The organism is Nocardia macrotermitis, assembly GCF_009604405.1.
In the GTDB taxonomy this organism is placed as follows: domain Bacteria; phylum Actinomycetota; class Actinomycetes; order Mycobacteriales; family Mycobacteriaceae; genus Nocardia; species Nocardia macrotermitis.
In genome coordinates this window covers 518,312-631,962 of the sequence record NZ_WEGK01000001.1, presented here as the reverse complement: position 1 = coordinate 631,962, position 113,651 = coordinate 518,312, and the positions used below count along the sequence as shown (strand labels likewise).

The window sequence follows — 113,651 nt, the reverse complement described above, 5'->3', positions numbered from 1 at the left end:
GCGGTGACCGCCGGATCTTCGGATTCCGGCAGATGACCGATGCCGACGCGTGGCTGCTGATCTCGTTCACCATCCCCGAAACCCTGCGCGCGGCCCGGCATCAGCTGCGTCGGCGGCTCGGCTGGATCGGCTGCGGCACGGTTTCGCCGGGACTGTGGATCGCACCGGAGTACCTCGCGGCGGAGGTCACCGATATCGTTGCGGCACTGGGATTGTCGGACTGTGTGACGACCTTCGTGGCGACCTCGGTGGCGGTCCCGGATTCGATGTCCGAGGCCGCGGCGCGCTGGTGGGATCTGGACGGGATCGCCGTGCGGCATCGCGAATTCCTGGCGCGGCATGCGGAATCCACGCAGTCGCGACAGCTCGATCCGCGCGGGGCGTTCGTGGAATTCGTTCCGCTGCTGGACGAATGGCGCATCATCCCGTACATCGATCCGGGTCTGCCGCCCTCGATGCTGCCCGCCGACTGGCCGGGGGTGCGGAGTGTGGCCCTGTTCGCCGCTGCCCGTGATCGGTGTCTGACGACGAGCCGGGAATGGGTTCACATGCTGCGGCAGTAGCTCACTACACCGTGCCGTGCAGGACCCGCACGCCCGCCGTGAGCGCATTGCCCCCGGTCGTCCAGCTGATTCCGGCGGGCTGACGACTCAGCACGACGACCACGTAACGCAATGGCTGTCCGGCTCCGGTACCGACCAGACCGGTGGTGTCCAGGGTGGTGGAGTCGTCCAGGGACATCCAGCCCTGTTTGATCGCCCAGTCCGCGCCGGTGAGCCCGTCGGGAATGCCGAAGTACTGGTATGTGCCGTCGGCGGCGGTCCGGTCCGCGCCCTGCAGACCGGCCATCACGACATCGCGGGCCGCCTGCGGGACCGTGTTGGTCAGATACCGGTACACGGTGACGACATCCTGTGCGGTGGTGAGCGTTTCGCCCCACTGACTCGGATCGTCCGGCGGTTGGGTGCCGGGCAGACCCATCAGGCCGGCCATCCGGCTGACGATCGCGCTGCCGCCGTCGGCGTCCCAGAGCGTATCGGCGATGGTGTCGTCGCTGGCCGAGAGCATCTGCTCGAGCTGTGCGGTGGTCGCCGGATCAGGCTGCCAGCCTTGGGAATTCAGCGCGTCCAGGGCGATCAGCAGTTTGACCACGGACGCGGTGTAGAACTGCTGGCCGGTGTTGAGGTCGGCGACGGTCGCGCCGGTGGTGGTGTCGACCACGTCGATGCCGACCTGGGTGCCCGGTGACGCGGCCGTGATCGCGGCCTGCATCTGCTGCGCCAACGCCGCGGGCGACTGCTGCGGCGGGGCGGGCGCGATTCCCGCCGAACCGCTGGGCAACTGGGGGATCGGAATGCTCGGCAGACCCGGCAGCGTCGGCAGATTCGCCACGGGCGCGGCGGTCGGCGCGCTGCTGTGTTGTGCGGCAGGGGAATTGTGTGCGGCCGCCCGGGCCATCGGCGTCGTGATGATGCCCGCCGTGATCGCTACGGCACCGACCGCGCCGACGACAACCGACAGCCATCCACGTCGCGCCGAGCGCGGCTGTATCGTGTCCATACTTCATTGATCGGCGCCAGCCTGTGTGGATCTCGAGACGGTGATGCCAGATTGCTGCCAACCCGTCGCGGCGGTGCGGAATCACGAGTACGCCGGGGTATTTCGGTGACTCCGCACCGGTAACTCAGCTCGCGGCCCGACCGGTCGGTTCGGGCACTTCCGGAATCGAGCGCAGCGGCGGGAGCGGTTCACGCGGTTCGCGCACACCAGCGCCGCCGTTGCGCCGCAACCATACTCGCACCACCGACCCGCCGGACACCCGCGCGCCGGATTCCGGGCTCTGATCGGTCACGAACCACCCCGATTCGGTCGGATCCGGTAGCGGCACATCCGAATCGGCGTTCGCGGCGACCAGACCCTTACCGGCGAGCGCGTGCAGAGCTGCGGCCCAGTCGAGCCCGACGACCGAGGGCACCTTGACGTTCGCGCGCCTGCGCCGGGTGCGCGCGCCGGCGTCGAGCAGATCCCGCTCCCACTCGCCGATTCCCGATTCCGTTGCGGGAACGGCGGATTCGGTGCCCGGTGGGCTCGCGGGCTCGGAATCCAGATCCCGCCAGCGTTCCCAGGCCGACTGCCTGGTCACGCCCAGGTAGGTCGCGATCTCGGCCCACGACTTGTCGCCGCGTCGCGCGGCTCGCACCGCACCGAGTTCCCATTGGTCCAATATCCTGCGCACCGCACCGATATCGGTCAGTGCCGCGAGCGCTTCGTCGCCTGTTCGTGGTCCGTCGCGACGAGAGGTGAGCCGCCGCCAGGCAGCGCCGCCCTCGTCCGGAACTTCCGCTTTCGCCATGCTGTAAGGATAGCCTGACGCGGTGGCGCTGCCCAGGGGTCGTCGCTCGCCCTCAGCGAACAGCGCGCGCGGTGACCGCGGGACCCGGCCGTCGGCTCGGCGGGCGCAATGCCCACGACAGCACCGTCAAGGCGGTCATCACCGCCAGTACGGCCACCTCGCCGAGGGCGTATCGCGTGGTCAGATGGGAGGCGATGGCCCCGGTGTAGACGAAGAACGCGCCCGCGTACGCCCACTCCTTGAGCAGCGCGCGTCCCGGAACCAGCAGCGCGATCGCGCCCAGAATCTTCCAGATCCCCAGCAGCACAAGGAAATACGTAGGATATCCCAGATGCACGACCAGATCGCGAACGTAGGGGATACGTGCCACGTCCCAGACACCCCCCACGCCGAGTTCGGCGACGATGAGCACGGTGGCGGTCCAATAGGCGATCGTGCGCGTGGTGGACGACTGTGTCGATACGGCCATTTCGGCGGCCCTCCTGATTAGGCTGGAAATACCTCTCACCCCAATGGCGGATCACGTCCGGGAGTTGTGACAGATGACCGACTCGCTCACACGCGAACTCGAACAGAGCAGGCCCCGGCTACGGGCGATGGCGTATCGGATGCTGGGTTCGGTGAGCGAGGCCGACGATGCCCTGCAGGAGGTGTGGCTGCGCACCCGCCGCACGCCCGGCGATGCGGTGCGCAATCCCGGCGGCTGGCTGACCACCGCCACGGCACACACCTGCCTGGATCTGCTGCGCTCCCGCAACGCCCGCCACGAGGTGCCCGTGGGGGTGCGCCTGCCCGATCCGATCGTCACCGTCGACGGCCACGCGACACCGGAAACCCAAGCGCTACTGACGGATTCGGTCGGCCTCGCCTTACAGGTCGTCTTGGACCGCCTCGACCCCGCCGAACGCATCGCCTTCGTCCTGCACGACAGTTTCGCCGTACCGTTCGGCGAGATAGCGGCCATCCTGAACCGCTCACCCGAGGCGACCCGCCAACTCGCCAGCCGCGCCCGTCGCCGGGTCCGCGCGGCCCCCACCCCCGAAGGAACCCCGTCCGATCAACGCCCCGTCGTGGACGCCTTCTTCGCCGCCGCGCGCCGAGGCGACCTCACCGCGCTGATCCGAGCCCTCGCCCCGGACGTCATCCTGCGCGGCGACCTCGGCACCGGAAAACTCTGGGAGACAACAGGATCCGACGAGGCGGCCGCCCAAGCCGTCCGCTTCGCCCACCCCCGAGCCACGCTGCACCCGGTCCTGGTGAACGGTGCGGCCGCGGTCCTGGTAACCATCGCAGACCGTCCGGCATCCCTCATGGCCTTCACCGTCGCCCACGGCCGAATCACCGAGATCGACGTGTTGGCCGACCCTCACCGACTCCCGGCCCTACTGCCCGAGAACTGACATCACCCCAGATTCCGCAACGTCTCGATGACCGTGCGTGCCGCGTGTGACGGGGTGCGTTGCGCGTCGTGGGCGACGACGAGTTTCCAGGGGATCGGGCCGTCGGCGGGATCGATGTGGACCAGGTCGCGCTGCCGTTCGGCGACCGAGCGGGGGACCATGGTGACGCCGAAGTCCTGGACGGCCAATTCGAGTGCGAACTCCTGGTCGGCCACCTCGATCACGCTGCGGCGCAACGGGAATCGATCGTCGGCGATACCGCGGATGCCCCAGCCCGGCGGATAGTCGATGAACCGGACGCCCGCCAGCGCCTCGGGCGGGAAACGTCGTCCGGCGAGGGGATGATCCGGCCGTACGCACAGCACCACCGTCTCCTCGGTGATCGGATACAGGCTCAGGCCCGGGATCTCGTCGGTGGAACCGGCCAACAGGGCGATATCGAGGCTGCCGTCGAGCAGTCCGGCGATATTGCCGCTCATCCCCGCCATGCTCTGCCGCATCTGCAAGGTCAGCGCCGGATAGCGGCGATGCATATCGGCCAGTACGGCGGCCAGATCCAGGGAGCGGATGTTCATCAGGTTGCCGATCACCACCTCGCCGCGGACCTCACCCTGGGCAGCGGCGATGGCGTCGGTGATCTCCCGGCGGGCGCGCACCATCGATCCGGCCGGTCCGGCGATGGCGCGTCCGGCCTCGGTGAGTTCCAGTCCGCGCGGGGTCCGGTCGAACAGCCGGGCGCCCAACTCGCGCTCCAGTTTCGCCACACTCGTGGACACCGCGGACTGCACGAGATTCAGCGACCGGGCCGCCGCGGTGAACGACCCGGACTCGCGGCAGGCCAGGAAGCATTCGATCTGACGCAGCTCCATCCCGCGAGCCTAGCGTCGTCATCTACAACAGTGATGGGGCTATCGAAATCCATCGCTTCCATTGATCGGCTCGGTGCCGGAGCATGGATGGAGTGAGTGTTTCGACCGTCGCCGCGCCGCAGCAGGCCCGGCTCACCCGTCTGCTCGTGCTCGTCTTCGCGGTCACCGCGGGATCGTCCGCGGGCTGTCTCTACTATCTCCAACCGCTGCTCCAGCAGGTCGCGGGCGATCTGCGCATCTCCACCACCACCGCGGCACTGCTGGTCAGCGGCGCTCAGGTGGGCTATCTGTGCGGGCTCGCGCTGCTGGTCCCGCTGGGCGATTTCCTCGAACGCCGCCGGATGGTTCCGGGTCTGCTCGCGGCCTCGGTGGTGGCGCTGGTGGTCTCGGCGGTCGCGCCGAACTTCCCGATCCTGCTGGCGGCCGTGTTCGTCACCGGGATCACCGCCTCGGCCGCGCAGGTCGTGGTGCCGTGGTCCTCGGCGCTGGCCGAACCGGGACGTCGCGGTCAGGTCGTCGGCACCGTGATGAGCGGTCTGCTGCTGGGCATCCTGTCCTCGCGGGTGCTGGCCGGTGCGATCGCGCAACTGGGCGGCTGGCGCACGGTGCTGGTCGTGGCGGCGGCGATCCAGCTGATCATGTCGGTGAGCGTGTATCTGCTGACGCCCACCACCGGCCGGGCCGCGAGTGGTGAACGCTACGGCGAGGTGCTCGTCTCGATCCTGGCGCTGATCCGCCGCCACCCGATGCTGCGGCATCGGATGGTGCTGGGTTTCGTTGCGATGGCGTGCTTTTCGGGTGTGTGGACCGCGCTGGCCTTCCTGCTCGCCGGTGGACATGGCAGCCATTACCACTATTCGGAGGTGGTGATCGGGCTGTTCGGCATCGCCGGTGTGGCCGGGGCGCTGGGCGCGCCCGTGGTGGGCCGACTGTCCGATCGCGGCCATCTGCGTCCGGTGACCACGCTGGTGTGGCTGGTCCTGCTGGGCAGCTGGGCGCTGCTGGCCTGGGGCGGGCATTCGGTGATCGCGCTGATCGCCGCGCTGCTGATCTTCGACTTCGGCGTGCAGGGCATCCAACTGTCCAATCAGAGCGCGATCTACGCCCTGGATCCGGCCGCCCGCAGCCGCCTGACCACCGCCTACATGGTGATGTACTTCCTCGGCGGCGTCGCCGGATCGGTCACCGCGGGCGCGGCCTACGAATCCGGCGGCTGGCTGCGGGTCTGCGAGATCGGCGCGGGCGCGACCGTGGTCGGTATCGCGCTGTGGGCGGTGTTCGCCCGGCACATCCCGGCACACGCGACCACCGCGAACACGCCGGACTAGCGGCTCAGGGACGAGGCCAGGGGCGGCCGTGATAACGCTCGATATCGGTGTTGAGGCGTTCGAGGAAGCCGACCAGCGCGCCGAGGTCGTCGCGGGACCAGTCCGCGAGGATGGTGTCCAGATGTCCGACGGCCGCGGCGCGATCGGCCTCGAGCTGGGCGGCCCCCTGCGCGCTGACCTCGAATTTGCGGGCCATGCCGCCGTCCGGGTCGGGAATCCGGTCGACCAGTCCGGCCTTGCGCATGGCGGCGGTCTGGCGGTTCACCGTCGAGGCGTCCAGGCCCAGGGCCTCGCTCAGCTGACCGATGGACATCGGGCCTTCCATGCGCAGGCGGTACAGCAGCGTGTAGGCGCTGCGGTCGAGGCGGCCCGCGCCGCGCTGCGAGGTCAGGCTGTAGCGACCGAGCAGCATCGTCTCGAACTCGAGCAGGTCCGTGAGCTTGTCCATGCGGTCCTTTCGCCTCGGCGTGCGGTATGCGAATGTCGGTATACCACACGCGAATGCGCACACCGACCCGGTATGTACGGTGCACATTATATGCATTGTGCATACCGATTCCAACTGTGAGTATGCCGTGAATGCCCCGGCTCGCACCCGTGGAGCCCGCTGCGGCCGACGTCGGATTCGGCCTGCGCGGTGATAGCGTGGCAGTCGCGAAGTGAGGCGTCGGCGAGCCGGGAGCGGGTGATCGGGGTGGTGTCGGAAACCGTTGCGGGCCAAGGGGAGACGGGTCGTCCCGCGCCCCGCACGCGCCGGGGGATCCGCACCCGGACCGCACTCGTCGCGGCCGCGCGGGAGGTGTTCGAACGCGATGGCTACCTCGAGGCCAAGATCTCCGATATCTCCGCCGCCGCGGGCGTGGCCGCGGGCACCTTCTACACCTACTTCGACGGTAAGGACGAGATCTTCGCCGCCGTGGTCGAACAGGTGCAGGAGGAGATGCTGCATCCGCACGTGCGCGAGCGCAGCGGCATCACCGATCCGTGCGCCCTGATCGAGGCCGCGCATCGCGAATACCTGTTGTCCTACAAGCGAAATGCCCGGCTGATGGCCGTCTTCGAACAGGTCGCGCAGGTCGACGAGAACTTCCGGCGGCTGCGCATCGCCCGCAGCCGCGCGTTCGTCCAGCGCAACGCGCGCATGATCCGCGCCCTGCAACGGTCCGGCCGCGCGGCCGCGGACCTGGATCCGACGATCACCGCGCACGCGCTCTCGGCGATGGTCAGCCGGATGGCCTACCTGGTCTTCGTGCTGGATCAGCGGATCCCGTTCGAGAAACTGGTCGAGACGCTGACTGCGTTGTGGGTCAACGCATTACGGATCGAACCGGACTGAGTCCGCTCACGCCCTGGGCGTGCGCGGCTCCCGGTACCTGCCGAGTTCGGCGCGCGCGATACTGCGCTTGTGCACCTCGTCGGGTCCGTCGGCCAGCCGCAGCGTGCGCAGATGCGCCCAGAAGCTCGCGAGCGGGAAGTCCTCGGTGACCCCGCCCGCGCCGTGCAGCTGGATCGCCCGGTCGACGATCTTCAACGCCATGTTCGGCGCGGCCACCTTGATCGCGGCGATCTCCACCCGGGCCTGCTTGTTGCCGACGGTGTCCATCATCCAGGCCGCCTTCAGGGTGAGCAGGCGGGTCTGTTCGATCTCGATGCGGGCCTCGGCGATCCAGTCCTGGATATTGGCGCGCTCGCTGAGCTTGCGGCCGAAGGTGGTGCGCGATTCCGCGCGGCGGCACATCAGTTCCAGGGCACGCTCGGCCATGCCGATCGCGCGCATGCAGTGATGGATGCGACCCGGCCCGAGCCGGGCCTGGCTGATCGCGAAACCCTCACCCTCGCCGGACAATACGTCGCTGCTGGGCACCCGCACGTTGTCGAAGACGATCTCCGCGTGCCCCTCGCGATCCTGATACCCGAAGACCGGCAGATTCCGGACCACCCGCACACCGGGCGCGTCGATCGGCACGACCAGCATGGACTGCTGCCGGTGCGGCGGCGCCTCCGGATCGGTCTTGCCCATCACGATCAGCACCTTGCAGTTGGCGTGCAAAGCGTTGGAGGCGAACCACTTCCGGCCATCGAGCAGATAGTCGTCGCCGTCGCGGCGCATACTCATCTCGATATTGGTCGCGTCCGAACTCGCCACGCCCGGCTCGGTCATCGCGAACGCCGAACGGATGGTCCCGGCCAGCAGCGGTTCGAGCCAGCGCTGCTTGTGCTCCTCGGTGCCGAACAGCGTGAACACCTCCATGTTCCCGGTGTCGGGCGCCGCGCAGTTGCACGCCTCGGGGGCCAGCGCCGGGCTGCGGCCCATGATCTCGGCCAGCGGCGCGTACTCCAGATTGGTCAGGTCCGGACCCCACTCCGGATGCGGATGGAACAGATTCCACAGCCCGCGCTCGCGCGCCTGCGCTTTGAGATCCTCCAGGATCTGCGGGTGATGGTGCGGATCACCGGCGGCGCGCATCTGCTCCTGATAGACGGCCTCGGCCGGGTAGATCCGCTCGTCCATGAAGGCCGTGAGGTCCGCGATATAGCGTTGCGCGCGTTCGGAACCGGTGAACAGGTCCATCGGGTCTCCCATCGATGTGTGCCGCACCGTTGCGGCATCCGGTGAAACAAACAGTAGTGCGGGGTGCGGGATCAGTTCCCGGGCACGCCACGGGCGAAATCGATCAGCGCGGCGCTGACCTCGTCGGCGCGTTCCTGCTGGATCCAGTGGCCCGCGCCGTCGAGCAGCAGGGTGCCGCGCAGGTCGGTGAGGACGGCGTCCATCTTGGCGAGCGGGGTGAAGCGCAGCACCGCGTCGTCCGCGCCCGCGATGAAGTAGGACGGGGCGGTGATCTTCGCCCCGGCCAGATCCGCGGACAGCTCCCAGTCGCGGTCGAGATTGCGGTAGTAGTTGAGGCCGCCGGTGAAACCGGTCGTGGTGAAAGTGTCCGTGTAGTAACGCAATTCGGCCTCGGACAACCACTTCGGTGGGCTCGGGAGCGCGGCGCCGGACATGTCGTCGGCGGTGATCACCTCGTCGCGCAGGAGGGTGTGGCGCACGTCGGCGGCCAGTACGGCGTCCGCGACGCCGGGCTCCTGGAACCAGCACATGTAGAAGTCGTCGCCCAGTCGCGAGCGGAAGATCGAGATCGGCGGCGCCTTGGGGCGAGGCGCGACCGGCACGCTCAGCCCGGCCACCGCTCGCACCCGCTCCGGATGCCGCAGCGCCAGCTGCCACACCACCGAGGCGCCCCAGTCGTGTCCGACGAAGATCGCGTCCCGCGCGCCGACCGCGTCGAGCAGGCCGACCAGGTCCCCGCAGAGGGTGGCCATGGCGTAGTCCTCGATCCGGTCCGGTCGCGAACTACCGCCGTAACCGCGCATATCGGGGGTCAGGGTGCGGAATCCGGCCGCGGCGAAGGCGAAGACCTGATGTCGCCAGGAGAATCCGAGTTCGGGGAAGCCGTGGCAGAAGATCACCAGCGGCCCTTCGCCGTGTTCGACGACCCGCAGTTCGATCCCGTTCACCGCGAGTTGTCGGCTGCCCAGCGCCGTCCAGTCCGCTACCAGGTCCGGTGTGCTCATATCTGGTGTCCACCTCGTCCGCCGAGTGCCTCCACTGCGGGCCACGGTACCGGATGCGGGTGCCGAAGTTGACGTTGGATTCAACTATTGCTCGTAATGAGCTGGTGTGCAGGAGTTTTGGTTCGTACAGCTGTGCAGATGGCTCGATATGGGGACTTACGAGCGACCGTCGGGCGCGCTGTCCCGGCGTGCGGTGGAGCGGGCGCGCACCGCTGCGGCGACCTCGTCCGCGGCCGAGCGGATGCCCTCGCCGTAGGCGTCCGGGCCGAGCGCGTCGAAATATTCGCGGGCGGCGTCCAGGTGCTGATCCGCGGCGTCGAAGGAGCCGAGGCGGCGCAGGTTGTCGGCGAGATTCAGATGCAGGGACGGGTAGAAGCCGCGTACGCGCAGGGCCGGGTGGTGTCGCCGGGCGCGTTCGTCGGTGAGTGCGGCGGCCGCGTCGAGTGCGCGGATATCCCAGATCAACGACTGTGCGGCGTCGTCGTAGAGGTCGGCGAGGTAGTGCGCGAGGGTGCAGCGGTGCAGGGGATCGCCGAGCGGGCCCATCGCGTCCCACAGGTGCAGGAGTTCCCGGCGCGCGGTGTCCGGATCGCCCTCGTGGCCGTGCTGGACGGCGACGGTGATCGCGGTCATGGTGTCGTCGGTGGTGTTCACGGGCGGTCCTCCCGGGTGGTTGTCGTGCGGGTGGGCATGGCCAGGGTGGTGAGATCCCCGGCGGCGGCCGAGCGGATGACTACCGGTTGGTCCGGAGCGGCGATATCGAGCATTATCTCGGGGCCGACCGCACTGCGCAGGGCGGGGGACAGGGTGGCCGGATCGAAGGCCAGTGTGGTTCGGATTCCGTTGACGGCAGCGGGAATTCGGCGTTCCGGGCCGTCGGGCAGGGGTGCTGTGCGGATCGAGTCGGTCTCGATCGCGCAGTGCAGGATCTGTGTCCCGGCGGCCTCGGTGGCATCGAGGAGGAGATCGCGATCCACGACCACCCGGGTGCGGGCGGAGGTCAGTTCGGCAAGCATGCGGCGGTAGTCGGGATACGGCTCTTCGATTGCGGGACAACGGATTTGTTCGTCTCCGGTCAGGATCAGAGCATCGGTGGCCGAGGAGAGCAGGATCCGATCCTGTGTGCGCAACCGCGTGAGTGGTGCGGTGAGATCGTCGGCCGCGACGACCAGCGACCAGGGCCGCGCCGCCGCGTGGATCGGGACGAGCGAGCGCGTGGTCAGCCGATAACGATCCGTCGCGGTCAACACCACCGAATCCGCATCGGCCTCGATCAGAATCCCGGTCAGCACCGCGATCGCGTCGTCCCGCGCGGCCGCCGACCGCACCTGCCCGATCGCCTCGGCGAACTCCTTCCCGCCGACCGCGACCAGATACGGATCGGCTTCGGCCCGCAGCGTGTACTTGATGGCCTCGGCGGCGGCCGCGGCCTCGTGCGCCCGGCGTTCGAGTTCCGCGACATGCTCGTCCAGCAACCGCCCGCCGACCTCGACGCCACCGGTCAGCACCGCGGCCACGGCATCGAGCGACATCCCGATCTCCCGCAACCGCCGGATCGTCACCGCCCGTTCCCGCTGGTCCCGCGTGTAATACCGATACCCGCTGGATCCGTCCACGCGCGCGGGCGGCAACAACCCGCAGTCGTCGTAGAACCGCAGCGCGGTCGCGGTGAGCCCACTCACCCGGGCCAGTACCCCGATCGTGACGAGCTCGTCCGGCCCGTCTTCGAATTCCGATTCGTTCACGCGGCCATCATGGAGCTTCGGGTTACCCGAAGGTCAAGCTTCGGCCGCCCGGTATTGCGTTGACCCATCGGGACGATCGGATCCGGAATTGCCGATCGGCCGACAGGGGTACCTCGCACAGGTGCGGTCCGGTCGGTGTGGCGCCTCGCGCCAGGCGGGTGACGTGCGCTTCCGCGTCGGACCGAGTGGTCTGTCGGGTAGCGTCGGCGAGGGCTCTCACGTCGACGAGGAACGGGGTTCGGGTATGGCGGCGCGGATCGAGGAACTGCTGGCGAAGCTGGATACGGCGGCCAAGGTGCGGCTGATCTCGGGGGCGGGGATGTTCCGGATGGCGGGGGATGCGGGGATCGGGCTGGCCGAGATGCCGGTCTCGGATGGACCCTCGGGGGTGCGCGGGGAGAACTGGGACGAGCGGGAGCCGTCGGTGAGCCTGCCCTCGGGCACGGCGCTCGCGGCGACCTGGGATCGGGAGCTGCTCGGCGAGATCGGGGCGTTGATCGCCGCGCAGGCGCGGGCCAAGGATGTGTACGCGGTACTCGGGCCGACCGTCAATCTGCACCGATCTCCGTTGGGCGGCAGGCATTTCGAGTGTTTCTCCGAGGATCCGATGTTGAGCGGGGAGATGGCCGCGGCGTATGTGCGGGCGGTGCAGGCGCACGGTGTGTCGGCCTGCCCGAAACACTATGTGGCCAATGACGCGGAGACCGACCGGTTCACGGTGGATGTGCGGGTGGACGATCGCGCGTTGCGTGAGCTGTACCTGTATCCGTTCGAACGCAGTGTGGCGGCGGGTGCGTGGATGGTGATGGCCGCCTACAACTCAGTGAACGGCGTCACCATGACCGAGAATCCGCTGTTGGACGAACCACTCGAGGGCGCTTGGGGTTTCGATGGCGTGGTCGTCTCGGACTGGACTGCGGTACGTTCCACCGAGGGCGCGGCGGCGGGCACCGATCTGTGTATGCCCGGCCCGTCGGAACTCTGGGGTGCGAAGCTGCTGGACGCCGTGCGCGCGGGCGAGATTCCCGAGGCCGCGATCGACGAGAAGGTCAGGCGCATACTGCGTTTCGCCACGCGAGTCGGCGCGCTGGACGGAACACCGAGTCCCACACCGGAATTCAGCGATGAAAAGGCGGGAGAACTGGTCCGTCGCGCCGCCGCCGACGCAATGGTGTTGGTGCGCAACGACGGTGTGCTGCCATTGCGTGCGGACCAGCCTGTCGCGCTGCTGGGCCCCGGCGCGGCCGCGCCACGATTCATGGGCGGCGGCAGCGCGACCGTGATCCCCGCGCACACCACCACTCCGCTGACCGGGCTGAGCGCGGTCCTCCCGGTCACGCACACCCCCGGCGTCTGGCTGTCGGATGAATTGACCGCTGTGGCAACGGATTTGATCACCGATCCCGACACCGGCACCCCCGGACTCGCGCTGCGCTATCTCGCCGACGGCGAGGAGATCGGCCGCCAGCACCGCGCCACCGGCAGCCTGGTCCTGTTCGGCGACGCGACCGCCGAACGCGCCACCGCGATCGAACTGCGCACCCGCCTGCGCGCCGACGCGGACGGCGAGTGGTGGATCGGTGTGGGCGCGATGGGACGGGTCCGGCTCGAACTGGACGGTGAGCTCGCTGATGCGGGGGAACTGGCCATGTCGGGCGCGGATCCCGTTGCGGCACTGCTGCATCCGCCGCAACGCACGGTCACCCGGACCCTGCGCGCCGGGCAGGAGATCGACATCCGGATCACCATCGAGAATCTGATCTCCATGCCGGGCCTGGGCGTCTTCCTGGGGGTGACACTCGGTGCGACCCCGCCGCGTCGCACCGAGGACGCGGAGTCCGCGGCCGCAGTGGAGGCTGCCCGCACCGCGCGGGTCGCGATCGTCGTGGTCGGCACCACCGAGCAGATCGAGAGCGAGGGCGCGGACCGCGCCACGCTGCGCCTGCCCGGACGGCAGGACGATCTGGTCGCGGCCGTCGCGGCGGTGAATCCGCGCACGGTCGTGGTGGTGAATTCCGGTGCGCCCGTGGAGATGCCGTGGCGCGATGACGTCGCCGCGGTACTGCTGTCCTGGTTCCCGGGACAGGAGTTCGGCACCGCGCTGGCCGACGTGCTGACCGGCGCGCGCGAACCGGGCGGCCGCCTGCCCACCACCTGGCCGGTGACGATGTCCGACGTCCCGGTCCTGGACACCACCCCCGCCGCCGACGGCACGCTGACCTACGCCGAGGGTGTGCACATCGGTTACCGCGCCTGGCTGCGGACCGGTGTCGAGCCCGCGTATCCGTTCGGCCACGGCCTGGGCTACACGACCTGGGAGCCGAGCGATCTCGAGGTGTCCGGCCACACCGCGACCCTCACCGTCCGCAATACCGGAGACCGGCCCGGCAAGTATGTCGCGCAGGCGTATCTGTCACGGGAGCAGAGCGTGATCGACCGCCCGGTGCGCTGGCTCGCCGCCTTCGCCACGATCACCGCCGAGCCGGGGGAGTCGCGTCGGGTCGAGATCCCCCTGCCGGACCGCGCGTTCGAACACTGGACCGGGCGGCAATGGGCCGTCGAGCCGGGCGCGTTCACCCTGCACGTGGGTACTTCGGTGACCGATCTCCCGCTGACCGCCCGGATCGGCTGAGCACGCGAAACGCCCGGAATTCGGAATTGCTGGGAACTCCCTGTCAGTTGGCCCGGAGTTCGGGCAGAATGGGGTGTGAAGCATTGTCACTCCTCTTGTGCGGCTGTACTTTTCGAATATCTCCGGATATCGGATATCTCCGGATAATCGAAAGGTCCACCATGCTTCTCGCTCTCCTCATCAGCGGACTCTGTGCCACCGGCAGCGCGGCCGCGGGCATCCTCGGCAGTGCGGCCAGCTACGCGGGCAATATCTGAGCCTGCCCCCGACGAATCGGCGGCGCCCCTTTCGGCACCGCTGGGCGAACGCCCGGCGAGATCACCCATCCGATCTCGCCGGGCGTTCGCCATCTCCGTAATGGGGCCGATTTCCGGTGCGCCTAACGGCCTGACCGGGGTGTTTGCTCGAAGATGTAGCTGCGGGCTGGCGTACTGGACAATTGACCAGTACGCTGCGCCGAACAGTGATACGCCATGGTGTGGAACACAGTGCCGCCCGGACGAGTCGGGTGTCACGTCCGCGCGTCAGGACACGAAGGAGCCTCTCGGTGACGGTTTCGCGTCGATCGGTATTGGCGGGCACGGCCGCCGGTGCCGTGGCCGCCGGTATGTCCGCGAATTCCGCTGGCGCACAACCGTTACGGCACCGGGCCGACGGTCAGGGATATCTGATCGGCTGCGGGATCGGCGATATCACCGGCGCGCCCGCGGGTCAGGGCATGATGGGCTATTCCGAGGCCGATCAGGTCGCCACCGGACTGCTCTCGCGCTGCTGGGCGCGCGCGTACGTCATCGCGGACCGGGCGGCCGGAGATCGGATCGTCTTCGTCACCACGGATAACGCGTGCCTGTTCCAATCGGTGCACCTCGAGGTGATGCGGCGGCTGGCGATGCGCTACGGCAATCTGTACACCGAACGCAATGTCAACATCAACGCCACCCACAACCACAATTCGTGCGGCGGCACCGCCCGCGAATACGCGTATTCCCTTGCCGCATACGGGTTTCAACAGAATTCGTTCGAGGCCGAGGTGAACGGGATCGTCGCCGCCATCGCGCAGGCGCACGAGCGGCTCACGCCCGGGACGATCATGCTCGGACACGGCGAACTGCACGACGCCAGCGCCAACCGCTCCCGGGTCGCGTTCGAACTCGATCCGGCACCCGACAAGGCCGTGTTCCCCAACGCCATCGACCCCGCGATCACGGTGCTGCGGCTGCGGCAGGGCGGCCGGGACGTCGGCGCGATCACCTGGTTCGCCACCCACGGCACCTCGTTGACCGACCGCAACACGCTCATCTCCACCGACAACAAGGGCTACGCCAGCTACCGCTGGGAACACGACGAGATGGGGGTGCGGCACGGCGACGGGCAGCCGCGTTTCCTCGCGGCCTTCGCGCAGACCAACACGGGCGATATGACGCCCAATCTGAACTGCATCCCGATGCACCCGTCCGGGCCGACCGAGAACAACCGGCTCAACTGCACGATCATCGGCGAACGCCAATATCGGGCCGGGCGTGCGGCTTTCGCGTCGGCCCGCGCCATGAATCGCGGCGGCGTGGACGCGGTCGCGCACTACGTGAACATGGCCGACATCGCCGTCGACGGCTCCTACACCCCCGACGGCAAACCCGCCCGCACCGCACCGGCGATGATGGGCGCCTCGGCCATGGCCACCAGTGAGGAGGACAACTGGAACAGCCAGCTGTCCTTCCTCCAGGAGGGCGACGCCAATCCGATGGTCGCCGCGCTCGGCGGTATCGACGCCCCGATCGAGCAGTGGATGCGAGATGCGCAGGCCCCCAAGCTGATCGCCGCGCCGCTGGGCATCCTGCCGCCCCGGCCGTGGAATCCGCAGGTGCTGATGCTCCAGATCATGCGCATCGGTGATCTGGTATTGGCTTGCGGCCCAGCGGAATATACGGTCGTGGCCGGTCTGCGGATCCGGCGGTTGGTCGCGCACGCGCTCGGCGTGCCGCTCGAACATGTGCTCATGCAGGGCTACGCCAACGGCTACAGCCAGTACGTGACCACGCCCGAGGAGTACGTCTCGCAGCAGTACGAGGGCGGGGAAACCCAGTTCGGCCGCTGGACGCTCCCGGCCTACATGCAGGAATTCGACCGCCTGGCCCGGGCGTTGGCCGCGCGCACCGACCTCGGCCGCGGGCCCGCGCCGCTGGACTGGACCTCCGGACTCCAACCGAATCTGCTGCCGCCGGTCCCGCCGGACGTCCCCGTCGCCGGTCACGCCTACGGCGACGTCCTCACCCAACCGGCCGATGGCGTTGCGGGACAGACCATCACGGCCGAATTCTGCGGCGCGCACCCGAACAACGACTTCCACATCGGCGGAACGTATTTCGAGGTCCAGCGCGTGAACGGCACGGACTGGCAACGCGTTCAGGACGACAACGACTGGTGCACCGAACTGCATTGGCGGCGTCCGGACGGCCAGCCCGCCGCCTCGATCGTGCGCATCCAGTGGACCGTCCCGTCCGGAACGCACCCGGGCCGCTACCGCATCCACTACACCGGCGACCACCGCGACGTCGCGGGCCACAACACCCGATTCACCGGCACGTCAGCGGAATTCACCATCGTGTGATCGGCCTGCGGCATCGAGCTCGTTCGGCATGACCTGATCGCATCGTATGTGACACAGGTCATCCGTAGGCCGATCGTGCACGGCCGAATCCCGTTGCCTGCCAAGACCTGTCCTGGTCCGAGCCGGGATTCGGACGTGCGCGGTGGCGTCGTGCGACCGGCGGCGGAGCCCGTCGCGGAATAACCGGGGCCAACAGCCCGTTACACCCTGCGAAATTGCTGCGACATGACGGAGGGATACGGTGAATCGCGTGCTGAGGAACCCGTTACCCGCAGTGGGGCGCATGCTGGGCCGTCGCCGCACGGTGATGCGCGTCGCGCCGTTCATCGTCGTGCTCGAACGCCTGGTCCGCCGGATCAGCCGGGGCCGGCACGGAGTCCTGGACGTGGCCGGGCTGCCGTCCATGGAACTCACCGTACTGGGCCGCAAATCCGGTGTGCCGCGCACGGTTTCGCTGCTGTACGTCCCCGACGGGCAGGACAATTTCCTGCTGGTCGGCTCCAATTGGGGTCGGCCGCAACATCCTTCGTGGTCCGCGAACCTCGCCGCCGCCGACTACGCCGAGATCCACAGTCGCGGAGAACGTTTCAAGGTGCGGGTGCGTCGGCTGACCGGCACTGCGCGGGATCGGGCCTGGGAACGCGCGACCGATCGGTGGCCCGGCTACTCGATGGAACAGGGCATGGTCCCCGAACGCCCTTTCCGGCTGTTCGAACTGACCCGCCTCTGAGCGCGCTCAGGGCACCACGGTGACCGGCCAGCGCCCGGCCTTGACCAGCCGGACCGCCACCGATCCGATGAGCCGATGCCCGGCCTTCTCCGACGCCCCGACGATCACCGCGTCGGCCTTGAGTTCGTCGGCGGCCTGGGCCAATCCGGTGTAGGGGTCGCCGCGCCGGGTGAAGAACTTCCAGCGCGTGGTGTAGACGTTCTTGACCCGTTCGGCGTGTTCGGAGATCTCGCGGGCCAGATCGTCGGCGACTTCGGCGGTCGCGCCCTGCACATCCGCGCCGTACACCCCGGACATCGCCAGGTACGGCTGCACGTAAACCAGTGCCAGCAGCGCGTTCTGGCGTCTGGCCAGGCCACCGGCATAGGCGGCGGCGCGCCAGGACGCCTCGGTCCCGTCCACACCGGCCATGATCACGCGCGGTCCGTCGGTACCCAGTTCGAAGCCGGACCCCTTGTCGGCCGCCCACTCCGGAGTCTTCTCCTGCGCCACGACCCGAGCCTAATCGAGGTGTCCGTTTCGCCGTACACGCCGGGTCGGGCGGGACCGCCGGGTCGGGCATGGTTATGGTCGCCCACATGAGCACAGCGCGTCCGGTGATCGCGGTCATGGGGGTGTCCGGTTCCGGCAAGACCACGGTCGGCCGGCGGTTGGCGAGCGAACTCGGCGCGCCCTACGCCGACGGCGACGACCTGCATCCCGCGGCGAATATCGCCAAGATGTCGGCCGGTATCCCCCTGGACGACGCCGACCGCCTGCCCTGGCTCGACGCGGTGGGCCAGTGGCTCGCCGAGCAGGGCGAACGCGGCGCGGTGGTCAGTTGTTCGGCGCTCAAACACGAGTACCGCGATCGCCTCCGCGCGGCGGTACCCGGCCTGTACTTTGCCGCCCTGGACGTCCCGCGCGCCGAGTTGATCCGTCGGATGACAACGCGCACAGGACATTTCATGCACGTGGAACTGCTCGACTCGCAACTGGCCACCCTGCAACCGCTCTCCGCCCAGGAGTACGGCCGCACCTTCGAGGCCACCCGCGACGTGGACACCATCGTTCGCGAGATCCTCGACGCCGCCGGAACTCAGCCCAGATAACGCCCGTACCAATCGCCCACTCGCCGCCACGCCTCCGCGGCACCGGCGGCGTTGTACCGCGCCCCGGTGTCGTTGAAGAAGGCGTGGTCCGCACCCTGCGCGATGAAGGTTTCGTGCGGTAGACCCGCCTGCTGCAAGGCGGCCTCCGCGGCCGGACGCGTCGCCCCGACCCGGGCATCGAGCGACCCGTAGATCGCCAGCACCGCCGCCTTGGATCGGGACAGATCCCCACCGGCCGGGAAGGGCCCGTAGAACGGCGTGGCCGCGGCGATATTCGGGGTGCCCGCGGTGAGTAGCATCCACGTCAGCCCGCCGCCGAAGCAGAATCCGGTCACGCCGAGCTTCTTGTCCGGCACCCGCCGCGCGAGTTCGGTGACACCGGCCTGTAGATCCGCGACGAACCGGTCCTGCGGAATCTTACTCAGGGCCGCGGTGGCGGCGGCGGGCTCGGAAAACGTTGCGGTACCGCCTTCTTCGGACAGCAGGTCGACCGCGAGCGCGCTGTACCCGATCCCCGCGAAACGTCCCGTGACCGAGCGGATGAAATCGGTGAGCCCGGTGTTCTCGTGGATCACCAGCACACCCCCGCGCGGGTTCTTCGCCGCCGACCAGGCGGCCCGCAAGGTGCGTCCCTCCGGCCCCGCGAAGGTCACCGCGCTGGAGACGAGCGCACCCGCCGCCCCGGGCGGACCCGATACCGGAGCGGCCGCGGGTGTCGACGAACTCGAATGCGCTTGGCTGTCAGTCTGATTCGACGAGCACGCGGCCAGCAGCGCCGAGGCCGCGGCGGCCCCGAGCCCCATCATGCCCAGTCGGCGCAGGGCCTCGCGACGGTCCAGGATGCCGTCCGCGTGATCGGTCGCGATCTCCTCGGCCATGTACTGCTGCAAGGGGGTCATGGGGCACAACCCTATGGCGCTGGCCCGCCGGTGCGCGAGCGCTCGCACTCGAGGATCTGCTGTGGATGGGCTCAGCGATCGATCTTGCGCAGCAGGTCGCGCAGCGCGCGCAGTTCCGATTCCGACAGTGCGACAACCGGTTCCGGCGCCGGATCGTGGGTGCTGAGGGCATCGGCCACCACCGCGACGCCGAGTGCGGTGATGGACACGACCTTGGTGCGCCGGTTGGCCGGATCCACCGAACGCAGCACCAGCCCGCGCTCCTCGAGATCGTTGATGCCGACCGTGGCCGCGGGCGCGTCCATGGCCGCGGCGGCGGCGAGTTCCTTGAGCGTCATCGGCCCGCCGCGGAGTTGACGCAGGATTCGGATCCGGCTGAACGGCAGTCCCGTGCGCTCGGTGATTGCCCGCTTCCACTTGTCGCGGCTCCCGACGACGTGTTGCAGCAGCCGCCACACCTCGTCGGGCGTCGGGATGTCATCCGGCATGCGCGGGCACCTTCTGTTCCAGCAGGTAGGCGACACCCTCCTGGGAGCGCCGGGCCCAGCCGGTGCTGGCGCAGACGCCCAGCACGACGACTCCGACCGCGAGGACGGTCAGGACCCACCACAGACTCGCACCGGTCAGCAGGCCACACAAGGCGACCCCCAGGCTGACGCCGATCTGGCGGCTGGTGGAGGCCACCGCGGCGGCCGCACCGGCCTGATCCAGCGGCATGCCGCTCACCGCGGCGGTGGTGATCGGCGCGTTGGCGCAGCCGAATCCGATGCCGAACACCGCGAACATCGCGATCAGCGCCCACACCGGCGTATCGGCCCGCAACGTGGTCAGCGCGAGCGCGGCGACCGCCAGCAGGCTGCCCGCGAGGATCAGCGAGGGCCGGGTGCCGTACCGCCCCACCAGCCGCCCCGACAGCGGCGAGCAGACCAGCATCCCGACTGCCATCGGCAGATACAGCAGTCCGGTGTGCACGGCCGAATAGTGCCGGGTCCCTTGCAGATACAGCGACGCGCTGAACAGGAACGCGCCCAGGCAGGCGAAGGTGCACACCGCGATCACGGTCGCCGAGGCGAAGGGGAAACTGCGGAAGAAACGCAGATCGATGAACGGCGAGTGATGCCGCCACTCGACGTAGCAGAACGCGGCCACCGCGATCGCGGTGAGCAGGAAGATCAGCGGTTCGTGCTCGATCAGCCCGAACACCAGCGTGAACATCGCCGCGATGGCCAGGAGCTGCCCGATCGGGTCGATGCCGCGTGCCCGGGACGCCTTGGACTCGGGCACGAACAGCGTGGTGAGCACCAGCGCGACCGCGCAGATCGGCAGGTTGATCCAGAACACCGACCGCCAGCCCAGCGTATCGATCAGCACCCCGCCCACGATCGGGCCCAGCGCGTTGGAAATACCGACCACCGCGCCCCAGATGCCGACGGCGCGGGCGCGTTCGACGCGGTCGGTGAATACCGCGGTGAGGATGGACATCGCCGCCGGGCTGAGCATCGAACCGCCGATGGCCTGCACGAATCGCGCGGCGATCAGCATGTCGACGCTCGGCGCGAGGCTGCACAGCAGGGAACTGATCGTGAAGATGGTCAGCCCGATCCGGAAGATGCGTTTGCGACCCCACCGGTCGGCGGTCGCGCCCGACAGGATCAGCAGGCTGGCCAGGGTCAGGGTGTAGATGTCGACGATCCATTGCAGCTGCGACATCGGCGCGTGCATGGCGCCGCGGATGGACGGGAGCGCGACGTTGACGATGGTCGCGTCCATCGACGAGATCAACAGGCTCAGGCAGCACGTCGCCAGCACGATGGTCTTGCCGCGCGTGGTCAATCGCTCAACAGTTGTAGGCACACAAGCATTGTGAACGTACAACTGTTCCGAATGCAATCGGTAGTTGTTATGGGCTGTGCCACCTCGTCCCGTTCCGGAGTGAACCAGGTGGTTGCCCGGGTGTGCCGCGATGCAACCCCCGATACGGCGTGCTGCGAGTCGAACACTCGCCCGGTACGTTCGTCGCATGACGATGGACCGGAGTGCGGCGTCGGGCACGGCGACCGCGGAACCCGTGGACGAGGAAGAAGGCTACAAGCGGGGGCTGAATCCCCGCACCGTACAGATGATCGCGATCGGCGGTGCCATCGGCACCGGCCTGTTCTGGGGCGCGGGTGGCGCCATCGAACAGGCCGGTCCGGCGCTGATCCTGTGCTACCTGGTGGCCGGTGTGGCGATCTTCGTGATCATGCGAGCATTGGGGGAGTTACTGACCTACCGTCCCGTCTCGGGCAGTTTCGCGGAGTACGCGCACGAATTCCTCGGGCGCTTCGCGGGATTCGTGACGGGATGGACGTATTGGGCCGTGTGGGTGAGCACCTGCATGGCCGAGATCACCGTCGCCGGAAAGTACGTGAACTACTGGTTCGCGGTGCCGCAGTGGGCGACCGCGCTGGTGGTGCTGGCCGTGCTGTTCATCGCCAACCTGATCTCGGTGAAGGTGTTCGGCGAGGGTGAGTTCTGGTTCTCGGCGATCAAGATCTTCGCGATCATGGCGATGATCGTGATCGGAATCGGCGTGCTGGTCATCGGATTCGGGCACGCGCCGCATCCGTCCGTGACGAATCTGTGGTCCCAAGGCGGGGTCTTCCCGAACGGGCCGTGGCAGGCGTTGCTGGCGTTGCAGATCGTCGTATTCGCTTACGTCGGTGTGGAATTGGTGGGTGTGACCGCGGGAGAGGCCCGCGAACCCCGCAAGACGCTGCGCAAGGCCATCAACACGCTGCCGCTGCGTATCGGGCTGTTCTACGTGGGCGCGCTGGTGATCATCATGTCGGTGCTGAGCTGGACCAGTTTCCATTCCGGGGCCAGCCCGTTCGTGGAGGTCTTCGCGCAGGTCGGCATCCCGGGCGCGGCCGGTCTGATCAACTTCGTGCTGCTGACCGCGGCGCTGTCCTCGTGCAACTCGGGCATCTACTCCACCGGCCGGATGCTGCGCAGCCTCGCGCAGCACGGTGAGGCGCCGCGCGGGCTGGGCGCGCTGAGCAGTCGGCAGGTCCCGTACGCGGGCATCATCGCCTCGGCGGCGGCCATGGTGATCGGCGTGATCGTCAACCTGATCTCGCCGGACAAGGCGTTCGCCTACATCACCTCGGTCAGCACCATCGGCATCATCGTGGTGTGGGGTGTGATCCTGGTGTGCCACATGGTGTATCGCGCCCGCGTCCGGCGCGGAGAGCTCCCGGCCTCGGACTACCGCCTGCCCGCCGCGCCGGTGAGTACCGTTGCGGCCCTTGCCTTCCTGGGACTGGTCGTGGTGCTGCTGTTCTTCACCGACAGCGGCCGCACGGCGATCGTCGTCGGCGTGGTGTGGACCGTACTGGTCTGCGCCGGATACCCGCTGGTGAATGCCCTGGTGAAGCGCCGAGACCCGGTGAACGCCTGAGCATTTCGACCCGGGGCCGCCGATTCCTCCCGTGAATCGGCGGCCCTTGCCGTGTCGATCGTCGCGTCATCGCCCGGGGATGGGGCGGCAACCGCCCTCAGCTCATGACACTGCCGGTGCCGATCGACAGATACGCGAGGGTCACCACCATCAAGAACCAGCCCGCGCCCTGCCAGATGGGCCAGGCGCGACGCTGCCGCCAGACGCGGTACGTGGTGACGAACGCACCGACCGTGCCGATGACCAGCACCAGGCCGGGACCGCCGAGAATCGCCGCCTGTGAGGTGCCGTCACAGAAGGTTCGCGGTGACTGCGCACAGGTCTCCCGGCGGCCGGCCCATTCGTCGACCGCCAGGAACAGCAGTCCCGCGACGATCAGCACGCCCACGCAGTATCCGGCCGCATGCCGGTACATGCCCGGATCGTGCCAGCGCTTCTCGACGTCGTCGACCATGTTCGCGCACCTCCTCGGCCTGTGAATCGCCGGACCATGTGCATTCCAGTGTCGTCCACGCCATCGACATGTCCAGGGGCCGGGCCTGCACCTGGGAGCCTGCGGGTGGGAGGCGGCGGCTTAGGATGGCCCGATGAGTGTCCAGCGGCTGCATGTGGTCCCGTCCCGGTTCGCGGTCGAATACCTCGGGGAGGCAACGTTTCCCGAGGATGACGAGTGGATCGCGCTGGTGCGGGCGCCGGAGGGGTTGACCGTGGTTCGCGATGCCCCGCCGTGGGCCGAGGGGGAGACCTGGATCGGTCTGTACGGTGATCCGGCCAAGCACGGGCGGGACACGAGTATGCCCGCGGCGGTTGTCGGGCCGCTGGCCGAGGCGGGTGTGCCGGTCTTCGTGATCTCCACGTATCACGCGGATCTGGTGCTGGTTCCCGAACATCGGCTCGTCGAGGCCAAAGATGTACTGGCGCAGGCGGGGCACCGCATCGACGGGTGAAAACCTGTGGCGCACAGTGCGTTCCGGCTACCCGGCGCACCGTGCACCGCTCAGGCCCGGGTTGTCAACTCCGCGAACGCATTCCGCAACATATCGCAGTAGACGTCCGGATCGGTGACGATCGCCGGATCGCAGGCCACCGAGACCGCGAACACCTCGCCCGCGCCGACGAAGGAGTGCGCCAGCGCGATGTCCGGATACACCGGCGGCAACATGCCCGCGAAGCGGAATCGGCTGTCCAGCAACGTCAACGCGACATCCGAATCGCAACGAATGCTCGTCAGAATCGTGTGCGCGGGCGCGAGCGGCGGCGGATCGGCGGGCGGCAGGGTCCCGAACTTCGCCCGGTAACTGCGACTGGGCAGCCGATCGATCAACCGCAACCGGTCCAGCTCCCGAGGACTCGAGGCCGAACCGCGACGCTCCCGCAGCGTGGCGTCCACCGCCCGGGCACGCGCGGCGGTATCGGCCTCGCCGGGATGCAGATCCACCACATCCGCGCCGATCCGGTTCACCCCGAGCACCTCGACGTCCGGGATCGCGATCGTGACGAAGGCCGACAGATCCTCCGGGCACGGCAGCGAGTGCTTCTCGAAATACCGTTGCAGCGCAAGCGATATCGCCGCCAACCCGACGGAGGTGATGGTGACCCCGGGGGTCCGCACCGACGCGAGATCCAGCGGGATGGTGCGCATCGCGCGATCCGGTCCGATCCGCTGGTTCAACACCGTCCGGGTCCGCGCGGCCAGGATCGACCAATCGGCCTCCCCCTCGGGTACCACCCGCCGGCTCAGCTCCCGCGCCCCGGAAAGGAATCGCACTGTGCGCCAGGGAATCCGGACCGCATCGGCGATCGCCGCGGGCCACAGCGGCGGCCGCTGCGTGACGCCCGGCTGCCCGTCGATCCGCACCGGCGCGGCCTCGGCCCCGAACAACGCCTCACCCAGCGACGTCATCGCCGGACCCGCCAGCAGCGCATGACTGGTGTGCATCATCACCACGGTGCCCGCACCGGTCAGCGCCTCGATACCCCGCACCCCCGGGAACACGTGCAACCGCCACGCGCGCACCCGCGCGTCCAGCGGCTCGGTCAGCACCCGCGCCATCGCGTCCTGGCACCCGGCCCAGTCCAGCCCCTCGGGATGTGTGACGACATGACTCTCGACCGGGCTGTCGTCGGCCACCCAGAACGGGTGCGTCAGCCCGCCCGGCGCCTCGACGATCCGACGCCGCAACGGTTCCAACGCCGCCGCCCGCGCACCGAAGTACGCGGTGACCTGTTCGCCGGTCGGCGCCGGGCTCTCGCCACTGTCGAACACCCACCACATCGGCCAGTCGGTCGACCGCCCGGACCTGGCCAGATAGAAGAAGGCCGCGTCATTGGCAACCAGCTGTGATTCGCGCATCCGCTGCTCTCGTCGAAGAGTCGATTGCTGAGCACTGTAGCGGCCGGGCGCGCGACTCGATCGCCGGGAGCCGCGGTGCGGAGCGGGCGAAGACGACGAATGGGACCAATGACACTTGTCCGGCGCCGCGGTCCGTGCTTTAAAGGAGTCATGATCTGGGGGGTACTCGTCGTCGCGATAGCGACCGCGATCTTGTTCTCCTCCTTCTTCACCGAGACCTGGGCCCGTGAGGCCGCGCAGCGAGCCGACGATCCGGCGGCGCCCGCACACACCCACCGCGCACTGTGGGACCGGCAGCGACGATTGCAGGCGATCACCCGCTGGTTGCGGATGTGCGCGGTGCTCTACCTGCTGATCGGCCTGCTCGCGGATTGGTTGTGCCTCACCGTGGTCCGGTGATACCGCGACGGATCTCCCCGGGGCTGTGCTGAATTCGTTCCGGCGACCGCGCCCGCGACGACCGCAGCTGATACGGCACGCTGGTCACCATCACGCCGGGTACGAACAGCAGCCGCGCCTTGAGCCGCAGCGAACTCTGGTTGTGCAGCAGGTTCTCCCACCAGCGCCCCACCACGTACTCGGGGATGTAGATCGCGACCACGTCGCGCGGGCGCGAGGTCCGCACCCGCTTGATGTATTCGATGATGGGCCGGGTGATTTCGCGATACGGCGATTCCACCACCTTCAGCGGGATCGGCACCCCGGCCTGCTCCCAGTCCCGCGCGAGCTGGCGGGTGTCGGAGTCGTCCACGTTCACCGAGATCGCGGTGAGGGTGTCGGGCCGGGTGGCGCGGGCGAACTGCACCGCGCGCCGAGTCGCCTTGTGCCAGCTGGAAACCAGCACGATCGCCTGCACGCGCCCCGGCAGCGTCTCGAGCTCGTCCGGATCGACGTCGAGTTCGGCGCGCACCCGCGAATAGTGCCGATGGATACCCGCCATGATCGCCACCAGCACCGGAATCGCGAACACCACCAGATACGCGCCGTGCGTGAACTTGGTGACCATCACCACGATCAGCACCACGCCGGTGAAACAGGATCCGAACGCGTTGATGATCCGCCCGCGATGGATGCGCGCGCGGTCGGCGGAGGTCTCGGCGGTGCGCAGTTCCCGGTTCCAGTGCCGCACCATCCCGGCCTGGCACAGCGTGAACGAGGTGAACACCCCCACGATGTACAGCTGGATCAGCCGCGTGGTCGACCCGTGGAAGGCGTAGATCAGCACACCCGCGACGACCGCCAGCAGGATGATGCCGTTGGAGAACGCCAGCCGATCCCCGCGCGTGTGCAGCTGCCGCGGCATGTAGCGGCGCTGCGCCAGAATCGAATTCAACAGCGGGAAGCCGTTGTACGCGGTGTTGGCCGCCAGGATCAGGATCAGGGCGGTGGTCACCATCAGGTAGTAGAACGCGACGCTGTGCCCGCCGAACACCGCCGCGGAGATCTGCGCGATGACCGTCTTCTGTGCGTCGGTGTTGCAGTTGCCGGGGAAGTTGGTGATATCGCAGGTGTTCTCGGTGACCCGGGTGTGCGAGATCATCGCCAGCGTCGTCACCCCGGCGAACAGCGCGATGGCCAGCCCGCCCATCGCGGTCATGGTGCGAGCGGCGTTGAGCGCCTTCGGTTTGCGGAACGCCGGCACGCCGTTGGAGATGGCCTCGGCCCCGGTCAGCGCGGTGCAGCCGGAGGAGAACGCGCGCAGCAGCAGGAACGCCAGCGCGGCCGAGGACAACCCGATCTGTTCGGGCCGGATCTGATAGTGCGCGCTCTCGGCGACCGGCGCGTGCCCGGCGACGACCTGTCCCAGCCCGACCACGGTCATGATGAGCACGCCGACGACGAATCCGTAGACCGGGATCGCGAAGGTGCGCCCGGATTCCCGCACGCCGCGCAGATTCATCGCGGTCAGCAGGGCGATGAAGCCGATGTTGATCGCCACGCGATACGGATTCAGGTCCGGCAGCGCGGAGATGATGTTGTCCACGCCCGAGGCCACCGACACCGCGACGGTCATGATGTAGTCGACCAGCGACGCCGCCGCGACCACGAGTCCCGCGGTCGGACCGAGGTTCTCCGCGGCCACCTCGTAGGATCCGCCGCCGGACGGGTACGCCTGCACGACCTGCCGGTAGGACAGCGCCACCACCGCCAGCAGCACCGCCACCGCGGCGGACACCCACCAGGCCAGATGCAGATAGACCACACCGCCGAGGGTGAGGATGAGCAGGATCTCCTGCGTCGCGTAGGCGACCGAGGACAGGGCGTCGCTCGCGAAGATCGGCAGGGCGATGCGCTTGGACAGCAGCGTCTCACCGAGTCGATCACTGCGGAACGGGCGCCCGAGCACTAATCGCTTCGCGACATCGATCGGTGAAACCACGATGAGCCAGCCTAAGCGGGAGCGGTTGCTGTTGGGAAACCGGCAGGATGGGGTGGGATAAATATTCTCGCAGGAACCGGACGGATCCCGGCAGTATCGGCCCGGGAGGTTCGGCGAATCACTATTGTAGGGCGGCCGCGGCGGTGGGGTCGGCAGAAACGAGTATTGAGCTAACTTTCAGTCACTTCCGTATGTGTATACGTGTATCGGGTCCGATCCGTGTATCGCAGGATGACGCGTACGTCGATTGTGACCCATCACAGATCCGATATGGGCGAATGCACTCGGGCGACAGCGCCCCGGCTTGTGTGTGCTGACGAGAAGTGTTGCCCGATACTGTAATCGGTGCGCGATTACCGCGGGCGCGGAAGGAGCCACCATGACCGTCACACCCTCGGCCGTCGATCTGACCGTCTCCGGACGTCCGGTCTCCCAGCCGCTGCAGGACGTCTGGAGTCTGTCCCGGCAGATGGTCGATCACTTCATCGCCAATGTCGCCCCCTGCGGCACCCTGCCGGACGATGTGCTGCACGGCGACGTCGCCACCATCACCCGGCTGTGCGTGGAGATGACCACCAGCATGCTCGACGGCGGCGATATCGCCGCGAAGACCGAGCGGGTGCAGGCCGCGGCCGCCGAATGGGCCCGCGAGGGCATTCCGATCGACACCATCCACCGCGCGGTCTACGAGGGTTTCCGGATCGGCTTCGATCTGGTCTTCGCCCAGGCCACCGCCGCGGACTACGACAGCGTGCTGGCCACCGCGCGGCGCATGCTGGAGATCCTGAGCACGCTGACCTCGACGGTGTCGGTGGCCTACGTCAAGGAGTACCGCGCGGTGGTGAGCGAACACCACACCGCGGTGCACACGCTGACCTCCGCACTGCTGGGCGGACATTCCAGCGCGACCATGGCCCGCGAATGCGGCATCGAGATCGCGGCGGAGTATCACGTTCTGGCCCTGTCGATTCCGCCGCATCCCGAGGAACGCAATCCGCGCGTGGACGCGAAGGTGGTGGCGCGCCGCAAACTTCGCCGGGTGCAGGCCGAATTGGCCACGCGCTGCGGCGAATCGGTGCTCTCGCTGCTGAGCGTGGACGGCGGCACCGTGCTGATCCCCGAGAACGCCCTGGACAGCGCCCAACTCGACGAACTGCTGACCTGCCTGTCGACCGCCGCGCAGGTGCCGATCCGGGCGACCGCGGTGCGCGCGAAGGCCGCCGAGATCCCCGACGGCGCGGACCGCGCCCACGAACTGCTCGACATCGTGCACCGGCTCGACTGCGTCGACGGGCTCTACCGATTCGACGATCTGGCGCTGGAATACCAGCTCACCCGCCCCGGCCCCGGCCGCGAATATCTCGGCTCGCTGCTGGACCCGCTGGAGAACCACCCCGACCTGCTGACCACCCTGCAACGCCATATCGCGAACAACCTCAACCGCGGCCGCACCGCGCGCGGACTGCACGTGCACACCAATACGATCGACTACCGGCTCAAGCGCGTCGGGCAGCTCACCGGATTCGACCCGAATCAGCCCTCGGGCCTGTGGTATCTACGATCCGCGCTGGTAGCGCGCACTTATCGAGCGTAGGCGGCGCCGCGCGCGGATCGGTACGGTGGTGATCATGCGCACCGAGGGAGATTCCTGGGACATCACCACCAGCGTCGGATCCACCGCGTTGTTCGTCGCGGCGGCACGCGCCCTGGCGGGCCGGGATCCCGCGGCCCTGGCCGTGGATCCGTTCGCCGAGGTCTTCGTGCGCGCGGCAGGCCCGGACTGGTCCGCGATGCTGGACGACGGCGCGGGCGCGGAGATCCTCGCCGAGTCCGAATTCGGCCGCAGCTTCCAGGAATTCCAGGCCGCCCGCACCCGCTACTTCGACGATTTCGTCGCCGCCGCGATCGACGCGGGCATCCGGCAGGTGGTGATCCTGGCCGCGGGCCTGGACGCCCGTGCCTACCGGCTGCATTGGCCCGAGGACACCGTCGTCTACGAACTGGACCGGCCGCAGGTGCTGGAATTCAAGCGCGAGACGCTGGCCGCCAACGGCGACAAACCGCTCGTCGACCGCCGCGAGGTGGCCGCCGACCTGCGCGAGAACTGGCCGGATGCGTTGCGCGAGCGCGGATTCGATCCCGCCCGCCCGACCGCGTGGCTGGTCGAGGGCTTGCTCATCTATCTCCCCGCCGACGCGCAGGAACAGCTTTTCGGCACCATCGACGCGCTGAGCGTCCCGGGCAGCCGGGTGGCCGTGGAACAGATGGATCCGCTCCCCGAGGACGCGGCCGCGGCCATCGGGGAGATGCCCGACGAGACCGAGACCGGCAGCAACGGCCAGTGGACCGCGCTGATCTACAACGAACCGCGCAGCGAGGTCACCGCCTGGCTCACCGCGCACCACTGGCGGGCCGAACGGACCGATGTGCCCGATTATCTTCGGGCACACGGCCGTCCGGTGCCGAACCGGGATCCGCGCGAGGGCCTGGTGCCCGCGCTGGTCAGCCTGGTGACCGGGATCCGCGCCTGATCACTTGCCGCTGGGATGCCCGACCTTGGCCAGTGCGGTGGTCCAGTCACCCGCGATGGCGCTCTGCGCGTCGGTGAGCGCGACCTTGCCCGAGCACACCAGCGAATGCAGCTGGTTCTCCACGGCGTCCTTCGGGTTGTTGGGTCCGGCGCCGTTCTTGTGGCCGGGGGAGGGCGGCTCGACCCACAGGTTGCGCGGATCGTTCGGGTCGCCGCCGAGTTCGAGCGAGATCAGGTGGTCGTACTCGGCGTCGTGCATGGATCCGGTGTAGTCGTACGACTTCGCGTTGGCCTCCTTCTCACGGCCGGTGATGTTGGCCGGTGGCCGGATCGAGGAGGTGTAGCCGCTGTGACAGATGGTCTGGGCCAGGTTGTCGGCGGCGACCTTCGGATTGGTCGCGCCCGGAGTGCAATTCGGATCGGGCAGCGGCTGCCCGTCCGAGGTCTTGCCGAAATGGCATGTGCCGGGCGCGGGTTGGGCCTGCACCGTATAGGTTCCCGACGGTCCGGGGCCGACCGGTACCGAGGTCGAGAGCTTGGCGTCGGCTGGTTTGACCAGCGGGGCAACCGATTTCGCGGTATGCGTGGAGCAACCGGCGACGAGAACCGGTACGAACAGCGAGATCATCAGAGTCTTACGCGCGAACATGAACTTCCCTCTTGCCGAAGAGCGTCTTACCGAAGAGCGACTGCGAGTTCATTGTGCGGTACGGGTGCGAACACGCGGTGACCGGACACGCGACCAGTTTGCTGTGAGTTCGAAATCCGCTGGCGAGCACCGGTTTCAGGCGTTGCTCGCGCCCCGCTCGTAGATGTCCAGGGCGAGTGCGACCGCGGCGGCGCGGCACTGCTCGTCGGTCAGCTCGACATCGCCCATCATGCCCACGCTCCAGGAGATCGCCAGCAGTGCCTGGCGCGCATGGAAGATCGCCAGCGGATCGCGGGCGGGTCCGGTGATCGCGTCGGCGACCAGCCGGAACTGGTACCGCAGCGCCGAGCCCACGCCGAGCCGCCGGAACGCGGCCTGGTTCTCGTACATGAATCGGGTCATCTCACGCCCGGTGTCGTGCAGCACGGTTCCGTAGCGCCGCAGTATCTCCCGGCCGGTGGCGCGGCCGGGCGGTTGGGTCGCGGCCCAGGCGAGGATCTGTTCGACCCCCTCGCGCAGATCGTCGGCCAGGCTGACGACGATGTCCTCCTTGGCCGGAAAGTGGTAGTACACCGCGGCCTTGGTGATCGCGAGCCGCTCGGCGATCTCGCGTACGGAGGTCTGGTCGTAGCCCTGCGCGGAGAACAACTCCATGGCGACCGCGCGGATCCGGTCGCGGGTGTCGGTGCGCCGACCTGCCACCGTGCCACTCCCATCCTCTGCTCGACCGGACGGCACCGACTGTATCGGTACGGCCGGGAACTAGGACCCCAGCACCGAATTCATCAGCGTGCCCGCACTGGTCGCGACGACGCCGCCGATCAGCGCCCCGGCCACCATCTTCGGCGATTCGAGCGGCCCGCCGCCCCATTTCTCCCAGGCGAAGCGGCCGCCGGCGAAGATGATCGCGCCGGTGCCGGACAGTAGCGCGAACCAGGTGCAGTAGTGCAGCAGCTGCATGAATTTGCCCGCCAGGGGCGGCGCCTGTGGCGTCGGATTCGAGACCTGGGCGAGAACCAATTCGTGTACGGCCGTGAGGATCATGGTGCCCTCGTTCCGCGAGGCGAGTGCGAATGATGCGTCATATTCCATGGTAGGACGCAGCAATGGGCAATTCGCACCGGGATGCCCTGCCGCGGACCGGCTTTCGGTCTACCGGACTTGACGACTACTCGTCGTCCAGGCCGGCGGACAGATAGGCGGCCGCGGCGATCCACTGGCGGCAGCCGACGTGCCGGTCGTGCGCGTGCAGGATGGCGCGGGCGCGCCGATAGGTCAGATCCCGTGGCTCCACACCGCATTCGCCCGGCGGCGCCACGCTCCCGGCGTGCTCGCGGGTGTCTTGCTGCTGAATCACATATGTCATGGGACGCCTCTGGCCGTTCGCTCGCTCGTGCATTGCGGTGGCGATATTGGCGCGGGGGCCCAACCCTCCGGCGTAGTCCGGCCATGTCGTCCCGAATGAGTTTAGGACTCCGTACAGTGCAGATGCAAGAACATCTGCACTGTCGTGAGACGGCGTTTCTGCGCCACGAACCTTGTGGGATCTCACGTATTCGGACGCATTTAACCGACCGACCGGTCGCTATCTGCGATATTTCCGCAGCTGATCGGCTATTGACATGTCAAGATCAAACCTCTTGCCGCCCTTGTTGTTTCGATCGAGCGAACCCTCGATCCGAGGCAACCGGCGTGCTATCGTCAGAACGTCGGTTCATTTGCAAGAACATTTGCGCGAACATCTGCAAGCACCGGCAGGCCGCCACGGGCGGTACGTTCGGAATTGTCTAGTCGGAGGAGACAGAAATGGCCGAGAGCACAGCCGCAGGCATGGGGCGCACGTCCGACCTCGCCTGGCGCAAGAGCACCTTCAGCAACCCCAGCGGCAACTGTGTGGAAGTTGCCGATATGGCCAACGGTCTGGTCGCCGTGCGCAACTCGCGCGATCCGGAGGGGGCCGTACTGGTCTACACCCGGCCGGAGATCGACGCATTCCTGCGCGGAGCCAAGAGTGGGGAATTCGACGATCTGGCTTGATCAGCTGTAACATTGTCTCGGCGCGGTGTGGCCTGCGACCGGGGTTGTTGCGGCCTGCGCTGCCGTTGGTCGTCGAGCATCGGAGTGGATCACAACATGGTCGCAGAACCCGGTCGTTTCGGTCGTGTGGAATCGCTTGCCGCCGATCGTGGTCCGACGGCATTACGGATCGCGGTCGGCGGGCAGCTCCGCAAACTTCGAGAACAGGCCGGTATCACGCGCGAGGCGGCGGGTGAGGAGATTCGCGGCTCGCACGCCAAGATCAGCCGACTCGAGCTGGGCCGCACGGGATTCAAGGAACGTGACATCCGGGATCTGCTCACTCTCTACGGTGTGAACGACGCCGAAGAGCGCGAGACGTTGCTCGAACTCGTCCGCAATGCCAACCAACCCGGATGGTGGCATCGATACAGCGACTTGTTGCCGCCGTGGTTCGAGACCTATCTCGGTCTCGAACACGCGGCCAAGTCGATCAGAACCTTCGAGGGACAACTGGTTCCCGGGTTGTTGCAGACCGAGGAGTACACCCGCGCGGTCATCGCGCTCGGGCACGAGAGCGTGGAGACCACCCGGCGGGTCGAGTTGCGGCGGCGTCGGCAGGAGATCCTGGATCGCTCCGGCGGACCCACGCTGTGGGCGGTCATCGACGAGTCGGTGCTGCACCGGCCGGTCGGCGGGGCCGAGGTGCTGCGAGCTCAGCTGGAGCGTCTGGTCGAGATGTCGTCCTGGCCGAATGTGACGATCCAGGTGCTGCCGTATGCCGCGGGTGGTAATGCGGCGGCGGGCAGTTCGTTCACCATGCTGCGCTTCGCGGAACCGGAATTGCCCGACATCGTGTACCTCGAGCAGCTGACCAGCTCGCTCTATCTGGACCGGCAACAGGATCTGGAGATGTACCGCCAGGTGATGGACCGGCTCAGCGTGCAGGCCGAGCCGCCGGACCGGTCGCGGCGTCTGATGGCCGAAGAAGCGGCCAGACTGAAATAGCCGAATTCGGGCATGGATATTCCGGGCTTTTCGCCCGGAATATCCGAATATGTCCGGGCGCAGGGGAGTTCGTCCGGGCCCAACGGAGAAGCGAAGTCGACGACGGGACCGTCGGCATCGCCCGGCGGCCCCGTCGTCGACTGCGTACTGCTTATATCTCTAGTTACTGCTTGATGCAGCTGGATGCGATGCGCCAGAAGGCTTCTGGCTGCAACGACCTGAAATTCCAATCGTTCACCATCGCGTGCGCGGTGCTGACGATCCGGTCGACATCGAAATCGTCACGTGTTGCCGCGCCGGTGGACTCGACCGCATCGATTACGAAACGTGTTGCGGTTTCCCGCGAATAGACATTGCGCTCGGTCCGGTTTCTGTCAATGATTCCGAGCCGGCCGAGGTCCAATGGCTGGTTCATTCGAACGCCCCTGACGCCACGCCGCGGATGAGCTGGTGACCGGGAAATGTGGGTCCTGGTTCACCCTACGGCTGTCTGGTAGTCCCCTGTACTGCCTTGCGGTTCGAGTCTAGGACCGTGTAGCGAGCATATGCAAGTACATCTGCAACATCGATTGTGCAGTCGCAGTGCGCGTTTCGGGTGCTGCCGGATTGCTGTTCGGCAACGTCGGCGGTATGCGGGGCTGCCGTTACCGCATTGTCGTGTTGCTATCTGGACGCCAGTTCAAATCCGGCGGCAAATCGTCCGGTCGGCAATCTGGAGACCGGGCGGTACGGGCGCGTTCCGCGACGTCGTCGAGGGGGTGATGAGAACACGTTTCATATGCGTGCTATATCTGCCTGGGAAGCAAGATCGGTTACGTGGTGACCGGGAGACGGGCAGGGCGTGGCGCAAATGAGTGAGTTCGACGGCGATCGGTACGGCTACTTCGAGGAGTTGGGCGGCGACCGATTCGCGCCGTATCCGATAGCGGCGAGTCAGTGGTCCGCCGAGCAGGTGGTCGGTCCGGCGCTGTGCGGGCTGCTGGCCCGGGAGCTCGAACGCGCGCACGGCACGGACGGTTTCGTGCCGGTGCGGTTGACCGTCGACATGTTCAAACCCGCGCCCATGCGCGAGCTGACGGTGACCACGCAGCGGGTGCGCGACGGCCGCCGCATCCGGCTCGCCGACGCGACGGTGCTGGCCGACGGCGTAGCCGCGGCGCGGGCGTCGGTGGTGTTCCTGCAACCCTCGCAGGAGCCGCCCGGGGAGATCTGGACGCGCGCGCAGCAGCCGGTGCCGCCGGCGCCGGACGTCGCGCCGGCCTCGACCGGTCCCGACGCGCCGCTGTGGCACAGCGACGCCTCGGGCGAGTGGTCGCGGGTGCCGTCCGAACACGAGAACGCCAGCCGTAAACGCAGCTGGCAGAGTCCGGTCGGGGTGATCGCGGGCGAGGCGACGTCGCCGTTCGCGCGTGCCGCGATGGCCGGTGAGCAGACCAGTATGGTGACCAACTGGTCCGATGCCGGGGTGGGTTTCATCAATACCGATCTGACCGTGGCACTCTCGCGCATGCCGGTCGGCCGCGACATCGGCGTCGAGGCGGACAACCATCTGAGCGAGCGTGGTATCGCGGTCGGCACCGCGACGCTGTTCGATCGGCACGGCGCGTTCGGTAGCTGCATGATCACGGCGGTGGCCAATGCCGCGCGGCAGATCACCGCGAGTCACCTCGACGGTGTGATCGCCGCGCGGGCGAACGGCGGTGCGAGTTAGGCGGTTCGGGGCGGCGGTGCGGGTCTCAGGACACGGCGCGGTGGTCGGCCCAGCGGCGCGCGGCATCGCGCAGGCTGTGTGTCCAGATGTTCGGGCGGCGGTGCGCGGTGGTCTCCCATTCTCCGGCCAGGGCCGCGGAGAACGCCCACAGCTGATGGTGGGTCGCGGTGTGCCAGGCGGGAGTTCGCGCGGCCCACTGTTCGGCCTCGGCCGGTTCGTGCCCGGCCAGAATGAGCCAGACGATCCAGCACGCCGGATCGATCCAGGCCGCGCCACGGGTGGCCCACGGCCAGTCGACCAGCCGTGCCGTGCCGTGCTCGCCGATGATGACGTTGGAATAGTTCCAATCGGTATGCAGCAGCGTGGATCCCGCGAACAGCCTGCGTTCGCCCGGATCGGGTGCGTAGCGGCCCCAGCGCTGTACCGCGTCGTTGATCTCGAGTTCGGGCGGGCAGGGTAGCTCGGCCAGCGCGGCCATGGTCCGGGCCGTGGCCGCGAGATCCGCGTCGATCCGGTAATCGGCGAAATGTCCGGGTATATAATGGAATCCGAGTAGATCCCAGCCCCCGGCGGTGACGTGCCAGCGCATCGGCGGGCCGATCGGGGAGACGTAGGACCACAGATTCGCCTCGCGGCGTTGTGACCACACCTCCGGATCGTTCAGCGGAATGCCCTTGACGAAGGTGCGTTCTCGCGCGGTTTCGAGGACGGCGGCGAGATGGCTGCTGAATCCCGCGTTGACCGGATCCACTCGCAGGATCGGACCGGTCAACACCTCGACCGCGGCCCGCGCGGTCTCCGGTATCTGCTCCCAGCTGTGCCGCAGCGGCGAAGTCTGCGCGCGATCGACTGTCACTCTCGAAGATCTACCGCGAATTCGCCACTGAGGCAAGCCAACTCCGATTTCGTATTTACCGATGCACGATCGGATGTACGAACGTTCGTGCGGCGCGCCGCGCGGCGAGTGATCCGATCGCCTACCGAAGGTTATCGCCGCAGGTGAGGGCTTTGTTAGGGCATCGGGGCCGAAAAGTGTGATGGCACAGGAATAGCGACCGGTCGGTCGGCATCGAAATGTTTGCTGATGGTGTGCCGCGCCTCGGCGTGTGCGGTCTCCGCACCCGGAATGTCCGTTGCCCGCCGCGATCGCGATGATCGCGCTCGGGTGGCGTGCGCGCGGTCCGGGCGGTCTCGAACCGGACTCACCGCGCATACGATCGGAAAACGACCACGCGGCAACACATTCGGCGGACGTACGCTCGAACAACGCGGTGTGGCGGACTCATTTTCGGGGTGGGTGCGCGGTTGGAGGCACCGGGGTGAGTTCGTCTGGGGGTGCGTGATGCGTACTTGGCGTGTCCTGCTCATTGTCATCGCACTGGTCTGCGGCCCGGCCGCGGGTGTCGGATATGCCGGGCCGATACCCGCCGCGCCGAATCCGCCCGCGCTCCCGGCGATTCCGGCGCTGCCGGGTATCAATACGGCCGCGGTGCAGCAGTGGATCAACGCGGTGGTGCCCGCGCCGCCGATCGTGCCGCCGCCGGATCCGATCGCGGCCGCACCGGGGACCTCGGCGGATCTGGTGCGACTGCAACAGGCGGTGATGCCCTCGAATGTCGGGGATCCGATGTTCGACCAGTGGCCCGCGAATCTGGCCGCCGAGACGCCCGGCGCGATCATCGCCGCCCGCGATGTGACCGCGACGGCCGCCGCGGTGCTGGCGGTTCCGGTCCGCCAGGCGCTGTTGCTGAAATTCCGGACCACGGACGCCTACGGCGGACCCTCCTTCGCCACCGCCACCTTGGTGATTCCGGCGACGGCCTGGTCCGGGCCGGGGGAGCGGCCGGTGGTGGTGAACAACCTGGCGATCGACGCGCTCGGACGCGCCTGCACCCCGGGTTACACACTGGCCCACGGGTTCAACTCACACTCGAGCGCCGGTGACGACCTCCCGCCGACGACGCAGCTGGCGGTCCTGCGCGGTTACGCGGTGCTGATTCCCGATCACGAGGGACCGCGAATGGCCTATGCCGAACCATATGTCGCCGGACACGCGGTACTCGATTCGATTCGCGCGGTGCGCAATCTTCGCCCGGAGGAATTCGGCGCCAGCCGTTTCGCCATGCACGGTTACTCCGGCGGCGCGATCGCCACGCGCGGCGCGGTCGGGCTGATCGATTCCTACGCACCGGAATTGGCGACGGTGATCGTCGGCGCGGCGCTGGGCGGCGTACCGGTCGACTACCGGATGCTGGCGGGCAGTATGAACGCGAATCTGGCCTCGGGGATCTTCCTGGCCGCGACCTTCGGGGTGGCGCGGGAACGTCCGGAGATCCTGGGCCGGATGAACAATCTGGCGCGCTGGGCGGCGATCTCGCCGTTGAAGGACACCTGTGACAGCACCTTCGCCCCGATCGGCCTGCTGATGCTGCCCGCCGACGTGGCCGCGGACATGCCCGACGCGCTGCACAGTCCGCTGGCCGACCGGATCTACGCGGTCACCGCCATGAACGGGATGAAATCGCCGGTGCCGCTGTATGTCTACCAGGGGCAACAGGAGTTCTGGATTCCGGCGCAGGGCGCGCACGACTACTACCTCCAGCAGTGCGCGCTCGGCGCGCGGGCGCAGTATCGGAGTGTATTGGGCGAACATCTGATCGCCGACGCGCTCGGTTATCCGGAGGCCGCGGCCTGGTTGGATCAACGGTTGCAGGGGATTCCGGCTCCCGACGAGTGCTGAGATATGCAGTGCGGCACCGGGATTCGGCCCGCGAGAGCGGGTTCTCGGGCGTCGCGCGGTGATGTCCGGGAATTCGCTGTGAATTCCGGCGGATAGCTGTCGCCGACGGGCATTTGTGTGTCGCCCCTAGACGTTCGGTGGGCGATTCATGAATTGTCATCGGATACCGGCAACGCATCGCTGGATGGGTTCCGTAGCCGTATCGTTATCCGCACGCGCCGCCGGTGTTTGCGCGGTCGACGGCGCGAGCAGGTGTTCGGCACCGTACCCGGAACAGGAAGGAGTGCGCCGGTTCGGTTCCCGCACCGACCACTGCCGGGTGGTGCCCCGAAACCACCCACCCGGTGAACGTACCTCCGCACCATGGCAACCGGACTTCCAACCCCTCCCGCCAACTGGTGCGCGTGCGTGTGGATCCGACCCGCCGGACGCAACCCTCACCCCAGCGTCCGGCGGGGTTTCCGCGCCGGTCATTCCCTTGTGACCACCGAGGATGCGCTGCCTTGTTTCGAAGGAGTACGTGTGAGTACGGCCCGGATCGATCGGGATCATGCGCGCGGGCTCGCGCGCGACGCGGGTTCCGGCGTCTCATGACCACGCGTACGCCCCTCGTTGTGGCCGCGGCGCTGGTGGCCTGCGCGATTCTCGCCGCGCCCGTGAGCGCCGATCCGGTACCGCCAGGCCTCGGCTCGGAGTCGAGCCGATCGGCGCTGGTCAGCACCGAGACCCGCGGGCCGCACTGGGAACGCCTTTATGTGCGTTCGGCATCGATGAGCCGGGTGATCCCGGTGGACGTGCTGCGCGGTGCGGGACCGGGACCGCGTCCCGCGCTGTATCTGCTGGACGGCGTGGACGGCTCGCCCACCTCCGACTGGCTGACCAAGGGCCACGCCGACGCGTTCTTCGCCGACAAACCGGTGGATGTCATCCTGACCGGTGACGGCGTCGGCAGCATGTACAGCGATTGGCAGCATTACGACCACACCCTGGGCCTGAACCGCTGGGAGACGTTCCTGATCGATGAGCTGCCGCCGATCGTGGAGGCGTATCTGCACTCCGACGGTCGTCGCGCGGTGGCGGGGGTGTCGATGGGTGCGCAGGGGGCGATGATGCTCGCGCAGCGGCATCCGGGTTTCTACCGTGCGGTGGCCGGAATCAGCGGATGTTATTCCACGGCAGACGATATCGGCGAGGCGCTCACTCGCATCACCGTGGCCTCGCGCGGTGGTAATCCCGAGAATCTGTGGGGGCCACCGAATTCCCCGGCCTGGCTCGCCCACGACAGTTTCCTGAGCGCGGCGAAACTGCGCGGCACCGCGATCTATCTGTCGGCCGCGACCGGGGTTCCGGGGCTGCCCGATCTGGAGACGATCGCCGATTCCGCGAATGTGGTCGGCGCGTTGCAGCAGTCCGGTGGCGGCGCCGCGCTCGAGGCCGGTGCGCTCCGGTGTACCCAGCGGTTCGCGGAACGTCTTGCGCAACTGCGGATTCCGTTCACCGTCGAATACGAGCCGACCGGGACGCACGCGTGGTCGTCCTTCGCCGCGGAGTTGCCGTCGGCATGGGATGCCATTGCGAAGGCGTTCCACGGTCAGGCCAGCAAGATCACCGTTGCGACGCGCTGAGCGTCGGCGTTCGGTACTTCCGAACCTTCCTCGTCTTTTTCATGCCCATATCGCGGTTGTGCACTCTCACCGGGACCGCCCGGTGCGCTAGTGAGTTTTCGAAGAGCCCTGGTCGCACCGTATCGAGCCGCCCTGCCCGGAACCTAGCGTGAGCGCAGTTTCCGATGCCCGGATATCGCTTGCCGGGCAACGGAACCGAGAACACCGTGGTTCAGCAGGAAGGTTTGGAATGAGACGAACTACCCGTGTCCGGTCGTTACGCGCCGTGGTTCTCCTGGGCGTCACACTGCTCACCGTCGGTTTCGGCAGCGTCGGTGCGAGCGCCGCCCCGGCACCGGCACCGGCCCAGCGTCCGACCGGGCAAACGCTCGCCGATTTCATCGCGAAGGGGTTGAAGAACAAGGCCGCCAAGCCGATCGTCGATACCGGTAGCGCCGGTACGGGTTCGGCGTGCACCTCGGGCAGCGGCGCGGGGTCGGGCAACGGGTCCGGTGACTGCTACGGCGGTTCGGGCTCGAGTTCGGGCTCGCAGGGCGGAACATCCTCGGACACAGTCGGTTACGGCCCGGCGAGCACCGCGTTCCTGGCCGCCTTCGGTTATGCGCTGCTGCATCCGAACGTGGCGCCGCCGGGCACCAACGACTGGGGCTGCAAGCCGACCGCGCAGCATCCCGAGCCGGTGGTGCTGGTGCACGGGACCTGGGAGAACGCGTACGACAACTTCGCGTACATCAGCCAGCCGATCAAGAACGCCGGGTACTGCGTCTACACGTTCAACTACGGTCAGTCGAATCTGCTGGCCGGTGGCGGTCTGGGGTCGGTGCTGCCGGGTGCGAACGGTACCGAGAACATCCCGGATTCGGCCAAGCAGCTCTCGGCGTTCGTCGATCGGGTGCTCGCGGCCACCGGTGCGCCGAAGGTGAATATCGTCGCCCATTCGCAGGGCGGGCCGATGTCGCGGTGGTACCTGAAATTCGAGGGCGGTGCGGCCAAGGTCGATCACGAGATGACTTTCGGCGCAACCAATCACGGTACGACCCTGGACGGGATCGGCGCGTTGGGGCGCGCGGTCAACAACTTCGGCATCGATGTGCTGGGTCTGGTCGAGATCTTCGTGGGGCACTCGGGAATTCAGCAGACCGTCGGTTCGGACTTCATCAACAAGCTCAACGCGGGCGGTGACACCGTGCCCGGGGTGAACTACACGGTTGTGGGGACCCGCTACGACGAGGTCACCACGCCGTACACGCTGACGTTCCTGCAACCCGGTCCGGGTGCGACGGTGCACAACATCACCCTGCAGGACGGCTGTGACCAGGACCTGTCCGATCATCTGACGATGATGTACTCGCCGCGGGTGCTCTCGATCATCCTCAACACTCTCGATCCGGGTGCGCCGCTGAAGTGCACCTTCAATCCGTGGCTGTTCGGTGGTGGCGGGAAGCTGTAGATCCTTCATCACGGGTTGCCTGCCGGGACGAATTATCGTGCCCGGCAGGCATACTCGCGTCCAATCACCTTGTCCGGTCGAGGCCGGGCGTGGCATCGAGAGTTTTCATGAATCGAAATATATTGCGTACCAGTGTGTTAGCGGCCGTGGCGAGCGTGGTGGCGGCTGTGCTGGCCGCCGCGCCCGGTGCGGCCGACGCTCCCGACGGCTCGGCGGTGACGGGCACCTGGCCGGTGAACGCGAATACCGTTCAGCTGCGCGTACATTCGGCCGCGATGAACACCAACATCATGGTGAACGTCCAGCGTCCGGCCGATCCGAAAGCGCCCGCGGGGGTGCTGTATCTGCTCAACGGCGGTGGGGGAGGGCAGGATTCGGCGACCTGGCAGCGTAATACCGATGTGCAGCGGTTCCTGTCGGGTAAACAGGTGATCGTGGTGCAACCCGTCGGCGGGCGGTGGAGTTACTACACCGACTGGCGGGCGCGGGATCCGAAACTCGGTCTGTACAAATGGAAGACGTTCCTGACCGCGGAACTGCCGCCGCTGATCGCCGCGAATTTCGCCACCACCGGTGCGAATGCCGTTGCGGGACTGTCGACTTCGGGTACCTCGGTACTACAGCTGCCGATCGCGAAACCCGGCCTGTACCGCGCGGTCGCCGCCTACAGCGGATGTGCGCAGATCAGCGATCCGATCGGGCGGGAATTCGTGAAACTCGCGGTCGAGGACTGGGGCGGCGGGGACACGGTGAACATGTACGGACCCGACGACGATCCGATGTGGGCCGCCAACGATCCGTACGTGCACGCCGCCGGGCTGCGCGGGCTGAAACTGTTCGTTTCGAGTGGTTCGGGCATACCCGGGATGTACGACACCTACAACGGCCCGCACATGCTGCCCGGGGTGTCGGGTTACGCCGATCAGATGGTGATCGGCGGCGTCATCGAGGCGGCGGTGAACTGGTGTACGCACAATCTGCGCACCCGTCTCGGACAACTCGGCATCCCCGCGACCTTCGATTTCGAACCGGCGGGCACGCATTCCTGGGGATATTGGCAGGATGCGCTGAAACGATCCTGGCCGGTGCTGGCGGCGGGGCTCGGCGTTCCGGCGTGAACCGGGACCCCGGCGTCCGGGTCGTACACTCGGTGCCGTACACCTGGATGCCGGTGTCCGGGCGGGGCTGCGATCCGGGGCCGTTCGGTCGGCAGGGTGAGTGATACGGACGAGGTGGTCGAGAGCGATGCGGACGGCGAGCGAGGAGATGGTCGGCATATCGGGCAGCACGCGGTGGGACGGTCGCGCGGATGCGGCGGGCGCACGGTGACGGCGGAATCGGTGACGGCCTCGACTCCGTCGGATGAGCGGGTGGTGCGTCCGGCACTGGAGAAATTCGGGTTCGCGGAGTTCCGGCGGACCGCGGTCATCGGCTCGGTGCTCGGCGGCTGCACGCTGCGCCGGGTGATGCGCGGCGGGCTGCGCAGGGCCAAGCGGCGGCACGCCATGGCCGACGGCGTGGTCGACGGCTTCGAGATGCTCGGCCCGATGTTCGTCAAGCTCGGGCAGTTGATCGCCTCCTCGCCGGGTGCGTTCCCGCCCGAACTCGCCGACGCCTGTCTGCGCTGCCTGGACGACGTGCCGCCGTTCCCCGGCGTGGATGCGCGCAGGATCGTCGAGGCCGATCTGGGGCATCCGATCGAGGAGTTGTTCCGCGAGTTCGACAACACCCCGCTGTCGGCGGCGTCGGTGGCGCAGGTGCACGGGTGTGTGCTGGCCGACGGGCGACCCGCGGTGGTGAAGGTGCAGCGGCCCGATATCGCGCGGCGGATGATCGTGGATCTGCGCGCGGCGTTCCGGTTGGCGCGGATGATGGAGCGGCGGTCGGAGAACGCGCGGGTCGCCAATGTCGGTGGCGTGGTTCGCGATCTGTACGAGACGACCGTCGCCGAACTGGATTTCCGCAACGAGGCGGCCAATCAGGCCCGCGCCCGGGAGAATCTGCACGCCTTCGGCGACAACGCCGGGGTCGCGATTCCCGAGGTGTATCCGGAGTATTCGGGGCCGCGGGTGCTGTGCATGGAACGGATGAGCGGGCTGCCGCTGGACCGGTTCGACGATATCCGCGCGGCGTATCCGGATCCGGAGTTGCTGATCCGGCGGTTGGTCAAGGCGTGGCTGGAAAGCGTTGTGGTGCACGGGCTTTTCCACGGCGACGTGCACGCGGGCAATCTGTGGCTGCTGGACGACGGGCGGGCGGCGATGCTCGATTTCGGGATCGTCGGCACGATGACGCCGCCGTGGCGGGATTTCGTGCGCGCGCTGTTCCACGCCAGTGCCATCGACGGGGATTTCCGGCCGGTGGCGCGCGCGTTGCGGGAGTTGGATCTGGTCGAGGCCGATGCCGGTGACGATGCGACCATCGGCCGCCAGCTGGCGACCGCGCTCGCGCCGGTGCTGTCGGGCAAACTCGCCAAACTGGATATGGGCAAGGTTGCCGCGCGGCTGGTCGAATTCGGTAAGCGGCGTGGCGCTTTCGGTCCTGAGCAGCTGATTCTGATGGGTAAGCAGCTCGGGTATTTCGAACGCTACGCTGTTGCGCTGGCGCCGGGCTGGCGGTTGGGGCAGGATCTGTACCTGTTCCGCAATGTATTTCCCGACGAGGTGGTCGCCAAGGCCGCCGCGGAGGGTGTCGAACTTCCCGCGGACTAGTTGATCTCCGGCCTGTCGATCCCGGTCGTGAGCTACGGTGCTGTACCGGATTTTTTCATGCAGGCCAACCGATCATGTGCCGACGGAGGACAGCGATGGACGGGCCCGACACCTACAGCTGGGAAATCACCTACACCAGGTTCGACGGCACCAGCCGGGTGGATCGCGGTGGGGGACAGTTCGGTTCGCCCGAGGAGGTCACCGGCCGGGTCTGCCGCACCTTCATCGAGGTGGGTACCGCGCTGTTCGACGTCAGCTGTGACGAGATCACCGAGCAGCACTACCACGATGTGCTGGACGCCCTGGTCGAGGATCGTCCCGAGCCGGGGCAGCCGGTCCAGCGCGTCGGCGCGGTGATCTTCGATCACGAAGGCGCGGAACGGATGTCGTTGGCCGCGCCGCTGGTCTACCGCACGGTGAGCGTGACCGATGTCGAGGACTATCGCGAGCAGTTGGCCGAATGGGATCGTCGTGACGCCGAACGTCGCGCCCGCCGCGCCAAGGCCGCCGCGGACGCGGGCCGCCCCAGCATCCAACCCCTCGATCCCCGGCTCCGCGGCTTGATCTCCAACCTGCATCTCGAGGCCGACACTGTCCGCGAGGAGATCTTCACCCCCGACCACTGCCGCGAACAGCTGGCCCTGGCCGAGAACACGGTGTCGGCCGCCACCGCCGCCCGGACCGCCGCCGAAGCCAGTGGCAACATCCCCGAAGCGGCCCACGCCCACGCCTACATCCAGCGCTGGCAACCCCGCATCACCCGCTGGGCCAGCATGCTCGAACTGACCACCGAGGCGTACATGGATGCCGCCGCCGTCGACGCGGAAGCCGAACGGCTGGCGAACATTCCGCCGATCGAGGACTGAGGGACGCCACTTCCGCACGGACCGTGGGTGGCGTCGACGGCGTGCCCGCGAGGATCCGGGTGGCGGGATCCAACTCTCGGCCGCTGTGGTGGCGGCCGAACACGGTACCTCATCGCGGTGGGTGGGTTGATCGAACACCACCCTCATCACCCGTGTTCTGTCCGATTCGTGAAAGCTGTTCCACCACAGCAGATTCGGGAGTCGGCCGTCGCTGTTCGCCGACTGATCATGGTTCGGCGGCGTCCCGGGAGCGAGGCGGTCGCAGGCCGTCCAGCACGATGGTGACACGGCGGGTTCGGTCGGTGTCGCCGGGAGCGGGGTGGGCGTCGACGGCCAGCACCGCGGCGGCGATGGCGTGGATGTCGGCCAAGTCGACGTCATCGCGGATGGTGCCCTGAGCTTGGGCCTGTTCGAGCAGGTGAGTGAGTTCGGCGTCCATCTGCCGACCCGCCTCGCGCATCTCCTCGGTACTACCGGCCTCCTCGAAAACCGCTGCCATGGAACGGTTGTCGCGAGCATTGACGACGGTCGCGGTGAGAAACGCCAGGAAGGCGTCGCCGGGGTCGTGTTCGGCGCGCAGGTCCTGTGCGAGTTGCGTCAGTTCGTGGAGTCGGTCGGTGATGATCGCGGCGAACAGGGCCTGTTTGGTGGGGAAGTGGCGGTGCACGGTGCCCTGGGCGACGTTCGCGCGGCGGGCGATCTCGCGCAGATTCGCCTGGGGGCCCAGGTCGTCGAAGGCGGATCGGGCCGCGGCGAGGATCTTGGTGCGGTTGTCGCGCGCGTCGGCACGCAGCGGGCGGTCGGGCACCGGCACACTCCCGTCTGGTAAGCGGGTCATCTGACCCGTATAGTTTCAAGCGGGTCAAATGACCCGGTTCATTTCGGAGATTACAGGGGTTCGTATGTTTCTCGTGACCGGAGTCGGCGGCGAACTGTTCGGGCGGCCCGTGCTGGATGGGTTGCGGCGGTTGGTTCCCGATGTGGACATCGTCGGTGGCACTCGTGATCCGGAGGCGGTCGGTGCGCTGGCCGGGTCCGGAATTGCCTTGCGGCGCTTCGATTTCGATGTGCCCGACTCGATGATGGCCGCGTTCGACGGGGTGACGGCGGTGCTGATCAACGGCACCAACTACGGCACCCCGGCCGAGCGTCGGGGCGTGCAGCATGCCGCGGCGATCCGGGCGGCCGTGGCGGCGGGTGTGCCGCGCATCGTCTATGTGAGTTGGCCCGATCCCGAGCAGTATCCGCCGCCGATGATGTCCGACTTCGCGGCTTCGGAAGCGTTGCTGCGCAACCTGTCCGGGGAGGCGACGATTCTGCGCACCACGTACGGGCTGGCGCAGACGGTCGGTCGTGATGTGGCGACGGCGATCGGCGCGGGGGTGCTCGCGGCTCCGGCGGGGCGGGCGCGCTGTGCTCCGGCGCACATCGATGATCTTGCCGAGGCTGCCGCGCGGGTGCTCGTCGACGATCGGTATCGCGGGCGGTGTTGCACGTTGACCTCGGCGGACAGTGTCGACTGGGACGATCTGGCGGAGTTGGCGGGGACGATTGCGGGGAGGCGGATCGAATATCGGCCCGTCGGGGATGAGGAGTTCCTGAATATGGTTGTCTCACAGGGGATTTCGGGGGAGATGGCCGATGTGCTGCTCGGGGTTTATCGCGCGTTTCGTGAGGGGTGGACCGGGACTCCTGGCGGGGATCTGGGCGAGATTCTGGGGCGTGTGCCGCGGCCCGCGCTGGACGCCGTATCTGCGGTCGTCGCCCGGTGACGGGATCGTTCAGGAATGGTTGCGCGCAACTTAGTTGTGTACTACATTGTTGGACGTGACCGATCAACTGGCTCTGGATCAGCAGCTGTGCTTCGCGCTGTACTCCGCATCGCGGTCGATGACGGCGGTGTACCGGCCGAAGCTGGAGGCGATGGGGCTGACCTATCCGCAGTATCTGGTGATGCTGGCGCTGTGGGAGCAGCGGGAGGGTCGCAGCGTCGGGGAGTTGTGCGCGGCGCTGAAGTTGGATTCGGGCACGTTGTCGCCGCTGCTCAAGCGGCTCGAAGTGGCTGGTTTGGTGACGCGGAATCGTTCGGCGGTCGATGAGCGCCGCGTCGAGATCGAGCTCACCGAATCCGGTCGGGCGCTGCGGGCACGCGCCTGCGGCATCCCGGCCGAGATCGGCGAGGCCGCCGGAATGTCATCGGAAGATATCGGGACGCTGTACGCACTGCTGCAGCGCCTCAACGGCGCATTGAGCGCCCATACCGCGAAGGAGAACTGAGATGCAGGTCCTGTACACGGCAGAGGCGCTGTCCACCGGCGACGGCCGCAACGGTCACGTCCGCACCACCGACAACAAAATCGATGCGGCCCTGGCCTTCCCGAAGGAGATGGGCGGCTCGGGCGAGGGCACCAACCCGGAGCAGCTCTTCGCCGCCGGATACTCGGCGTGCTTCCACTCCGCGCTGCGCATGGTCGGCACCAAGGCCAAGGCGAACATCGACGACTCCGCCGTCGGCGCCCGCGTCGGCATCGGCCCCAACGACGAGGGCGGCTTCAAGCTGGAAGTGACCCTCGAGGTCACCCTCCCGCACCTGACCCGCGACCAGGCCCAGGAACTGGCCGACGCCGCCCACCAGGTCTGCCCCTACTCCAACGCCACCCGCGGCAACATCGACGTCCGCGTGATCGTCGCCGAGGACTGATCTCCCCGGGGAACGGGCCGCGTCGTCATGGACGACGCGGCCCGTTCTCGTTGTCCCGGAGGGCAATTCGAAGTCACTGCGTGTTCGACTTCAGGACCGCAAGCTATGTAGAGTCAGGGACTATGGCCGATCGTTCACTCCCGCCCCAGGGAGGGGCGGTCGGTTCTATCTTCCTGACAACCTCCGTTGTGTGGGTTACTCATCGGGCCGCGTTCAGATGCCGAAGTGTGGCTGATCGGCGGGAACGAGACGTTGCGCCTGGATCAGGCGGGTCTTCGCCTGGCGTTTGACCGCGCAGATGGTGACCGGACAGTCGATGTGCCACTGCATGATTCGGTGGGCGAGTTCGATCGACATCACTGCCAGCGGTGCGTGATCGGTCGGCGGAAGGATTTCGACCACGGTCCGTCACCTCGCGGCCGGATCGGTGGACGCCCAGGCGCGCAACGCATCCCGGACGCGGTGGATCAGCTCCGGGGTCGGATCGTCCACCTCCGGTAGCGTGCCCGCGTCCGGGCAGTTCGCCGACCACGCCCAGTGGGCGCCGGGTGATCGCCGAGGCAACGCGCAATCCGGTTGGGATTTCAACATGGTTCCGCCCCTTCATATTTCATGGCGTCGATTGGGATCCCGCGACGACGAAACACCTCACTCGCCGACCTGCGGACGAACGACGCGGACTCGGGTACGCTGTGGATCGAGCCGCATCCGAGGGCCAATTCGGTTGAGTGGCTTGCCGATCCGTTTCCCCTGTCGCCGGGGTGTCTCCAGGAGAACACTGGATAAACCGAGATCTCAAGCGCACCATGCACATGCATCTCAGGTTTTCCGAAACCCCAGAGCGGTTCGCAGCGTTCCATTCGATTTCTCTCATCATGCAAACCGCCATCGCTCACCATGCAAACGGAGGGACCGTGACGACGAACGACAGCAGCGATGACAACTCGACTACATTGCCGCGCCGACAGCTGGGTCAATACCTCAAGGAGAACCGGTTGGGCGCCGGTCTGAAACTCGAAGAGGTCGCACCGCTCATGCAATGGTCCGCGTCCAAACTGTCGCGTATCGAAGCGGGCAAGTCTCCGAACGTGCGGGTCATCGACGTCGAAGCGCTGTGCGGGATTTACGACATCGAGGATGCGGAGGTGGTGGCCGGACTCGTCGGCCTGGCGAAGCAGAGCGCTGGAAAGAGTTGGTGGCAGGCGTATGACGACATCATGAGCGGCAATTTCGACCTCTATGTCGGCATGGAATCCAGCGCCAAACATATCCAGATCTTCCGGCCTGACACGCCGAGTGGACTATTCCAGACAATGGCCTACGCTCGCGCGGCGGACCGAATCTACTTCTCGGATATCACCGACGAAGAACTCGATCGCCGCATCGAGCTGAAGACAAAACGTCAAGCGCTGATCACACGAAAGACCAATGCGCCGACGATCGAGCTGGTGCTGCAAGAAGGCGCTCTGCGAACGGTGCTCGGCGGACCGGAAGTGATGCGCGATCAGCTGATTCACCTGGCAAATATGCCGATCAACGTGACTGTCAGAATCCTGCCGTTCACAGCGGGCTTTCCGCTCGGCACCGCGCCCGGCCCCTTCACGATCCTGGACTTCGGTCAGGATGTGAAGGGACGCAAGGTATCTCCGACTGTGGTCTACATCGAGTCTTACGCTGGCGACATGTACCTGGAGCGCACCAAGGATGTGGGCAGGTATCGTCGGGCGTACGACGTCATGCAGCAATCGTCGCTTGACGTCGCGTCCAGCAAACGCCTGTTGAGGCAGGTAGCGAAGGAGTACCGAGCGTGAATGTCGACCTGACGGGGGCCAAGTGGTTCAAGTCCAGCCGCAGCAATGCTGGTAAGGATTGCGTGGAGGCAGTCTTCCTCGATCGCGGCCTGGTAGGTGTCCGCGACTCCAAGAACCCGACAGGCCCAGCCCTGATCTTCACCCCCAGCGAGTGGGACGCCTTCACCGCAGGCGTCACACACGGTGACTACGACCGCTCCTGAGAAGATCCGACGGCCCGGTTCCATCTCGGAGCCGGGCCGTCAATCCCCGATGTGTCGCGGTCGGGGCTGAGGGGGTTTCCCGGGTGGGATCAGCGGCCGGTGACGGTTTGGCCGGGGCGGAGGACCGTTCCGCATTCGCCGGTCTTCTGGTAGTCGGGCAGCAATACGCGCTGGAAGGGATTCTCGAGACGGTCGGCAAGGAGGTGGCCGGATTCGGAATCCATGTCACCGCAATCGAACCCGGGTCGTTCCGGACCGATTGGGCGGGGCGTTCGATGGTGCGGGCCGAACGCAGATTCGCTGACGCGGCCGGGCAACATCACGACCGGCCTCATCCGACGGTCCGTGTTCATCGGGCGTATCGGCGGTAGTGCCGCATTCGTGCCGCGATGATGATAGATCTCTCGTATCTTCTCACCAAGCATACGGAAGGCGGCAAAGGTGACCGAAGAGATCGGTGCGGACTACGTGATCGTGGGCTCGGGTTCGGCGGGTGCGGTGCTCGCCGCGCGATTGAGTGCGGATCCGGCGCGGTCGGTGGTGGTGCTCGAGGCCGGCGGGGAGGACAAGGACAAGTTCATCCACATTCCGGCCGGTTTCGCCAAGCTGTTCCAGACCGATTACGACTGGAACTATTTCACCGAGCCGCAGGCCGGTCTGGACGGCCGGTCGGTGTACTGGCCGCGCGGGAAGACCTTCGGCGGGTCGTCGTCGTTGAACGCGATGATGTGGGTGCGCGGATTCGAGGCCGATTACGAGGACTGGGCGCAGGCCGCGGGGCCCGGCTGGGGATTCGCCTCGGCCGTCGAGCATTTCCGCGCCATCGAGAACGTCGAGGGTTCCACCCGCGAGGATCACGGCAGCGACGGACCGTTGCACGTCTCTCACCAGCGCAGCCCGCGCTCGGCCACGTCGGTGTTCCTGCGTGCGGTCGCCGAACGCGGCTACACCGTGGAAGAGGCGAATCTGCCGGAGCCCCAAGGCTTCACGCAGACCATGGTGACCCAGCGCGGCGGCCGGCGCTGGAGCACCGCCGATGGATATCTGCGTCCGGCGATGAAGCGTCCCAACCTCACCGTGCTCGCCGAGGCGACCGCGACCCGGGTGCTGTTCGACGGGAATCGCGCTGTGGGCGTGGAATATTCACGCGGCGGTTCGCTGCGGACGATCACCGCGCGCAAGGAGGTCATCCTGTGCGGCGGCGCGATCAACACCCCGCAGCTGCTGATGCTCTCGGGGATCGGCGATCGCGCCGAACTCGACAGGCACGGCATCGAGGTACGACAGCACGCCCCCGAAGTCGGCGCGAATCTGCAGGACCATCTCGCTGCGGCCCTGGGATACCGGGTGGATTCCGATTCCCTGTTCGCCGCGGAGAAACCGGTCCAGCTGCTGAACTACCTGCTGCGTCACCGCGGAATGCTCACCTCCAATGTCGGTGAGGCGTACGGATTCGTCCGCAGCACATCCGAATTGGACCATCCCGACCTGGAGTTGGTGTTCGCTCCGGCTCCGTTCTTCCACGAGGGGCTGCAGGATCCGACCGAACACGCCGTCGTGCTGGCCGCGGTGCTGCTGCGCCCGTACAGTCGCGGCACGATCACCCTCGCTTCGAAGGATCCGCTGGCCAAACCGCTGATCGACCCGAAGTATCTCAGCGACGAGCGGGATCGCGCCGCACTCATGGCCGGTCTGCTGGCCTGCTGTGAACTCGCCGATACCGCGGCGATGAAGGAGGTGCTGCGCGGCCTGTGCTATCCGCCCGACGCCCCCGGCGCGCCGGAATCGGAAGAGACGCGGGCCATGGCCCTCAACGGCTATTCCCACACCCTCTACCATCCCGCCGGCACCTGTCGGATGGGTTCGGACGAGCAGAGCGTGGTGGATCCGCAGCTGCGGGTGCGTGGCGTGGAGGGCTTGCGCGTGGCCGACGCGTCGGTCATGCCCGTTCTGGTGCGGGGCCATACCCATGCCCCGTCCGTGTTCATCGGTTCGCGGGCGGCCGAATTGCTCTCGGCCGAATAGGTTTCCGGACGATGGAGGCGATCGGTGCACGGTCGCCGATCGCCTCTACGTCCCGGAAGTGAACTCGGAGAACAGAATTCAGCACGCGGCCAGGACACAGGCGGCGATGAATATCACCTGCAATGCCGTACGTGCCGGGAGCGGAACGGTTTTCAGGCCGACACCGGAGCGAGCCGCGCGCACGTTCGCCGGGAACATCGCGATCAGCATCAGGGCCAGGCAGATCGCCGCGATCGGCGCCACCGGCGGGATGAGAAGCCCTGCGGCACTGGCGAATTCGAGTATTCCGGTGACCGTGACCAGGGCTGCCGGGCCGGGCAGCCGCTCGGGGACCATGACGATCAGGGCCTCGCGCCGGGGCCGGAGGAAATGCGCGCTCGCGGTGAGGATGAACATCGCCGCGAGCCCCAGCCGGACCGCGTGTGGCCAGGAATCGAGCCAGCCCGCGTGCGGTAGCAGGCCGATGAGGCGGGCGATGCCGCCGACCAGGACGAGAACGACGAACGGTGCCATCAGGATCTCCTGAGCCGAGCCAATCTTGACAGTGGCTAGATTAGAATCGACGGGTGAACTTGTCAATGTCTAGATAGTGGTTCATGATCGGGACATGACGCGGAGCCGGTATCACCACGGGGATCTGCGGGCGGTACTGCTCGCCGAGGCCGCCGAACAGATCGCGACCGAGGGCATCGACGCGGTGTCGCTGCGCGCGCTCGCCCAACGCGCCGGGGTCTCGCACGCGGCCCCGGCACATCATTTCGGCAACCGCCAGGGCATGCTGACCGAACTCGCGATCGAGGGATTCGGCCTGCTCGCGGACGAACTACGCAGCGCCGGAGAGGATTTCCGCGAGGTGGCGATCGCCTATATCCGGTTCGCCCGACGGCACCCCGGCCACTTCGAAGTCATGTTCCGCCACGACCTGCTCGACACCGGCAACGAGCAATTGGCCACCGCCCGAGACCGTTCCGGGGAATTCCTGCGCGCGGGCGTCGCCCGAACCGGGGTGCACCCCGACCGTCGGCGCGATGTCGAACTCGCCGCCTGGTCCCTCGTGCACGGCTACGCGGCACTGTCCAGGGAAGGCGCACTGCGGGATTCGCGGCTCGGCGACGGCGACCCCGAAGACCTCGCCCGCCGCATGCTCGCCACCGTCGAGTTCGGCTGAGCATACCGCCGGCGGCCGGGCCCGATCGGTGGCCCCGTTGTCGGGGGTAACCAAATTGACAGCTGCCGAACTGTGCATCAGGATCAATCGGAGTCCATGGACATCGCCAGTAGGCGGAGGCTGTTGCCTTCCCTGGCAACATCTTTCGAACGTGGGTTCTGAGCAATGATCGAGGTAGTGCCGGTTCGGCCGCAGGCTTCCGTCGAAGTGCCGGGGGACGTGCGGCGTGGCTGGCCGGGGTGGACAGCGGTGGCCGCGGTGTTGAGCGGTGTGCTGTTGCTGGCCTGGCGGGCGGCGCAATACGGGCAGTGGGTGGTGGACGACGCGGGCATCACGTTCGCGTATGCCCGCAGCGTCGCGGCAGGTCTGGGGCCGGTGTTGCAGCCCGGTGCGCAACCCGTCGAGGGGTTCTCCGATCCCACCTGGCTGATGGTGCTCGTGGTGGGCAAGTGGTGTCATCTGTTCGATTCCGGATCGCTGTTCGGGATTCCGGATTTCGTGTTGTATCCCAAAGCGATCGGGTTGCTGTGCTGCGCCGGGATTCTCGTGGCCTGTCACGTCGCCGCGCGGCGGGTGACGCGGTGGCCCGCGCTGGTCACCTTCGCCGTGGGCGTTGTGCTGGCGATGATTCCGTCGTTCGTGATCTGGTGTTTCTCGGGGCTGGAGAACTCGCTGTTCGCGGTGGCGGTGTGCGTGCTGGCCGTGCGCATGTTCGTGGCGGTCTCGGAGGGGCGGCTGTGGACACCGGCGGTGGCGGTGACGGTCGGGGTGCTCGCGGCGTTCGCAGCGCTGACCCGGCCCGACGGACTGGTCTATCTGGCCGCGTATCCGGTGGTTTCGCTGGTACTCGTGCGGCGTGCCACCTGGCTCACCGCGCTGCGGCACGTGCTGTATTCCGTTGTCGCGTTTGCGATTCCGTTCGGTGCGTATCTGGTGTGGCGGATCGTGGAATTCGGTCGGCTGGTCGCGAATACGGCGGTCGCCAAGCATCAGGCGCTGCCGAGTCTCGACGAGCTGACCAGGGTGATGGATCTGGTGCACTACGCGGGCACGCCCGCGGTTGTCGCGGGTGTCGCGGTGGTAGTGGTCGCGCTCGTCTGGGCCGGTGAACGTCGGGAAAGGCTGGTGGCCCTGCTGGTTCCGCTGGTGCTGGCGATGCTCGCCTACTGCGTGCTGCGGCCGGATTGGATGGCGCAGTTCCGGTTCGCGACGCCGGTGTGGGCGCTGGCCGCGTTCGTCGTGGTGATCGCGGCGGCCGAGGTGCTGGCCGTGGTGGGTGCGCGTTGGCGGGTGGTGGCCGCGCTGGCGCTGGTCGCCGCGCTGATTCCGTCCGGGGTGGCGTGGGCGGGCGATACCGAGCGTTATCGCGCGAATTCCGATGTGCCGCTGTGCTGGATCGCCCTTCGCTTCGGCCGCTACTTCAACGGCTACGCCGACATCCTGCACCTGGACAAGGGCACCCTGCTGGCCCCCGACATGGGCGGAAGTTCACTGACCTCGCGGCTACGCCTGGTCGACATGGCCGGACTCACCGACGCCCGGATCGCCGACATCCGCGCCGGTAAGGCCGGAATCAACCTCGGCGACTACGTATTCGAGGACCTGCGCCCCACTTTCGTTCACTCCCACGGTGTTTGGATGGGCAGCGGCCTCACCGTGGACCCCCGCATGTCCCGGGACTACTACCGAATCCAGCAGTCCGAGAACACTTCCAGCCCCGACGAGGACTGGGTCCGCAAGGACGTCGTCCCCAGCGCCCGCCAACTCCAGCAACTCCGCGAGTACTCGAGCAACGTCCTCCCGCACCTGCTGCCCGACTACCAGAAGACCGGCGAATGCGGAACGGTCCTCCGCCCCGGCCAAACCGTCACCGGCCGCTGATCCCCTGGAACCCCCTCAGCCCCAATCGATCTCGCCGAGTGCCCGATCCATCCGATCCGCGAGCCCCAAGAACTCGTCACCCCACCCACTACTGATCGAAATCTCCTGAACAGCCCCCGTCGGCGCGAACAACAACGATATCTGCCGCACCGTCCCCCGATCCGGCCCCGGCGGCCGCACCCGCCGACTCAGCCCCCGAAGATCGGCGACCACCTCCGCCGGGTCGTCATACCCCGACCACGACACATCGGTATCCGGCCCGCCGACCACGTCGATCACCGCCTCGAGCACCCGCACGACCTCGTCGCGATCGATCCGATCCATGGTCCCGACCTCCGTTGTCGAATGCGTCCTGCTCAGTGAGCGTGACCGAGCAGGGTGTCGCGCATCGAACCCATACCGTATTTGTCGACGTCACTGGACATCGCCGCGACCTCTCGCAGGATCGGTGCGATGTCGACTCCCGCCTCGGCGGCCAGGCGGCAGTCTTCGTCGAGGGTCAGTATTTCGTCGCGGCTGTCCTCCCCGTGATCGCGGATCGACAGTTGCAGCAGACCCAGTCGGAAGCCCTCGGCCGTGGTGGCGTCCGTCGGGATGGCGGCGGCCCATCGAAACGACCGGTACCGCGCATAGAGCACGCGCAGCGCCGTCCGGAGCTCGGCATCACCGCGCGCGTATTCCGCCAGCACGGCGCGCACCAGCGCCACCACCTCGCCGCGAATCCCCGCCTGCGTCAGCGAATCCGGTGCCGCCCGCAACTTCTGCGCCCACTCCGCGTCTGACATGTCGATGGGGTACCGGGCAACCGGCTGTAGCAGCGCATCGAACTGCGCGAGGCGTTCCTCGATCTCCGCAAGTGTCACGGAAATCGAGCATAATCCGCGCCCCGTCTCATGAAAAGTATTGCGGCAAAACGGAATCCAGTCGGCGATGCGGTGTGCGAGGTGTCGGGTCAGTGCGTCGCGGAGTGGCTACAGCTAGTGTTGTGGATCTCCACCGGCATCTGCGTCGTCGCCGGGGCACCTTACGTTCGGCGGCAGGCTCTACGCGAGATGAATGACATCGCTTGTAGGACAGGATGATTGGGTGTCTGCGTGGGCCATGCTCGCTCGATGTTCGCCGTCGGATCGATCCGCCGCTGGTGGTGTGGCGGCGGCGGATCGGTCGGTCGCGAATTACTCGCTGTCGGGGCGGGTGAGGAAGGCGAGGACCGCGCTTTCCCAGGCGGCTTTCTGTTCGATCATGACCCAGTGGCCGCAGTTGGGGAAGATGTGGATTTCGCCTCGGGGGAGGGTACGGAGGGGGAGCAGGGCCATGTCGACGGGGCTTACTCGGTCGTCTCGGCCCCAGGTGATGAGGGTGGGGGCGGTGATTTTGTGGAGCATGGCCCAGTAGGGGGGTTGGTTGGAGGTGGCGGCGGCTGCGGCGGTGGCGGTCATGGCCCGGCGGCTGTACATGCGGCGGGCCGATTCGAGGGTTTTGGGGTCGGTGGCCAGGGCCCAGCGTTCCTCGACCATCTCCTCGGTGATGATGCCGCGGTCGTAGACCATGGAGTGCAGCCAGGCGATGAGGGCTTCGCGGGTGGGGTTGTCGGTGAAGTCCATCAGCAGGTTGATGCCTTCGCCGGGGCCGGGGCTGAAGATGTTGCGGCCGACGCCGCCGATGGTGACGATGCGGCGGAACAGATTCGGTTGTGCGATAGCGAGATTCGCCGCGACGATGCCGCCCATCGAGTTGCCGATCACGTCGACCTGCTCCAGGCCCAGCCCGGCCAGGAAACGCAGCACCGAGGCGGGCGCGGCCATCATCGGATGCTGATCGGTCGGATCGCTCACCCCGAAACCGGGGAATTCCAGTGCCAGACAACGGAAATGCTCGGCGAAGACCGCGAGATTGCCACGGTAGTCGCGCCAGCCGGAGACACCCGGCCCGGAGCCGTGCAGCAACAGCAGCGGCGGGCCGTCACCGGCCTCGTGATAACGCAGCACCCCTTCGTCGGTGTGCAACTCCCGCAGCGTGTTCTCGTAAGTCAAGTCGGCCATCGCGGTGGGTCCGCCCTTTCTCCGGTCGAGTGCGATCCCTGCGGACGTTAGGGCATGGACGGTGTGCGGCGATAGCCGCCGTACCGCTTACCGAGACCCTCGCGTCAGGACTCGGCGGCGAGATCGGCGTCGCGCGTTTCGGGACCGGGCACTCGTGCGGCCCGCAGGTGAGTCAATCAGTGATTGAATCATCGTTTGAACTATGCTTCACTCGGTGCATGGCTGAGCAGGTGCAGAACTCGGCGGGTACCCGTGAGCGGCTACTCGCCGCCGCGGAACAACTACTGCTGACCGGGCGGTACGACGAGGTGTCGGTGCGGGGGATCTGCGCGGCGGCGGGCGCGAATTCCGCTGCGGTGCACTACCATTTCGGCTCCAAGGAGGCGCTCGTCGCGGCGCTGATCGAGGACCGGCTCGGTGCGCTGTGGGACACCCGGCTCACCGAGTTGGTCGCGCGGCAGGCGGGCGTGGCGGAGGTCGTCGACGCGGTGATCGAGCCGTTCGTGGACCTGGCCGCGGACCCCGTCGGGCGGTTGCACCTGCGGTTGATGGCGCAATTCGTGCTCGGCCGCCGGCCGATGGGCTTCAGCCGGCCCTGGTTCCGCCTGGACACCTGGGACGGGATGCTGCCCGGCCTCGGCGAACGCGAGAGCCGCCGCCGCTGGATGCTCGCCTTCGACCTGATCATCATGCGCTTCGGCAACCTCGAAGCGCCGGGTTCGGACCTGTCCACGGGCGCGGTGGCGACGCTGCGCGATTTCGTGGTGGCCGGATTGACCGCTCCCACAGGAGAAAACCGATGAACGACATATTCGCACCCGCGCAACTGGGCCCGATCACGTTGCGTAACAGGGTGATCAAGTCCGCGACCTTCGAAGGACGCACCCCCGACGCCCTGGTGACCGACGAGCTGATCGGCTTCCATCGCGAAATCGCCTCCGGCGGTGTGGGTATGACGACCGTCGCCTACTGCGCCGTCGCGCCGGGCGGCCGCACCGACCGGCATCAGATCTGGATGCGTCCGGACGCGCTGCCCGGATTACGCAGGCTCACCGATGCGGTGCACGCCGAGGGCGCGGCCGTCAGCGCCCAGCTCGGCCATGCCGGACCGGTCGCGAACGCCGCGTCCAACCGGTTCCCGGCCCTGTCTCCCAGTCGTATGTTCAGCCCGCTGGGTATGCGGATGATGAAGGTGCCCGACGGATCGGAGATCGCCGAACTCGTTGCGGCACATGCCGATGCGGCCCGCTACGCCGAGCAGGCCGGATTCGACGCGGTGGAGATCCACTTCGGGCACAACTATCTGGCGAGCGCGTTCCTGAGCCCGCTGCTGAACCGGCGCACCGACCGGTACGGCGGGTCCGCGGAGAACCGCGCCCGGATGGCCCGCGAGATCGCCCGCGCCGTGCGGGACGCGGTGGGCGGGCGGCTCGCGATCACGGCCAAGCTGAACATGGTGGACGGTGCGCGCGGCGGCCTCGACCTGGCCGGATCCCTGCGGGTGGCTGCCTGGCTCGAGGAGGACGGCTGCCTGGACGCGCTGGAGCTGACCGCAGGCAGTTCACTGCTCAACCCGATGCTGCTGTTCCACGGCGACGCGCCGCGCACCGCGTTCGCGAAAACCCTTCCGGTGCCGACACGTTGGGGTTTTCGGGTGGTGGGCAAGAAGTTCCTGCGCGAATACCCCTACCACGACGCGTATCTGCTGGACATGGCCCGGCAGTTCCGCCGCGAGCTGACCATGCCGCTGATCCTGTTGGGCGGCATCACGAATCTGGAGACCATGCGGCTCGCGCGGGCCGAGGGTTTCGAATTCGTGGCCATGGGCCGGGCGCTGCTGCGGGAGCCGGATCTGTTGCGCCGCATCCAATCCGATCCCGCGACCCGATCGGCGTGCACCCACTGCAACGAATGTATGCCGACGATCTACAGCACCACGCGCTGCGTACTGCGCCTGGAACACCCCGCGTCCGTCAACTGATCCGACGCGGACCCAACCAACCGAACGAAACGAGGAGTTCTCCACTGTGGCAGGACGATTGACCGGACGTATCGCACTGATCACCGGTGCGGCAGGCGGTATGGGAGCATCGCACGCGCGCGCCTTCGTCGCGGAGGGTGCGGCCGTGGTGCTGGGCGATATCGCCGACGATGCCGGTGAGCGGTTGTCGGCCGAACTCGGCGAGCAGGCGGTCTTCGTACATCTGGATGTGACTCGCGCCGAGGATTGGGCGGCGGCGGTACGGACCGCGGTCGAACAGTTCGGCGGGCTCAACGTCCTGGTCAACAACGCCGGTCTGCTGGACGGCGGCCCGCTGGGCAGCTACACCGAAAAGCAGTGGGACCGTGTACTTTCGGTGAACCTCACCGGCCCGTTCCTCGGCTTGAGCGCGGCCCGGGACGCACTGGTCGACTCCCACCCGTCCTCGGTGATCAATATTTCCTCCGCCGCCGGAATGCAGGGCGTGGCGGGGATGCACGCCTACACCGCGTCGAAGTTCGGCCTGCGCGGACTCACCAAATCCGCTGCGCTGGAACTGGCCCCGCACGGCGTCCGCGTCAACTCGGTACATCCCGGCGGCATCATGACCCCGATGATCGGAGCCCCGGCCGCCGAACCCGGTGCCGCCCCCGCCGTGGATCGCTCATCGAATCCGCTTGCGCGCCTTGGGCTTCCCGAAGAAGTGACCAGCCTGGTCGTCTTCCTCGCATCCGCGGAGTCCAGCTACTGCAACGGCTCGGAATTCGTCGCCGACGGCGGTATGACCGCAGGGTCCAACTTCGGCTGATCGCCGGAGCCGACGCGGTCGGTCGCAGCATACCGGCGCGCGGCGGCATCGATGTGAATACTGTTGCACCCGAATGAAATTCGCTCGCGGCTCCGTGTGGCACACGATGGACGAAGCGGTGCTGGCCCGGTTTGAAAGTTGGTACGGGCGTTTTCGTCATGGAAGAGGACGGCCGCCGCGCGTCTTCACCTTCGAACTGGGGCAGTTCGCTGTTCGGTACCGTCGCGGCGCTATCCGGCCAGCAGCACCGCGATCAGCGAGATCGCGCCCGGCAACGCCTGGACCAGGAGGATGCGGCGGCCCGCGGTGAACCCGCCGTACAGCCCGGCGACGACGACGCAGGCGGTGAAGAAGATGCCCGCGTCATGCCCGACCGGGTCGCTCGCGATCAGGCTCCAGATCAGGCCCGCGGCGAGGAAACCGTTGTACAGGCCTTGATTCGCGGCCAGTACCTTGGTCTGCTCGGCGAATTCGGCGGTACTGCCGAAGGAGGCGCGCACGCGCGGGGTGGTCCACAGGAACATCTCCATGATCACGATGTAGATGTGCAGGACCGCCAGGAGTCCGACCAGAATATCGGCCACGATGTGCATGCAGGTGTGCCTTTCTCGCAGAATTCGCCCGTTTCGGATGACAGCATGCCGGGTTCGGCCGATTCGTGACGGGTGGGCGCGCCGTCGAGCAGCGGACCATACCGGGTACACGGGCGGTACAGGCTGCGTTGCCGGGACTCGCGGAAGGGTCCCGGAGCGGAGAATGCTGCCTGGATCGAGCAGATTGGACTGCGCTGCAATACATCTCGTAACAGGCGGTGTTCCCACCGCTGCGCGGGACCCCGCCCGCCGAGGTGTGGAACCTCTCGCATGCCCACACTCCGATATGCTCGGCGGGATCGAGCGACACCGAGACGAGCGCGTGGGGCCAGGGAAAGGAACGCCGTCATGTTCGAACGCGCGATACAGAAGTCTGTCGAGTTGCTGCTGCGCGGCGGGACCGGGGTGCAGGCGCCTTTGGCGGCGAAATATGTCGACCGGTTGCGGCAGCGGCATCCGGAACGTGCGGTCGAGGATATCGAGAAGCGGCTCGAGTCGGGTTATCTGATCGTCGTCACCGCCAGCGGCACGCTCGCGGGCCTGTCGGCCGCGGTTCCCGGGGTGGGCACGCTGATCGGATTGGCGACCAGCGGCATCGAATCGGTGTTCTTCCTGGAAGCCTCCGCGCTCTACGCCGCCTCGATGGGCGCGCTGCACGGGATGGAGTCGATGTCGCCGAACCAGCAGCGCGCCCTGATCGTCGGCGTCGTGCTCGGCGAGAGCGGTACCGAGCTGCTCGGCAAGAATACGAGCCAGTCGGCGCGGGACTGGGCCGCCGTGGTGGCGGACAAACTCCCGGTCGTGCGGAATATCGACAATGCCATGGCGAAGAAGTTCGTCGTGCAGTTCCTCATCAGACGCGGCGTGCTCGTGTTCGGCAAGGCGCTGCCGATCGGAATCGGCGCGGCGATCGGAGCCGCGGGCAATCTGACGTTCGGCAGGGCCGTGGTGGCCAATGCGCACCGCACCTTCGGTCCGGCCCCGGCGACACTGCCGGAATGAAATGCCGGAATCACCCGAGCGAGGCCGGGTTTCGCAGGATCCGCTGAATCGTGTGCAGGGCCGCGCCGAGAATCGGGCCGCGGCGGCCCAGGGGTGAGGCGGTGACTGTTTCCGGGTCGAAAGGTCTTACGGTCAAACGGGTTTCGAGTTGGCTGCGGATTCGGGGGAGTAGCCAGGGGCCGAGTTCGGCGTAGGCTCCGCCGAGGATCACCGCGGCGGGGTCGAACAGGCCGATCGCACCGGCCAGGGCGATGCCGAGGGCGTCTCCGGCGCGTTCGATCGCGTCCAGGGCACCCGGATGTTCGGCGCGGATGTGGTCGGTGAGGGCGGTGACCGGGTCGGTGGCGGTCGGCTCGGGCAGTCCGGCGGCATGCAGCACCGCCTCCTGATTCGCGTACAGCTCGAGACAGCCGCGACTGCCGCAGGTGCAGCGCGGGCCGTTCGGGTGGACCGGCATGTGGCCGAGTTCCCCGGCGTAACCGCGTGATCCGCGGTAGAGGCGTCCGTCGATGATCAGGGCAGCGCCGATCCCGGCCTCGGCGGAGACGTGCAGGAAGTTGGTGGGCGCGTGGGCCGCCCACAGTTCGGCGAGTGCGCCGAGGTTGGCCTCGTTCTCCAGCGTCGGCGTGTCCGGGCCCGGCCAGAGCGTCGCGATCGGGACGTCGTGCCAGCCGAGATTCGGTGCGTGCGTGAGCATTCCGGGTCCGGGTAGGCCGGGGACCGACAGCATCGGCGATTGTGGCCGCAGCCCGAGCAATTCGGCCTCGGATCGTGCCGCTGCGGCCAGATCCGCCAGTGCGGCAAGAACATTCGCGGGATCGCGGTGCGCGTTGGCTCGTTCGACGCGCCGCCACACCCGCACCTCGCCGCGCAGATCGACCACGCACGCGCCGAGATGACCGACACCGATCTCCAACCCGAATCCGGCGGGCCCACTGTCGTTGAGCGCCAGCGTGCGCCCGGGACGTCCGGCACGTCCCGAGGACGTCATGGGGCCCTCGCGGACGAGTTCGGCGGCGATCAGCTCGTCGACCAGGCTCGATACCGCCGCGCGGGTGAGTCCGGTATGTCCGGCCACGTCGGCGCGGGACAGTTCGGCGTGCGCGGCCACGGTGCCCAGGACGACGGCCAGATTCTGTCTGCGCATCCCGGTCTGTGAGGCGGTTCGGGTGTCGACATGGCGGATGCCGTTGTGCTGCACCGGACTTCGAGGTGTCTCGGTCATTCGATACTCGATAGCGTCGCGGGGACACCGAACAGTGAGTCCGCGGAGCGGAGTGTCGCTGCGATGCGTTCGGCGGCGTCGGCATCACGCGGAATCGGTTCCAGCAGTGGACCTTCGGCGGTGCCCCAGCGACGAGCGACCGCGTAGGGGTCTTCGCCGGTCAGCAGGCCCGCGGCTTGGGCGGCTGCGCCGAGGGCGACCAGTTCACCGGCGGGCGGGATGCGGACCGCGCGTCCGGACAGGCGCAGAACTGTGTGCTGCCAGGCGGCTCCGCGTGCGCCGCCGCCGATCAGCAGTAGCGGGACGTCCTGGTCCGGCTGCGTCTCGGGATCGGATGAGGCCCCGGGCGTCAGGACCGACTCGAGGGCCGCGAGCAGGGAATACACCGCGCCATCGTAGGCGGCCTGCAAAATCTGGCCGGGCGTGGTGTCGTGGCGCAGGCCGTGGATGAGGCCGCTGGCTGCGGGGAGGCGGGGAGTGCGCTCGCCGTCGAGATAGGGCAGCACGACAGCGCTGCCGCCTGGTTCGACCTGTTCCCGGTCCAGGCTCAGCAGCGTCGCGACGCGGTCGATGGCCTGGGTGCAGTTGAGTGTGCAGGCCAGCGGCAGCCAATCGCCTCCGGCATCGGCGAACCCGGCGACCACGCCGGTGGGATCGTTCGGGCGGGTCAGGGTGCGGGCATACACGGTGCCGGAAGTCCCCAGACTCAGCACCGGAGTGCCCGGCTCGAGGCCGAGCCCCAACGCTGCGGCCATATTGTCACCCGTGCCCACCGCTACCGGAATCCCCTGTGGCACAGGACTATCGGAACGAGAAAGCCCGACCTCACGATTCGGCGGCGCGACAGTCGGAAGTGTAGCGGCATCCAGTCCGATCGCCGCGAGCACTTCCCCGTCGTACCCCGACGGCCCCCACCACGCCGTCCCGGAGACATCACCCCGATCGGTCGCCCCGACACCGCTCAGCCGCTCGGTCAGATAATCGTGCGGAAGACGCACGGCCGCAACACGTTCGGCATTACCGGGTTCGTTCTCCCGCAACCACGCCCACTTGGCGGCGGTGAACGAGGCATTGGGCACCGAGCCCGTGCGCTCGGCCCACCAGAGCGCCCCGAATCGATCGACCAGCGCCTCGGCCTGCGGTGCGGAGCGCACGTCGTTCCACAGCAGCGCGGGACGAACCGGCGCACCCGCGGCGTCCAGCGTCACCAGCCCGTGCTGCTGCCCGCCGATCGAAATCGCCTCGGCCCGTGCGGAATACCCGGTCGCCGCCACTGCCGCACCCAGTGCCGACCACCACTGCCGCGGATCGCTCTCGCGGCCCTCGCCGGTGCTGACCGTGTGCGCCGCGCGCCCCTGGCCGAGCACCTCGCCCGAGTCGACGTCGACCGCCAGCGCCTTGGTGGCCTGGGTCGAGCTGTCGACGCCGATGACGACGCGTTGAACAGCCATGATCACGCTCCTGCCGTGGTCGTGCGGACGGTCTTCCCATCCGGGTCACCGCCCACTATATTTGTTTTTCGACTTAACAAATAGGGATCGACGATCCCGCGCAGAGTTCGGAGCCGCCCATGAGCAGGTTCACTCCCACCCCCGCCGACCGCTTCACCTTCGGCCTGTGGACCGTCGGCTGGCAGGGGCGCGATCCGTTCGGCGACGCGACCCGCCCGGCCCTGGATCCGGTGGAGTCGATCGAGCGCCTGGCCGAGCTGGGCGCGTACGGCATCACCTTCCACGACAACGACGTGATCCCGTTCGAGGCGTCGGAATCCGAACGCGCGCAGACGATCACGCGCTTCCGGGCGGCGCTGGACAAGTTCGGGCTGGCCGTGCCGATGGCCACCACGAACCTGTTCACCCATCCGGTGTTCAAGGACGGCGCGTTCACCGCCAACGATCGTGACGTGCGGCGCTACGCGGTGCGCAAGACCCTGCGCAATATCGACCTCGCCGCCGAACTCGGCGCCACCACCTACGTCGCCTGGGGCGGCCGCGACGGCGCGGAATCCGGTGGGGCCAAGGATGTTCGGCTGGCGCTGGACCGGTTGAAGGAGGCGTTCGACCTGCTCGCCACCCACGTCCGCGAGCAGGGATACGACCTGCGCTTCGCCATCGAGCCCAAGCCGAACGAGCCGCGCGGGGACATCCTGCTGCCCACGATCGGTCACGCCCTCGCCTTCATCGGCGAACTGGAATTTCCGGAACTGTTCGGCCTGAATCCCGAAGTGGGACATGAGCAGATGGCCGGATTGAATTTCCCGCACGGCATCGCGCAGGCGCTGTGGCACGGCAAACTCTTCCATATCGATCTGAACGGTCAGACCGGCCCGAAATACGACCAGGACCTGCGTTTCGGCGCGGGCGATGTGCGACAGGCATTCTGGCTGGTGGACCTGCTCGAGCGCAGTGACTATCAGGGCCCGCGGCATTTCGATTTCAAGCCCGCGCGCACCGAGGATTTCGACGGGGTGTGGGCCGCGGCGACCGGATGTATGCGCAACTACCTCATCCTGGCCGACCGGGCCAAGGCGTTCCGCGCCGATCCGGATGTGCAAGCCGCGCTGCGGGATTCGCGGGTGGAGGAGTTGGCGGTGCCCACCGCCGCCGACGGTCTGACCGGGCTGCTGGCGGACCGCGCGAGCTTCGAGGAGTTCGACGCCGACGCCGCCGGACGCCGCGGAATGGCCTTCGAGCGGCTCGATCAGCTGGCCCTCGAGCATCTGCTGGGCGCTCGCTGACGGCGATGCGCGACGGCGCGCCGCCGCGGTGATGCGCCGATAACTTGCGACGGCGGGCAGCCCTGCACCGGGCTGTCCGCTGTCGTCGTTCCGGTGGTCGGCCGGGGGCCGAGCTGCGGTGTGCCACACCGTGATCGGCGCGTGATTGCAGCGTGATCGGCGTGCCGCAGGATATCGGACAACGCATGCGGATGTTCGGATGTCCGAGGTTTTCCGGACGCAGCGGCGGGGTACTTATGGTTCAAATTTCAAGATGAATCTTTCATCCGGCGGGCCTCGCTGGAACGTAACTCGACCGAGTCGGATCTCGTCGAGTGGCGTTGATCTGCCCGCCGGGCTATGCTGCTGCGCGTAATGAATCAGGGTCTCTAACAGGGGATTCGGATGTATAAGGGTGTACATCCGGGCTGTTTCTTTTGAATGGTTGGTTACGGAACGGAAAGTGCAGAAGTTGGCCGTATCAGTAAATCCGCAGAACGGTCAGGCTGCCGGTTCCGGCAATCGAGATCTGCGTGCGGCCGGTAGTGCGTTCGGCGCGTGTGCGGTCGTCACGGCGGTCGCGGTGATGGGCGCGGTGTTCTTCAGTCCCTCCGGTGCGCGCGCGTCGGTCGCGATCGGTTGTGGTGCGGCCGCCCTGCTGGTGTGCGCGATCGCCGCCGCGGGCGTCTACTACGCGGCGCAGGCGCGTCGGTACCGGGCCTTGGCCGAGGAGGCCGAGCACACCCTCCAGACGGTGCATCGGGAGGCGGCGGCGCGGGTCAGCGCTGTGCGCGAGGAACTTTCGGCGCAGTTGGTCGCGGTGGGGGAGGACGCCGCGCTGCGGATCGAGGCCGCCGAACGAGCGGTGGTGGACCGGGCCGCGGAGGCCCGGCAGAACGAACGCCGCCGCGCTTCGGCCATGGCCGCCTTCGCGGGCGCGGCCGGCCGGATGCAGGCGATGACCACCAGCATGCTGGCCGAACTGCGGGAGATGGAACACCGCCACGGCGAACCGAAGGTGCTCGCCGACCTGCTGCAACTCGACCACCGCACCGCCCAGGCGGGCCGCCTCGCGGACAGTGTCGCGGTGCTGTCGGGCGCCCGCACCGGCCGCCGCTGGGCCAAACCCATTGCGATGGAATCGATTCTGCGCGGTTCGATGGGCCGGATCGCCGGATATCAGCGCGTCCGGCTGCGCGTCATCGCCGAGATCGGCGTTGCCGGGCACGCGGCCGAGGGCGTCATGCACGCGCTGGCCGAACTGCTCGACAACGCCTGCAACTTCTCCCCGCCGACCACCGAGGTGCACGTCTACGCCGCCGAGGTGCCCGCGGGCGTGGTGGTCACCATCGAGGACAGCGGTCTGGTGATGAGCGAATCCGCGCTGCGTCGCGCGGAGGAGGCAGTATCGGGCGCGGGACAGGGCGAACGCTCGGATCTGTCCTCGCTCACCGGAACTCGGCTCGGCCTCGCGGTGGTCGGGCATCTGGCCCGCAAACACAGTCTGCGCGTGTCCTACCGGCCCTCCGCGATCGGCGGCACCGCCGTGGTCGTGGTGGTGCCGCGCGATCTGATCGTCCGGGTGGATCGCGGTGCGCCGGCGGCACTTTCGATCGCCTCCACCCGCACCGAATTCCAGCAGCTGCCCGCCGCGCGGTTCGACACCGCCGTGCACGCGATCGCCGCCGCCGAATCCGCCGAACTCGAATCCGCCACGGCCGCAACGACATCGGTGCTTCCGAAGCGACGTAAGGGCAGCACCCTGGCCGCCGTGCATCCCGAGGGCCTGGACGAACCGGACGGATCGCCCAGCGCACCGGCCGCGCCGCCGCTGAAGCCCTCTGCGCTGGGTGCATTCCAGCGCGCGATCAGCGGGCGCGACACCGCGGTCACCACCACCCCGTCCCCGACCGTGGAGAAGGAATCATGACCACATCCGCGCCGTCCCAGCTGGGCTGGCTGCTCGAACAGTTGCTGTCGCGTACTCCGCAGGCGCGGCACGCGCTGCTGCTGTCCAGCGACGGGCTCAAGATGTGCCATACCGCCGAGCTGAGCGTGGACAAGGCCGATCAGCTCGCCGCCATCGCCGCGGGTATCCAGAGTCTGTCGCACGGCGCCTCGGTCGAGTTCGGGGACGCCAAAGGCGGTGTGCGCCAATCGATGACCGAATTCCACGGCGGCATCCTGTTCATCGTGCAGTCGGGGCTGGGCACGCACCTGGCGGTGGTCGCGAACGAGGACGCCGACGCCGGGCTGGTCGGGCACAACATGGCCGAACTGGTCGAACAACTCGGCCACCATCTGGTGGCGCCACCGCGAAACGGGGGGATTGCGTGAGGTATCCGCGATGAGCAGGTCTGTCCGGGACGAGGGGCCCGATCGGCTCTACACGCTCACCGGCGGCCGCAGCAAACCCGATTCCGACGCGTTCGACCTGGTCACCCTCGTGGTCAGCGAATGCGCCCCCGCCCCCGGCATGCAGTCCGAACACGTCGCGATCCTGGACATGTGCCGGGCCCCGACCGCGGTGGTGGAGATCGCCGCCGAACTGCGTCTCCCGGTCGGCATCGTGACGATCCTGCTGTCGGATCTGCTGCACGCCGGCCGGATCACCGTGCGGCATCCGTATTCCGGCTCCACCGACCGCGGCGCGGGGTGGACCGGGGTGGCCGATGCCTCCACCCTCGAGAAGGTGCTCGTTGGACTTCGTAAACTCTGATCGGCGGCCCGATCGCGCCGACGCGCCGCTGCGGGACACCGTGCAGCGCGGGCTGAAGATCGTCATCGTGGGCGGATTCGGGGTCGGCAAGACCACCATGGTCCGGTCGGTCAGCGAGATCCGTCCGCTGGACACCGAGGCCACGATGACCGATGCCGGCGCGGTCGTGGACGATTCCTCGGCGGTGCCCGGAAAGTCCACCACCACTGTGGCTTTCGACTTCGGCCGGATCACCATCGACGACGAACACGTGCTGTACCTGTTCGGCGCGCCCGGTCAGGAACGGTTCTGGTTCCTGTGGGACCGGCTGTTCACCGGGGCGCTCGGCGCGATCGTGCTGGTGGACCCGAACCGGATCGCGGACTGCTGGTACGCGATCGACCGGCTCGAGTATCAGCGCACGCCGTTCGTGGTGGCGTGCAACGACTTCGGCGCCCGCTTCACCGATGTCGAGGAGGTGCGCGCGGCGCTGGACCTGGATCCGCACGTGCCGCTGCTGCCGTGTGATGCCCGGTCCAGGGATTCGGGCAAGCAGGTCCTGATCACCCTCGTCGAGCATCTGTACGCAGGTGCCGTCCCGACCCCGGAGTCCGCGCCATGACAACCCCCGAAGCCGGATACGACCACCTCGGCGGCTGCCCGGTGCACCCGGACTCCTCGGTGGTTCCGTTGAGCGGCCCGCGATTCCACACCGATCCGCATCGGCTCTACGAGGAGATGCGCAGCGCGCACGGTCCGGTGGTGGCGGTCGAACTCGCGGGCGGGATTCCGGCGTGGCTGGTGATCGGGTATCGGGAGTTGCATCAGGTCACCAGCGATCCGGAGCTGTTCCCGCGCGACGTCGCGCTGTGGAATCAGTGGCCCAACATCCCGCCGGACTGGCCGCTGCTGCCGATGGTCGGCCAGCCGATGCCCTCGATCTACTTCACCGCGGGCGCGGAGCACCGTCGCCACGTGGCGATGGTGGAACCGGCGCTGGAATCCATCGACCCGTTCGAATTGCGCAGCACCTGTGAGAATCTCGCGGATCGGATGATCGACGTGTTCTGCGGGCGGGGTGAGGCCGAACTGGTCGCCGAGTTCGCCGAACCGTTGCCGGTGCTCGTGATGGCGCAGTTGATGGGCTTCTCCGAGCGGGAGGCGCCCGAACTCGCGTGGGCGATGAAGACCCTCGCCGACGGCGGCGCGCAGGCCCAGGCGGCGTATCAGCGGTTCGTCGAACTCGCGCACGGCCGGGTGCATCAGGAGCGAGAACACCCGGGGCACAACATGATCACCGCGATGATCGACTTCCCGGAGCCGTTCAGCAACGAGGAGTACGGCTTCGACGTGCAGGCGGTGCTGGCCGCCGGACATCTCACCACCGCGGACTGGTTGATCAACTCGCTGGGCCTGATGCTGACCGACGAGCGTTTCGCCGTCGCGTTCGGCGGCGGGCGGCGCAGTGTGGATCAGGCGATGAACGAGGCGCTCTGGGAGGACGCGCCCAACCAGATCCTCGCCGGGCGCTGGGCCTCGCGCGATACTCGCTTGGCGGACAAGGTGATTCGCGCCGGTGACATGTTGCTGCTGGGCCTGGGCGCGGCCAACGGCGATCCGCACGTACGCGCGCATCTGGGCGAGGGCTCGGATCTCGTGCACGCCGGTAACAGCGCGCATTTCGCGTTCAGCCACGGCGAGTACCGCTGCCCGTTCCCGGCGCAGCAGATCGCCGAGATCATCGCCCGGACCGGTATCGAGGTGCTGCTGGATCGGCTGCCCGATATCGATCTGGCCGTGCCGGTGTCCGGCCTGGTCCGCAGACCTTCCCCGTTCCTTCGCGGAATGGCTTCTCTACCGGTCAATTTCACCCCTGTTCGTGCAGTCGGAGGTACCCCGTGAGCCAACAATGTCCGCTAGCCGTCGACCCGATGATCGGCGATCTGGCCGGGGAGACCACGCAACTTCGTGACGCGGGCCCGCTGACGCGCATCGAACTGCTCGGCGTCCCGGCCTGGACGGTGACCGATCACCAGATCGCCCGGCAGTTGCTGGTCGATACGCGTCTGGTCAAGGACATCAACTCCTGGTCGCTGTGGAACTCCGGCACGGTGACCCGCGAGTGGCCGCTGATCGGCATGATCGACGCGGGCCGTTCGATGTTCACCGTCGACGGTCCCGAACACCGGCGGCTGCGGATCAAGACCACTCAGGCGCTCACGCCGCGGCGACTCGAGCAGATCCGGCCGCTGATCGAACGTTTCACCGCCGAACTGCTGGACGATCTGGCCGCTGCCGGTGCTGGCGGCGGGGTCGTGGATCTCAAGGCGGTCTTCGCCTACCCGCTGCCGATGCGCGTGATCAGCGAGCTGATGGGCGTGGATCGCGCGGACCATCCGATGCTGCTGGAGCGGTGGAAGGCGTTCTTCTCGCTGCTGACCCCGCAGGACGAGCGGCTGGCGATCATCGAGGACATGATCGCGTACTTCACCGCGATGGTGCGCGAGCGGGTCGAGCATCCGACCGACGATCTGACCAGCGCGTTCATCCAGGCCGACGAGGGTGGTGAGCCGCTCACCGAGGAGGAGATCGAGGGCAATCTGCGGGCCCTGATCGCGGCCGGGCACGAGACCACGGTCAGCCTGATCATCTCCGCGGTGCGCGCCCTGCTGAGCCATCCGGATCAGCTGAAGAAGGTGCGCAGCGGCGAGATCGAGTGGAAGCAGGTGATCGAGGAGACGCTGCGCTGGGACGGTCCGGTGATCCATCTGCTGATGCGGTTCGCGACCGAGGACATCACCGTCGGCGACACCGTGATCGAGCAGGGGGAGGGCGTGGTGATGTCGTATCGCGCGATCGGTCGCGACCTCGCGGTGCACGGCGAGGACGCCGACGAATTCGACGTCACCCGCCCGACCGCGCACCGCAACATCTCCTTCGGCTACGGCCCGCACATCTGCCCGGGTGCGGCGCTGGCCCGGCTCGAGGCCGCGATCGCGCTGCCCGCGCTGTTCGAGCGTTTCCCGGATCTGGACCTGGCCGTTCCGGTCGAGGAGCTGCACAATCTGCCGGTGTTGACGCAGAACGACATTGCTGCGCTGCCGGTGCGTCTGGGTGCCGTCTGAGCGGTTCCACTAGGCAATTTCTGTAACGTGTTCTAACTTGGAGGTGTCCGGTACCCAGCGAAAGGCGCATGACCGATGGCACCTGTCCTCCCGCAGCACGACGAGCCCGACTACCTGCACCGTGAACCGCTGCCGGTCGACATCCTGATCCGCTCGCTGGATCGCTATGCCGATCGGACGGCGATGTACGTCGGGGACGCTGAGCTGACCTACCGGCAGGTCCGCGATCAGATCAGCCGTTTCACCCAGGCATATGCGGCGCTGGGTATCGCCTCGGGCTCGGCGATCGCGATCCTGTCCGCGAACCGGCCCGAGGTGTTGATCGCCCAGGGCGCCAACGCATTGTCCGGAATCCGGTCGATGGCGTTGCATCCGATGGGGTCGCTGGAGGATCACGCCTACGTGCTCGAGGACGCGGGTATCGACACCCTCGTCTACGACCCGAGCGCGTTCGAGGAGCGTGCCGCGCAGCTCGCGCCGAAGGTGCCCGGTCTGAAGAATCTGCTCGCCTTCGGGCCCACCGAGGTCGGCACGGATCTGCTCGCCGAATCGGCGAAGTTCGAGGCGCAAAAGCTGGTCGGGCCGACCACCGGCCTCGACGACGTGTTCAGCCTCGCCTACACCGGCGGCACCACCGGCAAGCCCAAGGGCGTGCAGATCAGCAACCGCGGCACCGCGACCATGCTGCGCATCCAGATGACCGAATGGGAATGGCCCAGCGAGACAAGGTTTCTCGTCTGCACGCCGCTGAGTCACGCGGGCGGCGCGTTCTGGAATCCGACGAGTATGCGCGGCGGATCGATCGTGGTGCTGCCCGGATTCAATCCGGAGAAACTGTGCAAGGCGATCGAGAAGTACAAGATCACCGCGACGATGTTGGTCCCGACCATGCTGTACGCGCTGCTGGACTACCCGGACCTGGACAAGTACGACCTGTCCAGCCTGGAAACCGTCTTCTACGGCGCGTCGGCCATCTCCCCGGCCCGCCTCGCCGAGGCCATCGAGCGGTTCGGCCCGATCTTCTTCCAGTTCTACGGCCAGGCCGAATGCCCGATGGCGATCTCGGCGCTGCGCAAGGCCGATCACGACCTGAGCCGCCCCGAGCGCCTGGCCAGCTGTGGCCGTCCGGTGCCGTGGCTGCACGTCGCGCTGCTGGACGACGAGGGCAACGAGGTGCCCGACGGCGAGCCCGGTGAGATCTGCGTGCGCGGTCCGCTGATCATGCGCGGCTACCTCAACAAGCCCGAACAGACCGCCGAGGCAACGAAATTCGGCTGGCTGCACACCGGCGACGTCGCCCGCAAGGACGAGGAGGGCTACCTCTACATCGTCGACCGCAAGAAGGACATGATCGTCTCGGGCGGCTTCAACGTCTTCCCCCGCGAAGTCGAGGACGTGCTGTCCGCCCACCCGGCCGTCGCCGCGGCGGCGGTCATCGGTGTCCCCGACGAGAAGTGGGGCGAGTCGGTCACCGCGATCGTGGTCCTGCGCCCCGGTAAGACGGTATCGGTCGAGGAGTTGCAGGCCCTGGTCAAGGAACACAAGGGCGCGGTCCACTCACCCAAGACCGTCGAGTTCGCCGACTCGATCCCGTTGAGCCCCTTGGGGAAACCGGACAAGAAGGCCCTGCGCGCGAAGTACTGGGGTGAGTCGGGGCGTCAGGTCAACTGACGCTGTCCGATCTCGAATCGACTGTGCGCCCGGCTGATTCGGCCGGGCGCACAGTGCGGTTCGGGGCGTTCAGCATTCGAGCCGGGCTGGGCTCAGGCGGTGTCCTGGGTATCGCGTTGTTCGATCGGGTCGGCGGAGATGGACGTCAGTGGTACGTGGCGCGGACGGGTCTGAAGTTCTCGGTCCGCGCGAGCGCCGATCCGCCGGTCCTGTCCGCGCGAGGACGCCAGTTGCCATGGCACGGAGGTAACCATGACTCCCGGGGTGTAGAGCAGTCTGGCCTTGATGCGCAACGCGGATTGGTTGTGCAACAGTTGCTCCCACCAGCGGCCGAGTACGTATTCGGGGATGTAGACGACGACCAGGTCGTTCGGGCGTCTGTCCCGCAGGCGTTTCACGTATTCCAGGATCGGGCGGGTGACCTCACGGTAGGGGGATTCGACCACCTTCAGCGGCACCGGCAGGTCGTGGTTCTCCCATTGCTGCACGAGCGCGCGGGTGTCTGCCGGGTCGACGTTGACCGTGACCGCTTCCATGGTGTCGGCGCGGGTGGCTCGCGCGTAGGCCAGCGCGCGCATGGTCGGCAGGTGCAGTCGGGACACGAGCACGATCGCGTGGACCCGCCCGGGCAGTAGCATGTCCTGCGCGTCGCCTTCGGTTTCGTGCGCGACGTGGTCGTAGTGGCGGCGGATGGCCTTCATCAGCACGAAGAACACCGCCATCCCCGCGACCGCGATCCAGGCTCCGGCCAGGAACTTGGTGATCAGCACGATGAGCAGCACGATTCCGGTGGCGGTGAACCCGACGAGGTTGATGGTCTGGCTGCGCCGCATCCGCCTCCGCACGGCGGGTTCGGTCTCGGTGCGCAGGAGGCGATTCCAGTGCCGGATCATCCCGGCCTGTGAGCAGGTGAACGAGACGAATACCCCGACCACGTACAGGTGGATCAGCGAGTTCACATCGGCTCGGAACGTCACGAGCAGCACCAGGGCCATGATCGACAACAGCACGATGCCGTTGGAGAAGGCGAGCCGGTCGCCACGGGTGTGCAGCTGGCGTGGCAGGAACCGGTCCTGCGCGAGCACCGACCCGAGCACGGGGAAGCCGCTGAACGCGGTGTTGCACGCGAGGAACAAGATGATCCCGGTCGTGATCGACAAGAAGTAGAAGGCGACCGGAAATCCGGAGAAGACGGCCTGGGCGATCTGGGCGATGAGCGTCTTCTGCTGGTAGTTCGCGGGCGCTCCGATCAACTGGCTGGAATTCTCGGCAACCCGGGCTTTGGTGATCAGTGCCAAGCCGACCAGTCCGAGCATCATCGTCACGGCCAGCGCACCCATCATGGTGAGCGTGGTGGCGGCGTTGCGCGATTTGGGTTTACGGAATGCGGGCACGCCGTTGGAGACGGCCTCGACTCCGGTCAACGCCGCGGAGCCCGAGGAGAAAGCACGCGCCAGCAGAAAGATCAGCGCGAATCCGGAGACGGCGTGCTCGGGACGCAGCTCGAACCCGGCGCTTTCCGCACGCATCGGCGAGCCGAGCAGCCAGCGCAGTGCACCGGTGACCAGCATGACCATCATCGCGATGATGAACGCGTATACCGGGATCGCGAACGCCGCACCCGATTCGCGCATGCCGCGCAGGTTCGCGCCGGTCACCACGAGGACGACGATAACCGCGGCCCACACCGGATGCGCGCCGACGATCGCGATCGCCGATCCGATGTTCGCCACGCCCGATGCCGCGGATACCGCCACGGTCAGGATGTAGTCCACCAGCAGCGCGCTGCCCACCACCAGCCCGAAGTCGGGGCCCAGGTTGGTCGTCGCGACCTCGTAGTCGCCGCCGCCGCTGGGGTAGGCGTGCACGTTCTGCCGATAGGACGCCACCACCACGACCATGACCACACAGACCAGCGCCGCGATCCACGGTGTGTAGGTGAACGCCGACAGCCCCGCGACGGACAACACGGTGAAGATCTCGGCCGGGGCGTAGGCGACGCTCGACAACGCGTCGGAGGCGAACATGGGCAGCGCGAGCCGCTTGGGCAACAGGGTATTGGATAACCGTTCACTACGGAACGGGCGACCAACCAGTAGGCGCTTGGCGGCGGCCGTCACTCTAGACACGTCCGGAGCCTACAAGAACGGCTTCCCGGGACGGTCGAGGTGGACGGCCCAGGGCCTTGCGCACCCGAGCGCCGACCTGAGCCAAGCCACGCAAGCTGCCCGCCTCGCACGTCCTGCACTCGTGCGCTCCCGGCGCTGGTCGTAATCGCTCAGCAAGAGGGGTAACCAGCAAGAATCGACAGGCGATGAGGCGCGGCGTGGGGGTTTGGTGCCGTCGCTGCTGCGGCGTCTATCGCGGGAGCAGTGGGACGATGACGGCGGCAGCCTCGGTTGCTTTGGTGGCTGGTAGGGATGGGGTTCGGGGGTTCAGGCGTAGCACGTTGATACCGAACGATCCTTGCCTTGCGGGGAACAGAAGATGGCACTGGTCTCCTCGGCGATCGGTGATGGGCCGGAATTGCAGGCCGGGACGGTCCGCGATCGAGATGGGGGTGAATTCGACCTCGGCGTGTTTGCGGCGGAAGTCTTCCTCTGTGTAGAGCTGGGACCAGACATCGAGCGCGAGAGTGCGTGGATTGTCTTGTCCGCCACAGCGTTTGAATCCTTCGACTCGATCGAAACCCCCGATCGTTGTGCTGAGCGTGGCGGGGTCGATGCCGACTTGCCGCCAGACCGCGTCGGCGAGAGTGCTCGGATCCCAGAGCAAGAAGTGCCCGGCGTGCTTGCTGAACAGACGTCCGAGTGCGTTGCCGTGCTTTCGGATTGCGGTGCTGGATGTGGTGGGCAGGTCGGACAGTGCGTAGCGGGAGTACGTCTGTTCGTCGTCCACGGTGATCAGATCGGCGAGTTTGATCAGCTCGCGGGGGAGTCCGTCACCGTCGAAGTGGTCCAGGTGCGGTGTGAATACCGCTGCGGCACCGCATCTGATGACCGACGTCATGAGACGATAGAGAGGCTCGGGCGTACGTTGGCTGAACACAACTATTTTCGACAGACTGTATCCGAGACACTGTGCGGTACTTCGGATTCGGCTTTCATCCCACGGTTGTCGATCGGTGGATACGTCGCTGCGGATGTAACCGATCGCGGTGCGGCGACTCACAGGTACCCCTCCGGTATTGCGGTGTGCCTGACCGGGCAGGCTGTGAACGGCATGACTGATTTCCCCTCCGGGTGTGCAGTGCGCGGGGCCTGTGTCGACCCCGAATATGTTGTCTCAGTTGAGATTTGATGTTCCGGGCAGTCGTCGGAGTCCGGCCGCGACTTCGTCCACCAGGTCCTGATAGGCATCGCCCATGTCCTCGAGCAGTACGTAAGCGTCGTAGAACCACGGGTCGGATGCGTCAGCGAGCACGATGTACGTCCGCATTGTCAGATACGCAATGCGGTCGACGACCTCACCGACGGTTTGACTGTGTACACGTGCCGATGGGAACGGCGTCGGGGCTACGAATGTCACCCAACGGTCGATACGACGTATCAATCGCGTTCTGTGCCAGTCATTTCCGCTGTTCGTGCATGCTGCGATTTGCTCGCGATCCTGATGCAGGAGAACCAGTTCCGCTGCCGCGTCCAGAACGGGATGTGGGCTCGTTGGCAGGCCCCGGCACGCGACGAGCAATTCATCCTTCCCGGGCAATGCGATCACAGTCGATGCCGTAAGCGCTGACATCCTGTGAGCGCACGAGTAACCCATCCGAATCTGTTGCGCTGCTTGATGTTCAGCTGCGGGCGCAGACGGCCCTGTCTGCACTCCAGGATCTGATCGGGTACAACACACAAGACATCGAGAACCTCGGCCAGCTCCCGCGCAGACACCCCGAGAAGTGCTGCACCCCTATGTATTTCGACCCAAACCGGATCGTCCGAGCTGGGTCGCTGCAACAGCGCCGCACCCGCACCGACAGCCGCGGCCGCCACTTCCGTGTCGACGGTTCTGCCGGGCAGCCAGGGGAGAGACCAGGAATCGGCTCCCACGTACAGCGCCGCGAGCTGGCGGGAATCCACATCGTTTGCCGAGACGAGCTGAAGCATGTCATCACCTTTTGCTGCTGGTAGCGGGGTGGATGGTCGTGTTGACGCGGAAGCTGATGAGGTCCGGCCATGTGACTGCCGACACTCAGGACTCTAGATCGGTCAATAAGACCACGCAAGTGTTTCGATGAAATGCCTATGCGAACATGTGGAGCTAGGTTCAGTCTCTGAGGTATCGTGCGAGTTGTCCGTCGCGTCCTACTTCTGAAGAAGGGTTGGGTTCTACATGGCACCGGTGTCACCGACAGCCGCTCGATGGGAGATCGTTGCTTGGCTTCGGGCGCGACGAGAGGAGCATGGGTTCACTGGGCCTGCAATCGCCAAAGAACTCCAGTTCACCAGCACGTATTGGTCGAAGGTTGAGAACGACAAGAAGCTGTTGGTGTCCGAGAAGTTCGAGCACCTTCTCGACATGCTCGAGTTCCCAGAGGACGAACAGGAGTATCTTCGGTCGCTTCGACAGGCTGCTGTAGGTACCGGGTGGTGGTCGCAGTACAACAAGATCTTCTCGCCCCAGTCCATCAACTGGTTCGGTCTGGAGTTCGGTGCCGAAGAGGTGCGCAGCTACGAAAGCTTGCTGATACCAGGGTTACTCCAGACCGAAGCATATGCCCGGTCGCTTGTCGAAGCAGATCAGATCGGCATCCCGGCCAAGGAAGTGCAGCGTCGTGTTGCGCTCCGTATGAAGCGTCAGGAACGACTGTTCGACGACGATCCGCTCCGTCTCGTTGCGGTCATGAGTCAAGCTGCGATTGAGCAGCAGATCGGAGGCCCGCGCGTACTTCGTGAGCAGCTGCTTCGTATTGCTCGGGCGTTGAAGGATCATCCGGACACAATCGATATCCGAGTCGTTCCGTTCACCAGTCGAACCGGCCCGATCATCGGTGGTTGTACCTTCCATATTCTCGATTTCCCCAGCTCCAAGTTAGGGCCTCTGGCCTGGTACGAGTGGTCGCTGGCCTCAAGTATCATCGAGGATCCCGATAAGATCTTCGATCTCGATCGCCTGTTCCAGCATGTCCAGAACCAAGCCCTTGATCGCGCTGACTCCTTGGCGCTGATCGAGGAATCGGCAGGAAAACTAGACAAACTGGATGAGTAGCATCATTCGCATGAAGACCATCTATACCGACCGGCGCTGGATCAAATCGTCGTATTCCCGTGAGACGACGAACTGTGTCGAGGTGAGTTTTGGCTGGTACAAGTCGTCCTTCTCGCGAGATACCTCGAACTGTGTCGAGATCCTGCGGGATGCGGAGGCTGTGCTCATCCGCGATAGCAAGTACCAGGGAGACCCGGCTGAACAGCCGATCCTCTCGGTCCGGACGACAGCATGGGCGAAGTTTCTGACTGCTGTCACCCTGGGCGAATCCATCACTGTGACAACAGATCTCCCTGCGATCGAGTATGAAGCATCGACCGGCGAAACCATTCTCCGAGCTGACGACGTAGCTCTGACCTATACCTCGGGCGAGTGGGAAGCCTTCATCGCGGGCATCCGCGCCGGAGAGTTCAGCCCGCTTGCTGCGTGATCCGGGCAGTCCTGCCGGACTCGAAGCCCGGCAGGATGTTGGTGCTGGCTATTACGCTGACCGAGACGATCCGCAGTGGTCGAATGCGCCCCCTCGAATGGTGACCCGAGCCTGGCGGGAAGGCGTTCTCGGCGGGCACGTTGAAGCACGTCGGCTGACCGCATTCCGGGACCCGCCACACCGCAGAGCTGTTCTCGCACTGGTAAACTCCCGAAGCGGCAGGGGCGTATGCCTGACGATTGAGACTGTGGGGGCTGAGCGACGATGGCGCTACCAGACAAGGGACAGACGAATGCGCAGGCAGCATACTCGGCTGCCCAAGCAGGAACGTTCGTGATGCCGGAGGACAGCGCGAAGCGGCTGGCTGCTTCGTGTGACAAGCTGGCTGCGGGGTTGCAGAGCGAAATTCGCGCGTCGCAGGTTCTGACTCGGGTTACAGGGTTTCCTGACCTTCCTTCCGGCCGCGGCCTGTCTCAGGGTTTCGGAGCAAAGGGATATGAGTATGTCGAGACCCTGACCTCGTTTCAGGAGGTAGCGCTTCGCTACAAGGCGGTTTTCCTGATCGCAGGAAAGCAATTCGCTGAGGCAGATGCTGCAACCCGCCAGGCAATTAAAGTAGCGACCCAAAAGCTTGAGGGCGGTAAATGAAACTGGGAACAGTTAAGCGAGACCGAATCCGGTTGGTCTCCGCTGCTTCTCTCTTCGTGGCAACTACTCTGGTAGTCGCAGCATGTACCGCCGACCACGATGGTGGCGGCGCTGCGGCCTCTTCAGTTGCGGCCGCTACGTCGAATTCGGCGATCCATCCGCCGTTTCCAACGTTGACGGCACCGAGCCTTCAGCCTCCGAAACAGCAGAATGAGAACCGTCCCGATGTAGCGTTTGATCCATGTACGTGGATCGACGACCACACTGTACAAAAAATCGGATATGATCCGAGCACACGTAAACGATCGATCGACATACACGCAGAGTATACGTTCCTTAGCTGCGAATTTTTGACTGCTGACAAGGCGTATAGTATCGAGATCTTGTCAGGGAATCGCACGATGGATGAGGGGCGTCAAAAGTTCACCACGGATGGCGCTCAGATCGAAGACGCCACGATCGAGGGTCGGGCAGCGATGATCGTTCGGACTAAGACGCCTGAGTCCTGCGATGTGTTACTGCAGACGAAAGCTGGTTACGTGGATTTCGATCGAATCATCGCGGGATATCTGATCGACGGACCGACGCCTGAAAGATGTTCGGGCATAGTTGATTTAGTGCGTAGCATTGTTCCGCGTATCGGAAATTACTGACGGGAGAATGTTATGGGGAGGCGCACTCCGCAGGAAATCGCTGCTGATATCAATCAGAAGGAGAGGGCGCTCGAAGAGGTCAGTGGTTTCACGAAGGCAGGGATGGATCCAGCTTATGTGGCAGACCGTGAAGCGTTCAACGGGTATCGACACCAGCAGATCTGGGATCTTGTACATGACAAGCTCGACCCGGGGGCATTGGGGCAGACCGCGAGCGAATGGGGTGATCGTGCCCAACATCTGCACGACCTCTTCGAGACCTTTCACCAAGAGGTGCAGCGCGAAATATCCTCGTGGTCAGGAACTTTCGCTACAGCGGCGCACGATGGGATATCCGAGATCGGAACCGCCGCCGGTGAAACTCACGATGCAGCTTTGACCGTGCAGCGGTTGATGGATCTGAATTCCAGTGCTGCGCAGACAGTAAAAGCGGCTATTCCGCAGCCTCCTGCTCCGTACAAACCGAATCCTGATCCAGCGAAGGAAGCCGCTGATTCGGGTGTTGCGCTGCGCGCGTACCAGGACAAGGCAGCGGCAGCAGAGGCTGAGGCGCAAGACGCCTGTACGCACATCTATAACCCCACCCTTCCGGCGTCTGGGGATAGCGTTCCGCGTTTCGTTCCGGCTCCTGCGCAGCCGAGTAGCCAGCCAGCGGCACCGAAGATTCCAGCGAATTCGACTGACCGCGACAGTGTGCCGGCCGACAAGGCTGTGAAGAACGATCCGAAGAAGGACGACGAGCCGGGCGACAGCAAGCCCGGTGACAGCAAACCCAGCGACAATCAACCTGGCAATAGCAAGCCGGACAATCAGACGACCCACGATGGGGCGCAGTCGAATTCCGGAACGAACCAGACTCAGGCCGCTTCGACGCACAGTTCGGCCACTGCGCCGTCGTCATCGCTCGGTTCGTCGGGTAACACTGCTGGGACAGCGAGCAACGCCATCCAGAATTCTCCTTCGGCCGCGGCCTCTCCGAGTGCACCGGGATTGAGTGGCGGGGCGGGACCGTCTCTGGGGGTGGGCAGTGGTCCTGGGGTAGCCGAGCGTGATGAACGCCCGCAGGCTCCCGGCAAATCCGTGTCCGGACAACCGCTTTCGACGAATGCGCAGACTGTGAATACTGCGCGTGCCGCATCGACGTCCGCTGCGCCGACGTCGAGTTCGCCGACGAGCGGTATGCCGCATGGTGGGCACGGTAATGAGCCCAAGACCCAGAGTGCCGCTCGAACCAGTCCGGAATACCTGCGTCGCCGCAGCGAGGAGTTGTCGAAGCTGCCGCCGGCCAAGCCGGGCGTGATCGGGCCGAGTTCGGAGGACTACGACGAATTCCCCTCGGCCGAGGACGACGACTTTTCGGCAGCCGCGGACGACCTTGTAGCCGCGCCATCGGAGTCGCAACCGCGCCGACCTTTTGCGGTGCCCGAGGCACAGACCCGCCCGAGTTCGACAGGACCGTTCGGACCCGACGAACGGTCCCTGACACGCACTCCGCCGACTGCTGCGAATCCGCCTGCCGCGCGGAAGGATTCGTCGGTCACCGGGAAGAGTCCGCTCGATGATGACGAAAAGCCGGTGCCGTCAGCAAATTCCGGGCCGGAGATGGTGACGGGAACAGGCCCGCTGGGGGACGACGAGTGAAGTGGACGTTCACACCTGACGAGTTCACCCATGTCTGGGCGACCGAGACTCGGCAGGATCGCCGTCCGTATCCGATCAACCTTGCGCCGCGTGGTATCGAGACCTCCGAAAATGCCGCAGCCGCTTTGAAACTCGAAGAACGGTTTCCCCTCAATGGTGATCCGGATCTGACGGGTGCGCTGAAATTCCTTGTCCGCAGCGACGTCACCACGATTACGGCGTTCGGTGACCGGTTTGTCGATGGGGAGCAGCAACCGGATCCGGTGCTGGCATTAGGAGTCGTGTTCTCACATTGGGGCGCAGCGGTTTTCAGTACCGACAGTACCGTGACCGTGGTGTCGGGAAGTGCCCGCGATGCGGTCAAGTACCTGGTGAAAGCGATGGGTTCCGTTCGACCGGGCCAGTTGACACCGATGCGGGAACCGCGCAAAGCGGTGCTCTTTCCGGAACCCGGACAATGGCAGGAGACCGAGACCAGTCGCCGCGCGAAACGCCTGCGTCTGGCACTGCGTCGCCCTATCGACGCCCGCGGCTACCTGACGGTCACGGTATCGCCCGAGGATCCGATGTCCCCGCCGCCACAGCATCGAACCTGGTTGGATTTCAGCGGCGACGGCCGGTACATCCTGAGCGTCGGCGACGACATGGCCCTGTCCCCGACGAGCATGGATCAACTGGCCAAATATCTCATGAAGTTGGCGAGAGTCCGCTGATGAGCGTCCTGCGCGCGGTGGTGGCCGCTGTTAGGATCGGGCATTCCAGGTGGGCCGAGGAATCTACGAAGGGGGAGGCATGCTGAAGGCTGACATCGACCAGCTGAACAAGGTGGCAACGGTGCTCGGGAATGCGAGCAAAGCCATCGGGGAGCTGAAGGTTCGCGGGGTATCCGATCACATCGGCGATGCCTTGCCGGGATGCGTTGTCGCACAGTCATGTTCGCAGGCGGGTGAGTTCATTGAGGGCGCATACCAGCGGGTGACTGGTCGGCTCGACCAGGTCGGACAGAAAGTGACGCAGACCGCGAAGGACCTACAGACCACCGACGCGGACTTCGCCAAAGCCATGCACGAGCTGGATGTGCGGCATCTGGGAGGTAAGTGATGGCTCTCCTATCGCAGGTAAAAGCTTGGAACACAGGCAGACTCAACGATCTGGCGACGACCGTCACCACCGCAAACGAGTCCATGAAGGAACAGCTGGACAAGACCAAGAAGCACTTCTCGGACGTGCACGCCGATTGGTCCGGCAAAGCCTATGACGCCGCCTACAACCGTGTCGGTCAGGACTATAACCAGGGCACGAAACTCGCCGGCGAGGTCGGCGAGCTGCCGACTGTGCTGCGACAGGCCGCGTCCTCACTGGATTCACACCGCACGGTCCTGCTGGGAAAGGTCAACGACGCCATCGCCGCCGGGCTGACCGTCAGCGATCGCTGGGAGGTCTCGGGTACCAACGCGGACAAGGTCCACGCACACCAGGACCTGATCAATACCGCCTACCATGCCCTGAACGCCGCAGCTACCGACGCCGCGAAGAAGATCACCGACCAAGCCGAATTCATCCGTGCCGCAGGCGATCTGCTCGGTTCCAGCTTCGATGTGTCCGACGACCGCACTGCGGCGGCAGGCGCGCGTTTGGCTGACGAGGATGCAAAAGCCCTCGCTGATGCGTTGCGCCGCAACGACTCCAAGGCGATAGACGAGATCCTGTCCCGAATGCCGCAGGGCGTCCTGTCCGCCCAGGACATCGAGGACATGAACAACGGCAAGAACGTCACGGTCCCGGCCGAGGTACAGAACTACTACAAGGAGTTCTACAAAGACCTCGGCGCAGACAACCTGCTCTCCCTCAACGACCACCTCAACTCCGAGAGCAAGACGTCCCCGGCGGCGGTAGCCCAGCAGAACGCGATCGCAGACAGCATCAAGATGCTCTCCAGCGAGAAGGTCGGCACCGGCATCGACAAGACCGGCAAGCTCATCTCCCCTGGCGACTACACCCGATTGCCCTCGGACGTCCGCAAACTCGTCTCGAGCCGCCTGGAAGACGCCGACTGGGGAAAGATCGCACCCCAAGGCCCCAACGTATTCAAGAAGCACCTCACCGACGAAATCAAATTCGCCGACCTCATCTCCCACGGCGACCAGTCCCTACAACCCGGCACCACCTTCGGCACCGAACTCGGCCGCCAAGGTGCAAGCCTCGCCGCCTACATGGACGGCAAAGACCCCCAAATTAACCAGTGGATCAACCAAAACTGGAAACCGATCACCCCCGACGGCTTTTTCGACCAACCCGACCACCACACTCTCGACTCAGCAGCAGAGAAATACCTTGGCGTAGCAGGCACCAACCATGAATCCGCCTACCAACTCTTGACCGGCCTGAACTCTCACACGGGCAAGCCTCTCCCCGCCGACCTGTCGTTCGGTGCAATCGGCGACGACTATAAGCACGACGGGAACTACGACCCGTCGAAGTTCGGCTCCGAGGTATTTCAACATACCTGGGACGATAAGGGTAAGTCGGCTGCCAGTCTTGTTGACTGGATCGGCGAACATACCCACGATAAAGACCATCTTGGCGATATGTCTCGCGAGGCTTATGCAAAGCTTCCGGATATACTTGCACCTCATGACAAAGATGGAAATATGCTGACTCAGGGAGGTAAGTCGATATTCCAACTAACCGCAGACTCTTTCCTTGCTAATCCTGAATTGGCTACTGGGCTGTCAAAGACCCTCGCACCGAATCTGGATTCTATGGCAGGTTTGGCTCTAACAACCGGGGTCGACGGCACAAACGCACACCTCAGTGGTCCGGATGTGGACCATCTACTGTTTTTGGGCGCGCAATCAGATACTGGAAAGCTCTATTTGGAGACCTCGCGCCAGCTATATGATCAAGCCGTTGTGAATCAGATTATCAGCGGTCATGATCCGGACTCGGTCAGAACTCCTGAGACGCTGGCGAATCTAGATTCTCGGGTGAACGCGGCAATCCTCAACGCCGGATCTTATCAGCATGTGCATCATGCGATGGACGGGTTGGCGCACCAGCAGGACACGCATGACGTTAAACAAGAGGCTTCGAAGATTGCCAAGGAAGTATTCAAAGGCGCTACCAAAGAGTTGGTGAATAAATTTCCAGGTGGCGAGATTGTTCACGGAATTGTCGGCAATATTCGCGACGACGGATGGGATAGCAGTATTGAGCAGTGGAATCCTAAGCCGGACTCTACGATAGTTGCGTTCCCTCGTGCGCATGATGTTGGAGATGCGGCAGTAGTCGATTTCGATAGTCGGCTGCAGGCTGCAGATTCTGCGGCAGGTCTTGGGCGATGGCCTGATGGCTACAAAGACTATCGCGTGCCTTACGATAGTACCTATAAACAAGATTTGAGTGACGGATTGATTACATCTAAGGAAAAATTGGAAAACTTCTTGTCTGGCGGCTCAAAGATTGAACCGAGTACGAAATGAGCCGATTGCGATTTCGCTCATGCCTGTATGCAGCGCTACTGGTGGGCGCGCTGATTTCAGGAGCTGGCTGCGGGGGTGGAGCGGAGCCTTCGGCATCGCATGCAACTACAGAACTGTTTTCGAAGCCTTTTGATCTCGACCCCTGCATTGCTATATCTAAGGCCGACCTTTCGAAGCTGAACCTTGAGGTCAGTGCGCCGAACGAGTTCCGCGATGTCTTTAATGAGTATAATCTGAAATTCAAGGGTTGTCTGATGGCGTATGGTCCAGGGCGCTCTGAGAAATTCCATCTGGAGTCTGTGAATTTTACTCTGCAATACTTCAAGTCGTGGGTTGAGGGCGTGCAGCAACAGGAAATGCGCGAACTTGAAGTGGCCGGGCGGGCTGCCGTACTCGAAAGCGATTCGAAGTACCCGGGTCAATGTATTCTGGCTGTAGAAATGACTGATTACCGATTGCTTTTGGATGGCGTCTACTCCAGCGGGTCATGTGATTATCCGGTCAAACTTGCGGGCGAGTTGGTTCCGCTTCTTGCTGCCAAATAAGATCGCTACAGTTTTGGATGATGTCGTGGGGCGGGGGAACGCTCCGAATCGAAGGAGTGGGGATGACAGGCGATGAGACGCGGCGTGAAGCTCTGGTCGTGACGAGCGGTGGGAAGAGTTCGCGGTTGCTGGATTGGGGAGTACGGGTGGCCGTGGGGGCCGCTGGCATTGGGGCTGGGTTGCTGGTTGGTGGGGTTGGGCTGGCGATTTACAGCCTTGGGTTCGCTTCGGATCGGCCGGGGGATCGCGCGTACTTCTTCCGGCGGCAGGCTGAGGTGGATGCGGATGGCCTCTCGATTCGGTATGCGATCACAGCGTTGGTTGTCGGCGCTCTGGTCGTTGCCGCTGTGGTGATTGCGGTGAAGCGGCCACAGTTGCGGTGGCCGTGGAAGGATCGAGCCGGGCCTGCTGTCGCGTTCATGTTTCTGGGTGGCGTCGCGGTGTTGCCGATCATGGCTTTGACGAGCCATCTGGCGCAGCGGTATGCCGTAATCCGTTGGCAGTACCCGTTGTTCGAGAGTCTGCCTACCGCGATCGGCGCTGGGGTTCTGGTTGTCGCGGCGACGATACTGTCGGCGGGGGTGTTGCGGTGGCCGCAGCATGTTCGCGTTGTATCGGTGCGTAGTTACGGTGTGCTCGCGGCGGTGGGGTTGTTGATATCCGTAGCGGTGACCGTTGTGGCGGTTCGTGCAGGCGATGACGATGTCCGTGTCGATCACACCACTGCGTCCGTGGTGGCTGTAGCACCCGTGCCGAGCCGGCTGGGAAGCGTGCGGTATCGAATTCAGGCCAAGGCGACCGATACCGCTTTCGGTGTGGCAGCGATGGATGTTGTGCCGGGCGGGGCGGGATTCGTCGCTGCCGCAGGTCCGGGGCTCACCGCATACGACGGTGTCACAGGGAAGCCTCGCTGGCATTACCTGCGCATCCAACCCGACAATATGCCCGCGGATGCCGACGCCGTGCGCTACAGCCCCGACAGTCTGCATTCACTGGACAACGGCACGGTGGTGATCGCGCACTGGGAGTGGTTGGGCTGGCAGGCATTCGACGCGATGACGGGTCGAATACTGTGGAAGAACTCGGATTTCACTCACGACTACGATGCCGTCAGTCTCCAGGTCGGCGAATACTCTTGGCCGCGTACGACACCCGAGCCTCTGATCGGCTCCGATGACACTCGTGTCATGCGTTACGACGCCCGGACCGGTGCGCGTATGTGGTCGGCGACCGTGGATCCGAGCGAGTGCGCCGACAGCAAGGCACAGACGGCTATCACCGACACATCGATCTATCGCGTCACTCGCTGCCAGGAAGGCAACAAGCGGTGGGTTCAGGTCGACGAGATCGATTCCGCCACAGGCACTGTCGTGCACACCCGCACTCTCGGTAAAGATACCGGACTCCCCGAAGAAGGCGGTGCCCTCCTGAGTAGTATCGCCAATACCGTTGTCATTTCCTGGTTTCCGGCCAACGCCTCCGATTTCGACAAGCTCGTCCTCACCGGCCCACACCAGCTGACCACAGCCAGCGTGACCAGCATGCTGCATACCCCCGAAGTGGTCGCCTCGAGCCTGGACAACACCCAGCAGGTCAAAACCGATCGGCGTACTCCCAACGATGCCGAGCCGTACGTCCTCGTCGCCACCGCGACCGGTGCACAGCTGTATCGTCTTCCGGGTTTCATCAACAACAGGCAGGAATATCGCACCGATGTCATATTCCTGGAACACGAACTGATCCAGGTCACCAACTACACCGGTCCGCGAGAGCGTGCGGAGAAGTACGTGCATGTGCGTTCCTGGAGTCGCGTCGACGGACACCCTCTCGCGGATCACCAGCTCGGGGAGGTGGATGCCGAGGGCAATTGCATCCCTCGAGCCATCGCAGTCCCGGGGGGAGTGCTCGCCTTCTGTCACGAACCCGCCGCTGAAATCGTCGGATTCAGCAGTGGTGCATAGGGTTTCGGGATCGGTTTGAACAAGAGCCATCCGGCGACAGCGGCGACTGCCGCAACGCTTCCGGCGACGAGGGAGGCGAGGTGGAAGCCGTCGAGGAAGGCGCCTTTGACGAGGCCGCTGAGTTGGGTGCCGATGGGGCCCGGGGCCGAGCGGGCGGCCTGGACTCCTGTCAGCATGGAATTCGTTGCCGCGATGCGTGCGGGTTGCGGCAATGGGATGTCGGCCAGGCCGGTGGTTATCTTTGCGGAGTACACCGACGCGAGAATCGAGCCGAGTACGGCGACTCCCAGTGTTCCGCCGAGTTCGCGGCTCGTGTCGTTGACCGCGGATCCGGCGCCGGCCTGTCCGGTCGACAACTCGTTGAGGACCAGGAAGGTCGCCGGTCCCGAGACCAGTGCCACGCCTGCGGCCAATGTGATCATGACGGGCACGATCACGCCCCAGTACGAGGTGTTCGCGTCGTATCGTACGGTGAGCCAGAAGGCCACGGCCATGACGAGTGATCCGATCGCGGCGATCCGGCCCGCGCCGATCTTCGAGCCCAACCACATGCTCGGGCCGGCGAAAATCGCCATTGCGAGGGCGAAAGGCAGTGTTCGGGTGCCTGTTTCCAAAGGCGAGAATTCTTTGATGCCCTGGAAATATTGCGTCATCAGGAATACGAATCCCATGAGGGCGAACATGCCGAATGTCAGGAGCAGTGCCGCGGCGGCGAAACCGCGGTCGCGGAACAGGCGGATGTCGAACAATGGCGAGGAGAATCGGTTCTCCCACACCACGTAGGCCGCGATGATCGCGATACCGACCACGAGCCCGCCGATCGTGCGGATGGTCGGCCAGCCGTGGTGCGGGGCTTCGATCACGCTGTAGACGACGATCGAGATGCCGGCCATCGACAGCACCACGCCACCGAGATCGAAGCGTCCGACTTCGGGATTCCTGTTGGGCGGAATAAGCGCCGCGACCCCGAACAGGGCGACGACACCGGCGGGAACATTGATCCAGAAGATCGAACCCCACGAGTAATGGTCGAGCAGCCAACCGCCCACCACCGGGCCGATCGCGGCGGCGATTCCGGCGACCGCGGCCCAGGTCGCCACCGCGATCGCGCGTTCGGTGAGGTTGTCGAACAGGATGACCACGATGGCGAGGGTGGCCGGAAACACAAGGGCGGCAAAGAGCCCGAGGCCCGCCCGTGCGGTGATCAGTTGCTCCAGGTCCTGCGATATCGCCGCCAGCGCGGACACCGCCGCGAAACCCGTGATTCCGACCAGGAGCACGGTTTTGCGTCCGAAGCGGTCACCCAGATATCCGCCGGTCAGCAGTAAGCCCGCGAATACGAGCGTGTACATGTCCACCACCAACTGCAACCCGGAGGTGTTGGCGCCCAGATCCATCGAAATCTTCGGCAACGCGACATTGACGATGGTGTTGTCCAGGAACACCAGTAACTCGGCAAAGCACAGGGCAGCAAGTCCGAGCCATCGAATCACCTTGGAACGCATCGGTTGTGGACCTTCTTGTCGCTGGCGGACGGCACCGCGTCGGAACCTCACGTCACCGTACGAGTCGTTCGAGCCGACCGGAACGACCCCGTGGGACAGAACCTTGATACTTTCGGCACGGTGGAGGAACCGTCATGGGATTTCAGGCGCGGCGTCATCGGAATCCGGCACCTGGTCCGGGTCGGAATCGAGCACGGGATCGCGGAGCGTCGTCTGCTCGCCTCGACCGGACTCCTGCCGGCCGATCTCGACGCCGACGACCTGGAAGTCGAAGCCGTACAAGAGCTTTCCGTCGCGCGAAACCTGGTGCAAACCCTCGGGGATCTACCCGGACTCGGCACCGAGGTCGCAATGCGCTTCTCGCTGACCAACTTCGGCCTGCTCGGCTTCGCCATGCTCAGCAGCCCCACCGCCGGCGACGCCCTGCGCGTCGCACTGCAAACCCTGCGGATCGGCAACCGGTTCATCGACATCACGGCCGGCTTCGGCAGGACGACCGGGCGGATAACGTTCCGGCACGAGGACCTGCCCGCCGACGTCCGTGCCTTCCTGCTCGAACGGGATATCGTCATCATCTTCGGCGTGATCGTATTGCGTTGTCTGAGCCCGGAACTCGTGGATCGGCTCGGCGATACGCGTCTCGAGTTGGCGCTTCCCGAGCACCGCGTGGCGAAGATGACCGAGGGTATGACCCGGATGCTCACCGACCTCGCGCACGATCCGATCGAACGGGTCCGGATCATCGCCGACCGCCCGACCACGGAACTGACCTTTCCGCTCGATCTGCTCGCCGAACCGATGTCGATGCCCGATCCGGCCACCGCCGCCCTGTGCGAGCAGCAGTGCCTGGACCTGTTGCAGCGTCGCCACCAGCGCGGTCGACTCGCCACCAGGATCCGCGCCATGCTCCTGCAACAGATCCACGCCGCCCCCACCGCGGACGAGATCGCGGCCGGACTGAACATGGACCGCCGCACCCTGCACCGACGACTCGCCGAGGAGGGAACCAACTTTCGCATCCTCCGAGACGAGGTCCGCTGCGCGCTCGCCCTCGACATGCTCGGCGTCCTCGACCTCACCGTCACCGAGACCGCGGCCCGCCTCGGCTACACCAGCGCCGCGGCATTCAGCAGATCCTTCACCCGATGGACCGGCACCCCGCCGAGCGCCCACCGCCCGCGTGCGTAACTCACACGGCGCGACATCGGTTGTGCCGCTGAACAATCCAGGTGATGTCCTACCGTCCGTTATTCCGGCATGAGAAGTCGTAAGGCCGCGATGTGCCCTTCATACGCCTCCCGCCCGACAGGGGTGAGGTTGATCCACTGGCGGCGCGAGTCCCGGTGGTCGGGGCGGGTGGCGACGTAACCTGCCTCGTGCAGTTGGCCGACGTGTTTGCTCAGGGTCGGTGGGCTCATGCCGAGAGTCTTTGCCAGCGGGTCGAATCGCAGTTCCTTCGCCTGTGTCAGTGCGGCGCAGATCATCAGACGTTGCCGTGGGTGTATCAGCGCTATCGGATCAGTCAGATCATCGCGCGCAACGGGCCTTCGGGTTCCGTGCCCATGGAAGTCAGGGCGGCCGAGTGGTAGAGGGAGCCCGGGGTGTGGATGGCGTGCTGGAGGCCGACGTGGGCGTCGCGCCAGAAGCGTTGCAGGGGAGTGCGTTTGCGGGCGGCGTTGCCGCCGGAGCGGGCGAAGATCTCGTCCACCGCGGCGACGGCGCGCCAGGCGGCGCGAACCTGGTTGCGGCGCACCAGGGATCGGTTCTCGAAGCTGATCGTCTTGCCCGCGTCGGCCAGATCGTAGAGGCGGCTGATGCCGTCGATGAGGTGGGTGCGGGAGGCGGCGATCTCCGCGGCCGCCTCCGAAATCGCCGACAGGACATAGGGATCGTCCTTGACGCGGGTGCCCATGGCGTTGACGCGTTCACGTTGGTAGTCGAGGTGGGCGTCGAGTGCGCCCTCGCAGATGCCGATGACCGCGGAGGTGATGCCCAACGGGAACATGGCCCAGAAGGGGAGTTTGTAGAGGGTTTCGGTGCGGCCCGCGCGTTCGGCGGCCAGTTCGCCCTCGGCGACCTCGCTGGAGTCGATCGTGCGGTAGGCGGGCACATAGGCGCCGTCCACGACGACGTCCTTACTTCCGGTGCCGCACAGGCCGATCACGTCCCACGAGTCGTCGATGATCGTGTAGTCCGCGCGCGGAATGACCACGTGCAGGACCTGCGGTGGGGTGGTCGGCGCGCCGTCCGCACCGCAGACCAGCGCGCCCAGCACCACCCAGTCGCAGTGGTCGGTGCCGGAGGAGAAGTTCCAGTGCCCCTTGACGATATAGCCGTCGTCGGTGATCGTCGCGGTGCCCTGGGGCGCATACGGCGAGGCCATCCAGCTGTCCGGATTCTCACCCCAGAGTTCCTGTGCCACACGGGGATCCAGCAGCGCCATCTCCCACGGGTGCACGCCGCCGACCCCGCACACCCACCCGGTCGCGCCGCAGCGCTTGGCCACCGCCATCACGGCCTCGGCGAAATCGCCGGGATGCGCTGCGTAACCACCGAATTCGGCGGGTTGCAGCATGCGCATCACACCGGCCTGCCGGACCAGCGCGACGCTCTCGTCGGACAGCTTGCCCCCACGCTCGGTCGCATCGGCGGCCGCGGCGAACTTCGCGGCCACCTCCTCGACTCGACGAACAACCTCGTGCGACATCCACGGACCTCCGAAACTGCTGTCGTTGACGTCCCCACACCGTAGTGGGGACAGCAACGACGGTAGGCCCGAATCGTGCCGGTCACGACGGTCGTGCCCGCTCATCGGACACCTGCGCGGTCAGGACTTCAGCAGACCCGAATCGCGGATCGCCTCGGCCAGCGGTTCGAGCACGGCCGGATCGTGTGGCGTCGGGATATAGATGATCGCCAGGTCCAGGCCCTTCTCCTCGAACGCGGCGATCTGCTCCATGAATTCGGCGTTGCTCTGACCCGGCTCGAGCCGCTGATGCGCGGACAGGGTGATCTCGGCGGGATCGCGGCCGATATCGGCGCAGTGCGCCGCGAGCACCGAACGCTTGTGCGCGAACTCCTCGGCGGTGCCGCCGACGAAATTCCAGTGCTGGGCGTACCGCGCGGTGATGCGCAGGGTGCGCTTCTCGCCGTTGCCGCCGATGCAGATCGGCGGATGCGGCCGCTGCGGACCCTTCGGCTCGTTGCGCGCCTCCTTCAGCTGATAGAACTTGCCGTCGAAATCCGTTGTCTCCTGGCTCAACAGCCCGATCAACACCTGGCACGCCTCCTCGAAACGATCGAGACGCTCACGCACGGTGCCCAATTCGATGCCGTACGCGCCGGACTCCTCCTCGTTCCAGCCCGCGCCGATGCCGAGTTCGAGCCGCCCGTCGGAGATGACGTCCAGTGCCGCGGCCATATTCGCCAGCACCGCCGGATGCCGGTAGTGGATGCCGGTCACCAGCGTGCCCAGCCGCAGCCGGGTGGTGGCCTGGGCCAGCGCGGTCAGTGTTGTCCAGCCCTCCAGGCACGGGCCGGTGGAATCGGAGAAGATCGGATAGAAGTGGTCGAAGGTCCAACCGGACTCGAAGACGTCGATCTGGTCCGCGGCGCGCCAGACCGCCAGCATGTCGGCCCAGGTGGTGTTCTGCGGTGAGGTTTTGAAGGCGAATCGCATGGTGCAACGCTAAATGCTGAAGTGCGCTCCAAGTCAAGCGACACGACCTCCGCGTCGCCGGGATACGGCCCCCGATGCGACATACGGAAAGTTAGCGGGCTCTGGGGTGTCGACTCCTGACACGCCGTAGACACGCCGAGTTTTGCAGGTAGCGTTCGCGATTCGGCCACTTTGTCCCAGTATCTGATGCTTTGCTGGAGATACACGGCGAGTGGAGGGTGGTGGCGGATCGATGCATCGGGTACCGCAGCGGGACCGGACTCGTAACGTGCGGCCGTGGGTGTGGGCGACGTTGATCGGGGTGGCGGTGATCGTCGCCGCGGTGTGGGCGGTGCGTCCGGATCCGGTGGGTTGCCGGGCTGCCGCGGGGCCCCGGCCGGCCACGGTCAGCGTGCCGGATATGCCTGTGGCGCAGCGTGTTCCGATCGCCGAACGGGTCGATCCGCCGGTGCTCGCGCAGGCGCGGTACTACACGTTCAGCCCGGATGTGGCGTGTGCGTTCCCCGACCTACCCGCGGACGGCTACTACGTCGGGGTACCGACCGACGAGTACGACGGCAGCGCGGCCTGCGGCGGATATGTCGATCTGCACGGTCCGCTGGGTTCGGTGCGGGCGCAGATCGTGGACCGTTGCCCGGGATGCGCTGCGAACCAATACGATCTGAGCGCCGCGGCCTTCGCGCGAATCGCCGATCCGAGTTCGGGTGTGGCGCAGATCGGCATCGGCCGCGTGCACAATCCTTCGCCCGCACCGGATCTGGTGTATCGGATCGAGCCGGGCTCGACGTCCGATTGGCTGGGCATCCAGTTCACCGACACCGGAAATCCGTTGCACCGCGTGGAGATTCGCTCTTCGGCCGGCGGCCCCGGACATACGCTGACGCGGCGCATGGACGACTTCTGGACGATCTCCGGTGTCGGGACGGGCCCGTTCACCGCGTTGGTGACCGATGCGGACGGCCATCAGGTCATCGTGCCCGGAATAGTCGTGGAGCCGGGACGTACCCGGCACACCGGCCGCAGCCTCTACGCGGTCGCGAATCAGGTTCCGGCGGCACCGGTTTCGCATCCGGTGCCGTCCGTCACGACCGCCACCTGTTCCTGAGCCGACTGCTCCCGGCACTCAGCGCCGCTGCACGCGACTGGCCGGAGGTTCGATCTTCGCCTGACTCGCCAGATACGCGTTGAACGCGTCGAGATCGGCCGGTCCGACCGCGTTCTGCTGCCCCTTGGTGAACACGCTGAACCCGTCCCCACCGGCGGCGAGGAAGTTGTTCGTCGAAACCTGGTACACCGCAGCAGGATTCAGCGCCTGCCCGGCGATCCGCACGGTGTCGTCGAGGATCTTGTGTCCCTTGGGCGCGGCATCGGAATAGGAGTAGGTGATACCGGCCACCGACAGCACACCGGGCGTGGTCTTGTTGTCCCACTGCTGCTCCAGCAGATTCAGGATCTGCTCGCCGCTCAGCGCCACCGTCACCACCTGATTGCCGAACGGTTGCACGGTGTACGCCTGCTCGTAGGTGATCGCGCCGGTGCTCAGATCCGCCCGCACCCCACCGGGATTCATGAACGCGGCCACCGCGTGATCGGGCGCCATCGCGGCGAGCATGGCGTCGGCGATCACATCGCCCAGCGGCGAATCACCACCCGGGGTGGGCTCGTTGGACAGCGGCCCGGCGGTGGTACCGATCACGTGCGCGGCGCGCGGGCGGGCCTGATCGCTGTAGAAGGCAACGAGTTTCGCGGCGGCCGGATCGGGCGTGACCGTCCGGGTGACCACCCGGTTGACCGCCTTCGCGTCGACCGTTCCGTCGTGGAAGCGCAGGCTGACATCGGTGATCAGACGGCCGTAGGAGGCGGCCTGGGTGACCACCTTGCCGCCGATGACGCAGTTGTAGGCCAGATGGGTGTGCGCGGTGAACACCACCTTCACCCGGGGATCGATCCGGTTGGCCAGAATGGTGACGTTCGGGCTGATATTGGTGCAGCCGTTGTAATCGATTGCCGCGCCGTGTGTTTGCTGCGCGCCGCCGTCGTGTACCAGCGCGACCACGGTTTCCGCGCCCGCGGCGACCATCTCCGGAACGTACTTGTTCACCGCGTCGGCCTCGTCGCCGAAGGAGTAACCCCGGATCGCGTCGGGCATCACGATATCCGCGGTCGCGCGGGTGACCGTGCCGACGACGCCGATCTTGTGACCGCCGACCGTCAGCATCGTCCACGGCTTCAGACCGGGCGGCAGCTGGCCGTTGACATCGGTGACATTGGATGCCAGATAGGGGAATGCGGCTCCGGTGAAGGGCTGCCCGGGGGAGCAGCCGTCGGCGGCGCAACCACCCTGCTGCAACCGGGTCAATTCGGCTGTGCCGTGGTCGAATTCGTGATTGCCGACCGCGGATGCGCTCACGCCCAGCGAATTCAGGTAGTCGATGGTGGGCTCGTCGTGGAACAGCGCCGAGATCAGCGGGCTGGCACTGACATTGTCTCCGGCCGAGAGGACCGCGCCGGCCGGATAGGCCGCCTTCAACTTCGCCAGATGGGTGGCCAGATAGGCCGCGCCCCCGGCCTGATACGCGCCGACGTGCCCGTTGCTCCCGTCGGGCGGTTCCAGATTGCCGTGCAGATCGTTGATCCCGAACAGATGCACCTCGCCCGGCTGGGCGGCGGGCAGATCATCGGTGGACACCAGCGGTATCTGGTTGGCATGCGGGGAGTTCGACGGTGCGGTACCGTGACCCCCGCAGCTGACCATGAGTACCACGCCGATTACGGCGATCATCGCTTCGATCAGGCGGCGACGCAGCTTCATAACCCTCGACTCTGACAGACCGATGCTGCGTGTGGACGGCGTCCGGGTGAATTTCCGGCACACCCCGTCACGCGGAGTTCGATGCTGTGAGGGCGAGTTCCGTGCTCCGAAATCCGGTCGACCGATCATGCCGGGACAGTAATGGAGTCCGTCCCGAACATGACCGGTCACGCGTGGGAAGCGCCCGAAATCACCAGTGCAGACCGGGAATCCGGTTGGTGACGCGAGTGGCCGGGCCCGGCATACCCATCAGCGGTTGCACGATCGGGGCCAGCGCGAGCAGCGGGCTGCGGCTCTCGGGCTTGTCGGCCGCCGGACCTTCCGCACCCGGCTTCGCCGCCGCCGATTCCCCGAACATCCGGAAACCGCGATGCAGGATCGCCTTCTTCACCGACGGCATCACGGTGTCCACCACCTGCGCGAAGGTACCGATCGGGGTATCGATGCGGGTCGGGCGTTCGGTCAACGCGCGCACCACGATCGCGGCCGCCTGCTCCGGTGTGTGCACCGGGATCGAGCGGTACAGATCGGTCGGCGCGATCATCGGCGTGCGCACCAGCGGCATCCGCACCGAGGTGAAAGTGATTCCGGCATCGGCGTTCTCGACCGCGGCGATCTCGCTGAACGTGTCCAGCGCGGACTTGCTCGCCACATACGCGGCGAACCGCGGCAGTTTCGTCTGCACCGCGATCGAGGAGATGTTGACGAAATGCCCGAACCGGCGCTCGCGCATGGCGGGCAGCGTCGCCAGGATCAACCGCACCGCACCGAAGTAGTTCACCGCCATCGTCCGCTCGAAATCGTGCATCCGGTCGGTGGAATTGAGCACCGAGCGGCGGATCGAGCGGCCCGCGTTGTTGACCACGTAGTCGATGTGACGATGATCCGCGAGGATCTGCTTGACCAGCAGCTCGACCGCCTTCTCGTCGGTGATGTCGCACGAATACGCCTGTGCCGCACCATTGTTCGCCCGAACCTCGGCCGCGGCGGCCTCGAGCTCGTCGATGCTGCGGGCGGCCATCAGCACCGTGGCCCCGCGCCGGGCGACCGCGTGCGCGGTGGCCAGGCCGATTCCCGAGGACGCGCCGGTGATCAGCACGGTCCGCCCGTGCAGCGGATCGCCGTCGGTGCGGCGGGCGCGATCCGGGTCCATCCGGTTGCGCCAGAAATCCCACAGCTTCCCGGCGTACTCCTCGAAGGCGGGCGGGGTGATGCCGCGCAGTTGGGCGCGGGTGGAATCGGAGACGAATTCCGAGGCGAACGTGACGTGCGGCGCGACCTCGGCCGGAATTCCGAACTGCCGCAACACATAATCGCGCAGTTGCGGCACGCCCGGGACCTTGCCGAGCATGCTCATCACGCCCTGACTGCCGGGCAGGGTGCCCAGTCCGGCGGGTGCGCCCGCGGCTCGCGCCAGCGCGGCGTAGACCTCGGCGAACGGCTGCGGTTCCGGATTGACCAGGTGGAAGGTGCGGCGGTTCAGCCCCGGGCGGCGGATCAGCTCGCCCATGGCCGCGGCGACGTAATCCACCGGCACGATATTGGTGTCGCCCAGGTCGGGCAGCATCATCGGCAGCTCCGAGGGCAGCGCGGCCAGGCGGGCGATGGCGGCGAAGAAGTAGTACGGACCGTCGATCTTGTCCATCTCACCGGTGCGCGAATCCCCGGCGATGATGGCCGGGCGATAGACCCGCCAGCGCAGTCCCGGGGCCTCGCGGACGAGTTTCTCGGCCGCGAATTTGGTTCGGTGATAAGGGGATTCGAGATTCTGGCCGAGATCGAAATCGTCCTCGAAGAACTGGCCGCGATGATCGCCCGCGACCGCCACCGACGAGACGTGGTGCAGCACCGCGCCGAGTCCGGACGCCAGTTCGATCACCGCGCGGGTGCCTTCGACATTGGCGGCGTGGGCGGCCTGTTCGTCGGCGGTCATGTCGTAGACCGCGCCGAGGTGGATCACGTGTTCGGCGCTCGGTGGATCATCTTGTAGCCCAAGGTTTTTCGTGGTCAGATCGCCGATCAGCGGGAAGACCCGATCGGTGGCGTGCCAGCCCGCGGCCAGCTCGGCGAGCTTGGCCGCGGAGGCCTCGCGCACCAGGATGTGGATCACCGCCTCGGGATCGCCGGTGAGCAGATCCTGAACCACTCGGCGGCCGAGAAATCCGGTGCCGCCTGTCACGATATACGAAACCATCGCCCCTCCTGCATGTCGAACATGGTGTGGCGCAACAACTTCGGATGCGCGTACAACTGTTCGTCCGACATTCGCCGGTGGATGCGGACGTGAGAATCGGCCGCTGAAGACTGCTGTGTTAGCAGACGTTGGGCCCAGGTAGGAACACCATCGTGCCTAACTGGTGAGTAACTTTAGCGGGTGGGATATTGTCTCCGCAACCACGCCGCGCCCTGCATCGTGTGTGACGTATCACCACGTGAGGGCGTCGAATGGTATCTGTGTCAACGGTTTTCAGATAACTCTCGGAGGGGCTGGCTATCTGTCGGCATCCCGAAAGACGTACGCGGCAGTGGGGTTCGGGGTCAGCCCTGTCGACGGGTCGGGAATTCTCCGGCCAGTTCGCGGAACATCGCGGTGTTGAAATCGAAGGCGCGCTGGCATTCGCCCAGCACCCGCTGCTTCTCGAGATCGTCCACGGCCAGCGCGTCGAGCAGTTCGCGGTACTCGCGCTTGAACGCCGCCGGGTTCGGAATCTGATCGAAGACGTAGAACCGCACGCCGTCGCCGCGCTTGGGCAACTGCCACAGCTTCTCGGCCGTCCCGCGGATCACCTGACCGCCGGACAGATCGCCCAGGTACCGGGTGTAATGGTGCGCGACATATCCCGCGGGCCACTCCCGCGCGCATTCCCGCACCCGTTCGGCGTAGGCGGCCGTGGCGGGCAGCGGATCCAGATCCGCGCGCCAATCCGCGCCGCCGAGATGCGCCAGATCGTCCTCCAGATGCGCGACCCGGGCCAGCTCCGGCCGCACGAACGGTCCGGCCACCGGATCGGCCGCGAGCGCGTCGGCAAACTCCTCGAGCGCACTGTAGACGTGCCACAACTGCCCGGTGTACCGGTAGAACGCCGCAACCCCCAGCCCGCCGCCGAGCATATCGCTCATGAACGTGGAGTTCTCCGCGTCCGCATGTTGCCGTTCGGTAGCGGTGCGGATCTGCGCGGAGAAGGGAGTGGTGGTGTCGGGCATACAACGCTCCGTCTACTTTGGGTTACCTAACTTCTCATAGACGATACCTGGTCGGGGGCGTCGTGGAATCAAACTTTCGGACGACATCGCGTCGTTCGGGGGATGCGTGGGAGTGTGAGCCGCGCCGATATGTGGGGTGTGGTTTCTTGCTGTCGCGGACCGGCAGGCTGATTCGGGGGCCGATCGGAGCTTCGATGGTCGCCTTGGGGTCTGGGGATGTGAGACCGGCCTGCCGATCAAGCTCGGGCGGGCGATGTCGACGCGGTGATCATCGCGACCGTGTGGACCGATTAGCACGAAAGTGGTTCTGTGGCAATGATAATCGCCCACATTCGAGTGATTTCGGTTGTGGGGATTGGTGTTCGGCGAGGTCGGGTGGGGGACCTGAGCGACGCGCCCGGGGATTCGCAACACGGACAAATTTCCCATCGGAGCGAAGGTCTGGCGGGGGTGAATGTTGGCGTGTTACAACGGAGTTACGCGTAGTTATCGTTGCTAACTAATTGGAGGGCGTGAACATGTGTGGAATCGCGGGCTGGGTGTCGTTCGACTCCGATCTGACGCGGCAACAGCGTGTCATCGACGCCATGACCGAGACCATGGCCTGTCGCGGGCCCGACGGGCGCGGCACCTTCGTGCGGACGCACGGTGCGCTGGGGCATCGGCGGCTGGCCATCATCGACCTGCCCGGCGGCACCCAGCCGATGAGTATCAGCACCCCGTCCGGCGATATCGGGCTGGTGTACTCCGGGGAGACCTACAACTTCCACGAACTGCGTGACGAGTTGCTCGCGCTGGGGCACACGTTCCGCACCGACAGCGACACCGAGGTCGTACTGCACGGCTACCTGCAATGGGGCGAGTCGGTGGTCGATCACCTCAACGGCATGTACGCCTTCGCGATCTGGGATCAGCGCACCGAGAAGCTTGTGATGATCCGCGATCGTATGGGGATCAAGCCGTTCTACTACTACCCGACGCCGGACGGTGTGCTGTTCGGGTCGGAGCCCAAGGCGATCCTGGCCAATCCGTTGGCGCGCAAGGCCGTCGACACCGATGGTCTGCGGGAGCTCTTCGCGTTCACCAAACAACCGAAGTGGTCGCTGTGGAAGGGCATGTACGAGGTGCTGCCCGGCACGTTGATCACGGTGGACCGCAACGGAATTCACGAGCGCACCTACTGGCGGCTGGATGCGGTGGAGCATACCGACAGCCGGGACGACACCGTCGCGAAGGTGCGTGAGCTGCTCACCGATATCGTGGACCGCCAGCTCATCTCGGACGTCCCTCGCTGCGTGTTGCTTTCCGGCGGACTGGATTCCAGCGCCATTACCGGTCTGGCCGCCGCCCGGCTGGCCCGCGACGGCGAGCAGTTGCGCACCTTCTCGGTCGATTTCGCCGACCAGGAGGAGAATTTCGTTCCCGACGAGATGCGGGACACCCCCGACTCGCCGTATGTGCGCGAGGTCGCGGCGCTGGTTCGTTCCGCGCACGAGGACGTGATCCTCAACCCCTCGGAGCTGTCGGATCTGACGGTGCGTCGCGCGGTGATTACCGCCCGCGACATCCCGGCCGGGCTCGGCGATATGGATTCCTCGCTCTACCTGCTGTTCAAGGCGATTCGCGCGCAGTCGACGGTGGCGCTGTCGGGGGAGTCGGCCGACGAGGTGTTCGGTGGGTACCGCTGGTTCCACGACGAGGTCGCGTTGAAGGAGGAGACCTTCCCGTGGTTGGCCTTCAACAACGCGATCACCGGCGAGGGACGCTGGCAGATGCTGAATCCCGAACTGCGCGAACGGCTTCAGCTGGAGACGTTCATCTCCGATCAGTACGCCTCGGCCGTCGCGGAGGTCGATCACCTCGACGGTGAGTCCGAGGTCGAACACCGCATGCGCACGGTCTGCCACCTGCATCTGACGCGCTTCGTGCGGGCGCTGCTGGACCGTAAGGATCGCGCGTCGATGGCGGTCGGCCTCGAGGTCCGGGTGCCGTTCTGCGATCACCGGCTGGTCGGCTACGTCTACAACACGCCCTGGTCGCTCAAGAGTTTCGACGGCCGCGAGAAGAGCCTCCTGCGGCACGCCGCGAAACACGTTCTGCCCCAATCGGTCGTCGAACGCGTCAAGAGCCCCTACCCCTCCACCCAGGACCCCGGCTACGCGGCGAACCTCCAGCAGCTGGCGAAAGAGATTCTCTCCGAAAAGGATTCCCCCGTCTTCGCCCTGGTCGACCGAACCTGGTTGCAGCGCGCCGTAACCCAGGACCCCCTCCACATGGACGGCATCACCCGAGGCAACCTCGACCGCACCGTAGACCTACACACCTGGCTCGACCTCTACTCCCCGGAACTGCACCTGGCGTGACCACCCCCGCAACATCCGCCCGCCCCGAGACCTTTCCCGGGGCGGGCCGTTTCGCACACGGCCACAAACACATCGACGAGACACGCTGGCCAACTCCACTCACTGCACAATCCGACGATACTGCTCCGGATACACAGGCGAAAACCATTGCCGCACACGGGTGAACCGGCCGACATCGGCATTCAGATCGCCCAGCATCTCATCCAGATTATGGATCGAGAACGGTGCGACACTGGTTCCGTGTGCGTGTTTGCCCCGGGTGCGAGCGCGCATCCAGTGCAATCGCCGATCGATCCAGGCTTCGCGATCCTGCTTGTCCGGCAGCGTGATCCGGCCCGCGAGCAGTTCGGCGATCCACAGCGCGGCCACCTCGGCATTGAGTCCGCTGAGGGCGGAGGAGTTGTAATACCGCCTCACCCATGCGGGTCAGCGCGAGCTGCTCGGTTCCGCCCGGATTCCCGGGCCGGCGCGGCATCTTCCACAGCAGCCGTCTGGCTACCACCGTCGTGGAGGCGGCCACCTCGCTCAGCGACTCCGCCACATCGCAGGCCGACTTCCCGTATCCGACGATCACCAGATGTTTGCCAAGTGCCCGCTCCCGATCGCCGAATCCGCTGGTGTGGCACAACTCCCCGCCGACGCCTCCGAACTCGTCCGCGCCCGCGAACTCCGGGACCGCCGGATCACTGAAGACCCCGTTGGCGATCACCAGATGATCGCAGTCGACACCGTCCGCACGCCCCGAGTCGACCTCCCGCGCCGCCCGGACAACACCCGCGCAGCGGCCAGGCCGGAGATTCCGGCACCGACGATCGCGATGTGCATCGGTCCAGGGTGTCACGCCGGTGCGGGCTCGCGCACGGTCGTTCCGGACACTGTTTCGCGGACTCTTCCGGACGCAATGTTTACGGAGTTTAATAATAGGTGTTCACAAATTTGGTGTGGTGTGGTTCACTCATGCAAACGTGTTCCAAAGGAGGTACCCGTGTCCGCTCCGTCCCTGTCACACAGCTTCGACTTCACCGATCCGGACCTGCTCGCCAGCCGTTTGCCCGTCGCTGAGTGGGCGGAGCTGCGGCGCACTGCCCCGGTGTGGTGGGTCGACCAGCCGCACAATGTCGCCGGTTTCGGCGACGACGGCTACTGGGTGGTCAGCAAACTCGACCACATCAAGGAGATCTCCAAGAAACCCGAAGTGTTCTCCAACTTCGAGAACACCGCGGTGATCCGCTTCTACGAGGACATAGCCCGCGAGGAGATCGACATCCAGCGCGGCATGCTGGTCAACCAGGATCCGCCCTCGCACGACAAACTGCGTCGCATCATCTCCCGCGGCTTCACCCCGCGCGCGGTGGAGAGCCTGCGCAACGCCCTGCGCGAGCGCGCCGAGCGCATCGTGCACGAGGCCAAGCGCAACGGCGGCGGCGACTTCGTCACCCAGGTCGCCTCCGAGCTGCCGCTGCAGGCGATCGCCGAACTGCTCGGCGTCCCGCAGTCCGATCGCGGCAAGCTGTTCGAGTGGTCCAACACGATGATGGGTTACGACGACCCGGAATTCGGCGGCGACCACAAGATGGCCACGGCCGAGGTGATGGGCTACTCCTGGAACCTGGCCGAGGAACGGCGCGGCTGCCCGGCCGACGACATCGTCAGCCAGCTGGTCACCGCCGATATGGACGGCGAATCGCTCGGCTCGGACGAATTCGCCTGGTTCGTCATCCTGCTGGCGGTCGCGGGCAACGAGACCACCCGCAACGCCACCACCCACGGCATGAAGGCGTTCGCCGACTTCCCCGAACAGTGGGAGCTGTACAAGTCCGAACGCCCGCGCACCGCGCCGGACGAGATCGTGCGCTGGGCCACCCCGGTCATCGCGTTCCAGCGAACCGCCCTGTCGGACACCGAGATCGGCGGCCAGCAGATCAGCAAGGGCCAGCGCGTCGGACTGTTCTACGCCTCGGCCAACTTCGACGAGGAACGTTTCGAGAAGCCCTTCGAATTCGACGTGCTGCGCGACCCGAACCCGCACGTCGGCTTCGGCGGCACCGGCACGCACTACTGCGTCGGCGCGAATCTCGCTCGCCTGCAACTGGACCTGATTTTCAACGCCATCGCCGACGTGATGCCGAACCTGCGGCAGATCTCCGAGCCGGTGCGGCTACGCTCAGGATGGTTGAACGGAATCAAGAGCTGGCAGGTTGCTTACGAATGAGCGGTCGGGCCCGGAGGAGGTAACGTGCCCAACCACAACGGGCCCCGGTCGATCAGTGGACAGGTCACCCGCGTTCCGGCACGTCGGGGCCGCGCACCCGCGGTGAGCGACACCGACATCCGGCGGGTGGCCAGATCCCTTCTCGCGGAACAGGGTCCGGAGGCGGTGACCCTGCGCGCCATCGCGCGCGCCCTGGGGATCACCGCCCCGGCGCTGTACCGCTACTACGCCTCGCGGGAGGATCTCGTCGCGGCGCTGCGCCGGGACATCTGCGCGGATCTGGCCGAGGAACTCGCCCAGCAGGTCGCCGAATTGCCCGACGACGGTGTGGTGCAGCTGCTCGCGGTCTGCCGGGGTTTCCGGCGCTGGGCTCTGGATCACGCGCCCGAATTCACGCTGGTGTTCGCCTCGCCCGCCGGGGAGAACACCAGTGCCATGCGGCAATTCGACGAACCCTTCGGGCGAATCTTCCTGCAGGCCGCCGGTCTGCTGCTGACCACCTACGACATCGTCACCCCGTCGGCCGAGGTGATTCCCGAGGCGTTGTGCGCGGATCTGAAGCGTTTCCAGGCCGATCTGCTCGTGGTGCTGGCCGAATCGGGGCAGGAATTCCCGGCCGAGAAGCTGGATCTGGGCGTGACCTACCTGATGACCACGTTCTGGGCGCGCATCTACGGACACGTCACGCTCGAGGTGTTCGGCAATTACCCGATGGCCGTGAGTGATCCGGACATCCTGTTCGACGCGACGCTCGAGGATCTGGCCCGCAGCATCGGGGCCTGAACCAGCGGAGGGTGTCCCGCCGGGATACGTATCCGCGCTACTTCGGCACGATCGGTATCTCGCCGGTGGTTCCGAACGTCGGCGGACGAATCCCACGGAAGCGCAGCAGAATTCGCGGCCGCCGCAGGAATCGCGCACCCCACTCACCGAGGGTGACCCCGGCCGCCAGCGCGCATCCGACGCCGAACGCCGCAAGCAGCTGATTCAGTCCCGCGCCCTGCTGATTGTTGAGCAACGCCGAAAGACCCCGGTAGATACTCAGACCCGGCAGTAGCGGGGTGATCCCGGCAACTGCGACGACCAGCGGTGGTGTCAGCGCACGGCGGGCCATCAGACCACCGGCCAGACCCACCACGCAGGCCGCGAAACCCGAGGACATCACCGGCCCGAAATGGTGTCCGTGCATCAGCTGATAACACAGTGTCGCCACCGCGCCACTGATCGCCGCGGCGGCCAGCGCGCGACGTTCGGCATAACACGCCAGCGCGAAGGCCAGCGAGGCCACGGCCCCGGCGAGGACCTGCAACGGCAGCGCGGAGATGGGGGAGGAGGAGTTCATATCGATCGGGGCCATCTTCACGTTCAGCGCATCGGCGCCCCGCAGGGCCAGGGCGACCCCGGCGATGATTCCGCCGGTCATCATCAGCAGATCCAGCATGCGTGCCGCCGCGGTGATGGGCGCGCCGGTGATGGCGTCCTCGACGGAACCGACGAGCTGTAATCCACTCAGCATCACGGTGATTCCGGCCGCGACGACCAGCGACTGGTATTTCTCCGTCCCGCAGGCGGCCAGGGCGATCGCCGGCAGGGTCGCGATCGCACCGCCGACGATCGCCTGGAAGAACGAGGGCAACCCGCGATAATTCAGTGCGCGGTTGGTGCGGTCGATCACGCCGGTCGCCACGAAACTGGTCACGGCGGTGATCGGGCCGCCGCCCAGTAGCAGGCCGATCGAGGCCGCCAGCAGCGCCCAGCCGCCGGTCGCGATCCAGCGGTTGTACGGGTGCGGTGCGGAGGTGAGTTCGTCGAGTGCGGCGTGCGCGTCCTCGGGCGGCACGATCTCGCGGCGGATGCGGCGGGTGAGCCGGTCGACCGCGGCCAGGCGGGTGAAATCGAGCGTGCGGTAGTTGACCACCCGCATGGTGGTCGCGGGCGGCATGGTCGGGCCGCGGTCGGCTGAGATACGGATCGAGTTGTAGGTGACGTCGATATCGCAGTTCGCCAAACCGTAAGTGGCGGCGATGAATTCGATCTGGGTGGTGGTATCGGTGACCGCGGTGCCCGAGGCCAGCACGACCTCGCCGACCCGTTCGGCCAGTTCCATCACCTGGGTCACGGCGGCGTCGTCGGACAGATCGATCGGTCGCAGCGGTGCGGGCGCCTCCAGCACCGCGTCGACGGTGGCCTTGCGTTCGGCGACGATCCGGTCGGTCACCCAGTCGATCGCGCGCCGCCAGCGTGGGCGTGGCCGCGGGGTATCCGGTTCCTCGACGATTTCGGTCTGCTCACTCATACCCGCACCCGCCGAGGTGTGCGAGCGGTCCGCGCGCGGATCGGGCCGGGATACTTCGCTCGGTCGCAGTTCCGCGGTGCCCGCGCACCCGATCGCCGAGGTGGACGTATCTCCCCAGGTCACGGATATGGCCGCACACAACCGCATGCGCCCGGCACGCGGTGCCGCTGTGCACGACGCGCCGTGTCGATGATTCCCTCGCACGCTCGCTCACACCCTGCAAGGTAGAGGGTGCCGCGCCTTCGTGTCAGCTCGGCTCGCAGATCTGTGGGCACGCGAACATCCGACACGTGCGCGCGGTGAGGCGGGTCACGGCACGGTCCGGATCCGGTCGTTAGGGTCGGGGCATGGCATCTCCCGGGAATCAGACGGCGGACATCCTTCGCGCGGCGCTCGACGGCCCCTGGCGCGAGGTGCGCGAGCAGGCCCGGCCGCGCCTGGACGACGAACGGCTGTGCGGCGACCCGGCGTTGGATCTGTCCGCGGCGCGGGCCCGGGTGCTCGAACAGATGCACCTGGTCTCGAAATTCGGTCTGGCCGAACGCGGATTCCGGCGCGAACACGGCGGCACCGCCGATCCCGGCGGCGCGGTCACCGGACTCGAGATGCTCGCCTACACCGATCTGTCGCTGTGGGTGAAGAGCGGTGTGCAGTGGGGGCTGTTCGGCGGCGCGGTGGAGAACCTGGGCACCGAGCGTCATCGGGACGTGGTCACCCGCCTGATCTCCCTGGACCTGCTGGGCTGCTTCGCGATGACCGAATCCGGGCATGGCAGCGATGTCGCGCACCTGGAGACCACCGCCACCTACGACCCGGCGACGCGGGAATTCGTCGTGCACAGCCCCACCGAATCCGCCCGCAAGGACTACATCGGTGGCGCGGCCGAACACGCCCGGATGGCAGCGGTTTTCGCGCAGCTGATCACCGGCGGCGAGGGCCGGGGAGTGCACTGTTTCCTGGTGCCGCTGCGCGATGCCGAGGGTAACGACCTGCCCGGCGTGACCACCTCGGACTGCGGGCTCAAGGGCGGTCTGCCCGGAGTGGACAACGGCCGCATCCGCTTCGACAACGTCCGCATTCCGCGCGAGAACCTGCTCAATCGTTACGGCGACGTCGTACCGGACGGCACCTACAGCTCCGAGATCGAGAATCCGAGCCGACGCTTCTTCACCACGCTCGGCACGCTGGTGCGCGGGCGGATCAGCGTCGGTGGCGCGGCCGCGGCGGCCGCGCGCGTGGCGTTGAGTATCGCGGTGCGGTACGCCGAGCAGCGGCGGCAGTTCGACGATCCCGATACCGGCGAGGAGGTTGTGCTGCTGGACTATCGCAGCCATCAGCGGCGACTGCTGCCGCATGTGGCGCGGGCGTTCGCGCTGTCCTTCGCGCAGAACGACCTGGTGCGCCGGATGCATCTGGTGCAGACCGGTCAGGATCTGGATCCCGGCGCGCAGCGGGCGTTGGAGAAGCGCGCGGCCGGATTCAAGGTCGCGCAGACCCGGCACGCCACCCGGGCCATCCAGGAATGTCGCGAAGCATGCGGCGGCGCAGGCTATCTCACCGAGAACCGGCTGGTGACGCTGAAGGCCGACACCGATGTGTTCACCACGTTCGAGGGTGACAACGTCGTGCTCACCCAGCTGGTCGCCAAGGAGCTGCTCACGGCGTACGCCGACGAGGTGCGGGATCTGGACGCGCTGGGCTGGGTGCGTTTCGCCGCGACCATGGCGCTGGACGTCGCGCGGGAGAGTTCCGGTGTGCGCCAACTGATTCAGCGACTGCGCGACCGCGGCGGCGATTCGGTCGAGGACGGCGATCTGTCCCGGCGCGAGGTGCAGCTACAGCTGTTCGCCGACCGCGAGGAATACCTCGTGCGCACCGCCGCACACCGGTTGCAGGCCCGTGCCAAGGAGACCGGACCGTTCGAGGCGTTCAACAACGCCCAGGACCACATCCTGCTGGCCGGCGAGGCGCATATCGAGCGGCTGGTGCTGGAGGCGTTCATCGAGGGGATCGCCGATATCGAGGACGAGCAGGCCCGTGCGTTGGCCGAGAGCGTGTGCGATCTGTACGTGTACACCTCGCTGGAACAGAACCAGGCGTGGTACATCATGCACCGGTTCATGTCGGTGGAGCGGGCCAAACTCGTGCGTCGCGGGGTCAACGAACTCGTCGACCGCCTGCGCCCGCACGCGCTGACCCTGGTCGAGGCGCTGGGCGTGCCCGCGAGCACGCTGCGCGCCGCCATGCTGGACGACGTGAGCGTGCATCAGGGGCGGTAACCGGCCCGGTGGCTCCACCCGGGGGAGCGGACGGTCGCGGATAAGGTCTGTGCCGTGAGAAGCGCGCCCGCTCTGCCGTCCTATCGGATCGTTCCGCTCGCGGCGGTGGTGATCCTCGGCGTCCTCGTCACCGTTCTGCTGCCGCTGGCCTTTCCGGTCGGCGGCGGGCCGACCGGATTCGATCGGGCCGTGGACGATCGGATCCACTCCACTCTGGACTCGCACCAGACCGTCTACCGAGTTCTCGTGACCCCGAGCGACGCCCCCGTCGTGCTGGCCGTGCTGCTCATCGGCGTGCTCTGGTACGCGTGGCGGCGCGACTGGTGGCGAGCCGGATTCCTGTTGGTGGCACCGGAACTCGTCGTCGCGATCAACACCTACGCGCTGAAATACGTGTGGCACAGGCAGCTTCACCACTACCTGGCCTACCCGAGCGGCCACACCGTGCAATTCGTCGCCGTGGCAACGGCTTTCGTGCTGATCGCACCCACACCCAGGCTGCGGATCGGCGCGACGCTGGTAGCCCTGGCGCTGCTGATCGCCATCGCGATCGGCATGGTCGGCTTCGGCTACCACTACCCGACCGACGTACTCGGCGGCACCGCCACCGCCATCGCCCTGGTGACCGCGATGTACGCCGCACTCACCGCCGCGACGCACCGGACCCGAAACCCGTTCAGCCAGGCCCGAACTGAATGACCGCCGCGATCACGAACCACACCAGCCAGGCCACCGCGACCAGCATCCCGACCATGAGCAGCAACCGCATGGCGCCCTGACGCAGATCCATCTCACCCGGCTCGGTGGGGTACAGCGCCCACGGGCTGTACCAGGGCATGGCGATCGCGGACGGCTTGTCCGCGGCCGCCTCGACCTCGGCCATCTCCTCGCGGAACGCCTCGGCCTGCGCCTGCTGCGGCCCGCCACGCCACAGCGTGGTATCCACCGGCCCGCCGAATCCCTCGGCGACCAGATCCTGCGGCGCGGGCAGGTACGGCAGCAGATTCAGGCCGCGGAAGGCCAGCGCGACCTCGTTGATCGTCCACTGCGCGCGCCCCCGAGGGGCGAGGTGATCCAGGTACTCGGCCAGATGCTGATGCTGGTCACCGATCACCACCTCCATGCCGGGATCGTTCCAGAGCTGCCGCAGCCGCACCTGCGAACCCTGCGGCGGCACCACCAGCACCAGACCCTGCACCACCCGCTGCCCGAGCCCGTGCGCGGCCAGCCACGCTTGCAGCGCGTAGGTGTGCTCCCGCGAGGAGTCCAGTGGATTGCGGCGGCCGCCCTCCAGCGAGACCAGCTGACCACCGACCCGCCAGGGCCCGTCCAGCGGCACCTCCAGCTCCCCGCGCACCTGCTCCACGAGCGCCTCGGCCTCGATGATCACGCAACTGGTCGGCGTCCACACGATCGCGTCGAACTGATGCAGCCGGTTCTCGAAGAACAGACTGCAATTCACCGTGGCCACGCCGTGGGGATCGCTGGGACCCTTCCACGTGCGCAACCAGTCGATCAGTACCCGTTCCGCCGGCGTCCCCGCGGAGCTCTGCACACGCACGAGCATTGGCGACCCACCCTTTCCCGTCGATACTCGTCACCGCAAAGCATAAGTGCCCGCGCGGGATCGGGATGTTCGAATCGCCGCCACACCCGGGATGCGTTGGCGGCCTGGCGATATCGCTCACACGGTGGGGACCGGCGGATCGACGGGAGAGATCGGCAGCTGCAGTGCGCCGGGAGCCCAGACCGGGACCGACGGCTGGATCGGGGCGACCGGCTGGATCCGGCGGTACGGGCGGCCCAGGGCCGGACGCGGATCGGGCGCACCCTTGTTGGGCCAGAACGCCATTGCGCGTTCGGCCTGCGCGGTGATGGTCAGCGACGGGTTCACGCCCAGGTTCGCGGTGACCGCCGAACCGTCCGCGATGTGCAGACCGGGATGGCCGAACACGCGCTGATACGGGTCGACCACACCCTCGTTCGGATTCTCGCCGATGACGCAGCCGCCGATGTAGTGCGCGGTCGCGGGAATGTTGAACACATCCATCGCCAGCCCGTGCACATCGCCCTCGACCTTCTCGCCGAACCGCCGACCGACCTCGTGGGCCAACGGAATCCAGGTCGGATTCGGCGCTCCCGTACCCTGTTTCGTCTTCAGCCGGCCCCAGCGCCGGAACGAGGTGAGCGAGTTGTCCAGCGACTGCATCACCAGCAGGATCACCGACTTCTCCGAGGCGTGCCGGGCATTGAGACTGCGCAGGAACACCATCGGCTGAGTGAACATCGCCAGCAGGAAGCGCAGGAACCGGAACGCGCCGCCGTCCACGATCGGCACCGACATCGGGAACAGCGCGTTCTGGCCCTTGCCGTAGTGGCAGACCTCGACGTGGGTGTCCGGTTCGGGATGGATCGAGGAGGTGATCGCGATGCCCTCGGCGAAATCGGTCCGAGTGCGGCTGACCACGTTCAGGATCGCCTCGGAATTGCTGCGGGTGAGTTCGCCCAGGCGCGGGGACAGCCGCGGCAGCACCTTCTCGTCGCGCATCTTGTGCAGCAGCTTCTGGGTGCCCAGCGCGGCGGCGGCGAACACCACCTGCTCGGCGGTGAAGGTCTTGCGCTGCTTGCGAATCCAGCGATCCGAACGTCCAGTCTCGATGGCGTAACCGCCGCCGACCATCGGCCGCACCTTGCTCGCGGTGGTGAGTTCGAACACGTGCGCCCCGGCCTGTTCGGCGAGGTACAGGTAGTTGGTCGGGGTGGTGTTCTTGGCGTTGTGCGGGCAGCCGGTGAAACAGCGCGCGCAGTGGATGCACCCGCTGCGCCGCGGGCCCGCACCGCCGAAGTACGGATCGTCGACCTCGGCGCCGGGATCCTGCTCGTTGAAGAAGACGCCCACGTTGGTCGGGTGGTAGGTGTCCCCGACGCCCAGATCCTCGGCGATCGCGCGGATGACCTCGTCGGCCGGGGTGACGCGCGGATTCGGCGCGACCCCGAGCATGCGCTTGGCCTGGTCGTAATAGGGCGCCAGCTCACTGCGCCAATCGGTGATGTGCGCCCACTGCTGGTCCTCGTAGAAGTTCGGCAGCGGCTCGTACAGGGTGTTGCCGTAGATCAGCGAACCGCCGCCCACCCCGACCGCGGAGAACACCGCGCACTTGCCCAGCACGCTGATCCGCTGCGGACCGGTCATGCCCAGGCGCGGAGCCCAAAGTGATTTGCGCACATTCCAATTCGTGTTCGGGATCGACTCGGCGGGCCACCGGCGGCCGGACTCCAGGACCGCCACCCGGTACCCCTTCTCGCTCAGCCGGAGCGCGCTCACGCTCCCGCCGAACCCGGAGCCGATCACTACGACGTCGTAATCGAAGTCGGGCATGGTCTTCCTCTCGAACGAGCACATCGCATGGAACGCGTCGGCAATCATTCTCCTCACCCCGCCGGCGCGCCGGAACTCGGCCCGCAACATCTCGTCCACCCCCTCCGGCGTGCCCGAATGGCGAGGCCGGGTCGATTCGGGTAAGCAACAGGCTGTGACGAGCCAATCCGGTGACGCCCCACCGGCACCGCAGCGCGAGGACCGCATCCTTACGCTGCCCAACGCGCTCAGCGCGCTGCGGCTGATCGGGGTTCCGGTCCTGCTGTGGCTGCTGTTGATCGTCAAGGCCGACGGGTGGGCGTTCGCGTTGCTGATCGCCAGCGCCGTCACCGACTACCTGGACGGCAAACTCGCGCGGCTGCTGGATCAGTACTCGCGGCTGGGCGCGCTGCTGGACCCGTTCGTGGACCGGCTGTACCTGGTGGCCACGGTGCTCGGACTGATGGTGCGCGGCATCCTGCCGTGGCCGTTCGTGGTCGTGCTGATCGGCCGCGATCTGATCCTGGCCGCGGTGCTGCCGATCTATCGTCGCCGCCACCTGGATCCGCCCGAGGTGATCTATCTCGGCAAGGCCGCGACGTTCGCGTTGATGTCGGCGCTGCCGTGGCTGCTGGCGGGCGAAATGGATTGGCCGCTGGCAGGTTTCGGCCGTGCCTTCGGTTGGGCATTTCTGATCTGGGGCACGGCGGTCTATATCTGGACGGGACTGCTCTACCTCGGCAAGGCCCGCGCGGTGGCCCGGACGATACCGGCCATACCGCGCGATTCACCTCGCGATTAGAGTGATCGCCACGCCCGTGAAAGGACGCCCCGTGAAAGGACATGAGCATTGACCGCCCTTCCCGAGGATCTGCGCTACACCGAGGAGCACGAGTGGGTCCGGCGCGCGGGCCCGACACGCGTGCGGGTCGGCATCACCGACTACGCCCAGCAGCAGCTCGGTGACATCGTGTTCGTGCAGCTGCCCGCGGTGGATACCGACGCCCCGGCGGGCGAGAGTGTCGCGGAGGTGGAGTCCACCAAGAGCGTCTCGGACATCTACTCCCCGCTGAGCGCGAAAGTCGTTGCGGTGAACGATCTTCTGGACGCCGAGCCGGAGTTGCTGAACTCCGACCCGTACGGCGACGGATGGCTGTTCGAACTCGAGATCGCCGACGCCGCAACGCTGGACGCGGCAGTCGGTGAACTGCTCGATGCCGCAGGTTATCAAGGAGTTATCGGGGGCTGAAGCGGCCTTCACAGTTCTACCTGCACGGGATCGCCCTGGCAGGGTACGGTCAATGCCAACAGATGTACCGGCGACCGGTGCCGGAAAGTCCAAGGGCGCGACAGCCGGTCGCGCAGGGTCGCGGCAATGCCGGAATCGGATGCTTGTACGGATAATCGGTTCGAGGAGGAGAGCAAGGGTGAGCGAGAACAAAGACCCGGGTTACGGGGAGAGCGCGGCCGAGACGACGTCGGTATTCCGCGCTGACTTCCTCAACGAGGTCGACGCGTCGCGCTCCGGTGAGCAGACCGGCGAACAGCCGGTGCAGGGTGTCGAGGGCCTGCCCGCGGGCGCTGCCCTCCTGGTGGTCAAGCGCGGCCCGAACGCGGGTTCGCGATTCCTGCTGGATCAGCCGACCACGTCGGCGGGGCGTCATCCCGACAGCGACATCTTTCTCGACGATGTCACCGTCAGCCGTCGGCACGCGGAGTTCCGTCAGGACGACGACACCTTCCAGGTGGTCGATGTGGGCAGCCTGAACGGTACCTACGTCAATCGCGAGCCGGTGGACTCCTCCGAGTTGCAGAACGGTGACGAGGTGCAGATCGGCAAGTTCCGGCTGGTGTTCCTGACCGGTCCGCGTCCGGTCGCGGGTGATGCGGCAGGTGCGCGGTAGCAGTCGAGCGGTGTTTTCCGGCCGCGCGGCCGGACCACATCGAGGCAGGTAGGCGATAAGGAATGACGGGCGCTGCGCAGTGGACCCGCGGAGGGATGTCGATCGGCTCCGTGCTGGATCTGCTGCGTCCGGATTTCCCGGACGTCACCATCTCCAAGATCCGATTCCTGGAGTCGGAGGGGTTGATCAGCCCGGAGCGCACGCCCTCGGGTTATCGCAGGTTCTCGGTCGCGGATGTCGAGCGGCTGAAGTTCGTGCTGACCGCACAGCGCGATCAGTACCTGCCGTTGAAGGTGATCAAGGAACAGCTGGAAGCGATCGACAGCGGCGCCGCGACGCTCGGGGTGCGCGAGGCGCGCGCCCGGGCGGACGGGACGGACGGACCGGGGCGTGTGCCCGAGTCCGCCGGTCCCGGCGGCCCGCTCGCTCCACCCCGGCGCCTGGGTGTCGTGCCCGGTGAGGTGACGCCGGACGAACTCCGGTTCGACAGCGAAATCCGTATCGCCCGTACGGATCTGATCGAGCAGGCCGGTATCGACGAGAAGTTCCTCGCCGAGTTGATCCGCGCGAATCTCATCACTCCGGGCGCGGCCGGATATTTCGACGCCGAGGCCGTGACGCTGGCGCGCGCGGCGAAGGCGATGAGCGAATTCGGTTTGGAGGCCCGGCATCTGCGGGCTTTCAAGCTGGCCGCCGACCGGGAGGCGGCGATGATCGCCCAGATCGTGGCGCCCATCGCCAAGAGTCGCGACGCCGACGCGCGCGCCCGGGCGGAGGAGACCGTGCGCGAACTCGCGGCGTTGTCGCTGACGTTGCACACGAGCCTGGTGAAGACGTCGGTGCGCGCTGCCCTCGGCGGCTGAAATCTTCGCCTAGACTCGGTGTTACGGCCGGTTTCGAGTGGCACGCTGGACGGCCGCGAGTATGGGAGGCAGTGGCGAGTCATGACTGAAATGCGTGTGATCGGCATCCGCGTCGAGCAACCTCAGAATCAGCCCGTGCTGTTGCTCCGCGAGGTGGCGGGCGACCGATACCTACCCATCTGGATCGGCCAGGCGGAGGCCACGGCGATCGTCCTGGAGCAGGAGGGCGTCACGCCCATCCGCCCGCTGACG

111 protein-coding genes and 1 pseudogene (2 of these 112 running past the window's edge) are annotated in these 113,651 nt (G+C 66.5%); 64 read left to right on the top strand and 48 right to left on the bottom strand.

Annotated elements, in window-relative coordinates; genetic code table 11:
- Positions 1 to 563, top strand: partial view of a PaaX family transcriptional regulator gene (locus NRB20_RS02795; RefSeq protein ID WP_319944367.1) — the 3' portion only. The gene continues 283 nt to the left of window position 1, outside the view; 563 of the gene's 846 nt are visible here — the last part of the coding sequence; its start codon lies off the left edge, out of view; its stop codon occupies positions 561 to 563.
- A 4-nt stretch (positions 564 to 567) separates the two neighbouring features.
- Here NRB20_RS02795 and NRB20_RS02790 read toward each other — a convergent pair whose 3' ends face one another.
- From NRB20_RS02790 to NRB20_RS02780, 3 genes are all read right to left on the bottom strand, one after another.
- Positions 568 to 1,560, bottom strand: coding sequence for a serine hydrolase (locus NRB20_RS02790; RefSeq protein ID WP_227833114.1), 993 nt, complete (start codon positions 1,558 to 1,560; stop codon positions 568 to 570).
- A gap of 124 nt (positions 1,561 to 1,684) precedes the next feature.
- Positions 1,685 to 2,353 (bottom strand): PASTA domain-containing protein, encoded by a 669-nt coding sequence (locus NRB20_RS02785; RefSeq protein WP_153407541.1) that lies wholly within the window; start codon positions 2,351 to 2,353, stop codon positions 1,685 to 1,687.
- A 52-nt stretch (positions 2,354 to 2,405) separates the two neighbouring features.
- Positions 2,406 to 2,822, bottom strand: coding sequence for a DoxX family protein (locus tag NRB20_RS02780; protein WP_153407540.1), 417 nt, complete (start codon positions 2,820 to 2,822; stop codon positions 2,406 to 2,408).
- Positions 2,823 to 2,895: 73 nt separating this feature from the next.
- On the opposite strand from NRB20_RS02780, the gene NRB20_RS02775 reads away from it, so the two are divergent.
- The gene (locus NRB20_RS02775; RefSeq protein ID WP_153407539.1) at positions 2,896 to 3,753 is read left to right on the top strand and encodes a sigma factor; all 858 of its coding nucleotides are present in this window, start codon (positions 2,896 to 2,898) and stop codon (positions 3,751 to 3,753) included.
- A 2-nt stretch (positions 3,754 to 3,755) separates the two neighbouring features.
- Here the strand turns inward: NRB20_RS02775 and NRB20_RS02770 are convergent, their stop codons facing one another.
- Complete coding sequence (locus NRB20_RS02770) at positions 3,756 to 4,622, bottom strand: LysR family transcriptional regulator (RefSeq protein WP_153407538.1); 867 nt, start codon at positions 4,620 to 4,622, stop codon at positions 3,756 to 3,758.
- Between the two features lie 92 nt (positions 4,623 to 4,714).
- Here NRB20_RS02770 and NRB20_RS02765 point away from each other — a divergent pair, with 92 nt between their 5' ends.
- On the top strand, positions 4,715 to 5,950 hold the full coding sequence (locus NRB20_RS02765; RefSeq protein WP_319944366.1) for an MFS transporter: 1,236 nt from the start codon (positions 4,715 to 4,717) through the stop codon (positions 5,948 to 5,950).
- 4 nt (positions 5,951 to 5,954) lie between these two features.
- Here NRB20_RS02765 and NRB20_RS02760 read toward each other — a convergent pair whose 3' ends face one another.
- Positions 5,955 to 6,398 carry a MarR family winged helix-turn-helix transcriptional regulator gene (locus NRB20_RS02760; protein ID WP_153407536.1) on the bottom strand — a complete coding sequence of 148 codons (444 nt, stop codon included), beginning with the start codon at positions 6,396 to 6,398 and terminating at the stop codon, positions 5,955 to 5,957.
- Positions 6,399 to 6,647: 249 nt separating this feature from the next.
- On the opposite strand from NRB20_RS02760, the gene NRB20_RS02755 reads away from it, so the two are divergent.
- Positions 6,648 to 7,286: a TetR/AcrR family transcriptional regulator gene (locus NRB20_RS02755; RefSeq protein WP_406603770.1), complete on the top strand. Its 639-nt coding sequence runs from the start codon at positions 6,648 to 6,650 to the stop codon at positions 7,284 to 7,286.
- 6 nt (positions 7,287 to 7,292) lie between these two features.
- Here the strand turns inward: NRB20_RS02755 and NRB20_RS02750 are convergent, their stop codons facing one another.
- The 4 genes from NRB20_RS02750 to NRB20_RS02735 form a co-directional block, all read right to left on the bottom strand.
- Positions 7,293 to 8,522, bottom strand: coding sequence for an acyl-CoA dehydrogenase family protein (locus tag NRB20_RS02750; protein ID WP_153407534.1), 1,230 nt, complete (start codon positions 8,520 to 8,522; stop codon positions 7,293 to 7,295).
- A 71-nt stretch (positions 8,523 to 8,593) separates the two neighbouring features.
- Positions 8,594 to 9,526 (bottom strand): alpha/beta fold hydrolase, encoded by a 933-nt coding sequence (locus NRB20_RS02745; protein WP_153407533.1) that lies wholly within the window; start codon positions 9,524 to 9,526, stop codon positions 8,594 to 8,596.
- Between the two features lie 156 nt (positions 9,527 to 9,682).
- The gene (locus NRB20_RS02740; protein WP_319944365.1) at positions 9,683 to 10,180 is read right to left on the bottom strand and encodes a BAR domain-containing protein; all 498 of its coding nucleotides are present in this window, start codon (positions 10,178 to 10,180) and stop codon (positions 9,683 to 9,685) included.
- On the bottom strand, positions 10,177 to 11,271 hold the full coding sequence (locus NRB20_RS02735) for a DNA polymerase III subunit beta family protein (RefSeq protein ID WP_319944364.1): 1,095 nt from the start codon (positions 11,269 to 11,271) through the stop codon (positions 10,177 to 10,179). Before NRB20_RS02735 ends, NRB20_RS02740 begins: the two co-directional genes overlap by 4 nt.
- 244 nt (positions 11,272 to 11,515) lie before the next feature.
- On the opposite strand from NRB20_RS02735, the gene NRB20_RS02730 reads away from it, so the two are divergent.
- The 3 genes from NRB20_RS02730 (at position 11,516) to NRB20_RS02720 (ending at position 17,241) form a co-directional block, all read left to right on the top strand.
- Positions 11,516 to 13,903, top strand: a complete 2,388-nt coding sequence (locus NRB20_RS02730) for a beta-glucosidase family protein (protein WP_153407532.1) — start codon at positions 11,516 to 11,518, stop codon at positions 13,901 to 13,903.
- Positions 13,904 to 14,450: 547 nt separating this feature from the next.
- A complete protein-coding gene (locus NRB20_RS02725) occupies positions 14,451 to 16,511 on the top strand; it encodes a neutral/alkaline ceramidase (protein ID WP_319944363.1) in 2,061 nt (686 codons plus the stop codon).
- A gap of 250 nt (positions 16,512 to 16,761) precedes the next feature.
- A complete protein-coding gene (locus NRB20_RS02720; RefSeq protein ID WP_319944362.1) occupies positions 16,762 to 17,241 on the top strand; it encodes a nitroreductase family deazaflavin-dependent oxidoreductase in 480 nt (159 codons plus the stop codon).
- Between the two features lie 6 nt (positions 17,242 to 17,247).
- Here the strand turns inward: NRB20_RS02720 and NRB20_RS02715 are convergent, their stop codons facing one another.
- The gene (locus NRB20_RS02715; protein WP_319944361.1) at positions 17,248 to 17,733 is read right to left on the bottom strand and encodes a universal stress protein; all 486 of its coding nucleotides are present in this window, start codon (positions 17,731 to 17,733) and stop codon (positions 17,248 to 17,250) included.
- 86 nt (positions 17,734 to 17,819) lie between these two features.
- Here NRB20_RS02715 and NRB20_RS02710 point away from each other — a divergent pair, with 86 nt between their 5' ends.
- Positions 17,820 to 18,332 carry a gluconokinase gene (locus tag NRB20_RS02710; RefSeq protein ID WP_153407531.1) on the top strand — a complete coding sequence of 171 codons (513 nt, stop codon included), beginning with the start codon at positions 17,820 to 17,822 and terminating at the stop codon, positions 18,330 to 18,332.
- Here the strand turns inward: NRB20_RS02710 and NRB20_RS02705 are convergent.
- From NRB20_RS02705 to NRB20_RS02695, 3 genes are all read right to left on the bottom strand, one after another.
- Positions 18,320 to 19,231, bottom strand: a complete 912-nt coding sequence (locus tag NRB20_RS02705) for a dienelactone hydrolase family protein (protein WP_153407530.1) — start codon at positions 19,229 to 19,231, stop codon at positions 18,320 to 18,322. The genes NRB20_RS02710 and NRB20_RS02705 overlap by 13 nt on opposite strands.
- Before the next feature lie 71 nt (positions 19,232 to 19,302).
- Positions 19,303 to 19,719: a MarR family winged helix-turn-helix transcriptional regulator gene (locus NRB20_RS02700; protein ID WP_153407529.1), complete on the bottom strand. Its 417-nt coding sequence runs from the start codon at positions 19,717 to 19,719 to the stop codon at positions 19,303 to 19,305.
- The gene (locus NRB20_RS02695) at positions 19,709 to 21,085 is read right to left on the bottom strand and encodes an MFS transporter (protein WP_319944360.1); all 1,377 of its coding nucleotides are present in this window, start codon (positions 21,083 to 21,085) and stop codon (positions 19,709 to 19,711) included. Before NRB20_RS02695 ends, NRB20_RS02700 begins: the two co-directional genes overlap by 11 nt.
- A gap of 166 nt (positions 21,086 to 21,251) precedes the next feature.
- Here NRB20_RS02695 and NRB20_RS02690 point away from each other — a divergent pair, with 166 nt between their 5' ends.
- Positions 21,252 to 22,670, top strand: a complete 1,419-nt coding sequence (locus NRB20_RS02690; protein WP_153407527.1) for an amino acid permease — start codon at positions 21,252 to 21,254, stop codon at positions 22,668 to 22,670.
- 97 nt (positions 22,671 to 22,767) lie between these two features.
- On the opposite strand, the gene NRB20_RS02685 is transcribed toward NRB20_RS02690, so the two are convergent.
- Positions 22,768 to 23,124, bottom strand: a complete 357-nt coding sequence (locus NRB20_RS02685) for a hypothetical protein (protein ID WP_153407526.1) — start codon at positions 23,122 to 23,124, stop codon at positions 22,768 to 22,770.
- A 133-nt stretch (positions 23,125 to 23,257) separates the two neighbouring features.
- Here NRB20_RS02685 and NRB20_RS02680 point away from each other — a divergent pair, with 133 nt between their 5' ends.
- Positions 23,258 to 23,617 (top strand): ACT domain-containing protein, encoded by a 360-nt coding sequence (locus tag NRB20_RS02680; protein ID WP_153407525.1) that lies wholly within the window; start codon positions 23,258 to 23,260, stop codon positions 23,615 to 23,617.
- A gap of 50 nt (positions 23,618 to 23,667) precedes the next feature.
- Here the strand turns inward: NRB20_RS02680 and NRB20_RS02675 are convergent, their stop codons facing one another.
- Positions 23,668 to 25,023: a wax ester/triacylglycerol synthase domain-containing protein gene (locus NRB20_RS02675; protein ID WP_153407524.1), complete on the bottom strand. Its 1,356-nt coding sequence runs from the start codon at positions 25,021 to 25,023 to the stop codon at positions 23,668 to 23,670.
- 150 nt (positions 25,024 to 25,173) lie between these two features.
- Here NRB20_RS02675 and NRB20_RS02670 point away from each other — a divergent pair, with 150 nt between their 5' ends.
- The gene (locus NRB20_RS02670; RefSeq protein ID WP_153407523.1) at positions 25,174 to 25,422 is read left to right on the top strand and encodes a hypothetical protein; all 249 of its coding nucleotides are present in this window, start codon (positions 25,174 to 25,176) and stop codon (positions 25,420 to 25,422) included.
- On the opposite strand, the gene NRB20_RS02665 is transcribed toward NRB20_RS02670, so the two are convergent.
- Positions 25,406 to 27,403: an APC family permease gene (locus tag NRB20_RS02665; RefSeq protein WP_319944359.1), complete on the bottom strand. Its 1,998-nt coding sequence runs from the start codon at positions 27,401 to 27,403 to the stop codon at positions 25,406 to 25,408. The two genes, NRB20_RS02670 and NRB20_RS02665, sit on opposite strands and share 17 nt — an antisense overlap.
- Positions 27,404 to 27,782: 379 nt before the next feature.
- On the opposite strand from NRB20_RS02665, the gene NRB20_RS02660 reads away from it, so the two are divergent.
- Both NRB20_RS02660 and NRB20_RS02655 read left to right on the top strand, forming a co-directional pair.
- Complete coding sequence (locus tag NRB20_RS02660) at positions 27,783 to 28,997, top strand: PucR family transcriptional regulator (protein WP_153407521.1); 1,215 nt, start codon at positions 27,783 to 27,785, stop codon at positions 28,995 to 28,997.
- A gap of 34 nt (positions 28,998 to 29,031) precedes the next feature.
- A complete protein-coding gene (locus NRB20_RS02655) occupies positions 29,032 to 29,934 on the top strand; it encodes a class I SAM-dependent methyltransferase (RefSeq protein ID WP_153407520.1) in 903 nt (300 codons plus the stop codon).
- Here NRB20_RS02655 and NRB20_RS02650 read toward each other — a convergent pair whose 3' ends face one another.
- The 4 genes from NRB20_RS02650 to NRB20_RS02635 all read right to left on the bottom strand — a co-directional run bounded on the left by NRB20_RS02650 (position 29,935) and on the right by NRB20_RS02635 (position 31,948).
- Complete coding sequence (locus NRB20_RS02650) at positions 29,935 to 30,582, bottom strand: hypothetical protein (RefSeq protein ID WP_153407519.1); 648 nt, start codon at positions 30,580 to 30,582, stop codon at positions 29,935 to 29,937. It lies immediately after the preceding gene.
- A gap of 135 nt (positions 30,583 to 30,717) precedes the next feature.
- The gene (locus NRB20_RS02645) at positions 30,718 to 31,284 is read right to left on the bottom strand and encodes a TetR/AcrR family transcriptional regulator (RefSeq protein WP_153407518.1); all 567 of its coding nucleotides are present in this window, start codon (positions 31,282 to 31,284) and stop codon (positions 30,718 to 30,720) included.
- Between the two features lie 60 nt (positions 31,285 to 31,344).
- Complete coding sequence (locus NRB20_RS02640) at positions 31,345 to 31,626, bottom strand: hypothetical protein (protein WP_153407517.1); 282 nt, start codon at positions 31,624 to 31,626, stop codon at positions 31,345 to 31,347.
- Between the two features lie 124 nt (positions 31,627 to 31,750).
- Positions 31,751 to 31,948 carry a hypothetical protein gene (locus tag NRB20_RS02635; protein ID WP_153407516.1) on the bottom strand — a complete coding sequence of 66 codons (198 nt, stop codon included), beginning with the start codon at positions 31,946 to 31,948 and terminating at the stop codon, positions 31,751 to 31,753.
- Between the two features lie 440 nt (positions 31,949 to 32,388).
- Here NRB20_RS02635 and NRB20_RS02630 point away from each other — a divergent pair, with 440 nt between their 5' ends.
- Positions 32,389 to 32,619 carry a DUF397 domain-containing protein gene (locus NRB20_RS02630; RefSeq protein WP_227833113.1) on the top strand — a complete coding sequence of 77 codons (231 nt, stop codon included), beginning with the start codon at positions 32,389 to 32,391 and terminating at the stop codon, positions 32,617 to 32,619.
- A 96-nt stretch (positions 32,620 to 32,715) separates the two neighbouring features.
- On the top strand, positions 32,716 to 33,606 hold the full coding sequence (locus NRB20_RS02625) for a helix-turn-helix domain-containing protein (RefSeq protein WP_153407515.1): 891 nt from the start codon (positions 32,716 to 32,718) through the stop codon (positions 33,604 to 33,606).
- Between the two features lie 163 nt (positions 33,607 to 33,769).
- Here NRB20_RS02625 and NRB20_RS02620 read toward each other — a convergent pair whose 3' ends face one another.
- Positions 33,770 to 34,021 carry a hypothetical protein gene (locus NRB20_RS02620; protein ID WP_153407514.1) on the bottom strand — a complete coding sequence of 84 codons (252 nt, stop codon included), beginning with the start codon at positions 34,019 to 34,021 and terminating at the stop codon, positions 33,770 to 33,772.
- A 435-nt stretch (positions 34,022 to 34,456) separates the two neighbouring features.
- On the opposite strand from NRB20_RS02620, the gene NRB20_RS02615 reads away from it, so the two are divergent.
- On the top strand, positions 34,457 to 35,317 hold the full coding sequence (locus NRB20_RS02615; RefSeq protein WP_153407513.1) for an acyl-CoA thioesterase domain-containing protein: 861 nt from the start codon (positions 34,457 to 34,459) through the stop codon (positions 35,315 to 35,317).
- Between the two features lie 25 nt (positions 35,318 to 35,342).
- On the opposite strand, the gene NRB20_RS02610 is transcribed toward NRB20_RS02615, so the two are convergent.
- Positions 35,343 to 36,173 (bottom strand): aminoglycoside phosphotransferase, encoded by an 831-nt coding sequence (locus tag NRB20_RS02610; protein WP_153407512.1) that lies wholly within the window; start codon positions 36,171 to 36,173, stop codon positions 35,343 to 35,345.
- Between the two features lie 486 nt (positions 36,174 to 36,659).
- Here NRB20_RS02610 and NRB20_RS02605 point away from each other — a divergent pair, with 486 nt between their 5' ends.
- From NRB20_RS02605 to NRB20_RS02580, 6 genes are all read left to right on the top strand, one after another.
- On the top strand, positions 36,660 to 38,057 hold the full coding sequence (locus NRB20_RS02605) for a lipase family protein (RefSeq protein ID WP_153407511.1): 1,398 nt from the start codon (positions 36,660 to 36,662) through the stop codon (positions 38,055 to 38,057).
- 590 nt (positions 38,058 to 38,647) lie between these two features.
- Positions 38,648 to 39,682, top strand: a complete 1,035-nt coding sequence (locus tag NRB20_RS02600; protein WP_153407510.1) for an alpha/beta hydrolase — start codon at positions 38,648 to 38,650, stop codon at positions 39,680 to 39,682.
- A gap of 229 nt (positions 39,683 to 39,911) precedes the next feature.
- Positions 39,912 to 41,132: an esterase/lipase family protein gene (locus tag NRB20_RS02595; protein ID WP_153407509.1), complete on the top strand. Its 1,221-nt coding sequence runs from the start codon at positions 39,912 to 39,914 to the stop codon at positions 41,130 to 41,132.
- Between the two features lie 107 nt (positions 41,133 to 41,239).
- Complete coding sequence (locus NRB20_RS02590; protein ID WP_153407508.1) at positions 41,240 to 42,250, top strand: alpha/beta hydrolase; 1,011 nt, start codon at positions 41,240 to 41,242, stop codon at positions 42,248 to 42,250.
- 222 nt (positions 42,251 to 42,472) lie between these two features.
- Positions 42,473 to 43,843, top strand: a complete 1,371-nt coding sequence (locus tag NRB20_RS02585; RefSeq protein ID WP_406603778.1) for an ABC1 kinase family protein — start codon at positions 42,473 to 42,475, stop codon at positions 43,841 to 43,843.
- Between the two features lie 95 nt (positions 43,844 to 43,938).
- On the top strand, positions 43,939 to 44,709 hold the full coding sequence (locus tag NRB20_RS02580; RefSeq protein ID WP_153407507.1) for a hypothetical protein: 771 nt from the start codon (positions 43,939 to 43,941) through the stop codon (positions 44,707 to 44,709).
- Between the two features lie 226 nt (positions 44,710 to 44,935).
- On the opposite strand, the gene NRB20_RS02575 is transcribed toward NRB20_RS02580, so the two are convergent.
- Complete coding sequence (locus NRB20_RS02575) at positions 44,936 to 45,547, bottom strand: TetR/AcrR family transcriptional regulator (protein WP_153407506.1); 612 nt, start codon at positions 45,545 to 45,547, stop codon at positions 44,936 to 44,938.
- A gap of 64 nt (positions 45,548 to 45,611) precedes the next feature.
- Between NRB20_RS02575 and NRB20_RS02570 the strand changes: the two genes are divergently transcribed.
- From NRB20_RS02570 to NRB20_RS02560, 3 genes are read left to right on the top strand one after another with little or no spacing between them, the layout of a single operon-like run.
- Positions 45,612 to 46,481 (top strand): NAD(P)H-binding protein, encoded by an 870-nt coding sequence (locus NRB20_RS02570; protein WP_194289692.1) that lies wholly within the window; start codon positions 45,612 to 45,614, stop codon positions 46,479 to 46,481.
- Positions 46,482 to 46,536: 55 nt separating this feature from the next.
- Positions 46,537 to 46,986: a MarR family winged helix-turn-helix transcriptional regulator gene (locus NRB20_RS02565; protein ID WP_319944356.1), complete on the top strand. Its 450-nt coding sequence runs from the start codon at positions 46,537 to 46,539 to the stop codon at positions 46,984 to 46,986.
- A 1-nt stretch (position 46,987) separates the two neighbouring features.
- The gene (locus tag NRB20_RS02560) at positions 46,988 to 47,410 is read left to right on the top strand and encodes an organic hydroperoxide resistance protein (protein ID WP_153407503.1); all 423 of its coding nucleotides are present in this window, start codon (positions 46,988 to 46,990) and stop codon (positions 47,408 to 47,410) included.
- A 213-nt stretch (positions 47,411 to 47,623) separates the two neighbouring features.
- Here NRB20_RS02560 and NRB20_RS02555 read toward each other — a convergent pair whose 3' ends face one another.
- Both NRB20_RS02555 and NRB20_RS02550 read right to left on the bottom strand, forming a co-directional pair.
- Positions 47,624 to 47,812 carry a hypothetical protein gene (locus NRB20_RS02555; RefSeq protein WP_153407502.1) on the bottom strand — a complete coding sequence of 63 codons (189 nt, stop codon included), beginning with the start codon at positions 47,810 to 47,812 and terminating at the stop codon, positions 47,624 to 47,626.
- A 6-nt stretch (positions 47,813 to 47,818) separates the two neighbouring features.
- On the bottom strand, positions 47,819 to 48,001 hold the full coding sequence (locus NRB20_RS02550) for a hypothetical protein (RefSeq protein WP_153407501.1): 183 nt from the start codon (positions 47,999 to 48,001) through the stop codon (positions 47,819 to 47,821).
- A 323-nt stretch (positions 48,002 to 48,324) separates the two neighbouring features.
- Here NRB20_RS02550 and NRB20_RS02545 point away from each other — a divergent pair, with 323 nt between their 5' ends.
- Together NRB20_RS02545 and NRB20_RS02540 are read left to right on the top strand one after the other, a co-directional pair.
- Positions 48,325 to 49,221, top strand: a complete 897-nt coding sequence (locus NRB20_RS02545) for a helix-turn-helix domain-containing protein (RefSeq protein WP_319944355.1) — start codon at positions 48,325 to 48,327, stop codon at positions 49,219 to 49,221.
- Positions 49,218 to 49,424, top strand: a complete 207-nt coding sequence (locus NRB20_RS02540; RefSeq protein ID WP_319944354.1) for a DUF397 domain-containing protein — start codon at positions 49,218 to 49,220, stop codon at positions 49,422 to 49,424. Before NRB20_RS02545 ends, NRB20_RS02540 begins: the two co-directional genes overlap by 4 nt.
- Before the next feature lie 89 nt (positions 49,425 to 49,513).
- On the opposite strand, the gene NRB20_RS38825 is transcribed toward NRB20_RS02540, so the two are convergent.
- Positions 49,514 to 49,648 (bottom strand): hypothetical protein, encoded by a 135-nt coding sequence (locus tag NRB20_RS38825; protein WP_264766327.1) that lies wholly within the window; start codon positions 49,646 to 49,648, stop codon positions 49,514 to 49,516.
- 217 nt (positions 49,649 to 49,865) lie between these two features.
- Between NRB20_RS38825 and NRB20_RS02530 the strand changes: the two genes are divergently transcribed.
- Entirely contained in the window at positions 49,866 to 51,449 is a 1,584-nt protein-coding gene (locus NRB20_RS02530; protein ID WP_319944353.1) for a GMC family oxidoreductase, read from the top strand.
- Between the two features lie 78 nt (positions 51,450 to 51,527).
- Here NRB20_RS02530 and NRB20_RS02525 read toward each other — a convergent pair whose 3' ends face one another.
- Positions 51,528 to 51,962: a DoxX family protein gene (locus NRB20_RS02525; protein WP_153407500.1), complete on the bottom strand. Its 435-nt coding sequence runs from the start codon at positions 51,960 to 51,962 to the stop codon at positions 51,528 to 51,530.
- A 94-nt stretch (positions 51,963 to 52,056) separates the two neighbouring features.
- Between NRB20_RS02525 and NRB20_RS02520 the strand changes: the two genes are divergently transcribed.
- Both NRB20_RS02520 and NRB20_RS02515 read left to right on the top strand, forming a co-directional pair.
- A complete protein-coding gene (locus tag NRB20_RS02520; protein ID WP_153407499.1) occupies positions 52,057 to 52,617 on the top strand; it encodes a TetR/AcrR family transcriptional regulator in 561 nt (186 codons plus the stop codon).
- Positions 52,618 to 52,782: 165 nt separating this feature from the next.
- A complete protein-coding gene (locus NRB20_RS02515) occupies positions 52,783 to 54,498 on the top strand; it encodes a hypothetical protein (protein ID WP_227833112.1) in 1,716 nt (571 codons plus the stop codon).
- A 15-nt stretch (positions 54,499 to 54,513) separates the two neighbouring features.
- Here NRB20_RS02515 and NRB20_RS02510 read toward each other — a convergent pair whose 3' ends face one another.
- The 3 genes from NRB20_RS02510 to NRB20_RS02500 all read right to left on the bottom strand — a co-directional run bounded on the left by NRB20_RS02510 (position 54,514) and on the right by NRB20_RS02500 (position 56,540).
- The gene (locus NRB20_RS02510) at positions 54,514 to 54,822 is read right to left on the bottom strand and encodes a hypothetical protein (RefSeq protein WP_153407498.1); all 309 of its coding nucleotides are present in this window, start codon (positions 54,820 to 54,822) and stop codon (positions 54,514 to 54,516) included.
- A gap of 32 nt (positions 54,823 to 54,854) precedes the next feature.
- Positions 54,855 to 55,361, bottom strand: coding sequence for a hypothetical protein (locus tag NRB20_RS02505; RefSeq protein WP_227833111.1), 507 nt, complete (start codon positions 55,359 to 55,361; stop codon positions 54,855 to 54,857).
- 312 nt (positions 55,362 to 55,673) lie between these two features.
- Positions 55,674 to 56,540, bottom strand: coding sequence for an alpha/beta fold hydrolase (locus NRB20_RS02500; protein ID WP_153407497.1), 867 nt, complete (start codon positions 56,538 to 56,540; stop codon positions 55,674 to 55,676).
- A gap of 218 nt (positions 56,541 to 56,758) precedes the next feature.
- On the opposite strand from NRB20_RS02500, the gene NRB20_RS02495 reads away from it, so the two are divergent.
- Genes NRB20_RS02495 through NRB20_RS02485 form a run of 3 tightly spaced genes read left to right on the top strand, consistent with a single transcriptional unit; the run spans position 56,759 to position 59,329 of the window.
- Positions 56,759 to 57,343, top strand: coding sequence for a TetR/AcrR family transcriptional regulator (locus NRB20_RS02495; RefSeq protein WP_153407496.1), 585 nt, complete (start codon positions 56,759 to 56,761; stop codon positions 57,341 to 57,343).
- A complete protein-coding gene (locus NRB20_RS02490; RefSeq protein ID WP_153407495.1) occupies positions 57,340 to 58,521 on the top strand; it encodes an NADH:flavin oxidoreductase in 1,182 nt (393 codons plus the stop codon). The genes NRB20_RS02495 and NRB20_RS02490 overlap by 4 nt, the downstream gene beginning before the upstream one ends.
- A gap of 46 nt (positions 58,522 to 58,567) precedes the next feature.
- The gene (locus NRB20_RS02485) at positions 58,568 to 59,329 is read left to right on the top strand and encodes a glucose 1-dehydrogenase (protein ID WP_319944352.1); all 762 of its coding nucleotides are present in this window, start codon (positions 58,568 to 58,570) and stop codon (positions 59,327 to 59,329) included.
- A gap of 230 nt (positions 59,330 to 59,559) precedes the next feature.
- Here the strand turns inward: NRB20_RS02485 and NRB20_RS02480 are convergent, their stop codons facing one another.
- Positions 59,560 to 59,922, bottom strand: coding sequence for a DUF1304 domain-containing protein (locus NRB20_RS02480; RefSeq protein ID WP_153407494.1), 363 nt, complete (start codon positions 59,920 to 59,922; stop codon positions 59,560 to 59,562).
- Positions 59,923 to 60,270: 348 nt separating this feature from the next.
- On the opposite strand from NRB20_RS02480, the gene NRB20_RS02475 reads away from it, so the two are divergent.
- Positions 60,271 to 60,924 (top strand): hypothetical protein, encoded by a 654-nt coding sequence (locus tag NRB20_RS02475; RefSeq protein WP_153407493.1) that lies wholly within the window; start codon positions 60,271 to 60,273, stop codon positions 60,922 to 60,924.
- Between the two features lie 10 nt (positions 60,925 to 60,934).
- Here the strand turns inward: NRB20_RS02475 and NRB20_RS02470 are convergent, their stop codons facing one another.
- Both NRB20_RS02470 and xylB read right to left on the bottom strand, forming a co-directional pair.
- Entirely contained in the window at positions 60,935 to 62,149 is a 1,215-nt protein-coding gene (locus NRB20_RS02470; RefSeq protein ID WP_153407492.1) for an ROK family transcriptional regulator, read from the bottom strand.
- The gene (xylB, locus tag NRB20_RS02465; protein ID WP_153407491.1) at positions 62,146 to 63,600 is read right to left on the bottom strand and encodes a xylulokinase; all 1,455 of its coding nucleotides are present in this window, start codon (positions 63,598 to 63,600) and stop codon (positions 62,146 to 62,148) included. The genes NRB20_RS02470 and xylB overlap by 4 nt, the downstream gene beginning before the upstream one ends.
- Positions 63,601 to 63,719: 119 nt before the next feature.
- Between xylB and xylA the strand changes: the two genes are divergently transcribed.
- The 8 genes from xylA (at position 63,720) to NRB20_RS02425 (ending at position 72,359) form a co-directional block, all read left to right on the top strand.
- Complete coding sequence (gene xylA / locus NRB20_RS02460) at positions 63,720 to 64,886, top strand: xylose isomerase (protein ID WP_153407490.1); 1,167 nt, start codon at positions 63,720 to 63,722, stop codon at positions 64,884 to 64,886.
- 451 nt (positions 64,887 to 65,337) lie between these two features.
- The gene (locus NRB20_RS02455; protein WP_227833110.1) at positions 65,338 to 66,795 is read left to right on the top strand and encodes a sensor histidine kinase; all 1,458 of its coding nucleotides are present in this window, start codon (positions 65,338 to 65,340) and stop codon (positions 66,793 to 66,795) included.
- Positions 66,792 to 67,202, top strand: coding sequence for a roadblock/LC7 domain-containing protein (locus NRB20_RS02450; protein WP_153407489.1), 411 nt, complete (start codon positions 66,792 to 66,794; stop codon positions 67,200 to 67,202). Before NRB20_RS02455 ends, NRB20_RS02450 begins: the two co-directional genes overlap by 4 nt.
- Before the next feature lie 10 nt (positions 67,203 to 67,212).
- A complete protein-coding gene (locus NRB20_RS02445; RefSeq protein WP_153407488.1) occupies positions 67,213 to 67,584 on the top strand; it encodes a DUF742 domain-containing protein in 372 nt (123 codons plus the stop codon).
- Entirely contained in the window at positions 67,565 to 68,185 is a 621-nt protein-coding gene (locus NRB20_RS02440; protein ID WP_227833109.1) for a GTP-binding protein, read from the top strand. Before NRB20_RS02445 ends, NRB20_RS02440 begins: the two co-directional genes overlap by 20 nt.
- Positions 68,182 to 69,465 carry a cytochrome P450 family protein gene (locus NRB20_RS02435; RefSeq protein WP_153407486.1) on the top strand — a complete coding sequence of 428 codons (1,284 nt, stop codon included), beginning with the start codon at positions 68,182 to 68,184 and terminating at the stop codon, positions 69,463 to 69,465. Before NRB20_RS02440 ends, NRB20_RS02435 begins: the two co-directional genes overlap by 4 nt.
- Positions 69,462 to 70,688 carry a cytochrome P450 family protein gene (locus tag NRB20_RS02430; RefSeq protein WP_319944351.1) on the top strand — a complete coding sequence of 409 codons (1,227 nt, stop codon included), beginning with the start codon at positions 69,462 to 69,464 and terminating at the stop codon, positions 70,686 to 70,688. Before NRB20_RS02435 ends, NRB20_RS02430 begins: the two co-directional genes overlap by 4 nt.
- A gap of 75 nt (positions 70,689 to 70,763) precedes the next feature.
- Positions 70,764 to 72,359 carry an AMP-binding protein gene (locus NRB20_RS02425; RefSeq protein ID WP_153407485.1) on the top strand — a complete coding sequence of 532 codons (1,596 nt, stop codon included), beginning with the start codon at positions 70,764 to 70,766 and terminating at the stop codon, positions 72,357 to 72,359.
- 92 nt (positions 72,360 to 72,451) lie between these two features.
- On the opposite strand, the gene NRB20_RS02420 is transcribed toward NRB20_RS02425, so the two are convergent.
- From NRB20_RS02420 to NRB20_RS02410, 3 genes are all read right to left on the bottom strand, one after another.
- Positions 72,452 to 74,488, bottom strand: a complete 2,037-nt coding sequence (locus tag NRB20_RS02420; RefSeq protein ID WP_319944350.1) for an APC family permease — start codon at positions 74,486 to 74,488, stop codon at positions 72,452 to 72,454.
- A gap of 229 nt (positions 74,489 to 74,717) precedes the next feature.
- Complete coding sequence (locus tag NRB20_RS37450; protein WP_194289691.1) at positions 74,718 to 75,368, bottom strand: DUF3558 domain-containing protein; 651 nt, start codon at positions 75,366 to 75,368, stop codon at positions 74,718 to 74,720.
- Positions 75,369 to 75,644: 276 nt separating this feature from the next.
- Positions 75,645 to 76,076, bottom strand: a complete 432-nt coding sequence (locus NRB20_RS02410; RefSeq protein WP_153407484.1) for a DUF4254 domain-containing protein — start codon at positions 76,074 to 76,076, stop codon at positions 75,645 to 75,647.
- 612 nt (positions 76,077 to 76,688) lie between these two features.
- Between NRB20_RS02410 and NRB20_RS02405 the strand changes: the two genes are divergently transcribed.
- The 10 genes from NRB20_RS02405 to NRB20_RS39210 all read left to right on the top strand — a co-directional run bounded on the left by NRB20_RS02405 (position 76,689) and on the right by NRB20_RS39210 (position 86,924).
- Entirely contained in the window at positions 76,689 to 77,564 is an 876-nt protein-coding gene (locus tag NRB20_RS02405; protein WP_153407483.1) for a helix-turn-helix domain-containing protein, read from the top strand.
- A gap of 10 nt (positions 77,565 to 77,574) precedes the next feature.
- The gene (locus tag NRB20_RS02400) at positions 77,575 to 77,994 is read left to right on the top strand and encodes a DUF397 domain-containing protein (RefSeq protein WP_153407482.1); all 420 of its coding nucleotides are present in this window, start codon (positions 77,575 to 77,577) and stop codon (positions 77,992 to 77,994) included.
- A 264-nt stretch (positions 77,995 to 78,258) separates the two neighbouring features.
- Entirely contained in the window at positions 78,259 to 78,642 is a 384-nt protein-coding gene (locus NRB20_RS02395; RefSeq protein WP_153407481.1) for a hypothetical protein, read from the top strand.
- Positions 78,643 to 78,698: 56 nt separating this feature from the next.
- Positions 78,699 to 79,295 carry a DUF3558 domain-containing protein gene (locus NRB20_RS02390; protein ID WP_194289690.1) on the top strand — a complete coding sequence of 199 codons (597 nt, stop codon included), beginning with the start codon at positions 78,699 to 78,701 and terminating at the stop codon, positions 79,293 to 79,295.
- 12 nt (positions 79,296 to 79,307) lie between these two features.
- Complete coding sequence (locus NRB20_RS02385) at positions 79,308 to 80,936, top strand: WXG100 family type VII secretion target (RefSeq protein WP_153407479.1); 1,629 nt, start codon at positions 79,308 to 79,310, stop codon at positions 80,934 to 80,936.
- Positions 80,933 to 81,649, top strand: coding sequence for an ESX secretion-associated protein EspG (locus NRB20_RS02380; protein WP_153407478.1), 717 nt, complete (start codon positions 80,933 to 80,935; stop codon positions 81,647 to 81,649). The genes NRB20_RS02385 and NRB20_RS02380 overlap by 4 nt, the downstream gene beginning before the upstream one ends.
- A 79-nt stretch (positions 81,650 to 81,728) precedes the next feature.
- The gene (locus tag NRB20_RS02375; protein WP_153407477.1) at positions 81,729 to 82,037 is read left to right on the top strand and encodes a hypothetical protein; all 309 of its coding nucleotides are present in this window, start codon (positions 81,729 to 81,731) and stop codon (positions 82,035 to 82,037) included.
- On the top strand, positions 82,037 to 84,418 hold the full coding sequence (locus NRB20_RS02370; RefSeq protein WP_153407476.1) for a TPR repeat region-containing protein: 2,382 nt from the start codon (positions 82,037 to 82,039) through the stop codon (positions 84,416 to 84,418). Before NRB20_RS02375 ends, NRB20_RS02370 begins: the two co-directional genes overlap by 1 nt.
- A 41-nt stretch (positions 84,419 to 84,459) precedes the next feature.
- On the top strand, positions 84,460 to 84,963 hold the full coding sequence (locus NRB20_RS02365; RefSeq protein ID WP_153407475.1) for a DUF3558 domain-containing protein: 504 nt from the start codon (positions 84,460 to 84,462) through the stop codon (positions 84,961 to 84,963).
- Positions 84,964 to 85,109: 146 nt separating this feature from the next.
- On the top strand, positions 85,110 to 86,924 hold the full coding sequence (locus NRB20_RS39210) for a PQQ-binding-like beta-propeller repeat protein (protein ID WP_194289689.1): 1,815 nt from the start codon (positions 85,110 to 85,112) through the stop codon (positions 86,922 to 86,924).
- Here NRB20_RS39210 and NRB20_RS02355 read toward each other — a convergent pair.
- Positions 86,879 to 88,429: an MFS transporter gene (locus NRB20_RS02355; RefSeq protein WP_153407473.1), complete on the bottom strand. Its 1,551-nt coding sequence runs from the start codon at positions 88,427 to 88,429 to the stop codon at positions 86,879 to 86,881. The genes NRB20_RS39210 and NRB20_RS02355 overlap by 46 nt on opposite strands.
- A gap of 120 nt (positions 88,430 to 88,549) precedes the next feature.
- Between NRB20_RS02355 and NRB20_RS02350 the strand changes: the two genes are divergently transcribed.
- Positions 88,550 to 89,617, top strand: coding sequence for a helix-turn-helix domain-containing protein (locus NRB20_RS02350; protein WP_194289688.1), 1,068 nt, complete (start codon positions 88,550 to 88,552; stop codon positions 89,615 to 89,617).
- A gap of 59 nt (positions 89,618 to 89,676) precedes the next feature.
- Here NRB20_RS02350 and NRB20_RS02345 read toward each other — a convergent pair whose 3' ends face one another.
- The 3 genes from NRB20_RS02345 to NRB20_RS02335 all read right to left on the bottom strand — a co-directional run bounded on the left by NRB20_RS02345 (position 89,677) and on the right by NRB20_RS02335 (position 92,108).
- Positions 89,677 to 89,913, bottom strand: a complete 237-nt coding sequence (locus NRB20_RS02345; RefSeq protein WP_153407471.1) for a transcriptional regulator — start codon at positions 89,911 to 89,913, stop codon at positions 89,677 to 89,679.
- A gap of 38 nt (positions 89,914 to 89,951) precedes the next feature.
- Complete coding sequence (locus NRB20_RS02340) at positions 89,952 to 91,136, bottom strand: acyl-CoA dehydrogenase family protein (protein ID WP_153407470.1); 1,185 nt, start codon at positions 91,134 to 91,136, stop codon at positions 89,952 to 89,954.
- A 120-nt stretch (positions 91,137 to 91,256) separates the two neighbouring features.
- The gene (locus NRB20_RS02335) at positions 91,257 to 92,108 is read right to left on the bottom strand and encodes an LLM class F420-dependent oxidoreductase (RefSeq protein ID WP_153407469.1); all 852 of its coding nucleotides are present in this window, start codon (positions 92,106 to 92,108) and stop codon (positions 91,257 to 91,259) included.
- A gap of 232 nt (positions 92,109 to 92,340) precedes the next feature.
- Between NRB20_RS02335 and NRB20_RS02330 the strand changes: the two genes are divergently transcribed.
- Positions 92,341 to 93,213, top strand: a complete 873-nt coding sequence (locus NRB20_RS02330) for an expansin EXLX1 family cellulose-binding protein (protein WP_153407468.1) — start codon at positions 92,341 to 92,343, stop codon at positions 93,211 to 93,213.
- Positions 93,214 to 93,231: 18 nt separating this feature from the next.
- On the opposite strand, the gene NRB20_RS02325 is transcribed toward NRB20_RS02330, so the two are convergent.
- From NRB20_RS02325 to NRB20_RS02315, 3 genes are all read right to left on the bottom strand, one after another.
- The gene (locus NRB20_RS02325; RefSeq protein WP_227833108.1) at positions 93,232 to 94,920 is read right to left on the bottom strand and encodes a bifunctional metallophosphatase/5'-nucleotidase; all 1,689 of its coding nucleotides are present in this window, start codon (positions 94,918 to 94,920) and stop codon (positions 93,232 to 93,234) included.
- 190 nt (positions 94,921 to 95,110) lie between these two features.
- The gene (locus NRB20_RS02320) at positions 95,111 to 97,114 is read right to left on the bottom strand and encodes an SDR family oxidoreductase (RefSeq protein ID WP_153407467.1); all 2,004 of its coding nucleotides are present in this window, start codon (positions 97,112 to 97,114) and stop codon (positions 95,111 to 95,113) included.
- Between the two features lie 344 nt (positions 97,115 to 97,458).
- Complete coding sequence (locus tag NRB20_RS02315; RefSeq protein ID WP_153407466.1) at positions 97,459 to 98,124, bottom strand: biliverdin-producing heme oxygenase; 666 nt, start codon at positions 98,122 to 98,124, stop codon at positions 97,459 to 97,461.
- Between the two features lie 518 nt (positions 98,125 to 98,642).
- Here NRB20_RS02315 and asnB point away from each other — a divergent pair.
- On the top strand, positions 98,643 to 100,487 hold the full coding sequence (asnB, locus tag NRB20_RS02310; protein ID WP_153407465.1) for an asparagine synthase (glutamine-hydrolyzing): 1,845 nt from the start codon (positions 98,643 to 98,645) through the stop codon (positions 100,485 to 100,487).
- 99 nt (positions 100,488 to 100,586) lie between these two features.
- Here the strand turns inward: asnB and NRB20_RS38820 are convergent, their stop codons facing one another.
- Both NRB20_RS38820 and NRB20_RS39485 read right to left on the bottom strand, forming a co-directional pair.
- A complete protein-coding gene (locus tag NRB20_RS38820; RefSeq protein WP_264766317.1) occupies positions 100,587 to 100,904 on the bottom strand; it encodes a hypothetical protein in 318 nt (105 codons plus the stop codon).
- A 37-nt stretch (positions 100,905 to 100,941) separates the two neighbouring features.
- Positions 100,942 to 101,328: pseudogene (locus NRB20_RS39485) on the bottom strand (FAD-dependent oxidoreductase); the annotation flags it as partial.
- Between the two features lie 144 nt (positions 101,329 to 101,472).
- On the opposite strand from NRB20_RS39485, the gene NRB20_RS02300 reads away from it, so the two are divergent.
- Both NRB20_RS02300 and NRB20_RS02295 read left to right on the top strand, forming a co-directional pair.
- Positions 101,473 to 102,699, top strand: coding sequence for a cytochrome P450 (locus tag NRB20_RS02300; RefSeq protein ID WP_319944349.1), 1,227 nt, complete (start codon positions 101,473 to 101,475; stop codon positions 102,697 to 102,699).
- Between the two features lie 24 nt (positions 102,700 to 102,723).
- On the top strand, positions 102,724 to 103,482 hold the full coding sequence (locus NRB20_RS02295) for a TetR/AcrR family transcriptional regulator (protein ID WP_319944348.1): 759 nt from the start codon (positions 102,724 to 102,726) through the stop codon (positions 103,480 to 103,482).
- A 37-nt stretch (positions 103,483 to 103,519) separates the two neighbouring features.
- Here the strand turns inward: NRB20_RS02295 and NRB20_RS02290 are convergent, their stop codons facing one another.
- A complete protein-coding gene (locus NRB20_RS02290) occupies positions 103,520 to 104,995 on the bottom strand; it encodes a threonine/serine exporter family protein (protein WP_153407462.1) in 1,476 nt (491 codons plus the stop codon).
- 347 nt (positions 104,996 to 105,342) lie between these two features.
- Between NRB20_RS02290 and NRB20_RS02285 the strand changes: the two genes are divergently transcribed.
- Both NRB20_RS02285 and NRB20_RS39205 read left to right on the top strand, forming a co-directional pair.
- Positions 105,343 to 107,274: an acyl-CoA dehydrogenase family protein gene (locus tag NRB20_RS02285; protein WP_153407461.1), complete on the top strand. Its 1,932-nt coding sequence runs from the start codon at positions 105,343 to 105,345 to the stop codon at positions 107,272 to 107,274.
- 54 nt (positions 107,275 to 107,328) lie between these two features.
- The gene (locus tag NRB20_RS39205) at positions 107,329 to 107,973 is read left to right on the top strand and encodes a phosphatase PAP2 family protein (RefSeq protein WP_153407460.1); all 645 of its coding nucleotides are present in this window, start codon (positions 107,329 to 107,331) and stop codon (positions 107,971 to 107,973) included.
- Here the strand turns inward: NRB20_RS39205 and NRB20_RS02275 are convergent.
- The gene (locus NRB20_RS02275) at positions 107,951 to 108,841 is read right to left on the bottom strand and encodes a nuclease-related domain-containing protein (RefSeq protein ID WP_153407459.1); all 891 of its coding nucleotides are present in this window, start codon (positions 108,839 to 108,841) and stop codon (positions 107,951 to 107,953) included. The genes NRB20_RS39205 and NRB20_RS02275 overlap by 23 nt on opposite strands.
- A gap of 117 nt (positions 108,842 to 108,958) precedes the next feature.
- Complete coding sequence (locus tag NRB20_RS02270) at positions 108,959 to 110,653, bottom strand: GMC oxidoreductase (RefSeq protein ID WP_153407458.1); 1,695 nt, start codon at positions 110,651 to 110,653, stop codon at positions 108,959 to 108,961.
- Positions 110,654 to 110,807: 154 nt separating this feature from the next.
- On the opposite strand from NRB20_RS02270, the gene NRB20_RS02265 reads away from it, so the two are divergent.
- From NRB20_RS02265 to NRB20_RS02245, 5 genes are all read left to right on the top strand, one after another.
- Complete coding sequence (locus NRB20_RS02265) at positions 110,808 to 111,434, top strand: CDP-alcohol phosphatidyltransferase family protein (RefSeq protein ID WP_319944347.1); 627 nt, start codon at positions 110,808 to 110,810, stop codon at positions 111,432 to 111,434.
- A 48-nt stretch (positions 111,435 to 111,482) separates the two neighbouring features.
- Positions 111,483 to 111,881 carry a glycine cleavage system protein GcvH gene (gene gcvH, locus NRB20_RS02260; protein ID WP_153407457.1) on the top strand — a complete coding sequence of 133 codons (399 nt, stop codon included), beginning with the start codon at positions 111,483 to 111,485 and terminating at the stop codon, positions 111,879 to 111,881.
- A gap of 178 nt (positions 111,882 to 112,059) precedes the next feature.
- Positions 112,060 to 112,536: an oxoglutarate dehydrogenase inhibitor Odhl gene (odhI, locus tag NRB20_RS02255; protein ID WP_319944346.1), complete on the top strand. Its 477-nt coding sequence runs from the start codon at positions 112,060 to 112,062 to the stop codon at positions 112,534 to 112,536.
- A gap of 95 nt (positions 112,537 to 112,631) precedes the next feature.
- Positions 112,632 to 113,399 carry a transcriptional regulator FtsR gene (gene ftsR, locus NRB20_RS02250; protein ID WP_194289686.1) on the top strand — a complete coding sequence of 256 codons (768 nt, stop codon included), beginning with the start codon at positions 112,632 to 112,634 and terminating at the stop codon, positions 113,397 to 113,399.
- An 81-nt stretch (positions 113,400 to 113,480) separates the two neighbouring features.
- A protein-coding gene (locus tag NRB20_RS02245; RefSeq protein ID WP_040823298.1) for a bifunctional nuclease family protein crosses the window boundary here: on the top strand, positions 113,481 to 113,651 show its 5' end (the start). Its footprint extends 303 nt past the window's final position; only the first 171 of its 474 coding nucleotides appear in the window; it begins with the start codon at positions 113,481 to 113,483; its stop codon lies off the right edge, out of view.

Coding starts and splice junctions, on each gene's coding strand:
- NRB20_RS02790 (WP_227833114.1), bottom strand. CDS start 1,560: ATGGACACGATACAGCCGCGCTCGGCGCGACGTGGATGGCTGTCGGTT.
- NRB20_RS02785 (WP_153407541.1), bottom strand. CDS start 2,353: ATGGCGAAAGCGGAAGTTCCGGACGAGGGCGGCGCTGCCTGGCGGCGG.
- NRB20_RS02780 (WP_153407540.1), bottom strand. CDS start 2,822: ATGGCCGTATCGACACAGTCGTCCACCACGCGCACGATCGCCTATTGG.
- NRB20_RS02775 (WP_153407539.1), top strand. CDS start 2,896: ATGACCGACTCGCTCACACGCGAACTCGAACAGAGCAGGCCCCGGCTA.
- NRB20_RS02770 (WP_153407538.1), bottom strand. CDS start 4,622: ATGGAGCTGCGTCAGATCGAATGCTTCCTGGCCTGCCGCGAGTCCGGG.
- NRB20_RS02760 (WP_153407536.1), bottom strand. CDS start 6,398: ATGGACAAGCTCACGGACCTGCTCGAGTTCGAGACGATGCTGCTCGGT.
- NRB20_RS02750 (WP_153407534.1), bottom strand. CDS start 8,522: ATGGACCTGTTCACCGGTTCCGAACGCGCGCAACGCTATATCGCGGAC.
- NRB20_RS02745 (WP_153407533.1), bottom strand. CDS start 9,526: ATGAGCACACCGGACCTGGTAGCGGACTGGACGGCGCTGGGCAGCCGA.
- NRB20_RS02730 (WP_153407532.1), top strand. CDS start 11,516: ATGGCGGCGCGGATCGAGGAACTGCTGGCGAAGCTGGATACGGCGGCC.
- NRB20_RS02710 (WP_153407531.1), top strand. CDS start 17,820: ATGAGCACAGCGCGTCCGGTGATCGCGGTCATGGGGGTGTCCGGTTCC.
- NRB20_RS02705 (WP_153407530.1), bottom strand. CDS start 19,231: ATGACCCCCTTGCAGCAGTACATGGCCGAGGAGATCGCGACCGATCAC.
- NRB20_RS02700 (WP_153407529.1), bottom strand. CDS start 19,719: ATGCCGGATGACATCCCGACGCCCGACGAGGTGTGGCGGCTGCTGCAA.
- NRB20_RS02690 (WP_153407527.1), top strand. CDS start 21,252: ATGACGATGGACCGGAGTGCGGCGTCGGGCACGGCGACCGCGGAACCC.
- NRB20_RS02685 (WP_153407526.1), bottom strand. CDS start 23,124: ATGGTCGACGACGTCGAGAAGCGCTGGCACGATCCGGGCATGTACCGG.
- NRB20_RS02680 (WP_153407525.1), top strand. CDS start 23,258: ATGAGTGTCCAGCGGCTGCATGTGGTCCCGTCCCGGTTCGCGGTCGAA.
- NRB20_RS02675 (WP_153407524.1), bottom strand. CDS start 25,023: ATGCGCGAATCACAGCTGGTTGCCAATGACGCGGCCTTCTTCTATCTG.
- NRB20_RS02670 (WP_153407523.1), top strand. CDS start 25,174: ATGATCTGGGGGGTACTCGTCGTCGCGATAGCGACCGCGATCTTGTTC.
- NRB20_RS02660 (WP_153407521.1), top strand. CDS start 27,783: ATGACCGTCACACCCTCGGCCGTCGATCTGACCGTCTCCGGACGTCCG.
- NRB20_RS02655 (WP_153407520.1), top strand. CDS start 29,032: ATGCGCACCGAGGGAGATTCCTGGGACATCACCACCAGCGTCGGATCC.
- NRB20_RS02650 (WP_153407519.1), bottom strand. CDS start 30,582: ATGTTCGCGCGTAAGACTCTGATGATCTCGCTGTTCGTACCGGTTCTC.
- NRB20_RS02640 (WP_153407517.1), bottom strand. CDS start 31,626: ATGATCCTCACGGCCGTACACGAATTGGTTCTCGCCCAGGTCTCGAAT.
- NRB20_RS02635 (WP_153407516.1), bottom strand. CDS start 31,948: ATGACATATGTGATTCAGCAGCAAGACACCCGCGAGCACGCCGGGAGC.
- NRB20_RS02630 (WP_227833113.1), top strand. CDS start 32,389: ATGGCCGAGAGCACAGCCGCAGGCATGGGGCGCACGTCCGACCTCGCC.
- NRB20_RS02625 (WP_153407515.1), top strand. CDS start 32,716: ATGGTCGCAGAACCCGGTCGTTTCGGTCGTGTGGAATCGCTTGCCGCC.
- NRB20_RS02620 (WP_153407514.1), bottom strand. CDS start 34,021: ATGAACCAGCCATTGGACCTCGGCCGGCTCGGAATCATTGACAGAAAC.
- NRB20_RS02615 (WP_153407513.1), top strand. CDS start 34,457: ATGAGTGAGTTCGACGGCGATCGGTACGGCTACTTCGAGGAGTTGGGC.
- NRB20_RS02605 (WP_153407511.1), top strand. CDS start 36,660: ATGCGTACTTGGCGTGTCCTGCTCATTGTCATCGCACTGGTCTGCGGC.
- NRB20_RS02600 (WP_153407510.1), top strand. CDS start 38,648: ATGACCACGCGTACGCCCCTCGTTGTGGCCGCGGCGCTGGTGGCCTGC.
- NRB20_RS02595 (WP_153407509.1), top strand. CDS start 39,912: ATGAGACGAACTACCCGTGTCCGGTCGTTACGCGCCGTGGTTCTCCTG.
- NRB20_RS02590 (WP_153407508.1), top strand. CDS start 41,240: ATGAATCGAAATATATTGCGTACCAGTGTGTTAGCGGCCGTGGCGAGC.
- NRB20_RS02580 (WP_153407507.1), top strand. CDS start 43,939: ATGGACGGGCCCGACACCTACAGCTGGGAAATCACCTACACCAGGTTC.
- NRB20_RS02575 (WP_153407506.1), bottom strand. CDS start 45,547: ATGACCCGCTTACCAGACGGGAGTGTGCCGGTGCCCGACCGCCCGCTG.
- NRB20_RS02570 (WP_194289692.1), top strand. CDS start 45,612: ATGTTTCTCGTGACCGGAGTCGGCGGCGAACTGTTCGGGCGGCCCGTG.
- NRB20_RS02560 (WP_153407503.1), top strand. CDS start 46,988: ATGCAGGTCCTGTACACGGCAGAGGCGCTGTCCACCGGCGACGGCCGC.
- NRB20_RS02550 (WP_153407501.1), bottom strand. CDS start 48,001: ATGTTGAAATCCCAACCGGATTGCGCGTTGCCTCGGCGATCACCCGGC.
- NRB20_RS38825 (WP_264766327.1), bottom strand. CDS start 49,648: ATGGATTCCGAATCCGGCCACCTCCTTGCCGACCGTCTCGAGAATCCC.
- NRB20_RS02525 (WP_153407500.1), bottom strand. CDS start 51,962: ATGGCACCGTTCGTCGTTCTCGTCCTGGTCGGCGGCATCGCCCGCCTC.
- NRB20_RS02520 (WP_153407499.1), top strand. CDS start 52,057: ATGACGCGGAGCCGGTATCACCACGGGGATCTGCGGGCGGTACTGCTC.
- NRB20_RS02515 (WP_227833112.1), top strand. CDS start 52,783: ATGATCGAGGTAGTGCCGGTTCGGCCGCAGGCTTCCGTCGAAGTGCCG.
- NRB20_RS02510 (WP_153407498.1), bottom strand. CDS start 54,822: ATGGATCGGATCGATCGCGACGAGGTCGTGCGGGTGCTCGAGGCGGTG.
- NRB20_RS02500 (WP_153407497.1), bottom strand. CDS start 56,540: ATGGCCGACTTGACTTACGAGAACACGCTGCGGGAGTTGCACACCGAC.
- NRB20_RS02495 (WP_153407496.1), top strand. CDS start 56,759: ATGGCTGAGCAGGTGCAGAACTCGGCGGGTACCCGTGAGCGGCTACTC.
- NRB20_RS02490 (WP_153407495.1), top strand. CDS start 57,340: ATGAACGACATATTCGCACCCGCGCAACTGGGCCCGATCACGTTGCGT.
- NRB20_RS02480 (WP_153407494.1), bottom strand. CDS start 59,922: ATGCACATCGTGGCCGATATTCTGGTCGGACTCCTGGCGGTCCTGCAC.
- NRB20_RS02475 (WP_153407493.1), top strand. CDS start 60,271: ATGTTCGAACGCGCGATACAGAAGTCTGTCGAGTTGCTGCTGCGCGGC.
- NRB20_RS02470 (WP_153407492.1), bottom strand. CDS start 62,149: ATGACCGAGACACCTCGAAGTCCGGTGCAGCACAACGGCATCCGCCAT.
- xylB (WP_153407491.1), bottom strand. CDS start 63,600: ATGGCTGTTCAACGCGTCGTCATCGGCGTCGACAGCTCGACCCAGGCC.
- xylA (WP_153407490.1), top strand. CDS start 63,720: ATGAGCAGGTTCACTCCCACCCCCGCCGACCGCTTCACCTTCGGCCTG.
- NRB20_RS02450 (WP_153407489.1), top strand. CDS start 66,792: ATGACCACATCCGCGCCGTCCCAGCTGGGCTGGCTGCTCGAACAGTTG.
- NRB20_RS02445 (WP_153407488.1), top strand. CDS start 67,213: ATGAGCAGGTCTGTCCGGGACGAGGGGCCCGATCGGCTCTACACGCTC.
- NRB20_RS02435 (WP_153407486.1), top strand. CDS start 68,182: ATGACAACCCCCGAAGCCGGATACGACCACCTCGGCGGCTGCCCGGTG.
- NRB20_RS02425 (WP_153407485.1), top strand. CDS start 70,764: ATGGCACCTGTCCTCCCGCAGCACGACGAGCCCGACTACCTGCACCGT.
- NRB20_RS37450 (WP_194289691.1), bottom strand. CDS start 75,368: ATGACGTCGGTCATCAGATGCGGTGCCGCAGCGGTATTCACACCGCAC.
- NRB20_RS02405 (WP_153407483.1), top strand. CDS start 76,689: ATGGCACCGGTGTCACCGACAGCCGCTCGATGGGAGATCGTTGCTTGG.
- NRB20_RS02400 (WP_153407482.1), top strand. CDS start 77,575: ATGAAGACCATCTATACCGACCGGCGCTGGATCAAATCGTCGTATTCC.
- NRB20_RS02395 (WP_153407481.1), top strand. CDS start 78,259: ATGGCGCTACCAGACAAGGGACAGACGAATGCGCAGGCAGCATACTCG.
- NRB20_RS02385 (WP_153407479.1), top strand. CDS start 79,308: ATGGGGAGGCGCACTCCGCAGGAAATCGCTGCTGATATCAATCAGAAG.
- NRB20_RS02375 (WP_153407477.1), top strand. CDS start 81,729: ATGCTGAAGGCTGACATCGACCAGCTGAACAAGGTGGCAACGGTGCTC.
- NRB20_RS02370 (WP_153407476.1), top strand. CDS start 82,037: ATGGCTCTCCTATCGCAGGTAAAAGCTTGGAACACAGGCAGACTCAAC.
- NRB20_RS02355 (WP_153407473.1), bottom strand. CDS start 88,429: ATGCGTTCCAAGGTGATTCGATGGCTCGGACTTGCTGCCCTGTGCTTT.
- NRB20_RS02345 (WP_153407471.1), bottom strand. CDS start 89,913: ATGATCTGCGCCGCACTGACACAGGCGAAGGAACTGCGATTCGACCCG.
- NRB20_RS02340 (WP_153407470.1), bottom strand. CDS start 91,136: ATGTCGCACGAGGTTGTTCGTCGAGTCGAGGAGGTGGCCGCGAAGTTC.
- NRB20_RS02335 (WP_153407469.1), bottom strand. CDS start 92,108: ATGCGATTCGCCTTCAAAACCTCACCGCAGAACACCACCTGGGCCGAC.
- NRB20_RS02330 (WP_153407468.1), top strand. CDS start 92,341: ATGCATCGGGTACCGCAGCGGGACCGGACTCGTAACGTGCGGCCGTGG.
- NRB20_RS02325 (WP_227833108.1), bottom strand. CDS start 94,920: ATGAAGCTGCGTCGCCGCCTGATCGAAGCGATGATCGCCGTAATCGGC.
- NRB20_RS02320 (WP_153407467.1), bottom strand. CDS start 97,114: ATGGTTTCGTATATCGTGACAGGCGGCACCGGATTTCTCGGCCGCCGA.
- NRB20_RS02315 (WP_153407466.1), bottom strand. CDS start 98,124: ATGCCCGACACCACCACTCCCTTCTCCGCGCAGATCCGCACCGCTACC.
- asnB (WP_153407465.1), top strand. CDS start 98,643: ATGTGTGGAATCGCGGGCTGGGTGTCGTTCGACTCCGATCTGACGCGG.
- NRB20_RS02290 (WP_153407462.1), bottom strand. CDS start 104,995: ATGAGTGAGCAGACCGAAATCGTCGAGGAACCGGATACCCCGCGGCCA.
- NRB20_RS02285 (WP_153407461.1), top strand. CDS start 105,343: ATGGCATCTCCCGGGAATCAGACGGCGGACATCCTTCGCGCGGCGCTC.
- NRB20_RS02275 (WP_153407459.1), bottom strand. CDS start 108,841: ATGCTCGTGCGTGTGCAGAGCTCCGCGGGGACGCCGGCGGAACGGGTA.
- NRB20_RS02270 (WP_153407458.1), bottom strand. CDS start 110,653: ATGCCCGACTTCGATTACGACGTCGTAGTGATCGGCTCCGGGTTCGGC.
- ftsR (WP_194289686.1), top strand. CDS start 112,632: ATGTCGATCGGCTCCGTGCTGGATCTGCTGCGTCCGGATTTCCCGGAC.